This window comes from Yoonia vestfoldensis (assembly GCF_002158905.1).
In the GTDB taxonomy this organism is placed as follows: domain Bacteria; phylum Pseudomonadota; class Alphaproteobacteria; order Rhodobacterales; family Rhodobacteraceae; genus Yoonia; species Yoonia vestfoldensis_B.
In genome coordinates, this window is the sequence record NZ_CP021431.1 from 2,987,773 (window position 1) to 3,099,253 (window position 111,481).

Genomic DNA, 111,481 nt, shown 5'->3' on the forward strand with positions numbered 1-111,481 from the left:
GCCGCAGGCGGCGGATTCGTGCAGGGCGGCGGCGAAAGCTGCCAAGCCATCGTCGCTGAAGCCGGGGCCGATCAGCGTGACACCGCCGGGCAAACCATCGGGCGTGATGCCCGCAGGCACTGCGATGGCGGCATAGCCCAGCAGGTTTGCGAAATTGGTGTAGCGCCCGAAATGGCTGTTTTTCGTCACCGGATCGGCCAGCATATCGGCGACGCTGTAAATCGTGGGCGAGGTCGGCAGCAGCAGCAGATCGACCGCCTCCCAGACGGGGGCGACCTGGGCGCGCAATTCTTCCAGCCGGTAGCGGCCGTTGAAGGCATCGACCGCGCTATAGCGCCCTGCCCCGCCGATGATCGCGCCCACGGTGGGGTCGAAATCGGCGGCGTTGCTGGCGTAGAAGCTATCAACCGCCGCCAGCCGTTCGGCGACCCATGGGCCATCATAGAGCAAGGCTGCCGCTTCGCGGAATGGCGCATAGTCGAAGGGCACGATGGTCGCGCCCAGCGCCTTGGCCCTTGCGATGGCCGCGTCATAAAGCGCCTCATAGCCGCTGTTGCCGTAGAATTCACGCTCACCCCCCGCCAGCACGCCGATGCGCGGGTTAGGCCGGATGCCGACAGGTTGCGCTGCGCGGGTGAAACCGTCGCCCGTATCGACGCCCTCCATCACCGCGCGCACGGCGACCCCGTCGGCCACGCACCCGGCAAAGACCGTGACCACATCGACGCTGCGGCAGGCAGGAACGACGCCAGTGTTGGGCACCAGCCCCGGTGTCGGCTTGATGCCTACAAGGTTGTTGAACGCCGCAGGCACGCGGCCTGATCCGGCGGTGTCGGTGCCCAGCCCGAAACTCGCAACGCCAGAGGCCACCGCCACCGCGGACCCCGACGATGACCCGCCAGAGACGTAATCCGCGTTGAAGACCGAGCGTGGTGCGCCATGCGGCGAGCGGGTGCCGTTCAGCCCCGTGGCGAATTGGTCGAGGTTGGTCTTACCCACCAGCAAGGCCCCCGCCGCGCGCAGCCGCGCAATCACGGTGGCATCCACCGCAGGATGATAGGCATAGGCCGGACAGCCCGCCGTGGTCGGCAGGCCCGCCACGTCGATATTGTCCTTGGCGACGTAAGGGATGCCCCATAGCGGCAGATCGCGTGGCCCGGCCATCAGGTCACGCGCCGCCGCGCGCAGGGCGTCATCGGCCACTGGCAGAATGAAGATCGCCGGATCGGTGGCGGCATGACGCCGGGTGATGATCTCTTCGGCCAGATCAAGCGGGGTGGCACCTTTGGCATAGGCGTTGCGGATCGAGGCGATGGTCAGGATTTCGGGGAACATCAGTCAGTCTCCAATATTGCGATCACTTGGCCTGCGCGCAGGGTCTTGCCCGGTGCGACGACACATTCCCGCAGGATGCCCGCCGCAGGGGCCAGCACGCGGATTTCCATTTTCATCGATTCCACGATGGCCACCGTGTCACCTGCGGCCAGATGGTCGCCGATGGCGGCGGTATATTTCCACAGATTGCCGGGGATGCTGCTTTCCACCCCCAGATGCCCTGCCGCGATCTCGGACGCTACGGGTTCCGGCCCGCCATCTTCGCTGACGAAACTGTCCAGCCCAAGGGCTTTCCAGCGGGCGCGTTCCACCTCGAACGCATCTTGCTGGCGGGTCTTGAAGGCGGTGATGCTGCCCACCTCGGCCGCTTGCAGCGCCTTGTGATCGGCCCAGCGAAAGGTCGTGTCCTCGATCTTGACGTCATAGCCGCCATGGGGGAAGGCCGCGCGCGCCTCGGTCAATTCTTCATGCGAGACGGGGAAGAACCGGATCTGGTCAAAGAAGCGCAAAAGCCATGGCTGGTCGGCAAAGGCCCCCCAGCGCCGCCACGTGTTCCAGATCTGGATCGTGCGCCCGAAGAGCTGATAGCCCCCCGGCCCTTCCATCCCGTAGATGCACATATAGGCCCCGCCGATGCCAACGGCGTTTTCGGGCGTCCAAGTGCGGGCGGGGTTGTATTTGGTGGTCACCAGCCGGTGGCGCGGGTCAATCGGCGTGGCGACGGGCGCACCCAGATAGACATCGCCCAGACCCAGCACCAGATAGCTGGCATCATGGACGATGCGATGCACGGCATCCTGATCCGGCAGGCCATTGATCCGGCGGATGAACTCGATATTCGACGGGCACCATGGCGCGTCGGGGCGCACGAGGTCTTGGTAGCGGGTCATCGCCAGCACCGCATCGGGGTCGTTCCATGACAAGGGCAGATGCACGATGCGCGATGGCACGGTGACATCCTCGGCGGCGGGCAGGGCGCGTTCGATCTCGGCCAAGGCGTCCAGCAATTTGCCGCGCTTCAGCTTGGTGCTGTCATAATGGATTTGCAGCGACCTGATGCCCGGCGTCACGTCGATCAGCGGCAGGCCCGCGCCCTGCACCGCCTGCATCAGCAGATGCACCCGCAGCCGCAGTTCAATATCGAGCGTCATATCGCCATATTCGACCAGCAGATTGTCATCGCCTTGGCGGCGGTAAACCACGGGCACGGGTCCGTCAGGATCGCCGCCCAGAACGGGCGATCCGGCACCGATAACCGCAGGGCCAGCGACAGGGTCGGCATTACGCAAGGCGGGAATGAACCGGACCCGGTCACCGGGGCGCAGCTGGCCCATTTTCCACAGATCGTCACTGGCGATCACGGCGGGGCAGACGAAACCGCCAAGGCTCGGCCCATCGGGGCCAAGCACGATCGGCATATCGCCGGTGAAATCGATCGCGCCCACGGCATAGGCGTTGTCATGCAGGTTGGAGGGATGCAGCCCCGCCTCGCCCCCGTCATCACGCGCCCATTTCGGCGCGGGGCCGGTCAGGCGCACGCCGGTGCGGTCAGAATTGAAATGCACCTCATAGGCGGTGGCAAACAGGGTGGCGATGTCATCATCCTGAAAGAAATCAGGCGCACCGTGGGGGCCATAGATGACCGCGATTTCCCAATCCTGTGTCAGATCAGCAGGCTCGGCGGGCTGCGGCTCACCAACCGGCGCATGGGCCAGCCCCAGCACATCGCCGGTGCGCAGGGTGCCGGTGGCATGGCCGCCGAATTGCCCCAGCCCGAAACAGGCGCGCGAGCCCAGAACCTGCGGCGCAGCAAAGCCCCCCGCGACGGCCAGATAGGCACGCTGGCCTGCGCCGGTGATCGCGCCAATCGCCAGCACGCTGCCCGCAGGCACATCGACCACTGGTCCGACAGGCGCGCCATCCAGCGTCATCGCCATCTGCGCACCGGCCAAGGCCACGCGCGCGGCGCTGGCAAAGCGCAGGGTCGGCCCGTTGACGGTCAGTTCCAGCGCGGCCGTGTCGGGAGGATTGCCCAGCGCGCGGTTGGCATTGCGAAACGACCGCGCATCCATGGGGCCAGAGGGCGGCACGCCGACATGCCACAGGCCCAGACGTCCAGGCAATTCCTGAAGGCTTGATTGTGCGCCGGGGGCCAGCACCTCGATCACGGCTGGATCGAACGCAAAGCTGTTCAGCGCGGTTGTGGTCACCTGACCAGAGACCAGCAAATCCGACCCCGCAATCGCGCGCAGATAGCGCAGGTTGGTTTCCACCCCGCCAATGCGCGTGGCCTCCAGCGCCTGTTGCAGCGCGGTGATCGCGGCATCCCGGGTGTCGGCATGCACGATGATCTTGGCCAGCATCGGGTCATAGAACGGGGTGATATCGCTGCCCGTCTCGATCCAGCTGTCGATGCGGGCGTTGTCGGGGAATGTGACCTCGGTCAGCCGCCCTGCCGCGGGGCGGAAATTGGCATGGGGGATTTCGGCGTAAAGCCGCGCCTCGATCGCGGCACCCTGCGGCGTGGGGGCGGTGTCTGGCAGCACCAGATCACCCGCCGCCTGTCGGACCATCCATTCCACCAGATCGATGCCGCAGACAGCCTCGGTCACCGGATGTTCGACCTGCAGGCGGGTGTTGACCTCGAGGAAAAAGAAATCCTGCCGCAGAGGGTCATAGATGAATTCGACCGTTCCGGCAGAGGCATAGGCGACGGACGAACACAGATCGACCGCCGCCTTGTGCAGCGCGCTGCGCACAGCGTCGGACAACCCCGGCGCTGGCGTTTCCTCGATCACCTTTTGATTGCGGCGTTGCAGTGAACAATCGCGTTCACCCAAGGCCAGAACGCGGCCTTTGCCATCGCCAAAGACCTGCACCTCGACATGGCGGGCCTGTGCGACGAAGCGTTCCAGAAACACCCGCGCATCGCCGAAACTGGCGGTGGCCGTGCGCTGCACGGCGGCGAATGCATCGCGCAGGGCATCCTCATCCGCGCAAAGCTGCATCCCGATGCCGCCGCCCCCTGCGGTGCTTTTGAGCATGACAGGATAGCCGATATCAGCAGCAGCATGCACGGCGGCATCGACATCTGCCAACAGATCGGTGCCGGGCAACAGCGGCACGCCAGCTTTGCGCGCCAGATCGCGGGCAGTGTGTTTCGCGCCGAAATCGCGCAGATGCGCAGGGTCAGGGCCGATAAAGGTGATCCCTTCGGCCGCCAGCCGTTCGGCGAATCCGACGTTTTCGGACAGGAACCCATAGCCCGGATGCACCGCCTGTGCGCCGGTCTCCTTGCAGGCCGCAATCACGGCATCGACATCCAGATAGCTTTGCGCGGCAGGCGCAGGCCCAAGCCTGACCGCCTGATCCGCCATGCGCACATGACGCGCGAAACGGTCGGCGTCCGACCAGACCGCGACCGATGCGATCCCCATCCGCCGCAATGTCGCAATGACGCGCACGGCAATTTCGCCGCGATTGGCGACCAGAACTTTGTCAAACATGGCTCAACCCCGGATGATGACGCGGCAGGGAGTCGGGTCGAAACCGTTGCAGGGGTTGTTGATCTGCGGACAATTGGAAATCACGCAAAGCACATCCATTTCCGCCACCAGTTCCAGATGATCACCCGGCGATGAAATCCCGTCATCCACCGTCATCGCCCCATTGGGGCTGATCGGCACGTTCATGAAGAAATTGAGGTTCGGGACGATGTCGCGCTTGGTCATGCCATGGCGGGCCAGCTCGACGATGAAATTCTCGCGGCAGGCATGCTGAAACCGCGTGTCATGGCCAAAGCGCACCGTGTTGCTTTCGCACGAACAGCATCCGGCAGAGGTGTCATGCCGTCCCGCACTATCGGCGGTCACGCGCAGCATCACGCGGCCAAGATTGGACATGATCGCCGTGCCGGTGGTGACATAGGCGGCCCCTTGGGCGCGCAAAGTGTCTTGGCTGGAATAGCGTTCTGCATGGTCAATCGCGTTGTAGAACAGCGTGTCGATCGCCTGCTGGCCATAGGTATCCTCGATCCGCAGGGTCTGGCCTTTGCGGATGATGCCGGACCATGGCGCGCGGGCGGGGATGTCGTGGACCGTTTCCATCAGAACGCTCCTTGCAGGCGGGCGTTGTTTTCAAAACCGCGCCGCGCCTCGGCGGTCGCGGTGCGGCACAGATCGTCAGCGGCGATGGGCCGTGCGGGCAGGCAGATCACCGACAGATCGGGCGGCACCTCGCTGGCATCTGGGTCAAGCGGGTGGCGGCAGTTCGACAAGGCAAGACACAGGTCCATTTCCGCGCGCAGATCGACCCAATCGCCCGCCGCCAGCATCGCGGGTCGCCATGTGAACCGCCCTTCGGCATCCACACGGACGGGGGCAAACAAGTTCAGCACGGCAGGGATATCGCGCCGGTCCAGCCCCAGCTTGGCCGCGGCCAGCAGCATGTTGTCGCGCGTGTTGCGTCGCGCATCACCGGTGTAATCGGCCACGGTTTCGGGGGTGGACCCGCCTGTCAGCACGTCATGCGCGCCGCTGCTATCCTCGACCAAGGACAGCATCACGCGGCCCATGTCCGAGAAGATGACGCGGCCTTTGGTCAGGTCGGTCGTCCATTGCAGTTTCACGGTGTCGGGCAGGCAGAGCCGTTCCGTCGTATCGGGCAGCGCCCAGGCGGCGAGCGAGACAGTAGACGCGCCACCCGGAACAAGACGCAACAACTCGCCCGCTTTCAGATGCAGCGTGGTGTACCAGCCCCCCGGCACGGTTTCCGTCAGGCGGGCATTGGACGCCTCCGGCGCGGGGCGCGGGCTGGGTTGGGGCAAGGTCTTGGCCTCCATCCCCGCGCGCTGAAAATCGAGGTAGCGCTGGCGGTCAGCCGCGATCTGGTCGGGGGTGCGGTGGATATGCATCTAATGCCTTTCAATGCTGTCGGGTCGTCCCGCGATCAGTGCGTCCAGCGCGGGGTCGTCCCGCAGCGCCGGGTTGTCGTAAATCGTGCCACCCCCCGCCACACGCGGCGGCCAGATGGCGATGTCCTTGCCGATTTGCGCGCCGTAGCGGGCGATCTCCTCTGGCCTTGTGCGGCTGCGTTCGAGTGCGATGATCCGCGTGCCAAGGGTGAAAGCCTCGCGCAGGTCGTGGGTGACCATCACCACCGTCATCGGCAGCGCGTGCCACAGCCGCTGCATCAGCGCATGGATATCGGCGCGGATGCCAGGGTCGAGCGCGCCAAAGGGTTCATCCAGCAACAAAACGCGCGGCTGCATCATCAGCGCCTGCGCCAGCGCAAGCCGTTGCTGCATCCCGCCTGACAATTGGGCGGGGTATTTGCCTTCGGCCCCCGCCAACCCGACATCGGCGATCATCGCGCGGGCGCTTTCTTGCAGGGCACGTTTCGGCGCGCCGGTCAGTCGCCCCCAGATACGTGATCCCGCCATTTCAGGCCCCAGCATCACATTGCCCAGCACGCTCAGATGCGGGAAGACCGAATAGCGTTGATAGACGACACCCCTGTCCGGTCCCGGTTCAAGCGGCAAGGGCGCGCCGTCCAGCAAGATCGTCCCGCGCGTCGGCCGTTCCTGCCCCAGCAGCAGCCGCAGCAAGGTCGTCTTGCCACAGCCAGAGGCCCCGACAAGGGCGACAAAAGACCGAGGCGCGATGTCGATGCTGATATTTTCCAGCACGATCTGGTCGCCGTATTCCTTCCACAGGTTGGTGATGGTCAGGGCGGTCATTTGCCGCCTTCCAATTCCGACCACGGGAACAGCCAGCGGCGCAGACGGTCCAGCCCGACATCGGCCATTGCCGCCAGAAAGGTGATCCAGGCGACATAGGGAAAGATGATATCCATCGACAGATAGCGCCGCACCAGAAAGATGCGGTAGCCAAGGCCAGAATCCGATGAAATCGCCTCTGCCGCGATCAGGAACAGGAACGCCGCCCCCAGTTGCAAGCGCAGGCTGACGATCAAACGCGGCAAGACCTGCGGCAGCACCACGCGCCAGACCACCAGCCAGCTGTTGGCGGACAGGGTTTCGGCCTTGACGATCTGTTCGCGCGGCAAATCCAGCACGCGCTGCGCCATATCGCGGATCATCAAAGGCGCGACACCGATCACGATCAGCGCGATTTTCGAAATCTCGCCCAGCCCCAGCATGATGAACAGCACAGGCAGCAAGGCCAAGGGCGGCACCATGGCGACAAAGCTGACAAATGGCCCCAGCAGCGCGCGGATCGCCGGAAAGATGCCAATGGCCACGCCAAGCACCAACGCAAGCGCGGTCGATATCCCCAGCCCCGCGCCCAGCCGTTGCAGGCTCGCCGCCGTATCGGCCCAAAGCAGATACTCCCCCGTGCGCCGGTCAGGGGTAAAGGCCATCAGATCAATCGCTGTCGCCATGCTGGATAAGGCGGGCAGCAGTTTGTCCGCCGGATTATCGGCCAGCCGCGCCGCTGATCCTGCCAGATAGGCGATGATCAGCAGCGCGAAAGGCGCGAGCTTGAGCGCCAATAGCGCGGGTGGCGACAAATGTTGATTGATCAGACGCATCGCGGCGGACCGGTTTACAGCGCGCCGTCAGCGGCCATCTGCATGTAATCGGTCGTAAAGCGGAACTTGATGTTATCCGCGTCCCCCAGCACCACGCCATCCGGCAAGGCGATACCCACGGCATCATCGGATGTTGCGGTCGGCGTCAGCAGCCCCTTGTCGAACAGGAAGGCACGGACAAGGTTCATCGTATCCGCCAGATCAGGCGATGCGGTAAAGGCAACCGCCGCAGCCGGATCGGCAAACAATTGCGTGGCGGCCATCTGCGCCTCGAACCCGGCCTGATCGGTGCCCGATGCCGCGCCCATTGCGGCGCGGGCTTCGGCCCCTGCGGCTGTGTCGGCGGTCATCAGGGTGACGGTTTCATACCAGATACCCGCCAATGCCTTGCCGAAATCGGGGTTCGCCTCCAGCACTTGGGTATTAGCGACCATCAGGTCGATGATTTCACCGGGGATCATGGCGCTGTCAAAGACCTTGACCGCATCGGGCAGGGCCGCGATTTCGGCGACCATCGGGTTCCACGTCACCATCGCGGTCACATTTGCGGTCTGGAATGCACCGACCATATCGGGATCGGCGGTGTTGATCACGCTGACATCGCGTTCCGACAGGCCCACGGAATCAAGTGCCCGCGCCAGCAGGTAATGCGAGACCGAGAATTCCACCAGATTGACAGGCCGCCCCGCGATATCGGCAATGCTGTCGCCACCCTTGAGGAAGACAGCATCATTGCCCGCTGAAAAGTCCCCGACGATCACAGCGGTCGTATCGACGCCGCCCGCCGCAGGGATCGACAGGGCATCCATATTGGTGACAGTCACCGCATCATAGGCACCGGCGGTATATTGGTTGATCGATTCCACATAATCGTTGAACTGGGTCACATTGATCGTGATGCCGTATTTATCGGCCCAGCGGTCGACGATGCCGGTATCTGCGGCATAGCCCCAAGGCATCCAGCCGACATAGATCGACCAAGCGACGTTGAATTCGGTCTTTTCCTGTGCGGTGGCGGGCGCGCCCAAAAAGCTGGCACCGATAACCGCGAAGGCGGACAGCGTTCTGGTGGTGAATGATGACGTCATGACAATCCCTTTGCTATGAATGGATTGGTCGCGCGACACCCGCGCCAATCCCTTGGCTGTGCGAGGTCTCCCGGGCTTTTATCCCGCCGTGTGCCTGAAGGATCTGTCTGCCCCTCAGGTGCTGCTCTTGGTCCAAGCGCATGTTGCCATGCCGGAACCCTAGCCGCCTTACTCGGGCTCAGGATCACCGGGCGGATGGCGCAGGACAATCGGCCACGATGGCATGATCCGCAAACTCATGACCTTATGCCGCAAAAATGGGCGAAATCGGCGACATGTGGGTGTTTGACGGGCGGTTTCTGGTTTGAAACCATCTCTCCGGCCAGACGCCTGCCGCGCAAGGCGGGGTCTAAGGCCCGGTCCGGATGATGTCATAGCGCACCCGCACCCGGCATTCGGCCAGCCCGAACCCCGCGCGGATCGCCGCCTGCGGTGCATCGACAGCGCTGCGCAGCGACAACAGGCCCTTGATCCGATCCGGGGACACCAGTGTCATGCTTAGCTGCAGGGCGATTTCCGCGCAGGCCCCGTCGCTGCATTCCGCGCTTTGCACATTATCGGACAGCCATCGCCCCGACCCGACCTCGCGCCACAGATAGGGCGGCAGGCCCGGTATATCCGGCTGCGGCAGCAGGGCGGCAAGACGGTCAGGATGGAATGCGCCGTCCCAGGCAATGGACACAGCCGTGAATGCAACACGCGACGCGGCCAGCATGCCGCCCAATGCGGCGGGACAGCCTGCTGTGGTCTCGGCCAAGGTCTGCCAGCGCCAGGTGCCATCGCGCGGCGTCAGCGTCGGGGGCGACGGAACCGGATCAACCGGGCAATCACCACTGCCGCCGAAACTGGCCTGGATATCGGCGCGCGGCGCATCGACCCAGGAAAGCGCCCCAAGATCGGGTTCATAGACCAGCGTCGCCCCCGCCAGATCCTCTGGCAGGCCGATGATCAGCGCGATTTCGTCTTGCGACAGCGGGCTGAGGGCGCAATCGCAGCCCCCCATCCGGCAGATCGCCACGGTTGTTTCGGCGCGCGGCAAAACGGGCATCGCCAGCAACAGCGCCGCCGCCAGCAGGGCGAGCCGGGGCATCCGCGCGATCATGGCGCGGCCCGCCCGGCAGGTGCGAATGGCAAGATCAGCGCGATCAGCGCCTCGGCAGGCAGGCCCTGTAAATCGACGGGGATTGCGCGAAGATGCCGCAAACGCGCCGAGACTGCGGATGTCACCGGGGCATCACCTGCCACCCCGCCGGTGATACTGCCGATCAGCATGTCCATAAGATCGGCCATGGCGCGGTCGTCACTGGCCGGATCATCATCCGCTGGCGCGGGCATCATCGGGACTGTTGTGGCGGCAGCGCCATTGCCATGGCCGGTCATCCAGGCAGGGCCGGACCAAGGCTCGCCCGGTCCGGCGATGCGCAACAGCCGGGCAGAGACGCTGCCGCCGGCAACCGCCACCATGTCGCCTGCGTAATCCAGATCGCCACGCGCCGTCCCGCTGAACCGCAACAGCGGCGTGCCATCCGTCGCGGCCAGCGTCAGGCGCAGGCGATCTTGCTGTCGCCAGCCGGTAACGTCACCGGTCATCCCGCGCAAAGGGCCGATATCGGCGGCGCTGACGAAATAGCCGAACAGATCCGGCGCGCCTGCATCCTGAAACAATTCCATCATGATGAATGGCGCGGCGTGATCTGGCGCGCCCGGCCTGTCCAGCTGGGCAAACCAGACGCCTTGGAGCATCCCCGGCGCAAGATTTGCGGGATCTTCGGGGGTCGTGCCCATCTCGACCGCCATGGCAGCCGACCCCAAGGACGCCAGCACAAAGGCCACCGCGACATGATCGGTATCCACCATGGCCTCGGTCATGCAGATCCGGTCACCGGCCAGCCCGTCCTGGCAATGACCCGCCTGTGCGCGGGGCGCATTGACCCTGACGACGACCTGTCCATCCGCGATCCGCGCGATGTCGAAACGCGAGCGACCAAGCGGCGTGCGATTGGCCACAGGTGCGGTCAGCCCGTATCCGGGCAACAGGGTCAGGGCGATATCGTGATCTGGCAGGATGATATCGCAGGGCCTCAGGCCGGGGCTGTCGCAGCGGTGCATGATCTTGGCGGGCGTCTCTGCCGATTGGGCCAGCCCTGATGTCGCAACAATCGCCGCCAATGTCGTGGCGGCGGTCAGGGCAACCAGCCTGCGGCAGGTGGCCAAGCATGTCAGAGATCGCAACACATGCTCCTTATTTATCGGACAATGTGAATATTGCCGCCTGCAAAGCGGCAGGCAACGCCCAAATGACAATCGAATGCGGCAATGATGCCGGGCGCATCAGCGCGAAAGCCACCCCGCCCGCACGATAGCCGCAGGCGGGGCGCCAAAAATGCTAGCGCTGCGCCTCTTGCGAGGTTTCTGTGACCGATTGGCCAGCAGTCTGGATGTCGCGGCCGGCACCTTCGACGGTTTCGCAAGCGGCCAGGGCACCAGCGGCCAGCAGGGCAAGAAATGTGACGCGCGATTTATTCATGACGTTCTCCAGTATGTGACAGTTGTGTAGGCCAACAACCGCCGATTGCGGCTTCGGTTCCCGCCAAGGACGAATAAGTTTCAGGCCGCATCCGGGGCGCTGTGCCAATTGACCGGAAACACGACATGCAATTCATAGCGGTCGGCATGCTGGTTGATTTCAAGCGTGCCATTCAGCTGGGCCACAAAGGATTCGATCAGTTTCGCGCCAAGGCCAGACCCGTAATCAGGACCATGGGCCGCCATATCCTGTTGGGTCAGGGCGACATAGGAGTTGACGACGCTCAGGCCGTAATTGCCGTCCCCCAGATCCTTGAGCGCGATATTGATCCAGGCATCGATACCCGTTGTCATGCCACAATGTTTGACCGCGTTGATCGCCGCCTCGGTCGCCAGCAGCGACAAAGGCACCGATTGATCGGGGCTGATCTCGACGGCGTCGAATTCAGTGGTCACCTCAATCTTGCGACCGGTTTCGTCCAGCGTGCCAACCATCACCAATTGCTGGATGATCCCGTCCAGCAGCGTATCGGCGCGCACCAGCGACAGGTTGCGCGCCATGTAAAGATAGCGGTGGATCGCCGACAGCGCCATGACGCGGTCCTGCACGCGGCGCAGCAGATGCTTGGCCTCGGCGCTTTTGGTGGCGCGGATCTGCATGTTCAGCATGCTAGAGATCAGTTGCAGGTTATTCTTGACCCTGTGATGCACCTCGCGCAGCAGGACGGTCTTTTCGCGCAGATCGGCCTCGCGCTCGCGTTCTTGTTCGGACAGACGCCGCGTCATCGCGCGGAAGCTTTCGGCGACAACCTCCAGCTCGTCGGGCGCATTGTCCAGCTGCGCGCCTTCCAGATCGCCACGTCCCGCAGCGTAAAGCCGCATCCATGATCGCAACCGGCGCACATGCCGGATCACAAGATAATGCACCCAGATATAGGCAACGGCGATGGTGATCGCCCAGATCAACAGCGGAAAATACAAGGCGAACATTTGTTCATGGCGCAGCCGGACCAGCCCGCTTTGCCGCGGCTCCCAACTGCCCAGCGCAAAGACCTTGCCCGGCACCAGCGGCACAACGGCAAAATCGCGGGTAATGCCGAATCTGTTGGTATCGCGGAATGTATGCCGCCCGCGTGCCGCCAAAAGGTCGAGCCTTTCGTTTTCGGGCAGCACCGCGCGGCGCATATCGGTGTAATGCGCGGTCGCGATAATCCCGCCATCCGCCTCGAAGAGCACAAGGTTCACATCAGGCGCGGCTTCGGCCAGCTTTTCGATCAGCAGGTTCATGTGGATCGCGATCCAGATCACCCCGCGGTAATCATCCCCGTCAAACACCGGAACAAGCACGCTGACCGTCGCAATCCCGGCGGCAAATTCAAGCGAATGCATCACCACTTCGATTTCGCGGCTGGCCAGTTCGGTGCCCAGCGATGTGACCGATCGTTCGGCAGGCGGCACGCCATCGGAGGCACAGGTGACATTTAGCGCGGGATCGACAAAACCGGCAAAGACATAGGCAGGCTCGCGCTCCACCAAGCCGCGCATCAGGGCGCCGCAATTGTCATAAGACACCGCGTCATCATTGATGATATCCGACAAGGTGCGCCCGACACCTAGCGCGGCCTGGATCATGTCCCGACTTTCCGAGAACACCTGTTGGGTCTGCGCCAGCAGCGCGGTTTCAGACAGCACCTGGCGTTCTTCCAGCAATTCATAGGTCTGGAATACCGAGATCAGCCCCAGCGGCAAGATTGCCAGGCTCAGCGCGAAGCCAAGGCGCAACGCCAGCTTTGGCCGCAAAAAGCTGTCCAGCACGCCAGCCCGTTCGGTCATGCAGAGCGCTTTCCCATCACGACGGCCAAGGTTGCGGCATCCGTCATTTCCAGCGCGTCATCGGAATCGAGTTGCATCAGCTCTGCCAAGCGCTTGCGCGCGCGGTTGGTGCGGCTTTTCACCGTGCCGACGGCGCAGCGGCACATGACGGCGGCTTCTTCATATGAAAACCCCTCGGCCCCGATCAGGATCAGAACCTCGCGCTGTTCATCCGTCAGCTTGGCAAAAGCGACGCGGAAATCGGCCATCGCCAGATGCCCGTCATGCGCGGGCTTTTCCGACAATTTGCCAGCCATCACACCATCGGGGTCTTCGACTTCGCGGCGGCGCTTGCGGTAAAGCGAATAATAGGTGTTGCGCAGAATGGTGAACAACCAGGCGCGCAGGTTGGTGCCGGGCTGGAACTTGTCGAAATTGCCCCAGGCCTTGACCACCGCATCCTGCACAAGATCATCCGCCGCAGCAGCATTGCGGGTCAGGCTGATCGCAAAGGCGCGCATGGCGGGCAAATGCGTGATCAGCTCGTCCTTGGGATCGCTTTGTCCGTCCACCTTATCCGTCACGATTTCTCCTCGGGAGGCTCTGGGGGCCGCTCGGCTGCACGCGCGCGCAATTGCTCCAACAGCTTGGTAAAGCGTTCGGGAACCGGCTCGTTGGCGGCATCCGCATAGACTTTGCGGAGGTTGTCATCGATCTGCTGGTTCAATTCGTTTGTCCTGCGTTTATTTGCCATATCACTTATTTTCTGCCACCCTGAGAAAGGAACAAATTTGCGCGCCCCCACGGAACATAACACGTCCGACGGCGTTGGGTTCCACACAAGAGCAACATTTTTCCACTGCTGGGGACATCTATGACGGACACACAGAACTTGCCTGATCTCGCGACAGAGATCGGACATCATTTGCCTTTCCTGCGCCGCTATGCCCGTGCGCTGACGGGCAGCCAGCAATCAGGCGATAATTACGCGGCCGCCACGCTCGAAGCGATGTTGACGGATGCCACGGTCTTTGATCGCGCCCTTGCCCCCAAGACGGCCCTGTTTCGCGCTTTTCACCAGATCTGGGTCTCGTCCGGCTCGCCCGTCGATGACGCATCCGATCCCTCCACCCCCGAGGCGCGCGCGCAATGGCGCCTGTCGCATCTGACCGAAAACACCCGCGAAGTGCTGTTGCTGCACAGTATCGAGGGTTTCACGACCACCGATATCGCCAGCATCATCGGCACCTCTGCGGATGAGGCGCAGTCGCTTTTGACTATCGCACGGACCGAGATGACCAGCGCGATCCATGGCCGGATCATGATCATCGAGGATGAAGCGATCATCGCGATGGATATCCGCGCTATCGTCGAGGAAATGGGCCATGCTGTGACCAATGTCGCGCGCACCCGCGACGAGGCGATCCAGCTGGCACGCCGCGACCCGCCCGATCTGATTCTGGCCGATATTCAACTGGCCGATAAATCCTCGGGCATTGATGCGGTGAACCATATCCTCAAGGAAATGGGCGAGCTGCCGATCGTCTTCATCACGGCCTTCCCCGAAAGGCTGCTGACCGGCGACCGCCCGGAACCCGCCTTTTTGATCACCAAACCCTATACCGAAGAACAGGTGCAATCCGCCGTCAGCCAGGCGATGTTCTTTGCCAGCACCGAAACGCTGCGCGCCTGACAGATCACCGGCGGGGCCGATGCGCCCCTGTCCGGCCATTGGATCGGGGCGAATTTGGCCGGTGACGGAACTTCGCCGCCGGCGGGGCGTTGGCTTTGCGGATACACAGTGAAAGGATTTGACATGGCACAGACAAAAGCAGCCAATACTATCCCCGAGGACACGCAGGATCATCTAGACCAGCTGTCCGAACAGATCGCGGTCCTGCGTCAGGATATCAGCGCAATTTCCAAATCCATCGGCGACATCGGCACATCGACCAAGGATGCCGCCGTGGCATCCGCCCGCCAGAAAGCCGCCGACCTGCGCGCAAGCAGCGAGGAAATGGGCCAGCAGGCCGTGGACGCGGTGCGCCAGCAGCCAGCGGCGGCCGTGGGCATGGCGGTCGGGGTCGGTTTCCTGTTGGGCTTTCTGACAGGGCGGAAGTGACCGATGTCCGGATTGGTCGCGGATTTTCGTCACCGGGCGCGCCTGGCCGCGCGCGCGGCGGCCTTGTCTGCCGCAGGGATCGTGTTTTGCGCAACCGGCCTTGCATTCATGACGGTTGCGTTATGGGTGCTGCTTGCGGCGCATCAGACTGTGCTGACCGCATGGACGGTGCTGGGCGTTCTTTATCTGGTGCTGGGCAGCGGTTTCATGCTGGCCGCCGCCCGCAACAACCGCAAGGCCCCGCCACGGCCCGCCACCGCCGCGCCGCCACCGCCGCCCCCACCGGCCCAAAGCACCGAGCCTTTCTTGCGCATGGCCGAGGGTTTTGCATTGGGCATTCAGGCCGGACGGCGCGCCGCCCGCCGACCACGCCGCTAGGTCTCGCGCACGGCCGAGCGCAGGGCGCTATGGATCATCTCTTCGGTGAAAGGGCGTGCCAGGATCGCCCAGCCCTGACGCGGCACGGCGATGTCATCATCTTCGCCGATGGTCAGCACGATCTTGGCCCCGGTCAGCATCAGCGCCGGATAGAGCGGCGCGGCCAGCACATCATCAAACCGCATTTCCAGAAAAACCGCCGCCACCGGATCACCCGGCGTCATGATTGTTTCAAGCTCTGCCAACGACGCGACCCTGACCACCTTGCACGGCCCACCAGCCGCATGCAGCGCGCCGCAGATATCCTCTGCGATCAGAAGATTGCTCTCCATGACAATATAGGTAGGCGGTTTGTGCCGCGTCGGATCGTCATATGGCATAGGCATCTTTCGGGTGAGTTCACAAATTGCTGCTTGCTCTTGCCTAGCGTGTTTTCAACGTCACGCATTAAACTGTGACAGGTTCAGGTGGAATATCTCTATGGTCACGAGCTGCCGTCACTGCCCATTACGCAAACAACCGATCTTCGATCAGCTGAGCGATGCCGAAATCGCGTTCATGCAGGATTTCAAATCCGGCGAATTGCGGGTCACGGCGGGGACGACCTTGATGATGGAAGGGTCCAACAGCCCCCAGCTTTATACCGCGCTAGAAGGTCTGGGGCTGCGCTATAAAACGCTGCTGTCGGGCGACCGGCAGGTGATCAACTTTGTCCTGCCGGGCGATTTTGTCGGATTGCAGGCGGGTGTGATGACAGAAATGCAGCATTCCGTCGAGGCGACCTCTGACATGATCCTTTGTGTCTTTGACCGCAAACGGCTGTGGGAATTGTTCCGCGATCAGCCCGGACGCGCCTTTGACCTGACATGGCTTGCCGCCGTCGAAGAGGATTTTCTGGGCGAACGTCTGGCCGTGCTGGGCCGGATGAGCGGGATCACGCGGGTCGCGCGCGCGCTGGTGCGGCTTTACGACCGCGCCGAGGCCGTCAAACTGGGGCAGGACCGCCAGATGCCCTTGCCCTATAAGCAGCAGGATATGGCGGATGCTTTGGGCATGTCCGTCGTGCATATCAACAAGATGCTCAAAAAGCTGCGCGACCGCAAACTGGCAACATGGCGCGGCGGCAGGTTGCAGATCCACGATTACAAAGCCTTGTGCCAGGTCGCAGAGCTTGACCACGACGACCCGCCCCTGCGCCGGCCGCTGCTGTGATCTGGGCTAGACGATTTCGGGCGGCAGGCCCGGCACCGCGGTCGCTATCGCGCGCGCGGCGGCGGAATCGTATTCCACCAGAAATCCGCGCCGATGCTGCGGCGGCAAGGCGCTATTGGTGCCGACCAGCCGTTTCCAATGGTCAAATCCGGTCGTGATATCCATGAATTCCGGCCCCGCATCCTGCGGCAGCCAGACACCCATGACGCGCTGGCGCAGCTCGGCCACATGGTCCTTACGGGTCAGATGCAAGCCCGCCTCGGTGTCCCAGCGCATGCTGCGCCCGTTCAGATTGGCCGATGACACCACCGCCGCCACATCGTCGAAGATCGACACTTTGGAATGGACATAGATCAGCGGCGCGTCATCCAGCGCATCGCGGTCGTCACTGGTGCTTTTGCGCGGCTGCACCGGCGAGGCGAATACAAGCCTGTCCGCGCCGAAAGCCTTGCGCAGGCAGCTGATGGCGCGCAGCTGCTGATGTTCGCCGAACCGACTATCCAGCCCCGGTTTGTCCGAAAAGGCGACATCCTCGGGGGCGGCGGGCAGCACCACGATCAACCGCAGATCCGGCACCTGCCGCGCGCGCCGCGCCAGCGCGCGCGCGATGGGCAGATGCCGCAGGAATTGCGTTTCCAGATAGATCAGGTGCCGGGCCTGCCCGATGGCCTGCAGATGCACGCGCTCTATTTCGTCAACCACATTCTGCGGCGACAGGCGGAACGGCGCAGTCTGTCGTCGCCGCGAAAGCGTGCGCACAAAGCCCGCAACCGGGGGCAATGGCCGGGCCTTGCGGGCCACAACGTCAAGGAAGGTTTCAAGATGCGCCTTGGCCGCCGCAACGACAGGCCCCCGCGCGATCAGCTGCACATCATGCCATGTCTGGTCGGGCGCGCGGGCATGATCATGCGTATCATAGCGCCTGTCGTTCAGGTCCAGACCGCCGATATAGACCTTTTCATCGTCGAAGACGGCCAGTTTCTGGTGATGGGTCGCAGGATGAAGCTGCGCAAGCTGCTGCGGAAACCACAACTGGTCATCCACATCCACGCGGCCTTGCCTGTGCAGCCGGGGCACTTCCATACACAGCCGCAGGCGTTGCGCCACCGTCATGCCAGACCAGATCGCGACGATCTCGCGCATCTTTTTGCGCACCATCGGATAAAAGGCCAGCCGCGCGCAGAGCCCGCAGCGCGCATCATGCAAGGCGATGCGAAAGGACAATTGCGCATCGGGCGGCGCGACATCGCGCAGGGCGGCGATCTGGCGCTGTGTCCGCCATGCCAGCCGGTGCAGTTCCATCGCTGCGACCGGATCAAAATCGGACACCACCAAGCGGATGGCCACCCCGCGGTTCAGCGCATCCAGCAGCAGGTCAAACCAGGTGTCACCGATCTGGCGCGCGGCGGGCGAGCGCAATCGCGTGGTCAGATCAAAGACCCGGAAACAGCCAGAAATGTCATGGCGCGCATCCAGCACCGCCTGTTCAAGCGCGGGATAGGCCTCTTGCGCCGTGATCAGCACTGTCAGCTCGTCCACGTTGTTATCCAGGCCGTCGTGATCCGATCCCGCAGGATCGTCTTTGGGGGCGCGCGTCATCTGCTTCATCTGTGCCACTCAATTTCCGCCGCAAGGGCGCGTTGTTTCACCTGGTCTTTTTATCGGCATTGCCTGACCAGGTGGTGGGTAGGTCGGCCCAGTACGGTGACTGCGTGCAAGCAGATCGCCAACGTCAGGGGCCTGCAAGAGTTCCGCAGCCCCGCGCATATCTTGGGTTGCATAGCCTGAGGCGCCTATCTTGGGCGCGCGGCACCCGCGAACGCGCCATGGCTGACAAAGTTCCGCCGATCTTGGGGCGTTTTTTATGCGCGGCGCGGAAACATTCACGACCGTTCCCGGTTGGAGGGTCACAAGACGCCATGACCTTGTGGTGTCGACGAGATGACCAAGGAGACCGATAATGAAACGTATTCTCGCAACGACCGCGCTTGTCGCGCTGACGGCAGTTCCTGCCTTTGCGCAGACCACGACGACACAAGCCACCGATGACACGATGATGTCGCAGAACGACACGATGGGTGGCATGTTCAACATGAACGGCATGCAACTCAGCGCCGATGAGATGATCGGCCGGACGGTCTATGCCAGCAATGTCGATGGCGCTGGCACCGGCGATGCCGTGATCACCGGCGACGGCACCGCAGCTGACGGCACGATGAGCGCCGATGGAACCGCTGGTTTGGATGGCCCGGCTGATGATTGGGAAAACATCGGGTCCGTCAATGACGTGCTGTTTGACGCCAATGGCGAGATCGCAGCCGTGGTGCTGGATATCGGCGGCTTTCTGGGGATCGGCGCACGCGAAATCAGCCTGACGCTGGACGAGCTGACGCTGATCAATGACACCAGCGACGAGGCGGCGTTCTTTGTCGTCTATAATGGCGCGCCCTCCGAACTGGAACGCCGGCCCGAAATGGACCGTGACAGCATGACCCAGCAGGGTCAGTCCTTCCAGACCACCGGTCGCAACACGGTCGTGACCGATGATGCCGGAATGCGCGACACCACCGGGACTGCGGCAGACGACGCGCGGGTGCCGATGGCACCAACCAGCGCGCAAGACACAGCGCCTGCAACAGGCGCGAATAACCTGGTTCAAGAAGGCGCGCAGGCACCGCTGGTCGCGCAAGAAACGACCACCACCGCCCCGGCCACCAGCACCATGTCCATGGACGAGCCTGATTACCTGACCGAGGCGGATCGCGCAGCGCTGACGGCTGAAGACCTGATCGGTGCGGATGTGCATGATATGAACAACGAAGATATCGGCGATATCGAAGATATCGTCCTGACAGCCCAGGGCGAGGTCGGCAGCGTGATCATTGACGTGGGTGGTTTTCTGGGGATCGGCGCAAGAACAGTGGCACTTGCATTCGATGATCTTCAGATCAGCCGCGACGAAGGCGGGCTGACATCGTCTTACAATGTCTGGGTCAATCTGACCGAGGAACAGCTTGAAAGCATGCCCGAATGGACCGGCGAACGCTGATCCGGGGATCTTTGTGATCGCGCAAGGCCGGGCTTTCGCCCGGCCTTTTCGTTTGCGGGGTTTCTTTTCCTGCCCGGTTCCGATCACTATGGGACAACCTTAGGAAAGACGATATGATGACCTCCAAACCCACCCTGCTGATCCCCCGCAAGCTGGCTGATGCCGTGCTAGAGCGTGCGCGCGACACTTATGATGTGATCCTGAACGCGGACGATCATGTTTTCACGCGCGAAGCGCTGATCGCCGCCTGCCAGACTGTCGATGCCGTCCTGCCCTGCCATTCGGAACATTTCAGCGCGGATGTCATCGCCGCCCTGCCCGACCGGCTGCGGATCATCGCCAATCATTCCGTCGGCGTCGATCACGTCGATCTGCCCGCCGCCAAGGCGCGCGGGATTGTCGTGACCAACACGCCCGATGTCTTGTCCGATGCCACCGCAGAAATCGCCATGCTCTGCATGTTGGGGGCCGCGCGGCGCGGGTCCGAAGGCGACCGCATGGTCCGCGAAGGGCGCTGGAATTTCTGGTCGCCCTCTTTCATGGTAGGCAGGCAGGTCACCGGCCGCCGTTTCGGCGTGCTGGGCATGGGCCGTGTCGGCCAGATCACCGCAGACCGGGCGCGGGGTTTCGGAATGGAAATCCATTACCACAACCGCAGCCGCCTGAGCCCCGACAAGGAAAAAGGCGCAGTGTTTCACGACACGGTCGACAGCCTGCTGGCGGTATCGGATGTCTTGTCGCTGCATTGCCCGGCCAGCCCCAACACCACCGGCCTGATCAACGCCCGCACGCTGGCGCTGCTGCCGGAACGGGCGATTCTGGTGAATACCGCGCGCGGTGCGCTGGTGGATGAGGACGCCCTGATCGCGGCACTGCAAAGCGGGCGCTTGTTCGCGGCTGGCCTTGATGTGTTCCGCAGCGAACCGGGCGGCAACCCCGCATTGGCCCAGCTGAATAATGTGTTCATGCTGCCCCATATCGGATCTGCGACATTCGAAACACGCGATGCGATGGGATTCCGCGCACTTGATAATCTTGATTCATTCTTTGCCGGGACAGCGCCGCTTGACCGTCTGGTGTGATCGGCATGCGTCAAACATCCTAGAATTGTGTAAAATAATATTTTTCCAGCGTGTTAGCGCAAACGCAGCCCTTAAAGACTCTTGAACCCTTGCTTTTGCAAAATTGGTGAGTAATCCTGACCGCCTCGATGTCTTTAGGCAGCGAAACATATCTGGGAGGATACAATGACAGAAAAAACAGCTCCGAAGACCACGAGTGCGCTGTCGCGCCGGTCATTCTTGAGTAAAGGCGCTTTGGGAGGAACCGTTGCCGCGGGTGCCGCGCTCAGCGCGCCGGCCGTTCTGGCACAGGCGCCGCTGGTGGTCCGGATGCAGACATCCTGGCCCGCATCGGACATCTGGATGGATTTTGCGCAGCAATATATTGATCGCGTCGAGGCGATGTCCGGTGGACGTCTGTCGATCGATCTGCTGCCAGCCGGTGCCGTTGTCGGCGCGTTCCAGGTGATGGATGCGGTCAATGATGGCATCATCGACATGGCGCATACCGTGCCCGTCTATTGGTATGGCAAATCCAAAGCCGCGTCGTTCTTTGGCACCGGTCCTGTCTTCGGCGGTTCCGCTAACACGATGCTGGGCTGGTTCTACCAGGGCGGCGGCGACGAGCTTTACCGCGAACTGACACAGGACATCCTTGGTCTGAACGTGATCGGCTTCATGGGCTTCCCGATGCCAGCGCAGCCATTCGGCTGGTTCAAGCAGGAAGTGAACACCGCTGCTGATCTGCAGGGCTTCAAATACCGGACCGTTGGTCTGGCGGCTGACCTGCTGCAGTCGATGGGCATGTCCGTCGCACAGCTGCCCGGCGGCGAGATCGTTCCAGCCATGGAACGTGGCGTCATCGATGCGTTCGAGTTCAACAACCCGTCGTCCGACTTGCGTTTCGGCGCGCCTGACGTGGCCAAGAACTACTATCTGTCGTCCTATCACCAGGCGTCCGAAAGCTTTGAATTCATCGTCAACCAGGACTTCTTTAACGACCTGGACGCTGATCTTCAGGCGATCCTGCGTTACGGCGTAGAGGCTGCATCGACCGCGAACACAGCATTGGCGATGGACCAGTATTCCAACGACCTGCTGCGCATCCGTGACGAATTGGGTGTGACGGTTCACCGGACCTCGACAGACATTCTGCAGGCACAGCTTGAGGCCTGGGACGGTTTGATCGTAGAGCTGGAACAGGATGAGTTCTCGAAGAAGGTCTTGGACAGCCAGCGTGCCTGGGTCGACAAGGTCGCCTATTACGAGCTGATGAACGCGCCCGACCTGGCGCTTGCCTACGAGCATTACTTCCCCGGCAAGCTCGCCATCTGATCCGACGGATCGCAACCAAGTTAGAACCGGGGGCGCGCTGCGCCCCCGGTTTGTCACGACATGAAGGGGAACACTCATGATCCGCTATATCGAATTCGCAGACAAGCTGTCGGGATACTTCGGCAAGGGCTTTGCCTGGCTTATCATCATGATGACCTTCGGCATGAGCTACGAAGTCTTCATGCGCTATTTTCTGAACAAGCCGACGCCATGGGCGCTTGATGTGTCTTTCATCATGTATGGCACGCTGTTCATGATGGGCGGGGCCTATACCCTGTCCCGTGGCGGGCATGTGCGCGGCGATTTCATCTATCGGCTTTGGAAAGTGCAGACACAGGCCAAGGTCGATCTTGTCCTTTATATCCTGTTCTTTTTCCCCGGCGTTCTGGCGCTGATCTTTGCAGGCTGGAAATATGCCGCAAGATCATGGAGCTATGCCGAGGTCAGCATCAACAGCCCTGCGGGCGTGCCGATCTACCAATTCAAGACAATCATCGTCATTGCAGGTATCCTGCTTCTGTTCCAAGGGCTGGCGCAGGTGTTCCGTTGCATCCTGGCCATCCGCGAAGGCTATTGGCGCCGCGCCGCCGAGGACGTCATGGAGACAGAAGACCTCTTGATCAAACAAGCCGCTGACAAAGCGGCGCAAGGCCAGTGACATCGCGCAACGCGCCCGGTCCCCATTTTTACGGAGTATAGCACGTGACTGATCCGCAAGTTGCCCTGATGATGCTTGGCATCTTCATTATTCTCGTCTTTCTAGGTTTCCCAATCGCATTCACATTGATGGCGATGGGGATCGGGTTTGGCTATTATGCCTATTACGATCCCAGCCGGATGTGGCGGGCCTATAACCGCCTGACCGAGGACGCGGATGGCTGGACCTCTTTCACCACCTGGATAGAGGGGTTTTACAATAACAGGATCTTCGATCTCTTCGTGAACCAGACCTATACGGTGATGTCGAACGAAGTGCTGACCGCCGTGCCTTTGTTCCTCTTCATGGGCTATGTGGTTGAACGCGCCAATATCGTGGACCGCTTGTTCACGACCTTGAACATCGCAGCCAAGGGGATGCCGGGATCGATGGGCGTTGCAGCCCTTGTCACCTGCGCCTTGTTCGCGACATCGACGGGCATCGTGGGTGCGGTTGTCACGCTGATGGGTCTGCTGGCGCTGCCCGCGATGTTGAAGGCGCGCTATGACACCAGCTTTGCATCCGGCATCATCTGCGCGGGCGGCACGCTGGGCATTCTTATTCCGCCATCGATCATGTTGATCGTCTATGCCGCCGCCTCGGGCGTGTCGATTGTCCGGCTTTATGCGGCCGCGCTTTACCCTAGCCTGGTGCTGGTCGGGCTATACCTGACCTATATCATCGGCCGGTCGATCCTGCAGCCCAGCGTCGCCCCCAAGCCAACCAAGGAAGAAGTGCCCGACGTGCCCTTTGCCCAGCTGGCGTGGATGCTGCTGACTTCGATTTTCCCGCTCGCCTTCCTGATCCTTGCGGTTCTGGGGTCGATCCTGTTCGGTCTGGCCACCCCGACCGAGGCGGCATCCATCGGCGCCTTGGGCGGCATGGTGCTGGCCACGGCCTATCGCGCGATGAGCTATGAGAAACTGCGCGAAAGCGTCTATCTGACCGTGCGCACCACCGCGATGGTCTGCTGGTTGTTCGTCGGGTCCTATACGTTTTCTTCGGTCTTCTCTTATCTGGGTGGCGAGCACCTGATCTCGGAATTCGTGATGGGCTTCGAGCTGACACCGTTCCAGTTCCTGATCCTGGCGCAGCTGATCATCTTCCTGCTGGGCTGGCCGCTGGAATGGTCCGAGATCATCATCATCTTCGTGCCGATCTTCTTGCCGCTTTTGCCGCTGTTCGGGGTTGATCCGCTGTTCTTCGGCATCCTTGTGGCGCTGAACCTGCAAACCTCGTTCCTGACCCCGCCAATGGCCATGTCGGCCTATTACCTCAAGGGGATCGCGCCACCTGCGGTGCAGCTGTCGCATATCTTCAAGGGTGTGATGCCGTATCTGGGGATGGTCTTTATCTGCATGTTCTTGATGTATGAATTCCCTGGGCTGGTGTTCTCTTTGCCGGATGCGATCTATGGCACACGCTAAAGCTTCGCGCAGCGAGGGCGTGATCGCGCTTGATCCACTGGACATGCGCGACAGGCTCGCCTCTGGCGCGCTGCGGGCGGTCGATCTGGCAACAGGCTGTATCGACCAGGTCAAACGGCGCGAAACGGATGTGCAGGCCTGGGCCTGGCTGGATGAACAGCATGTGATGGCGCAGGCCGGGCGGCTGGACACGCTGCGCAAGACGGGCCATCCCGTTGGCCCGCTGCACGGTATGCCCATCGCGGTGAAAGATATCATCGACACCCACGGCATCCCGACCGAAAACGGCACCGTCATCGACAAGGGCCGCGTGCCTACCGAAGACGCCGTGATCGTGCGCAAGCTCAAGGCCGCAGGCGCCTATGTGATGGGCAAGACGGTCACGACCGAGCTGGCCTATATCGCCCCCGGCAAGACCCGTAATCCGGTCAATCCCGACCATACGCCCGGCGGATCATCGCAAGGATCGGCCGCAGCGGTCGGTGCGGGGATGGTGCCGCTGGCAATAGGAACCCAGACAGGCGGGTCGGTGATCCGGCCTGCGTCCTATTGCGGGGTGGTGGGGTTCAAGCCCAGCTTTGGCCTGATCCCGCGCACGGGTATCTTGCCGCAATCACCCGCGCTCGACACGGTCGGGGTCTTTGCGACCAGCGTGGCGGGCGTCGCGATGCTGGCAGATGTCTTATGCGGCGATGATCCGGCCGATCCCGCAACCAGGCTATCGGCGCCACCACGGATGCTCGCCACGGCCTTGTCCGATGTGCCGGTCCGTCCGACGCTGGCCGTCGTGGCACAGATGCCGGGCGATACACCCGCCTCTGAGGATATGACGCTGGCGATGCAGGAATTATCCGGCCTTTTGGGCGAGGATGCCTTTGCGCTGATCCTGCCGCAGCTTTTCGACGAGGCCGCCAAGATCCGCGAGCGGATCAACTTTGCCGAGATGGCGAAATGCTATTACGCCTATGAACGGCGCGGGCGGCCGCAATTGTCAGATGTCACCTTGGCCGCGATTGACGCGGGCAAGGCTGTGCTGGCCCGCGATTACATCGCCGCACTCGACTGGCCAAAGCTGCTGAATGCGGCGCTGGATGAAATCTTCGACCGCTGCGATGCGATCATCTGCCCTGCGACGCCGACATCTGCCCCCGCGGGGCTGTCATCGACGGGCAGTGCGGTCTATAACGGATTATGGACGCTCTGCGGCGTGCCAGTTGTGACGCTGCCGCTGTTCGAGGATGCGACCGGCCTGCCGATGGGCCTGCAAATGGTTGGCCGCCGGGGCAATGATGCCCGATTGCTGCGCACGGCGCGGTGGTTGACAAATGAAATCAAAGATACAAGCGGAGTAATGACCGATGTTTGACCGCGCCCTTGCGATTTTCGCCTTCATCATGCTTTGCGGCTTTATTGCGATCCTTGTGATCGAGCTGGGAAGGCTGGATATCACCGTGATCGCAGCGATCACCCTTGCCCTTGCAGGCTGGGATGTGCTGGGCCGCAAGAAAAGCTGAAACATCGGCATCACGGATCTTTCCGGCCGATGCTTTTGCAAACTTGCGTGTTCTGTTCCCCCCAAAGGCTGCCTTTTCCTGAAAACCGCTTGACCTTTGTCGCCCCGACAGGTTGAACGGCGCTGATAATTGATGTGGGAAACAGGTGTTTTCAGATGAACGACCAGAACCGTAACCTCATCCTTGCGACGCTTCTCAGCTTTGCCGTGATCATGACATGGACGCTGATGTTCCCGCCCGAGGAAATCGCTGTCGATCCCGCAGCACAGGTTGCGACCCAATCGGTTGATCCAACCGTGCCGCTGGCGGACCCGGCGACGTCCGCCGCTACCGCGCCCGGTGCCACCGAAGACCCCACGATCACGGTCGCGCGCGTGCCGATTGAAACCCCCGAGTTGACCGGCTCTATTTCCATGCTGGGCGGGCGGATCGACGATCTGGCGCTGACCGATTACCGCGAAACGCTGGATGATGGCGCGCCGATCGTGCGCCTGCTGCGCCCCGTGGGCGAAGAAGATGCCTATTTCGCAACCTTCGGCTGGACCGCGACCGAGGGGATCGACCCAGCCGCCGTGCCCGGCCCCGATACGATCTGGTCCGTCGAAAGCGGTGACAGGCTGACACCATCCACGCCCGTGACGCTGGTCTGGGACAATGGCGCCGGCCAGATTTTCCGCACCGAGATTTCGGTCGATGACCGGTTCATGTTCAGCTTTGCCCAAAGCATCGAAAACATCGGCGAGGCGGCGGTCACCGCCCGGCCTTATGGTATTGTGCGGCGGCATGGCGAACCATCGGATGCGAAACGCTTTTTCATCCTGCACGAAGGTCTGGTGCGGATGTCCGATGGCGAGCTGGAAGAAACCACCTATCGCAATATCCCCGATTACGTCTTTGACGAGCGCGAACGCACCTTGGCCGAACGCATCGAGGTGCAGCAATCCGGCTGGATCGGCTATACCGACCATTACTGGATGACCACGCTGATCCCGCAAGCGGGCACGCCGTTCCGGTCCACATCCAAATATTTCGAAGCGCGTGATCTCTATCAGGTCGAGGCCGTGATGCCCCCCAGCCTGGTGGCTGCCGGTCAAACCGCCACGGTCACGACCCGCCTCTTCGCCGGTGCCAAGGAATGGGAAGCCATCCGTGACTATGAAGAACAAGGCGGCGTCGAGCGGTTTCTGGACAGTATCGATTGGGGTTGGTTCTTTTTCCTGACCAAACCCATCTTCTGGCTGCTGCATACGCTGAACATCTATATCGGCAATATGGGCTGGTCGATCCTGGCGCTGACGCTGATCCTCAAGGCGCTGGTGCTGCCCTTGGCCTATAAATCCTATGTCTCGATGGCGCGGATGAAAGAGCTTCAGCCCGAGATGGAAAAGCTCAAGGAACGCGCCGGCGACGACCGCCAAGCCATGCAGCAAGGCATGATGAAGCTCTATAAGGAAAACAAGGTCAATCCGGCGGCGGGCTGTTTGCCGATCCTGTTGCAGATCCCGATCTTTTTCTCGCTTTACAAGGTGATCTTTGTCACGATCGAATTGCGCCATGCGCCATGGATTGGCTGGATCGACGATCTGAGCGCGCCGGACCCGTCCTCGATCATCAACCTGTTTGGCCTGTTGCCCTATGCGGCACCCGATCCGGGCTCGATCCTGTCGCTGATCTTTATCGGTGTGCTGCCGATCCTGCTGGGCGTGTCGATGTGGATGCAGCAAAAGCTGAACCCGGCCCCGACCGACCCGACGCAGCAGATGATCTTTGCCTGGATGCCATGGGTGTTCATGTTCATGCTGGGCGGTTTCGCATCCGGTCTGGTGCTCTACTGGATCGCCAACAACATCATCACCTTCGTGCAGCAATATGCGATCATGCGCAGCCACGGGGCGAAACCGGATGTCTTTGGCAATATCAAATCGGGGCTGAAACGCAAAAAGGCAGATGCGGAAAGCAAGCCTGACAAATAGGAATGCCCAAGCAAGATGGAACTGCGATTCCCCCAAGCGCCCGACCCTGATGACACCTCCAAAGAGGCCGGGCGCATGCTGTTCGCGGGCGAAACCACCTTTGTCAAAGGTGTGGTCGCCATGGATGGCCTGCCGCCCGCCGATCGGATCGAGGTCTGCTTTGCAGGCCGGTCCAATGTCGGCAAATCATCCCTGATCAATGCGCTGACCGGCCGCAAAGGGCTGGCGCGCGCCTCCAACACGCCCGGCCGCACGCAGGAAATCAACTTTTTCACCGCAGGCGATATCTATGTCGTCGATTTGCCGGGCTACGGATTCGCGAATGCCCCTGTCGCGGTGGTCGAAAAATGGCAGCGCCTGTTGAAACAATATCTGCAAGGCCGCCAGACCCTGCGCCGTGTGTTCGTGCTGATCGACGCGCGCCATGGCGCCAAGGCCGTGGACGAGGAAATCATGTCCCTGCTTGACGCCTCGGCCGTGACCTTTCAGGTGGTGATGACCAAGGTCGATAAATTGCGCGGCGATGCGCTGGCGGATTCGCTGGCCAAGACCCGCGCGGCGCTGGTCAAACACCCAGCCGCCTATCCCGAGCTGATCCTGACATCGGCCGAAAAAGGTGACGGCATCCCCACATTGCGCGCCATCATCGCAGGGATCTCATGAAGAAAAGGACCGCCGACATGAACCGTGACTGGATCGCGACCGCCCGCACCCTGTCCGAGGCCCTGCCCTATCTGCAACGCTATTCCGGCGCTGTTGTCGTCGTGAAATTCGGCGGCAATGCCATGGGCGACGCCGATGCGATGGCCGAATTCGCCCGCGATATCGTGCTGATGAAACAGGTCGGCATGAACCCTGTCGTCGTGCATGGCGGCGGGCCGATGATCAACCAGATGCTCGACAAGCTCGGCATCAAGACCGAATTCGTGCGCGGCCAGCGGGTGACCGATCAGGACACGGTCGAAGTCGTCGAAATGGTGCTGACCGGCCTTGTGAACAAACGCATCGTGCAGGCGATCATGGACGAAGGCGGGCGCGCTGTCGGCCTGTCGGGCAAGGATGACGATCTGATGGTCGCCGAGGCGCTGAACCCCGAACTGGGCTTTGTCGGCCGTCCTGTGGAAATGAATGTGCAAGTTTTGCGCGATCTGAACGCGGCGGGGATCATTCCCGTCGTGGCCCCCGTCGCCACCGGCATGGATATGCTGGAAACCTTCAACGTGAACGGCGACACGGCGGCCGGTGCGATCGCAGGCGCGCTCAAGGCGGACCGCCTGTTGTTGCTGACCGATGTGCCCGGCATCAAGGATGCCAGTGGCGAGGTTGTGACCCAGCTGACCCCCGATCAGGTCCGCGCGATGATCGCCGATGGCACGATCAATGGCGGCATGATCCCCAAGGCCGAAACCGCGCTGTTGGCAGTGGAACAAGGCGTGCGCGCGGTGGTGATCCTTGACGGGCGGCTGCCCAATGCCAGCCTGCTGGAACTCTTCACCGAACATGGCGCCGGATCCATCATCCGCGAGCCACGCTGAGGATGACCGCCAGCGCCCTTGACGCGGCATTGGCCCGGCACGGGCTACATGTCGCGGGCGCGTTCCAGATCCGGCCGGATGATGCATTGCCGCGCAAGGACGGATCATTGGTCCTGATCAGCCCGGCAGAACCCAGCTTCTGGCCCATCTTCACCGCCAGCCCCGAATATCGCGACGGCCAGCCCGACCCGATGGACCGCTGGTCGCGGCGGATCGGTGATGCGCTGGCAGGCGATTTCGACGCGCTGGCGCTTTACCCCTTTGGCGGCGCACCGTTCCTGCCCTTCTATACCTGGGCGCTCCGGTCTGGCCGGGCTTGGGCCTCGCCGATCGGGTTTCTGGTGCATGACACAGGCGGGCTGTTCATCTCTTACCGGATGGCGCTGCTGGTGCCGTGGCGCGTCCCCGCATCCACAAGCACATTCCCCTGCGACAGCTGCGCAGACCAACCATGCGCCAGCGCCTGCCCTGTGGGGGCCTTTGCCGATGGCTATGACGTTGCGGCCTGCAAGGATCACTTGCGCAGCCCGGCGGGACAGGATTGCATGACCCAAGGCTGCGCCGCGCGCCAGGCCTGCCCGCTGGGCCAAGGCCGTCGCCTGCCCGCCCATGCCGCCTTTCATATGAGGTCTTTTCTATGACGCTCACATTGATCCTGATCCGCCATGCAAAATCCGGCTGGGACGATCCTTTCGCACAAGATCATGCCCGCGTGCTGAACAGCCGTGGTCGGGCCGCGGCCCCCGCCATCGGCGCATGGCTCGCCGCCCAAGGGCATCTGCCAGAGCTGGTTTTATGCTCTGATGCCGCGCGCACGCAGGAAACAGCGGCGCTGATCCTGCCACATCTTGCGCCCGCGCCGGCGTTGCAGCTGGTACCTGCGCTTTATCACGCCAGCCCCGATACGATGCTGGACCAGCTGCGCAAACAGACCGCCCGCAGCGTGGCGATGATCGGGCATAATCCGGGCATCGCCATGTTCGCCGCAGGCATGATCAGCCAGCGCCCCGCGCATCCGCGCTTTGGCGATTACCCAACCTGCGCCACCTGCGTGATCACCTTCGACATCGACCATTGGGGCAATGCCGCCCGCCACAGCGGCAGCTGCGCAGCTTTCATCACCCCCGCCGACCTGCCCATCTTCAGAGCGTAAATATCCCCGCCGGAGGCCAGAAAGTTTTTCTTCAATGCCCCAGGATCTGGCTCAGGAACAGCTTGGTCCGTTCAGATTGCGGGTTGTTAAAGAATTCTTCCGGCTCGTTCTGCTCGACGATCTGGCCCTGATCCATGAAAATCACACGGTTCGCCACCTGACGGGCAAAGCCCATCTCGTGCGTGACGCAGAGCATGGTCATGCCATCCTCGGCTAGGCTGACCATCGTATCCAAGACTTCCTTGATCATTTCAGGGTCCAGCGCCGATGTCGGTTCATCAAACAGCATGATCCGCGGACGCATGCACAAGGACCGCGCAATGGCGACGCGCTGCTGCTGGCCGCCTGACAGCTGACCGGGGTATTTCAGCGCCTGTTCGGGGATCTTGACCTTGGTCAGGAAATGCATCGCAATTTCCTCGGCCTCGCGCTTGGGGATCTTGCGCACCCAGATCGGGGCCAACGTGCAGTTTTCCAAGATCGTCAGATGCGGGAAAAGGTTGAAATGCTGGAACACCATCCCGACCTCGGACCGGATCCGGTCGACGTTCTTCAGATCGGATGACAGCACCGTACCATCCACGGTGATCTGGCCTTTTTGATGTTCTTCCAGCGCGTTGATGCAGCGGATCAGCGTCGATTTGCCAGAGCCGGACGGGCCCGCAATGACGATCCGTTCACCGCGCTGCACCGTCAGGTCGATGTCGCGCAGCACATGAAAGGTGCCATACCATTTGTTCATGTTACGGATTTCAATCGCCACCTCATCCGAGACATTGGCGGCGATCCGCGCCATGCCGGCGGTATCCAGTTCAACTTGTGCCATGATACTCTCTCCTCAGCGGTGGTCGGTCTGGAGACGGCGCTCCAGATACATTGAATAACGGGACATGAAGAAGCAGAACATGAAGAACAGCCCCCCCACAAAGATGTAAAGTTCCCAATAGATGCCGTTCCATTCGCTGGTGGCGCGGATCGCATTGGTCAGGCCCAGCGGATCACGCAGACCGATGAAGACCACCAAAGTCGTATCCTTGAACAGGCCGATAAAGGTGTTCACGATGCCCGGGATCGAGATTTTCAGCGCCTGCGGCAAGATGATCAGCCGCATGGATTTCCAGTAATCCAGCCCCAGCGAATCCGCCGCCTCATATTGGCCCTTGGGCAAGGCGGCCAGCCCGCCGCGCACCACCTCGGCCAGATAGGCAGAGGCAAAGAGTGTCACCATGATGATCACCCGCAACAGCAAGTCGAACGTGGTGCCAGGTGGCAGGAAGTAATTCAGCAGGGTAGAGGCTGTGAACAGCCAGACGATCAGCGGCACGCCGCGGATCACCTCGATGAAAGACACGCAGACCCATTTGATCAGCGGCATCGACGATTGCCGCCCCAGTGCCAGCGCAATGCCCAATGGCAATGACAGCACGATCCCCGAGGTGCCGATGATGATGGCCAGCATGAAGCCGCCGAAATTATCGGATGGGATGTAAGGCAGCCCCCAAGGCATTGCCGCATCCAGCGCCCCGCGCAGCTGCGGCAGCAAGGGGAACAGCCCGTCGACGCCAATCGCGCCCAGCGGGTTCATGAAGATCGCCAGAAACACCACCAGCGACACGATCAATCCGCCCAGGCTGCCAATGAACCCGGCGGCATAGCGCCCGGCCATGATCGTGGCCAAAAGGCCCAGCGCCACCAGCGCTGGCAGCCAGACCGACCCGCCCCACAGCAGGAAAAATGCGATGAACGGATAGATCAGCGAAAAGATCAGCAAACTGCGTGGCAGGTTGGAATAAAGGATCGGCGCCACGGCCACGACCAGCAAGGCCAGCGCCGCCAGCGGCCGCCAATAGCCAAAGAAAAAGATCGCGGCATTGCTGACGTCGTCTTTCATCGCCGAAATAAAGGCAACTTGCTGCGTGGCGTTGAAACCACCGCCAAAGACCACCTCTGCGCCACCGGCGGCGGCCAGTTCCTCGGCATAAAACAGCCGTGCCAGCACCGGATTGTCCGTTGGATAGAACCCGAACAACATCTGCAGCCAGCGTTCGTTGATGACCGCCCAGCAAGCGGCGCTTTCCAGCCCGCGCGCATCGCGGATTTCACGGCATTCATTCAGCGAGCCTGCGTCCCAGATCCCGTTGAAAACCCACGGCAGCGTGCCCGACAGGACCGACCAGACGACATAGATCGCGAGGATCGTCATCAAGGAATTGAACCATCCGGCGAACAGGTTTTCGCGCAGCCATTTGATCACACCGGCCGTGCCCGGCGGCGGCGGCGATTCAGGCAGCATATCGCTGCGGACATAGGCGACTTTTGGTGCTCCGCTCATCTCAGCGCTCCTTCAGCTTGACGCCGGAATTATAGAAATTCATGGCCGATGAAATGATCAGACTGGTGATCAGATAGAAAATCCCCAACAGCAGGATACCTTCCAACTCGCGCCCGGTCTGGTTAACGGTGATGCCGCCCAGCGTAGAGCGTGCATCCATATATCCCACGGCCAGCGCCAGCGAGGAATTCTTGGTCAGGTTCAGGAATTGCGAGATCAGCGGTGGAATGATGACGCGCAGCGCCTGGGGCAGGATGATCAGCTGCATCGTGCGGTTGGGCTGCATGCCCAGCGCGAACGCCGCCTCTGTCTGGCCTTTCGAGACGGCCAAGATACCCGAGCGCACGATTTCCGCGATAAAGGCCGATGTATAAAGCGACAGCGCCAGCCAGAGCGCGATCAGCGAATTGCGCACCTGCAAACCGCCCTGGAAATTGAACCCGCCCAGCACCGGATAATCCAGCGTGATCGGCCGCCCCAGCGCAAAGAACGCCAGCGTGACGGGCAGCACCAACAATGCCAGCGACAAAGGCAGCACAGGCAGCTGCGCGCCGGTGTCTTCCTGGCGTTTGCGCGCGACATAGCGCAGCACGAAAATGCCGATGATCGACAGGATAAGGACCGCCACCACGATGCCGGACCCTTCGGCCCAGATCGGCCGCGGAATGAACACACCACGGTTGGTGATCGCGACACTATCGGCAAAGAGCATGGCCGCGCCGCCGTCGTCACGGAAATCGCGCGGCTGCGGGGTCGCTTCGGTCATCACGGCGAAAACGATCAGGATCCAGATCAGCAAGGGCGTGTTGCGCATACATTCGACGTAGATCGTCATGACACGCGCGACCAGCCAGTTGCTGGACAGCCGCAGAACGCCCGCGAAAACGCCGATCACGGTGGCCAGGATACAGCCCAGCACCGCCACCAGCAGCGTGTTCAGAATCCCGACCAAGGCCGCGCGGGCATGCGTGTCCTGCGAATTGAAGGGGATGAGCTGCTGGTTGATATCATAGCCTGCGGTGGACCACAGGAAATTGAAACTGATATCCTTGCCCAGAACCGCAAGGTTGGTCACGGTGTTATCAACCAGTTGCGCCAGGAACAGCATGATCATCATGGCGGCGACCACCTGGATGGTCAGCGACCTGTAACGCGCATCATAAAGCAACATGCTGATGCGGAATGTTTCGCGCGGTTGATCAGAAATGTCTGCCATGCGCAGTCCTCTGTCTGGATACGACAACAGGGGAACAAGAAACATCTTGCCCGCCAAAGGTCAGAATATCGGATGGGTGGATGATGAAAGGGGCCCGACCAAGGCCGGACCCCAAGCGATCAGCGATTAACGGAACGGGCCGCCATACATCAGGCCGCCTTCGGTCCACTGCGCGTTCAGGCCACGGGCCAGACCGACAGCGGTGGATTCACCGATGTTCGCTTCGAAGATTTCGCCATAGTTACCAACGGCGGACAGAACATTCACAGCCCAGTCTGCGTCCAGGCCGATCATCGCGCCCAATTCACCTTCGGTGCCAAGCAGGCGGTTGACCTCTGGGTTATCGGTGGGTGCTGCGGCCATTTCGGCAACATTCGCCTGGGTCACGCCGTATTCTTCGGCAGCGATCAGGGCATGGGTTGTCCAGCGAACGATATCGCCCCATGCGTTGTCACCGTGGCGCACTGCGGGGCCCAGGGGTTCTTTGGAAACGACTTCCGGCAGGATCACGTGGTCACCGGGTGCCTCGAATGTGGCGCGTGTCGCGGCCAGACCGGACACATCGGTGGTGTAGACGTCACAGGCACCGGCCAGATACTGCTGCTGACCTTCGGCATTGGTGGCGACTGGCACGGGCTCGTAGCTGATACCATTGGCGCGGAAGTAATCGGCCAGGTTCAGTTCGGTGGTGGTGCCGGTCTGGATGCAGACGGTTGCGCCATCAAGTTCGGACGCCGAGGACACGCCCAGCGCGCGTGGCACCATGAAGCCCTGACCATCGTAATAGTTGATCGCAGGGAAATCGAGCGCAAGGTCGGTGTCGCGTGTGAAGGTCCAGGTGGAGTTACGGACCAGCACGTCAACTTCGCCAGCGGCCAGCGCGGTAAAGCGGGTCTGGCTTGTCAGCGGCACGAATTCCACGGCCTGCGCGTCACCCAGAACAGCAGCTGCAATCGCGCGGCACAGCGAAACGTCGAAACCTTCCCAGTTGCCGTTCGCATCGGGTGCGGCGAAACCAGCCAGACCTTCGTTCGATCCGCACTTCAAAGAGCCGCGCGCCTTCACGTCATCAAGCGTCGCTGCCGATGCGATACCGGCGGTCATGCCAGCAACGGCCAGCGCGCCGATAAATACGGTTTTTGTCATTTTTACCTCTTCCTGAGTTTCCGCCGATTAATTCGGCAGCCAGTTTTTATGCCACCCTTTGCAGGTGACGACTTTTGCAAAGGCATAGCCCTTGCCCGAGTTTGCCTAGATTGTCCGATGAAACGCCACCCGGTCAAGCGAAACTCGCATCTCGAACGATGCAAATGCCCTCAAAACAGGCGATCCACGGGACAAATGCCCAGATCAGCGCCACCTCTGACTATGGCCGCGACAGATGGTAGAATCTCTCTGCATGCAAGAAGGCGTCGCGCTTGACGGCAGCATTGGCCGCGGCATCATCATCAAGGCCCCATTGGCTGATCTGCCAGTCTTCATCAACGCGCGAGACATCCCAGGCGCGCAGCCCGTCCAGATGGCCGCGCATCACGGCAAGCGCCAGGATCAGCGAGCCTGACAGGCTGATCAGATCATGCGCTGCGGCCAGCCCGAAATCATCGGTGCGTTCCAGTTCACGCTGCAAAATCAAAATGCTTTCAGGTGCTTGCGGCACCGGCACGACGCCTTCGCCGATGGCCAGCGTCACCCCAAGATCGCGCGCGGCCCAGTCCAGCAGCGGGTCCCAGACCTGCCGCTGGCGCAGGACCAATCCATCCGGTGCCGGGGCGCGATAGCACAAAAGATCGCTGCTGCCATATTCCGCCAAAAGGCCGATCACCTCGGCCCTTTGGATGCGGACCTTGTCGATCGCGGCATTCGCGCTGCGCGTCACCGGCATGGTCCGCGGATCGACCAGACCGGTCTGCGCATCCCATTCCTGCGCCACCGCCACGGCCAGCGGCAGGGTCGGCACGATCAAGCCCGCCTTGGCGGGGGTTTTGACCGGACGCCCGTCCAAAGTGACGGTGAATCCCCCCTCGCAAGGCTCTGGCGTGGCAGTTTTCCAGAATCGTTTTGGTTTCCAGTCGCTCATGGTCTTGATCCGGTCAATTGGTCGATGGCAGGCAAAAGATCGGCAAAATCGTCGATCAGCAGATCAGGGCGCAGGCTGTCGGCATCGTGATAGCCCCAGGCCACCCCGATAGTGCGCACACCCGCCGCACGGCCCATATCCATGTCAAATGTCGTATCACCGATCATCACGGCGGCCCGTGCATCGGTGCCGGTCTCATTCAGCGCGGTCAGGATCATCGAGGGGTTCGGCTTGGACGGATGATCATCGGCCACCTGTTCGCTGTGGAACATCCCGCGCAGCCCGTGCCGTTCAAGGATCTTGTCGAGACCGCGCCGGGATTTGCCAGTAGCGACCGCCAGCAGCGTGTTATCCTGCCCGGCCAATGCATCCAGCGCCGCACGGGCACCGGGGTAAAGCGGGCTGAGCTCGCCTTTTCCATCCGCGCCGCGCAGGTCCATATAGGCATCCTTATATGCCTGCACCAGACGGGGGTGCCTGTCAGGGGGTTCGTCCGGGCAAAGCCGCGCCATCGCCACATCCAGCGACAGGCCAACGATGGACAAAAGCCGCTGGCGGTCGGGCAGCACCAGCGCTTCGGCGGCAAAGGCCGCTGTCATGGCGGCGACGATTTCGGCCTGGCTGTCAACCAGCGTGCCGTCCACGTCGAAGATCACAAGGCGCAGATCACTCATCGGGCATGTTGAACGGATCGACGGGGGCGTGGCCGACGACCCAGCCCACAAAATCCCAAGTGTTTTGCATATGCTCTGGCAGATCGGCGGTCAGATGCAGAATCTTGCCGGTGGCGGGATGTTCGATGGTCAGGCTGCGAGCATGCAAATGCATCTTGCGGCCAATCTCGCTGCCCATGCTGGCACCCCAGCCATCGCCAAGGTTTTCCTGCCCCGAGCCGCCATATTTGCCATCCCCGATGATCGGATGCCCGATCTCGGCCATATGCGCGCGCAGCTGATGGGTGCGGCCCGTGATCGGGACCAGCGCGCACCATGCCGCACGGCTGGCCAGCGTATCCATCACCGCATAATCGGATGTGGCGCGTTTCGCGCCCTCGGTGCTGGCAATCTCATTGGGGTGGACGCAGCGCATCTTTTCATTCTCGCCGCCCTTGCCATGGCCGGGGGCCTTGACCAACCCGTATTTGATCGTGCCTGCGCGCGGATGCGGCACACCGGCGACGGCGGCCCAGTAGATCTTGCGCGTTTCGCGATGCTTGAGGTTCTCGGTCAATTGCTTGGCCATCATCCGGGTGCGCGCCAGCAGCAGCACACCCGATGTGTCACGGTCAAGCCGGTGCACCAGACGCGGCTTTTCGTCATAGCCGAACATCAGCGCCTCGGCCATGCCATCGACGTGGCGGGTGGTATTGGTGCCGCCCTGCGTCGCCAACCCATGCGGCTTGTTGATCGCGATGATATGATCGTCGCGGTAGATCACGCAGGATTGGATCAGCTTGGCATCGGCCTTGGTCACGCCGTGGCGGGCCAGGGTTGCGGCGGCTGCCGCCTCTTCCTCGGTCGGCAAGGGCGGGATGCGGATTTTCTGGCCGACTTCCAGCCGCGTGCTGGTTTTCACCCGTCCGCCATCGACGCGCAATTCGCCCTTGCGGCACAGCTTTTCGATGCGCCCTTGGGTCAGATGCGGGAACAGGCGGCGCAGATAGCGGTCCAGCCGCTGATCGCCGTCGTCGGGGCCGATGGTTCTGGTGTGGACACCGCTCATGTCGTCATTCCTTTGGCAAGCCATAGGCCCAATCCGCAGGCCGCAATTGATAAAACCACCGAGGCCAGCACATAGCCGCCCGCCGCCGTGATGCGCCCCGCCTCGACCAGCCGCAGCGTATCGAGCGAAAAGGCCGAAAACGTCGTGAACCCGCCCAGCACGCCCGTCATCACGAAAGGCGCCCAGCCCTGCAACCCGCGCGCGGCCAGCAACACCCAGACCAGCCCGATGGCCAAAGACCCCGCAACATTGACCGCAAGCGTGCCCAGCGGAAAGGCCACGACCGATCCGACCAGATAGCGCAGCACAGCGCCAAGCGCGCCCCCAAGAGCGACAGAGATCACAGGTGTCATCACCGGCCTGCCTTGGCCTGTCGGCGCAGGGATGTCAATTCTTGCCCCGCTTGGCGCGCAATCCGGCAAAGAAATCGACACGCTTCTTGAGTTCGCGTTCGAACCCGCGGTCCACGGGCAGGTAATAAATGCCGCGCTTCATGGTTTCGGGGAAATAGTTCTGCCCGCTGAACCCATCCTCGGCATCGTGGTCATAGGCATAACCTGCCCCGAACCCCTGTTCCTTCATCAGCTTGGTCGGCGCGTTCAGGATATGCGCAGGCGGCGGTTCCGACCCCGTCTGCTTCGCCGCCGCCATCGCGGCCTTATAGGCGACATAGGCCGCATTCGATTTCGGGGCGAGCGCCAGATAAGTCACCGCCTGCGCGAGGGCCAATTCGCCCTCGGGCGATCCCAGCCGTTCATAGGTTTCCCAGCTTTGCAAACACACCGCCTGTGCCTGCGGATCGGCAAGGCCAATATCCTCGACCGCCATCCGCGTGATGCGGCGGGCAAGGTAACGCGGGTCTTCGCCCCCTGCCAGCATCCGCGCGAACCAGTAAAGGGCGGCGTCGGGGTCGGACCCGCGCACGGATTTATGCAGCGCGGAAATCAGGTTGTAATGTTCATCGCCCGATTTGTCGTATTTCGCGGCGCGTTTCATCAGCCGTTTGGTCAGGTCCTCGCGGGTCAGTTTCGCATCGGTTTTCCACGCCGCTACCTGTTCGATCAGGTTCAGCAGCGCGCGGCCATCGCCATCGGCCATATCCAGCAGCGCCGCGCGGGCATTGCCGTCCAGCGGCAGGGCGCGGCCCAGTTCCTTTTCGGCACGTTGGGCGAGCAATTCCAGATCGGTCAGCGTCAGGCGGGTCAGGATGAACACCTGCGCGCGGCTAAGAAGGGCGGCGTTCAGCTCGAAACTGGGGTTTTCGGTCGTGGCGCCGACCAGCAGGATTGTGCCGTCTTCCATATAGGGCAGAAAACCATCCTGCTGCGCCTTGTTGAAACGGTGGATTTCATCGACGAAGAGCAATGTGCCCTTGCCGTTCTGGCGGCGCATCTTGGCGGCCTCGAACACTTTGCGCAATTCCGGCACGCCGGTGAAAATGGCACTGATCTGGACGAAATGCAGATCGGTTTCATCCGCCAACAGCCGCGCGATCGTGGTCTTGCCCACGCCGGGCGGCCCCCAGAACACCAGCGAGGACAAGGCCCCCGACGCCAGCATCGTGCCCAAGGGCGCATCGGGGCCAAGCACTTGCTGCTGGCCAATCACCTCTGACAGATGTTTAGGGCGCAACCTATCGGCCAGCGGGCGCGGGCCTGCGGGGGCAGTATTCGGGGCGCTGTCGAACAGGTCGGGCATGGGCGGATGATAAGCCTATCGCGGAAAAGCGAAAGCCCCGCCAGACTGGCAGGGCTTTGCAAAAATCAGGTCGTGGCGGTGGAATTAATCTTCCAGCGCTTCGAATTCAGCCAGACGGGCCTTGTCGGCGGCACCTTTGGCATTCACGTCGCGGTCGACGAATTCGATGATCGCCATCGGCGCCATGTCGCCATAGCGGAAACCAGCCTTCATGATGCGGACATAACCGCCCTGACGTTCGGCATAACGTGGGCCGATGATTTCAAACAGCTTGGCTGTGTGGATGTCCTGCTTCAGCTGGGCATCGGCCTGACGGCGGGCATGCAGATCGCCGCGCTTGCCAAGGGTGACCAGCTTTTCAACGATGCGGCGCAATTCTTTGGCCTTGGGCAGCGTTGTCTTGATTTGTTCATGTTCGATCAGGGCCCCGGCCATGTTGGCGAACATCGCCTTACGGTGTTCGTGGGTCCGGTTCAGTTTGCGGTAACCGCTTGCGTGACGCATTTGAAGTCTCCTAAGGGTTTATACTTTGTCCAACGGTCTGATGCGTGCCAGCCGTATTATTGGGGCAGGATTGCCCAGGGGTCGTCCCCACCATGGTGGGCATTTCGGGGTGACGCGCCCCGGACATGATCCGGGGCCTCATTGGGTTTGCGCGAGGTCCCGGGTCACGCCCGGGACGGGTTGGTTAAAACTGGTCTTCGAACTTCTTGGCCAGATCTTCGATATTGTCCGGCGGCCAATCCTCGACGTCCAAGCCAAGGTGCAGACCCATACCCGACAACACTTCCTTGATTTCGTTCAAGGATTTGCGGCCAAAGTTCGGGGTGCGCAGCATTTCTGCTTCGGTTTTCTGGATCAGATCGCCGATATAGACGATGTTGTCGTTCTTGAGGCAGTTTGCCGAACGCACCGACAATTCCAGCTCGTCCACTTTCTTGAGCAACAGCGGGTTGAATTCCAGCCCGTCATCATCAGAACCGGTAGAGGCCGATTCAGGCTCGTCGAAGTTGACGAAGATCGACAGCTGGTCCTGCAGGATGCGCGCGGCATAGGCCACAGCATCGTCAGGCGACAGCGACCCGTCGGTTTCGACCTTCATCGTCAGCTTGTCATAATCCAGCACCTGACCTTCGCGGGTCGGCTGCACGTCATAGGACACCTTTTTCACCGGCGAATAGATCGCATCGATGGCGATCATGCCGATGGGGGCATCTTCTGGCTTGTTCTTGTCAGCGGCAACATAGCCTTTGCCGGTGTTCACGGTCAGTTCCATGTAAAGATCGGCACCATCGTCAAGGTGGCAGATCACATGGTCCTTGTTCAGGATCTCGATCCCGGCGGTTTCCGAGATATCGGCGGCGGTCACGACGCCCGGCCCTTTGGCCTGCACGGACAGACGCTTGGGGCCTTCGACTTCCATACGGATGGCGACGCCCTTGAGGTTCAGCACGATATCAGTGACGTCTTCACGCACGCCCGACACGGACGAAAACTCATGCAGCACGTTGTCGATCTGCACGGCGGTGATCGCGGCACCTTGCAGCGACGACATCAGGATGCGGCGCAGCGCGTTGCCAAGTGTCAGACCAAAGCCGCGTTCCAGCGGTTCGGCGACCATGGTGGCCTGACGCATCGGGTCATTGCCCGGCTTGACGTCCAGCTGCATCGGCTTGATCAGTTCAGCCCAGTTCTTGTGGATCATATGTCCCTCCATCCTTGTTTGCCTTCATGTCCAAAAAGGCAAACGCCCGAGGTTTCAAAATGACGGATTGGGGCCGCGCAAAAGATGCACGACCCCAACGCGTTCGAAGTGGTTTAGACGCGGCGGCGCTTTGGCGGGCGGCAGCCGTTATGCGCCATCGGGGTCACATCACGGATCGAGGTGATGTTGAAACCGACAGCCGCCAGCGCGCGCAGCGCGGATTCACGACCGGAACCGGGGCCTTGCACTTCGACTTCCAGCGTCTTGACGCCGTGGTCCTGTGCTTTCTTGCCCGCATCCTCGGCAGCCATCTGGGCGGCGTAAGGCGTGGATTTCCGCGACCCTTTGAAACCCATCGTGCCAGCGGACGACCATGCGATCGCATTGCCCTGCACATCCGAGATCAGGATCTTGGTGTTGTTGAACGAAGAATTCACATGAGCAACGCCAGCGGCGATGTTCTTGGAAACCTTCTTTTTGGTGCGTTTGGTATCGCGTGCCATCTGTCAGGTCCCCTTATTTCTTCTTGCCGGCAATGGCCTTTGCAGGGCCCTTGCGAGTGCGCGCATTGGTGTGGGTCCGCTGACCACGCACCGGCAGATTGCGGCGATGACGCAGGCCACGGTAGCAGCCAAGGTCCATCAGACGCTTGATGTTCATCTGGGTTTCACGACGCAGGTCACCTTCGACGGTGAGGTTGGCGTCGATGAATTCGCGGATCGACAGAATCTCGGCATCCGACAGATCGTTGACGCGACGTGTACGCTCGATCTTGGTTGCTTCGCAGATCTGTTCGGCAATGGCTGGGCCAATACCAGTGATATATGTCAGGGCGATTGGAACCCGCTTTGCAGTCGGGATGTTTACGCCGGCAATACGTGCCACGTGTGGTATTCCTTTTCGTTGCGGGTCCGTGATGCCAGACCCTTTTTTCACAACGGAAGCCCGGACCATCAGGCACCGGGCTGCGTCATATCAGGTAAATCGCAAAATGCAGGGTGCGACCCCGCATCTGCGGATTGATTCCCTTGCGGGATGGCGCTGTTTAGGGGGCAACGCCCGCAGCGTCAATAGACCGCAAGCGGTCAGCCAAGCACCTTTGCGATACTCTCGGCGACGGCGTCCACGCTGGCCAAGCCATCAACCGATGTCAGATCGCCCTTGGCATGATAATAGCCGATCAGCGGGCTGGTCTGCTTGTAATAGGCCAAAAGCCGCGTGCGCAGGCTGTCGGCGTTATCATCGGCACGGGCCTGCCCACCGGATGCGGTGGTTTCAGCGGCGCGGCCCAGCACACGGTCGACCAGCACATCATCATTGACCTGCAATTCGATCACATGGTCCAGGCTCTGCCCCATCTCGGCCAGCAGATCGCCCAAAGCATCGGCCTGCGCCAGCGTGCGCGGAAAGCCGTCAAAGATGAACCCGCCATGATCGCCAGCTGTTTCAAGCTGTTCGCGGATCAGGCCGATCACGATCTCATCGGTGACCAGCTCGCCCCGGTCCATCACGGCGGCGACGGTTTTGCCCATCGCGGTGCCGCTGGTCCGCGCGGCACGCAGCATGTCGCCGGTGCTGAGCTGGATCATGTTGCGATCTTCTACCAGCTTGCGGGCCTGTGTCCCTTTGCCCGCGCCCGGTGGTCCAAGCAGAATTATATTCATCGACGCGACGGGCCTTTTTTCTTGGTCGTGCTACGCTTGCCGCGCAGCTGCGATTTTTCAATCAGGCCTTCATATTGATGGGCGACCAGATGGGATTGCACCTGCTGGATCGTATCCATCCCGACCGAAACGATGATCAGCACCGATGTCCCGCCGAAATAGAACGGGATCGACAGTTCCGCGCGGATGATTTCAGGCAACAAGGCCACCAGCGCCAGATAGCCCGAGCCAAGCACCAGAATACGCGTCAGCACGTAATCAAGATATTCCTCGGTCCGTTTGCCGGGGCGGATGCCGGGGACAAAACCATTCTGGTTCTTGAGGTTCTCGGCCACATCCTCGGTCTTGAAGGCGACTTCGCGGGTGTAGAAATAGGTGAAGAAAATGATCATGCCGCCAAAGAAGATCAGATATAGCGGCTGGCCGGGGCCGAACAGCGCCAGAATGGTGGACATGACCGGCCCGCTGGACCCGCCGCTGAAGGTGCTGATCGTGGTGGGCAGCAACAGCAAAGCGGATGCAAAGATCGCGGGGATCACACCGGCGGGGTTGACCTTGATCGGCAGGTGGCTGGAAGATCCGTCATAGATTTTCATGCCGCGCTGCTGGCGGGGATATTGGATATGGATCTTGCGCAAAGACCGTTCCATGAACACCACGAAGGTCAGCACGACAATCACCATCAGCAGAATTCCGACGATGACAAAAGGGCTGATCGCACCGGTCCGGCCCTGGCTCAGGAATTGCGCCAATGCAGAGGGGATTTCCGCGATGATCCCGACGAAGATGATCAGCGAAATACCGTTGCCGATGCCGCGCGCGGTGATCTGTTCGCCCAGCCACATCAGGAACATGGTCCCGCCGACAATGGTGATCACGCAAGAGGCCCGGAAAAAGAAACCGGGATCAGAGGCCAGACCGCCTGCTTCCAGGCTGACAGCAAGGCCATAAGCCTGCGCCGTGGCCAGCACGACAGTCCCGTAACGGGTATATTGGTTCAGCTTGCGGCGGCCTGCCTCGCCCTCTTTCTTGAGGTTTTTCAGCGGCTCCCACATGGACCCAAGCAACTGCATGACAATCGACGCCGAAATGTAAGGCATGATGCCCAGCGTAAAGATCGCCATCCGCGACAGCGCGCCGCCGGTGAACATCGACAGGATGCCACCGATCCCGGCCTGTGCTTCTTCCATGAATTGCTGCAGGGCAATGCCATCGATCCCGGGAACCGGAATGAACGTCCCCAGGCGATAGATCATCAACAGACCAATCGTAAAGAGGATGCGTTGGCGCAGTTCAGTTGCCTTGCCGAAGGCGCTCCAACTGACGTTGGCTGCCATTTGCTCTGCTGCAGAAGCCATAGGGGTCTCTTTTCATGATAAACGCCGCTGAACGGTTCCCCGATCAGCGGCGTTTGGGAAAACTTGCAAGATCATCTAAGCGACGGTGCCGCCGCTCACAAGGTCTTACTCTGCCGCTGCCGGGGTTGTGACGGTCAATGTGCCGCCAGCTTTGGCCACGGCATCGACAGCACCCTGCGACGCACCGGTCACGCTGATCGTGGCTTTGGAGGTGAAGTCACCCTTTGCCAGAACGCGGATACCGTCTTTCTTGCGGCGCACCAGACCGGATGCGATCAACGCGTCTTCGGTGATGTCGGCCTTGATGTCGATCTTGCCCAGGTCGATGAATTTCTGGATCAGGCCCAGATTGACGACCGAATATGCCTTGCGGTTGGGCTTGTTAAAGCCGCGCTTTGGCAGACGCTGGTACAAAGGCATCTGGCCGCCTTCGTAACCCTTGATCGCCACGCCCGAGCGGGATTTCTGACCCTTGATACCACGGCCACCGGTCTTACCCATGCCGGAACCAGGACCACGGCCAATGCGTTTCTTACGCTGGGTGGCGCCTGGGTTGTCGGAAAGTTCATTCAGTTTCATGTCGCTTCTCCTTTTGCCGGAACTGGCCCCCAGCGACGGGAGCGGCCAAACACGGCGTTACAATCGAGTCGGACCACAGGTGCCGACTTGCGGCGTATAATCGGGGGGAACAGGCAGGTCAAGAAAGGTTCCGGGCCTTGGGGCGGGTTACGGTCTCGCGTCACAGCGCAAGCAGCGTCTGTTCGCTCTCGGTGTCAAAAAGATGGATCGCGTCATCGGCCGCGGTGACAAGGATCTTCTCGCCCGGTGTGACACGGGTCTGGCCGGGACTGTGCAGCGTGATACCTGTGCCATCCGCAAGCGTGCCGTAAAGATAGGATTCCGTGCCCAATTGTTCGACACTGGTGATCTTCATCGTCAGGCTGCCATTTGTCGCGGGCTGCAAATCATTGGGGCGAACCCCCAGTGTCACGGCCTGACCGGGGCGCAGCGAAAATTGCCTGGCCGGCAGGGTCATGGTTTCGCCGGTTTTCAGGACCAGCAGTTGACAATCATCAGCATCGATTTCACCCTGGATGAAATTCATTTTTGGCGAGCCGATAAACCCGGCGACAAAGATATTGTTGGGGCGGTTGAACAGATCAAGCGGCGCGCCGTATTGTTCCAGCGCACCCAAGCGCAGCACGGCGATCTTATCTGCCATTGTCATGGCTTCAACCTGATCATGCGTGACATAGATGATCGTATTGCCAAGCCGCTTGTGCAGGGCCGCGATTTCCCCCCGCATATCGACACGCAATTCGGCATCGAGGTTCGACAGCGGCTCGTCAAAAAGAAACACGCGCGGTTCGCGAACGACAGCACGGCCGATCGCCACGCGCTGGCGTTGCCCGCCGGACAGGTCTTTTGGGCGACGCTCTAACAATGGCTCGATTTGCAGCATCTTCGCGACGCCAGCAATTTTCGTTTTTATCTCGGCCTTGGGCGTTTGGATGTTTTCAAGCCCGAATGACAAATTCTGTCGCACGGTCATATGGGGGTAAAGCGCGTAGGATTGGAACACCATCGCCAACCCCCGATCCGCAGCGGGGACATCATTCACGATCTCGTCGTCGATGATCACCTGTCCGCCGGATATCGGCTCCAGGCCAGAGATCATCCGCAGCAAGGTGGATTTCCCACATCCCGACGGGCCGACAAACACGCAAAATTCGCCATGCTCCACCAGAAGATCAATGCCTTTGATGACCTCGATATTGCCATAGGATTTGCGGACAGCCCTGAGTGCGACCTTTGCCATTTTCTTCCGTGCCCCTTACTTGCCGCCGGTTGAGGCGATGCCTGTGGTGATATATTTTTGCAGAAACATGAATACGGCGGCGATCGGCAGCAGCGTCAGAACCGTCATGGCCAGCAGATTGCTCCATTGCGTTGACATCTCTCCTTGGAAAGAGTTCAGGGCCAGTTGGAGTGTGAAATTATCCGTATCGGTCAGCACGATCAGCGGCCAAAGGAAATCATTCCAGCGCCACATCACACAAAGGATGCCAAGCACCGCAAGCGCCGGGATCGAAAGTGGGATCACGATGCGCCAGAAGATCTTCCATTCGCTTGCTTTGTCCATCCGCGCCGCCTCTAGTATTTCATCGGGAATGGTCAGCATGTATTGGCGCAGCAAGAACACCCCGGTTGGTGACGCAGCGCCCGGAATGATGACCCCCCATGCGGTGTTCATCAGGCCGAATTCTTTGACCACCAGAAACAAAGGCACCAAGACCACGCTTTGGGGCACCATCAGCGTGCCCACGACCAGCATCAGAACAAAGCTGCGGCCTCTGAATTGATATTTGGACAGCGCAAAAGCGGCCATCGCATTCACAAGCAAGGTGATCGCTGTCGCCGTGACTGTGATAAAGGTCGAATTCCAGAAAAACCTTAGGAAATTGAACTTCGCAAACAGATCGGTGTAGTTTTCCGTCGCCAGACCGACCCGCTCGATCAGCTCTCTATCGGCAATATCGACCTTAAGGGGCGCTGATGGGTCTTCGGGATCGACCATCTGCGCGACCAATCCCACCCGCCGGATCTGTGCCAGACGACGCCCCTCAAATTCGCCCGAGACGATATCGTAGACGGCAAGCGGCGCATCATGGCCATCGACCATGACGGTTTCCTGCACATAGGGCAGCAAGCGGGGTGGGAACCGTTTCAGGTCCGCTTCGGTCTTGAACGAGGACAAGGCCAGCCACATCACGGGCGCAAACATCAACGCCGTGCCCAGGATCAGATAGCTATAGCTTAGCCAGTCGGTCCAATCCATGCGCCCCTTGCCTGCGCGCGTCCGCGTCAGGAATGCCACTGCGCGATTAGCCATTGACGCTTCTCCTGTTGAACCAAAGTTGCAGCAGCGTCAAAACGATCAGCACCAAAGCCAGCAGGATTGACGCGGCGGATGCCAGCCCCAGCAGACGCGGCGCGCCCGCGAAACCGGTCTCGTAGATATATTGGATGATCAATGTCGTCGCAGACCCCGGTCCACCGCCCGTAAAGGCGTAAACTTCGTCGAAGGTTTGCACGCCCTTGATCAAAGCCAGCACCAAGACAACCAGCATCGTCGGGGCCAACAAGGGCAATGTGATCCGCCGAAACACCCGCCAAGGCGAGGCCCGGTCCATCATGGCCGCCTCATAGACATCGCGGGGGATCGCTTGCAGGCCCGCCAAAAGGATCAAAGTATAGAACCCCATATGCGCCCAGACCGATAGAAAGACCGACCAGGCAAAGGCCCATTGACGGTCCAAAAGCCAGTTGAAGCTTTCAAAGCCCATCGATTCCAGCCCGGCATTAAGGATGCCATTGCGCTGCAAGACCCATTTCCAGACAAGCGCCACAACGACCGGTGACAGCATCACCGGAAAGAAAAAGACGCCACGAAAAAAGCCTCTGGCCAGGATATCGCGGTTCAAAATGACGGCGGTCAACAAGGCAAAGCCGACCATGAAACCGACCTGAAGGCTGACGAACCATGTGGTATTCCACACCGCGCGCCAGAACAGGTCTCTCTCGCAGCTGTTCACATCCAGAAAGCTGTCGCAATTCATGAAGCCGGTGAAATTGCCGCCGCCGACATAGGGGCGGTCCGCCAGCATGATGTTTTCGCCACCAGTCAGCGCATAGATGAAATTCAAGACGATCGGGAAAAAGGCGAAAGTCCCGAACAACAAAAGGTTTGGCAGAAGAAATGCCCAAGCCTGGCCACGCAGACCAAAGGTTCTTTGCGCGATGGCAAAAGGGATTTCTATGATGCGCATGATCGGATTGAGGACCGACAGCATTTCTTCAACCTCCTTTTGTCTGATACCGCGCAAAGCTGCATGGCGATGCAAAGCCATGCAGCCTTGGGCAAAGTGGTTTGGTGCGCTCAGTTGGTTTCGGCCAAGATTTCTGCAAGATCCTGCTTGGCCTTGGCCATCGCTTCATCAACGGTCATCTCGCCCACGATGGCCTGGGTCACGCGCAACACCGTGATGTTGAACATCGCGCGGTTGCCTTCATAGCCTTGGTATTGAAAGGCTGGCGCTTCGAGTTTCGCAACCTGCGCGCCCCAGGCATTCAATGCCGCCGCCGCCTGGGCCGAGGCGCTTTTATAGTCAACGCCAGCGGCCGCGACGGCCCGATGCGCCGGGATATTGCCGGTGCCTGCGGACATTTGCGTATAGATCTCTGCCTGGGCAAGATAGTCGATCAGCTTTGCGACGGCTTCGGGATGTTTGGTATGTTTGAACCCTACGATGCCCGCCCCGCCCGGCATACCGGTGCATCCGGCAATGCCGCAGGGCGAACCGACAACCTGCCAGTCAAACAGATCACCAATTTCTGCATCGAAGCGACCAACATTCCAGCTGCCGGAATAATAGAAAACCAGCTCGCCATTCACAAATTCGGCCGCGGCATCCTGATAGGCATTGCCGCCACGACCCGCCCAAACGTCGCGCGCCATCGTGCCGTCTTCGTGCCAGCCAACGAATTTCTCGACAAATGCCGTGAACCCGTCATCAACAAGAATAGGCGCGCCCGCCTCGTCGAAATAGCGCGCCCCGTAAGAAATCATGGGACCGGCGATGCGGTGGCCCGAACGGTCCATGGCCATCGGGAACATTGTTCCGGTTTTTTCGGCAACGTCGCGGGTGGCCGCGGCCCAATCATCCCAAGTCGCGTCCGGCCCAGGAACGGCAACACCGGCTTGGTCAAACAGGGTTCTGTTGATGTAAGGCCCTGTGACGGTCAGCTGCCAATGCAATCCGTAGATCCCGTCATCCGCTGCATCAGCGCGATACCAATTGAGGAAATCGCCAAAATTGTCTTGCCAGTAAGTGTCATCAACATAAGGCGAAAGATCGAGGTAATAGGCGTTCAACCCGCCCAGATCCGTTACTACCGCGATGTCAGGTCCCGTCCCCGCAGCCAGCCGCACCGGCAGGCTGTCAAGAATGGCCTGATAGGGCACTTTGTCGATCACCACCGTGATGCCCGGATTTTCGGCTTCAAATCCGTCAATGACATTGTCGATCACGGTGCAATCATCGGCATCCGAAAAGCACATGAATTTCAGTTCTTGCGCGGATGCCGCACCCGCTGTCAGGACCAGCGCAGCGGCACAAGCGGTCGTCTTAAACTTAGCTTTCATTTGGGTCTCCTCCCCATTCATGTTGGCCAGATCGTGAAGTTATTGAATCAACTCGGTAACCATCCGCTGTAGAGCGCGTCATTTTTTCCCATCGGAAGCTGGACAAGCCGGCCCTCGCGCGCAGAGGTGTAGATGGCCGTCACCAATGCGATCGAGCGGCGGCCATCCTCGAAGGTCACTTCGCCCCCTCCATGGCCTGACATCGCATCAGCAATCGCATCCAGAAATCCCGCGAACCCCGGCAGCGGCGCGGGCACTGTCGCCAGAATTCTATCGATATCGTCTTGCGTCCTTGACCCGCGCGCCGTGAAGGTCCAGGCGCCTTCTGCGGGCGTATACGGGTTGGACCCGCTTTCAGCACTCAGGCCTTCAAAGCAGAATTTCAGACGCGAGCTGTCCGGCGCACCGCCAAGCGTGACCGAACTTGTCACCAGCGCGCCATTCGCCATACGCAGGGACAAGGCGGCGCAATCTTAGACTTCGATATCGTTCACGCGGGTATCGCTCAGGGCAAAAACCTGTTTCACGGGCCCCAGAACTTTGCACAAAAGATCATGGGAATGGATCGCATGGCCCAGCAGAACGCCACCTGATTCACCTTTCCAGGTGCCGCGCCACGGCACGGTGTAATAATCGCTTTCGCGGTTCCAATGGGTCTCGGCACTGGCGACAAGGGCTTTGCCAGCCAGACCCGCGTCAAGCAGGGCCTTCAATTGGGCAAAGGCCAATCCAAAGCGGTATTGGAACACGGGAAAGACCTGGCGACCGGTTTTGTCGATCATGGCCTGTATCTGGTCAACCTCGGCCAATGACCGGCCAATCGGTTTTTCGCAGATCACATTTTTGCCCGCTTCCAGCGCCTGAATGACGACAGGCGCATGAAGATGCGGCGGCAAACAGACATCGACCAGGTCGATATCCGGGTCCGACATGACATCCGCAATGTCAGAAACAATGCGGATGTTTGCGTCGTGCCCCGTTGCCGCCGCTGCCCGGGAGGGGTCCAGGTCACACAGGGTTGCAACGCGAAACCGGCTTGGAAGCGCGCGATACCCTGTCAGATGTTGTTGGCCGATGCCAGCGCCCAAAATCGCAACCGTGATCATGACGCGCGTTCCTCGGCCAGAAGTTGGGCACGCAATGCGAGGTCGCAGACTTTGAAGGTATGGGCTTGCGTCATGCTCGTCTCTGTCCGATTGCGGATATCAGCGATCAGACGCGCAAAGTAAGGCAATCCTGCGTCCGCAGCGCTTATTTTTTCGCAGCGCGTTGCATTGACCAGAATGACATGGTCACTGCCGGCATCCCCGCCCACATCCACATATTTGCGCAATTCGATATAGCCTTCGGTGCCCAAGATCGTCAGGCGGCCGTCGCCCCAGCTTGGCAAGGCATCCGGGGTGTACCAATCAAGGCGGATATATCCGTGGCCAGTCTCGCTCTGCAGCGCGATTTCACCAAAATCATTCAAACCCGGTGTCTCTGGATTTGCATAATTCCCGACATTCGCCATGGTGATTTCGGCATCGGTTGACCCGGTGAAAAACAAGAACTGGTCAATTTGGTGACTGCCGATATCCGTCAGAATACCGCCATAGGCATTGCGATCAAAGAACCAGTCAGGCCGCGTGGCGCGATTAAGACGATGCGGACCAAGACCAACGGTCTGAATAACCCGGCCAATCGCCCCCTCGGCGACAAGCTCTGCCGCCTTGGTGACGGATGGCACTTCGAAACGTTCGGAAAAGTCGATCGTCCAGATACGCCCGGTGCGCGCAACACAATCCTGCAGGTCCTTGAGCTGGTCGCGGGTCGTGCATCCGGGCTTGTCGCTCATCACGTCTTTGCCCGCATCCATGGCCTTGACGGCCCATCCCGCACGGTCGCACGGAATGCCGGACAGCAGCACCAGATCGATGCTGGCATCGTTCAACAGGATATCAGCGGCCTGAACCCGGGGCACATCGGGAAACCGTTTGATAAAGCCTTCGGTCGGCTCGGGATTGCCTTCGGTAAACCAGCCCGCGAACACGGCACCGGCATCAATCATATTCTGCGCCATGCCAAAGATGTGGCGATGGTCTATTCCGATTGCAGCGAATTTAAGAGGAGCGTTCATTGTGTCACATATTCGATTGAACCGCTCTTGGCAGAGCGCGTGATTGCGTTGATCAGGTTATGTGCGGCCATGGCCTCGTCGCCCGGTGCCAAAAGGCGTTCTGTGCCGGTGATGGCCGCTGCGAAATTCTCGATGACGGATTGATGCCATGCGTGGGTAAAGGCCATTGGATCGGCCCCACCACCCGTTGACGCCGCATCGCCATGGATGGTCTTGTCTCCGTTGCGCCGGGTGATGCAAAGCTGACCCGATTCCAGATGCAGCGTCGCCTGTGCAAAATGCAGCGTGATCGATTCAGCGCCGCCTGGATAGCTTGCCGTGCTTGCCACCAGTGACCCGACCGCGCCATTGGCGAATTCCAACCCCGCCACGACGAAATCCTCGGATTCCATTTGGTGGAACCGGGTTGTTGTCGCCATCGCGCGGACAGATTGCACAGGTCCGGTAAAGCTGAGCGCAAGATCAATCGTGTGAATTGCCTGGCTGATCAGAACCCCACCGCCATCACGGTCATAGGTGCCCCGGCCCGGTTCGTCATAATAGGCTTGTTCGCGCCACCAAGGCACATTCATTTCGACCAGCGCCAATGGCCCCAATTCGCCCGAGCTGACCATTTGCGCCGCGATCACAGAGGCCGCCCTTGCGCGGTGCTGGAACACGATACCGAGCGTCACCCCGGCTTTTTTACACAGATCCACGATCTGTTGCGCCTCATCAGCGGTGCGGCCGATGGGCTTTTCCAGCAGAATGTGTTTGCCCGCCTGCGCAAGTGGCGCGATCAACTCGCCCCGCACATTGGGCGGCGTGGCGATGATCACGAAATCAATATCGGGATCATCTGCAATCTGCGCGACGGATGGATAGGTCACAACCTCCTCGCCCAGCCGGGCAGAGGCATCTTGCGCCAGAATGGCAGCCCGCGCGTTGGATCGCGATGAAATACCTGTCAACTGCAGCTTTCCGGCCGCATCGACACAAGCATCAACATGGGTTTTGGCAACCATTCCGGCCCCGATCAGAGCAACCTTTGGGCGTTTCCGCTGTATCATTTGCAACCTATATTCTACGCTTGATGCCAAAAAGCATACCGGTATACAGGTTGTCAACGAAAATGTATGCCTGTATACAATTTGGACAAACCCGCGCCGGAGACCCCGATGAGCAAAAGAGCACAAGTCATTTCACTCCCCGCGCGCCATGTTCAAAAAATTGACCCACAGCGCCCGGCGGCAGAGCAAATCGCCTCTTCGCTGAAGGCCGCAATCCTTGAAATGAGCCTGAAGCCCGGGCAAATCATCTCTGAGACCGAAATCGGAAATCTCTATGGGGCGTCACGGACACCTGTGCGCGAGGCCTTCACATGGCTGCGCGATCAAGGCCTGATCGTCACCTTGCCCAGTCGCGGGAATTACGTTTCAAAACTGTCGGTGCCAGAAATCGCAGGCGCGCAATTTGCACGCGCATCACTGGAAGTCGCCATCGCTGAACGTCTGTGTGAAAAGGGGCTGCCGCCCGAAACGATCCAGGAAATCGAAACGAATTTGGCGCTGCAGCATGACTTGGCCTTGCATCATGACATGGAAGGAACCGACAACAGCAGTGCATTTCACACGCTGGACGACAATTTCCATCTGGCACTTGCCGATGCCGTCGGACATCGCCGCATTTCGGACATCATCCAAAGAGAAAAAGGCTATCTCGACCGGCTCCGCTTTTTGTCGCTGCGCAGCAAAGCGCATATGGCGGAACTGGCCACGGACCACAGCAATATCTTTGACGCCATCCGATCAGGCGACAAGACCGCGTCACGCAGATTGGTGCGCGCGCATCTGCACCGGGTTCGGGAAACGCTGACGCAATTCAGCGAAGAAAACCGGGAATGCTTTGAAGACGAATGATGGCGCGGCCTCTGCGCCCGCCACAGCCCGGCAAAAGCGCAGATCACCTGTCGGGCCAGCGCGGCGCATCAGGTGATTGGCAAAAGGGCCTCTGGCAGGTTTTGATAGCAGACAGGCCGCAGAAAGCGCCGGATCGACAGAGTCCCGACCGAGGTCGCGCCGAAATTGGTCGATGCAGGATATGGTCCGCCGTGGACCATGCTGTCGGCGACCTCGACCCCGGTCGGAAAGCCATTGGCCAGCACGCGGCCTGCCTTGCGTTCCAGCACGGGCATCAGGCTTTGCGCCTGCGCCATGTCACCGTCCTCCAGATGCAGCGTGCAGGTCAATTGGCCTTGCAAGGACCGCGCGATGACCGCGACCTGCGCCGCATCCTTTGCCCGGATGATCAGGCCCAGCGGGCCGAAAACCTCGTGGGCGAGATCGTCATTGGCAAGCCATGTGTCGGCGCTGACCTCATAGAGGCAGGGCGCCGCGTGGCGTCCGGCACTGTCACCCGAAAGCAATGTCGTCACACCGGCGCTGCCGGCCACCAGATCACGCCCGGCACGAAACCCTGCCGCGATGCTGTCGGCCAGCATAAGCTGCGCAGCACTGTCTTGCAAAGCCGCCGTCGCAGTTGCGACAAAGGCATCCGCCGCGTTTCCATCGATCAGGATCGCCAGACCGGGATTGGTGCAGAATTGCCCTGCCCCCATCGTCAGGCTGGCGGCCCAGCCTTTGGCGATGGCATCGCCACGAATGGCCAATGCCTCTGGCAGGATGAACATCGGGTTGACGCTGCCCAGCTCGCCAAAAAACGGGATCGGATCTGGCCGCGCGGCGCATAGATCGAACAAGGCGAGTCCGGCCCGCAATGACCCGGTAAAGCCGACCGCGCGGATCAGCGGATGGGTGACGAGTGCGGCCCCCATCTGATGCGTGCTTCCCTGCACCAGCGAGAAAACCCCCGGATGCAGGCCGCAGGTTACAATTGCTGCGGCGATGGCATCGCCAACCAATTCCCCTGTGCCGGGATGCGCGGGATGGCCCTTGACCACGACCGGACAGCCCGCTGCCAGCGCCGCTGCCGTATCCCCGCCACCCACCGAAAACGCCAGAGGGAAATTCGATGCGCCAAAGACCGCCACAGGCCCGATCGGCCGCTGGACCATCCGCATGTCAGGGCGCGGCAAGGGCTGGCGGTCAAGAAGCGCAGGATCATGGCGCCGGTCAAGGTAATCGCCTTTGCGGATATGATCGGCAAACAGCCGCAGCTGGCCGGTCATACGCCCGCGTTCACCGATCAGCCGCGCCTCTGGCAGGCCGGTTTCCTGCGCGCCGACACGGGTGATCGCATCACCGCGCGCATCGATTTCCTGCGCGATCTGGCCCAGAAACGCCGCGCGGGTTTCGCGGCTGGTGGCGCTGTAGGCGTCGAATGCGGCCTCTGCTGCCATGGCGGCTTGCGCGACGTGATCGGGCGTGCCTTCGCTGTAATGATGGACCGGGCCGGTGGCGGGGGAGGCTGCGAAAACCGATGCGCCCTTGACGCGCAGGCCTGCGATCAGATGGGCGCCATGTGGAATATGTGTCATGATCTCTTTGCTCATTTGCCCCACCGCAGGGCGATCAGGTCAAGGTCGGTTGCAAGCGCCAGCAGGCGGGTTCTGGTGCGGTCACTGAGCGGGGCCAAGGGGTGGCGCACGTAATCCGACCTGATCACGCCGCCCGCCTGCATCACCGCCTTGGCCGCACGCAAGCCACATTGTCGGTTCTCATGGTTGATCAACGGCAGGCAGCGTTGCCACTGATCCAATGCGCCGCCGGCATCACCAGAGCGATACATGGTGACGATGGGCCGGATATGTTCCGGCAACAGCGCCGAGGTCATCGTGCCGGTGCAACCCGCATCCAGATCGGCCAGCAGCGTCGCCGCTTCTTCGCCATCGAAAGGCCCTGCGATATCCGCACCACCTGCGGCGATCAACGCGGCCAGCTTGTCCGCCGCGAAAGGCATTTCCAGCTTGAAATAGCTGACCTGGTCCAGTTCGCGCGCCATACGCGCCAGAAACGGCACCGTCAGTTGGCAGCCCGACAAAGGCGCGTCCTGCACCATGATCGGGATACGAATGGCATCCGACACCGCCTTGAAATGCTCAAAGATCAACGGCTCTGGCGGCACGATCCCGACACCGTGATAGGGCGGCATCATCATCACCATCGCGGCCCCCAGCGCCTGTGCATCACGCGCGCGGGCCACTGCGATCTGCGTGGCGAAATGGCTGATCGTGACGATCACCGGCACCCGCCCCGCGACATGGTCAAGCGACAGGCGCATCAGCGCGGCGCGTTCGTCATCCGACAGCACGAATTGTTCCGAGTAATTGGCAAGGATGCAGATCGCATCGACGCCCTGATCAATCAGGCAATCCAGCACGCGGCGCATCCCGTCGTCATCGACCGTGCCATCAGCGTGAAAAGGTGTCGGGGCTACCGGCAGGATACCAGTCAGGGGCATAGGCATGGCATGTCCTCAGAAATGAAAAGGGGCAGGCGGTCACCGATCACACAGCCATCACTGCCCGCGGTGCTGGGTTTCAGATCGCCCCTGCCCGACAAAGCCATGCCCAAGACACGGGGCAAAGGTGCGGATGTGAATGCCATGTTATCGTGCGACGCGCATAAGGGTGATCTGCATCGGCTATCTTTGTCGCTTATGCGCCATAACCGTCAAATCAGTTGTTTGCAGTTCTTCATATCTTTATCGGTATATCCAGACCATGCAGGAGACAGGTTTGCCACCGCACAGCACCAAACGGGATCAGCTGATCCGCCACGGCCTGAAGCTGACGCATCTGCGGCTTATGGCGGCACTTGATGAAACGCGACAGATCAGCGCCGCTGCGACGCAGATCGCGATCAGCCAGCCCGCGGCCTCGCGGCTTTTGGCAGAGATCGAACGCATTGTCGGGATGAAACTCTATCAGCGCCATCCGCGCGGCGTGACCCTGAACGAGGCAGGCTGCCTGTTGGGCCAACGCGCAAGACGGATGCTGCGCACTTTGGACGACGCCGGGCGCGAAATCGCCGAAATCGGCAGCGGCCAGCGTGGATCGGTCAATATCGGCGCTGTCACCGGCCCCGCGATAGAGCTTGTCCTGCCGGTCATCCGCGAGGCGCGGCTGATCTATCCGGATCACGAGATCACAATTGACGTGGACACCAGCGACAGGCTGGCAGAAGGGCTGCTGAGCGGCAGGCTCGATTTCTATCTGGGTCGGGTGGTGCCGGGTCTTGATAGCAGCGCGTTTGATATGCGGGTAATCGGCGAGGAAGCTCTTAGCCTTATCCTGCGCAGCGGCCATCCTTTGTTGGACCGGGCTGAGGTCAGCCTGCAAGATTGCCTTGCCTATGATTGGGTCATGCAGCCGCCGGGCGGCTTGCTGCGCGATACCGTCGACCGCTATCTGCTGGAACATCATCACAGGCCGCCGGCGCATATCGTAAACGCAACATCGCTATTGATGATCCTGGCGATCGTGACCCGCACAGATGCGATCGCACCGATATCGCGCGCTGTGGCTGATTTCTACACCGGGGCTGACGGGCTGTCGGCCAAGATCCAAACGCTGCCAATCGCGCATCAGCTGGCGGTTGCCCCGTTTGGAATTGTGACTTTGCGCGATTACGACCTGCCCGCAGCGAGCGCCGCAGTTCACCGGATGCTGGTTAAGCAGCTGGGCAGTGGCCCGGCGCCAGGAGCACTGTAGCACAGGGTCGTAGCTACGAACACAAAAAGCGCCCCGTGGGGCGCTGTGGTATATTTGGTTGCGGGAGTAGGATTTGAACCGACGACCTTCAGGTTATGAGCCCATTATTCAACGATTCCAATAGCTTATAAATTTCAAGGACATAGGCGACAAGCCTTTGAATTCACAAATTTTCGGCCCTGAAACTCGCTGACATTGGCCCACATCCGCCGTGCCTCACACTCAAAAAATGACGTACGCACGTTGACATGGCGTTGACATGGATGATCGTTCGACCGATGGAAAGATAATCGTTTTCGGCCCTATCCATACGTTCACGATGCACCCTACGAATGACGGGGTTCGGTCCAAAGCGTCTGAGGTTGCTGCAGTTGGCATGCTGCACAACTTTGTCACGACGGGAGAAAGCGTCCCCACGTTGCGCCGAAGGTCCTGATTTGGACTATTGGCAAAAGCTGGGTCCAGTAAAAAACCAGATCAACTTCAAAGGCCGAATTTATTGCCGATAACAAACGCGAATATTCAAACTGAAGTTGACGCATTGCGGGCAATCCTCGACTGGTCGAAGGAGCGTCCCGCTTGGCAGCGCGATGCCCTTCGGCGCCTTCTCCAAAACGGCGAACTGACCGACGCTGACATCGTGGCGCTCGTCGAGCTATGCAAGGACCAATCGAAGCCATCGCATCCCCTGAGGGAAGAGGACGTCTCGGCTCAGAAAGCAGGTGCGCCAACAGTGGCGCTGAAGAGCATTCGCAACATCCAGAACGTTAACGCACTCGCCGAGAAGCAAACTCTTTCCTTTATCCCGAAAGGGATTACGATCATCTACGGCGACAACGGCGCAGGTAAGTCCGGCTATGTCCGTATCCTGAAGCGCTCCTGCCGGGCCAGGAACGCAAAGGGCAACAAGGAGCCAATTCTTCCCAACATCTACGAAAAAGCCAAAGGGCCACAATACGCAGAGCTTGAGTACCATGCCGGGGCTCAGACGCGAAAGGCGACGTGGCAGACCGACCAGCCCGCCGATGCACTTCTTTCTGAAATCAGCGTCTTCGACTCCCGCACCGCCAACGTTCACGTGGAGGAAACCAACGATCTCGCCTACACGCCATTTCCGATGAAAGTGCTCGAACGGCTGGTCGCGGCTTGCAGGTCGGTCAAGGAGACGATTGACAGCGAGATCGCGGCGATCAAGGCGCAGACCCCGCGCAGCGTTTTAAATCCTTCATGTTCGCCAAACACTGCCGTTGGGCAGATGATGGCAAAGCTCGGGAAGGATACGAAGCCGGAAGGCGTTGAAGCCCTGGCCGCGTTGAGCGACGAAGAGGCAGCGCGCCTTGCTGAACTGGCTGCGGATTTCGCCCACGACCCCGACGCCACGGCGCGGCGGCTCCGGGCGCAGAAGACCCGGCTCGAGAGCATCCGAACGAGGCTTCAGACTTTACGGGCCGCGGCCTCCAACGAAAACGCCGGGCAGCTGGCAACGCTCTCTTCCGATCTCCTCGCCAAAATGGAGGCGGCCAGGCTCGCTTCCGCCGCGCTCTTCAAAAACGAGCCGCTGGAGGGCGTTGGATCGGAAACCTGGCGGATACTCTGGGAGGCAGCGCGCGCTTATTCCACCGCCGAAGCCTATCCGGACACAGCTTTCCCGGTCACCGGCGAGGAAGCCCGCTGCGTCCTTTGCCAACAAGAACTCAGCGAAGAGGCGGTAAGCCGCGTGCAGCAGTTCCAGGCGTTCATTCAGGACTGCACCCAACAGGATGAAGAAGCCGCCCGGCGCGCGTTCTCAGCCTTCGTCGACACTTTGCGCAGCGCTTGGCTCGGTCGCAGGACACGTCTGGAAGACCGCAGGTTCCTCGCAGACGAATTCGGGATCCAAGACCTCGCGGCTGCTTACAAGTCATTCACAGTCAGGACTTTATGGCGACTTCGCGCAGTGCTCCGGGGCGGCGCAGACGTCGCTCTGCCATTGCCGATCCTGGACGAGCTCGGTCTCGATGCCATGATCGATGCCCTCGATATCCGCGCCAACGCGCTGCTCGCCGATGAGGAAAGCCCCGAACGAAAGGCGCTGAGGGCTGAACTTTCCGGGCTGCAAGACCGGCAGTGGCTCGCCGGGGTGAAAGACGACGTGCTTGCCGAAATCAGACGTGCGAAGGATGTCGACGCGCTTAACACGGCCTTGAAGGACACGAAGCAGAACACGATCACTGCGAAAAACACCGAGTTGTCGAGGGCCCTGATCACCGAGCGGCTCCGCGGGCGCTTTTCCCAGGAAATCAATCACCTCGGTCTCGCAGGGCTGGCGATCGAGCTTGAACAGGCGGGTTCGCAAAGCGGGATCTCCCGGTTCAAAGTCAGCCTGATGCACAAAAAGTCGGAGAATGCCGGAACGATCCTCAGTGAAGGCGAATACCGCTGCGTCGCGCTTGCCGGCTTCCTCGCCGAGCTCGCTACGAATGACAGCGAGTCCGGCATCATCTTCGACGATCCCGTCTCGTCTCTGGACCATCTCCACCGTGAAGCCATCGCCAAACGTCTGGCCGAGGAAGGGCGCAAACGTCAGGTGATCGTCTTCACCCACGACCTCCCGTTTCTCTTCCTTCTGCGCAACGCCTGCGTTCAGGTGGACGATCCCGCGCTGAAGACAGAGGTGGCGGTCCGCCACATTCAGAAGCGGCAGGACACATCGGGCTTTTGCAGGAACGAGCCGCCCGAGAAGGCGCAGGATGCACTCTCTCGCCTCAAGACAATGCGCATCCACCTCGCGAAAGCAAGGGTCCAGTATGACAACGATCCGGACGGCACAGACTGGCTGATGACCGCCCGCGGGCTCACCGACAGCCTTCGTCAGACGTGGGAGGCCGCTGTCGAGGATTCAATTGCGCCTGTGCTCCGTACCTTCTCCAGCAAAGTGAACACGAAGGGCTTTGCCAAACTCTCAGCAATCACCGAGCAGCACGCCAAGACCATGCGCCATCACTATGGGGAATGCTCAATACTGCTTCACAAGATTTCGGATGCGATGAACCCCGTCGCTCCAACGCCTGACCGTATCGAGAAGGAACTTGACGCATTAACGGTCTGGCTCGACGATGTCTCAACCCGACAGAAGCAAATTTGAGCCACCCGAGTGATCGCCGCGCAGTAACGGGCCAAACTTTTTCGGACGGCTGCTTCTGGCGCATCGCATCCACTCATGCGAAGCGCAGCGAATGGCCGCTGTCCGGCCTCATCGACGAGTGTACAAGCTCCTTCGCAGGCCCTGGTGGACCCTGCATCATGGCAACACGCGAACGGATGCATTCCGGTGTGCTAATGCCATCTCCCGCAACGCCGCCGGCTCAACCACCTCAACCTCCCTGCCCCACTTCGCGAGATGCCAAGCCATCTCGACCAGCCCGCTAGCTTCGAAGCTGACCAGTAAGCCGCCATCCTCCAGATCAGTCACTTCCTGTCGCGGGTGGAACTCAAACTCCCGGGCTGTCGGCGCAGCGGCTGGGCTGAACCGCCACACAACCCGGGTGAACTCCTCGTCCGAATGAAACGACCCGAACGATCTGGCGGCGTAGGCCTCAAGATCGAACCCCTTGTCCTTCTCGAACCAGTCATTGGTGATTTCGGCTTTCGCGATGCGATCCATTCGAAAGCGGCGCAGGTTGGCATCCTTAGCTGTATCGCGCGCAATCAAGTAATGCCGCGTGCCGAGCAGGATCCCGTATGGCTCGATCACGCGCCTGTGCGGCTTCGCGTCCTGCGCTCCCTTGTATCGGATGATGAGCCGGAACGGCCCTCTGAGGGCAGCCGAAACGACGTTTAGCACAGCCGGAGAGGTTTTGACCTTCGGGCCAGGGCGGCAAGCATAGCCTTTGGCCTCGAGGATCGCCTCGGCATCCACCTCCATGCTTCGGGCCTGTGCTGACGGCAAGGTTGCCACCAAGCGATCCCGCAGCGACCGCAGCGCCTCCAATTCAATATGCGCCCCCTCCCGCTCAGCCCGTATGATGCTGGCCTCGAGTGCTACGAGTTCGCGGCGATAGAGCCCCTGCATGCCGAGCATGCTGGTGTCGCGCAGCTTCCACCGGCGACGCCGCTCGCTGTCCGTCTGATGGGAGATACTTGGAAAGACATCTTTCAGGGCAGCAATCATGCGCTGGGCGGTCCGTTCATTCACGCTGAACGCTTCGGCGACCTCCTTTACAGTGATCCCACCGTGCCGGCTGGCCGACATGCCTGCAAGCTTCAACAGGTCTTGTGCCTTTTGGAACGACATGGCGCTTATCCCCGACAGTTCTTGACGTAGTGCCTGGGTTATAACCCGAGAGAGGACGATTCGTCCTAAGGATGCCGATCGATTGGAGAATTTGGCAGTCACCGCATGACCGTGAATGCGGGGGGGCTGCTTCATGCGACCTGCACCCCGGAGTTTCTGCCTCGCTGCCACTTGGGCGGCGTCAGCAACTTGCCAGGCCGCCCGCTGTCTTACCTCGACATCAGAACTGGAGCCCGCATGGCACTACCTCAAAGAGCATTCTTCACCCTGCACGAAACCGCGTCCCGATGGGGCTGCACCATCGCCGACATTGGCGGATGGGCCACCGAGGGCAAGCTGGACATCGTCACAGGGATTTCTCTCGCAATCTGCGGCGACGAGAAGGTCTCCGGCAAGATCACGATCTCGCCGATGGACATGCTGCCCCTCTTTCGCCGCGCGGGCACCGGCCCCACGGTCATCAAGCTACAGCGGATCAAGCCCGAGCATTCCCAAGACTGGTGCTATGTCACTGAGCCCGCGGATGGGGTCGAAGTCTCGATCGCCGATCTCTTGATCAGCGGCCAGGACGTTCTGCGGTTCGAAGACGAGTACGATCTTCTGCGCCGTATCGGTGGCGGCACAGGCGCGCTCTCGCCCTATGACTGGGAGGGCATGTATGTGGCCCTACTGAAGCGCGTCCACGAACATGGCATCCCCGAGACCCAGGCCGAACTGATCGGTTATCTTCAGGACTGGTTCGCCGATGTGGCCGAGAACGGGGAAATCCCTGACGAGAGTACCATTCGGCGTCGCCTGCGGCCCTTCTGGCGCGCACTTCGCGGCGAGAAGTAAGCGGCCCCGATTTTAGGCCCGCTTTGCCTCTTTCTCGGCATCCGCGTCATGCACAATCTTCGGGCGTGGCCGGAACATGCCGGCCACAGCATCGACCCCGGCGCGCAAAGGCGAGTCCATCAAATGAGCATAGCGCAGGGTCGTCTGCATCTGGCTGTGGCCGAGAAGCTTGCCGATCATTTCCAACGAGGCGCCGCCGCTGACCAAGAGCGAAGCGAATGTATGGCGCAGGTCATGGATGCGTACATCCGGCAGATCTGCCTCGCGCTGCACCTTTACCCAAAACCGGCGGATTTCCTTGACGGGCTGGCCCGGCACATCGCCGGGGAAGAGCCATGGATTGCCCTTGGGCACTACAAGCGCCCGCTGGCGCACGATCGCCGCGACATCCGCAGAGATCGGCACCCGGTGGATCTTGCGCTGCTTCGTGGTCGCTGCAGGCTTTGACCAAATCCCAAGCTCTAGATTGAATTGCTCGAACTGCGCCTGGCGCACCTCCCCAACGCGGGACCCCGTCAACATGCAGATGCGGATGATGCCCGCGGCCCGCTGATCTTCGGCCGCATCCAACACCTCGGCCAGCCGGCCGATTTCGTCGTGGGAGAGGAAGCGTTCACGTGCTGTCTCGACACGTTTCTTGAACCCAGCGGCCGGATTGTCCGTGCGCCAGCCCCACTGGATGGCAAGGTTAAACATCTTGCGCAGCACTTCGCCAACGCGGTTGGCGCGCACCGGCGTGGGCTTGCGCCCCTGCAGCTTGCGCGCACGATTGTTGGGCTTCGCCTTCGATGGCCGCGCCCTGCCCTCTGCAATCAGGTTCAAAAGCTTTGTCACATCATGTGGCGTGATCTCGGTCACCAGCTTGTTGCCCCAATGCGGTGCGACGAGCTTGGTCAGGAAGGATTTATGATCGGACGCGCTCAAAGGCGTCAGCGTTGAGGCATGCTCGATCAAATACCGCTCGATCATGTCGTTGAAGCGGGGCGCCTCACGCAGCGTGTCGCGTTCCTCCATCGGATCTGTGCCCTCGTCGATCAGACGGCGCAGGTCTCGGGCCCGCTCCCGGGCCGCAGTGACGCTCCACTCAGGCCAACGCCCGATCGCCATGCGGCGCTGGCGGCCCGCAAAGCGATAATCCATCACGAAGGACCGCTCGCCCGAGGGCATCACGCGGATGGACAGCCCCCGTATCTCGGTATCGAAGACCTGATAGGCCCGATCTTCTTCAGGGATCTGCTCACGCACGGTTTTATCATTTAATCGCAATCGGTTGACCATATTCATACCTCCTTCATGCGCATGACACAGGCGTAGATGCGCAAGCTTATCAAGCGAAGCATGAGGTTTTGGGTGGCATACAGGCGGTGACCGGCGGTGATGCGCCAAATGGCTGCCCGTCATTGAAAACATGGGAGAAAATGCCTGGCGGCGTTCATTGCGCTGGGCGAATCCGCCCACAAGCGGATTGGGTCTCGTGCCCAAAAGCGCACCCAAGAGGCCATTTCCCCCCCAGACCAAGCCCTGATTTTGTAAATTTCGTTTAAAATCAATGACCGGCAAGGGTCCGGACCCCTTGCCGGTTGGGCGAATACCTTTGAACGCCCGTGAAACCCGCTGAAACACGGCGAAATCTTGTAAATTGGCCAGTTTTGGGTCGCTGCGACTCTCCATCGGTCAATTCGCGAAGGTTCTGCGCCGTCCTGTGCCGCAAACTCGACCGGCGCCAAAACCGTAAAACCTCAATGATATCAATAACCGGCAGCCATTTGGCGCATCACCGCCGGTCTCCGCCTTCCCGCCACCCTTTTCCGTCTGCGCTTCTGAAGCCCTGAACCCTGCCCGCGTCGGGCCAAACTCAGGAGAACCCAGATGCCAGACATTGGAACTGCCCCGCGATCCAGTAGCCCTCAGCGCCTGATGAGCGGTTGGATCAGCCGCCTCGACCTCGCCCTTGAGCTCGGGGTCACCGTTGAAACCCTGCACCGCTGGGAGAAGATCCGCTTCGGCCCGCCCTGCGTGCGTGCCGGTCGCAAGATCTATTATCGCCGAGATGCCGTGCAGGAATGGCTGATGCTGCAGGAAGCCCCTGCACCGCGTCGTGCGGGGTCACGCCGATGAGCATCCCCCTTCCCTTTCGCAAGCCCAGCGCCCGGGACCGTGTCCGCCAGGAGTGGATTGAGGAGCGCCGGCGCGAAGCGCGCATGGTGGTCGCCGATATGGTTCACCATTCCGACTATCTCGTTCGCCTCGCCTGTAATGTGTTGGTCCAGCATGGTGAAACCCCCGAAGAGCGCGAGGATGCCCGCATCCTTCTTGTCGTACTCGATGCCAAAACACCAGGGCGGCTGCCTGCGCCAGATCGGGAGGGCCGCTCATGAAGCGACGCGGAACACCCGAGGCAGATCTGCAGCGCGCTGTCGTAACCGCGCTGCGCTTTGCCCTCCCCAAGGGCTCGATCATTCATCACAGCGCCAACGAGGTGACAGAGGCAGGCCCGCGCGGGGCTAAGCGCCAGGCGATCTTGGTAGGCATGGGCGTCCATACCGGCTTTGCCGACCTGATCGTCCTCTGCGGTGGCCGCGTGCTGTTCCTCGAGCTGAAATCCCTCAAGGGGCGGCTGAGCCCAGCGCAGGAGGCGTTCAGGGACACCGTGCTGGCCCAGGGGTTCGGCTGGGCGCTGGTACGATCGCTTGATGACGCTCTAAGCGCCTTGGCGGATCATGGATTTACGACGCGCATCGCCTCTCCATCTGGGAGGGTCGCACCATGAGCCATGCTGCCACAAACTGGGCGATCCAACAGCGCGGGCTCAAGCCCACCACCAAAATCGTGCTTTGGCATCTCTGCGACCGGTTCAACCCGGACTTCGGCTGTTTTCCATCCCAGGAGCAGCTCGCCCATGATTGCGAGATCAGCCGATCAACGCTGAATGACCACCTGACGCTGCTCGAGAGTGCTGGGCTGATCCGCCGCGTACAGCGGCTGAATCCAGGCACCAAGCGACAGATGCCGACCCGCTACATCTTGGCCTTCGAGCCGGGCTTTACCCAAGATCGCGCGGTCCCGGGTCCGAAAACCGGACACGGCTTCGATGCGACCTACACAGGCGAAGCTGAGGATTCGGAAATCACAGCCATTTCTGAGGATAACTCTGTGGATAACCCGCACCTGTGTCCGAAATCCACACACGGAGCCGTGTCCGATTTTCACCCCGACCCGTGTCCGGAAAATGCCGATTCCCGTGTCCGAAATCCGGACAGTAACCTTGTAAGAGAACCAGTAAGTAAACCAGCAAAGGAGGAGGAGGACGCGCAAGCGCGCGAAATCGTCGATGAAGAGTTTTTCGGATCGCTGCTGGCGGCACTGGGCTTTGACCCTGACAGACCTCTCCCCGGCTGGTGGCAGGGCTGGCCGCCCCGGGAGCATGTTCGGCGCTGGCAAACGGACCTTGGCCTAACCGGCGCCGAGATCCTCGAGGCCGCAGAAGCGTCCCGCCAGGACCACCCCGAGCCGCCAGATGGGCCCAAGGGCCTGGATCGGGTGATGCAGCGCGCCGCCCAGCGCAAGGCGGATACAAAATCACGTGGTCGGAGCAAGGCGCGAAAGTCCGCGAAGTCCGAAACGCGGCCAATCACCGACTTGCCCGCATTCTACGCCGAGATGGTCAACTCCGATCGCTACCTGCCCGTCAGCGCGATCTCCAACTCCATGCGCGATGCCATGCTGGCCCGGGGCCTCGTGACGGTTGAGCGTCTGCGCGACCGAGGTATCCGATGAAACACGATCGCAATCTGCACAGCCGTTCACCGCGTAACAGCCATGGGCGAGCAAAGCGCGTCATGTCCGTCCAGCAGGCGCTGGAATGGGCGTTTCGCGTTGAGCATGCCCAGCTGGAGTTACCCGAGCCACCCGACCCTGAGCGCGGTCAAGGATTCGGCTTCGGTCTCGAATACGTCCTCATGCAGCGCGCGGCGCTGGGCTGCAAAATCGACGGAGGCCAGTACAAGATGGGCACCTACACCCACGAAGACGCCGAAGTGATCGCCGCCGCCGTGGCTGGGATGCCCGACGACCTCGGCGGCAAGCGCATGGCCATTCGAGTGGCTGAGCTCGCGCGCGCTGGGCTCACCCCTGATTGGATGCCAGGGGCTGTGCCGCGCTGTGTCCCCGTGGAAATGAAGCGCAATCGACACGGTGATCATGCGACGACCGTGGTGGTTGGGACGGAGCGCGTGCTATCGCGCGGCAAATGGCGGACCGTGGAGGTGCGGGCATGTCCGGTCGCCTATCACCCCCATCCCGATCAGATCTCGGACGCAAGGCGGGCCTACACGACCTGGCGTAAAGCGCTTGGATGGGTGAAAGAAGGACTTGTTTTGGGCAGAATGTTGCGTGAGTTGGAGATCACACCGACAATGCCGCCTACCCAACCATGGGCTACAAAAAACCAGCGTTTTGAGGTTTGAAGGCCGAACACAGACAATTTGTCGATCTCCCTGGGCAAGCTTCATCCTGGACAGAAACGAATTGATTCAGCTACCTTTCCAGTGCTGCAATGCGGCAAAAGAATGTGGAGACCAATTAGCCGGTGCGTTCATGTGCCCAATCAAAAACATCAAGAACCAATAATGGGCCTGTATGCTTGAATGACCGATTTTTATGACACACACGCCACAGCTTTTATCTCGACCACACGGGATGTGGATATGTTGGACATGCGGCGCCGATTTATGGCGGCTTTACCAATCGCAGAAGGCAAAGCTGCTAGGATCCTTGATGCGGGCTCAGGATCAGGGCGGGACGCGCTGGCATTCCGGCTTTTGGGTCACAAGGTTGAGGCATTCGATGCCTCTCCTGCGATGGTCGCAGCAACGAGGGACCATTCAGGCGTCCAGGCTCGCCAGATGCGGTTCGAAGGTTTTTTCTGGGAACATGCCTTCGAGGGTATCTGGGCATGCGCGTCACTGCTTCATGTTGCCGAATCGGATTTGCCGGAAGTCATCAAGCGGCTGGCTGCCCATCTGACACTGGGTGGCGCGCTTTACCTGTCCTTTAAGCGCGGCACCGGCGAACGGGTGAAAGACGGACGCCGTTTCACCGATATGTCGCCGGAAAGTTTGACGGCACTCCTGGACGGGTGCCGCGCATTTGGCGAAGCTGACATCTGGGAAAGCCAGGATTGCCGACCGGATCGGGCGTCAGAAGTGTGGGTAAATGCAGTGGTAAAGAAGACGTGACCGGCGGATCGGGTGTCCTTGAAGGGGAAAAAAGCCCTCCATGTGCATTGTGCGATGCCGCTACCAGCGCAATCGTGGAATGTGACGCCCATGTCATCCTGATCCGCCAAATGGCAGGCCTCGCTCTTGCACCCCGCCGTCATGTCGCACGGTGGCGGGAGCTCTCCGCGGCGGAACAAGCGGCCCTCGCCGCCAGGATCGGCCCTGCACAAGATCTCCTCGAGACCGATGGCTCAATCGCGCGAATGACGCTGGTTGAGGATGGTGGCCATGTCCATCTACGGCTCGACCCGCCAGTGGCACCACGAGGCCCATTACCGGGTATGCCCCATGATCGTCCTCTAATCTCGGGGGGCGAAGACGCGCTGCATGCCCATCTGCGACCCCTGATCGACCGTGCGCGCGCCGTCGATCTGTCGGTGTCGTTCCTGATGACCTCGGGCGTTCGGCTGATCCTGCCGCATCTGCGCGATCTGCTGGACCGGGGCGGCCAGTTGCGGCTGCTGACCGGCGACTATCTCGGAGTAACGGAACCGGCGGCGCTTCGGCTAATTACCGACCTTGAGGGGGCGCGGCAGTTGCATGTGTTCCAAGCCACGCAGATCCCGTTTCACCCCAAGGCCTGGATGTTCACTTTCGCAGGTGATGGCGGAGCGCTGATCGTTGGCTCGTCAAATCTGTCGCGCTCGGCACTAACCGACGGCATCGAATGGAACCTACGCCATATCGACCCAGTCGATCGGACCCCGCTTCTGGCCGCACGCGCGGCCTTCGATACACTTTTGGTAAGGCCCGAGGTCACCGAACTGACACCCACCTGGATCGACGCCTACGAGGCGCGCCGCGTAGCACCCCAATCGTCGATTACCGGCGCCCCGGTGGAAGCCCCGGAAGCTGCCCCTACGCCGCACGAGGTTCAGGTTGAGGCGCTGGCCGCGCTGCGAGCGACCCGGGCGAAGGGCTACGGCGCTGGGCTCGTGGTGTTGGCTACCGGGCTGGGAAAAACCTTTCTCGCTGCCTTCGACAGCGCAAGTGCAGCCCGCGTCCTGTTCGTGGCGCATCGCGAAGAAATCCTTACCCAGGCGATGTCCGCCTTCCGAGCAGTGCGGCCCAGCGCGCGGCTTGGCCGCTATAGCGGCGAGGAGAAAGACGCTGGTGCCGATATTGTCTTTGCCTCGGTCCAGACGCTCGCGCGCAACGCGCATCTCACTCGCTTCGAGCCGACAGCCTTCGATTACATCGTGGTCGATGAGTTCCATCATGCAGCAGCGGCAACCTATCGGCGCATCATCGATTATTTCCAGCCAAGCTTCCTGCTGGGCCTGACCGCCACGCCCGATCGCAGCGATGGCGGTGACCTGTTGGGGCTTTGCGAAGAGAACCTGGTCTATGAATGCGACCTCTGGTCTGGGATCGATCGCGGATTGCTGGCACCGTTCCACTATTTTGGCGTGCCTGACCCCGTTGAATACGCCCAAATTCCATGGCGCAGCGGTCGGTTCGACGAGGCCGCTCTGACCGAAGCTGTTGCCACCCAGGCCCGAGCCGAGAACGCGCTGGAGCAGCTCACCAAGAGGGGCGGCAAGAAGACCATCGGCTTCTGCGTTTCGCGCCGGCATGCAGATTTCATGGCCGATTTCGCACGGCAGCGTGGGTTGCGCGCGGTTGCAGTCCATTCGGGTGAGACTTCCGCCCCCCGGGCCAGCGCACTGAAGGCGCTCGAAGATGGCGATTTAGACATCGTCTTTGCCGTCGACATGTTCAACGAAGGCGTCGATGTGCCCTCGATCGACACGGTGCTGATGCTGCGTCCCACCGAAAGCCCGGTGATCTGGCTGCAGCAACTGGGCCGCGGTCTGCGCCGCTCGGCGGAAAAGACCCATCTGGCCGTGATCGACTACATCGGCAACCACCGCATCTTTCTGACAAAGTTGCGCACGCTCTTGCAGGTGGGCGCGGGCGATGGTGCGCTTCGCCTGGCGCTGGAGCGGTTTGAAGACAAGATGATCCAGTTCCCTGCAGGCTGCGAGGTGACCTATGATCTACAGGCGCTCGACATTCTGCGATCCCTGATCCGCCAGCCCCGTGATGGCGAGGAACTGGCCGCGTTCTATCGCGATTTCCGCGAGCGCCATGGAGCAAGGCCCACGGCCTCTGAGGTGCAGCATGCCGGCTTCAACCCCGGTCGGACGGGGCATGCGGGCTGGCTGGGTTTCGTTGCCGATATGGGTGACCTGTCCGATACACAGCGCGCCGCATGGACGGCGAACCGTGGTCTTCTGGACGAGATCGAAACGACCCGCATGACCCGCAGCTACAAAATGCTGGTCCTACGCGCGATGATCGAGACCGGTGCCTTCCCGGGCCAGATCGCCCTGACCGATCTGGTCGAGCGCGTCGCCCGGCAGGCTCGCCGCAATCCGCAGATCAAGAATGATCTGAGCGTTGATCCAGATGACACTCGCCGGCTCCGAGCGGTCATGATGCAGCAACCCCTTAAGATCCTGGCCGAGACAGAGTGGTTCCGGCTCGGGCCGGGAAACTTTGAGACCAACTTCGCAGAAACATCGAACACCGCTCTGACCACGCTTGCTTCTCTGAACTCGTGGACTGGCGGCTCCTGCGCTATTTTCAAGCAAAGGACCTGGTCTATGACTCGCCCAAGGACACCAGCCCGGCCGAGGCCGCCGAGGACGCGGCCCCCGCCCCCAAGCCGCCAGGCAAGGACCTGCAACTCTGGCAAGAGTATCAGCGCGACCAGATCGCACCATATTTCGGGGCGGTGTTTAATACCGGGTCATGGAACGCTGGCATCGTGGTGCTGAAGGAGGCGCGGGCGATGATCCTGCTGGTGACGATGGACAAGGGTAGCATGTCCGTCGGCAGCCATTACGCAGATCAGTTCGCCAGCCCCACGCGCTTTGTCTGGCAAACCCAGACCAGCACCCGCCGCGATAACATGCGCGGCCGCATCATCTCCGGCGCAGAACCCGGCTGGACGGTACACCTGTTTTTACGCAAATCCAAGCTGCGTGACGGCCGTGCGGCGCCCTTTCGATATGCTGGCCCGGTGCGCTTCGCCGGCTGGGAGGGCGAGGCGCCCATTACTGTGCAGTGGGACCTCGCACAACCGGTACCTAGGCAACTGACAATGTTGTTTGGAATTGCGGAGTGACAACATAAATCAGCGTGTTGCGTGGGGAGCTCAGGTTGAAATCATGGGTAGCTTGGTGGAGTTGGAGGCACTTTGATGGGAAAATTGCAGACGATTGTTCAGAACCACGACATCATGAGTGACGCTGGTTTTTCAAGCGCCCTTAAAGAAGCCCGAACTGTGTCAGAGGGTGAGCTACATTTTGTAGCTGGCTATGATCCTGGGCCACAGTCAAAGCCCTTTCAACACATGATTGCGCTCGCCAAGGCAGAGTTGGGCAGACGGGAAGCCGCAGAGCAACGCAAACTGGTCTGGATATCTGCCGCTTCAGGATTAGCAGGGGTTATTGTCGGGGCGATACTGACGGCAGTCTTAACCTAGCCCCCTACCAATGGTTCCTCCCCGGCCCCATCCGTATACGGGGGGGCGCAGCGCGCCATTTCGCTAGCGCGTGGCTTTTTCACCGGGGAATCCACCTTGAAGCCAGTCTGGCTCGGCTCGAGATAAAAGTGACTCATTATCAAAGCGTTGGCGCGCGAAACCGGTGGCTGATGGGTGGATTTTACTATTTTAGTCAAGAATCCACCTTAGCCAAAATCCAGCCAGGCTAGCCAGCGTAGGAAGCCTCCCCGGCGGTGGTGCTTTTTCCATTCAGCAGAACATTTAATTGAAACCCGCTCACCCGCCGACCAGCACTGTTGGGCAGCCCAGCACGATTGTTCCGCCATGCGCCGTGGTGTCACCCATTCGCGCCAAGGGCCGCCCCCCCGCAAGAACGGTCGCGCTGCCCTTGGCGATCACATCAGGCGGGCCGACACAGACACACATGCTGCCCAGTCCTGCAGCAGGCAGGCTACCGATCAGAACATTCGGCGCACTGGGCATGACAACAGGCCCACCCACATGCGGTATGATCACGGTGACCATCGGACAGACATGCATGTCGGTTATTCGTGCAGCCAGCATCAGCGATCTTCCTCGGGGTGCAGATGTGGCCAAAACCCGTCAGCGACACGCCGTGCAAGCGCGTCGATAGATTGTGTCGGGGCGGCCCGATCTTCTGCGCGATCAGGCAAGCAGAGTGCGGTGGCCCCAAACACGGCCTTTGCATGCAGCCACATCGGCGGCAACACTTCGGGCAGATCGCCAGCAACGATGCTGCCTGACCCGCACCAGCCCACAGCAAGGCAAAGCCAGCCCACCGGACCTTCATTCCCAAGCTTGTCGGCCATCGCCATGCAATCGCGGCGGCGCGTTTCGCTCGGATCGCGCAGCCAGGCAGTCACCTGGTCGAGCGCGTGGATTTCATCAGCCGTCTGCGCCGGGCAAAGCGTCACGATCACCGCCAAAGACCAGCAAATCCCCTCGCGGGGTGGGACCGCATGTGCAAAAAACCGGATATAATCGACGATTGTCTCGGGCGTGGCCAAGGCGTCAAGCACCGCTGCGGGCGTCATCGCAGGGTCCAGCCCATCATCCGTCTGGGCGGCAAACCCGGCCCGCGTCAGTATTTCGCCACTGGTGCTATGGGGTATTTTCTTGAACATGCTGCGCCCTAGTTGATCTGCACGATACCGCCCTTGACCGTGGTCATCCCACTGGCCTGAAGCGTTAACATACCCCCCGCCTTGACAGTCGTCATAGCGCTGCCCTCTGCGGTCAATTGCAGCCCCTTGAGGCTAAGTGGTCCAGATGCCTGGACATTGCCGCTGCCGCCCGAAAGCTTGAACTTCCCGCTGCCTTTCGCATCCAGTGACGCCGCATCGATCTTGACCGTGCTGGCCTTGATTGTGATGCCAGAGGCCGTCAGCTCGACCTGCGAGGATCCGACCTTAAGGACAAGGCTGGATTGCGCCTCGAGCGTGATTGTCTTGGCCTTGCAAGTGGCGTCTTTGGCCACATCGATATCCAGCTTGTCGCTATATCCGTGGGTCGCTGCGCCCGTGATTTGGCGGGTCTCGGTCGTGCCGATCTTGGTGGTGGCCGCTTCGGTGACATGCAGATCGAAATCTTTGGCAGCGCGCAAGCTCAGCTTTTCGTGGCCTTGCTTGTCATCGAATTCCAGCTCGTTTGCCAGCTCTTGCGTCAGTTTCGATGTCAAACCCGACCGCGTTCCCCCCGGCTCCATGTAAGGATGCACATGCTTGCCATTATAGAGGCTGCCAGTGATCACAGGAGCATCGGGGTCACCATTCAAGAACCCGACAAGCACTTCCTGGCCCGCGCGCGGCGTGAACAGCGCACCATAGCCGTTTCCGGCCAGCGGCGAGGCGACCCGCAGCCAGCAACTGGTATCTTGCTGCTTGCCCGTCATATCCCACAGGAACCGGATTTTGACCCGGCCTTGCCCATCCTGAACGGCCGTGTCGGCATCGCCTCCCACGACCACGGCGGTGTGGACGCCGGGGATCATCGGCTTGCGAGGGCGCGGGGGCACCGGCCCGGCCGTCCGCGGGCTGGCCTGAAACGACAGATATGCGGTTTTGTCGTTTCCAACACGGTAATCAAGCCGTGAGACGACATAATCGCCCGCGATGTCACTGGCGGTCGAGGAAATCGTCAGCGCCTGCCCAATATAGGCGGCCGGGTGACTGCATTGCCCCGAGATTTCTTCAGCGGCAGACCGCCTCTCAGCGACGCTACGCCGGCGGGCATCCTGTCGCAAATCCCCCGAGGGCGCGACCAGATGCCGGGTTTCACCTGTGGCCTTCATGCCGGGCGACATGCCGACAGGGTCAGGGCCGGTGGCGCTCTGGATAGCCTTGGCGATGTCGTGACTGGTCAAGCCCACCTTGCCAGTTGCGACGCGACTGACCCGCGACAAAGCATCGGCGCGCAACCGATCTGCACGCGGCACCGAGGCATCGGTCAGCGCAATCGCGCCATCCGCCACGGCCGGAAAAGGGCGCGCGCTGTCATGCATGACAAGGACATTGGCGTCATGCCCATCCCCGAAAAAGAATGCAATCCCATCCTCGGCCAACAGCCGTGTGACGAAGGACAGGTCATCCTCGTTATATTGGATGCATATTTCGCGCCGCGGCGGATTCGCCCCGATCCGGACAGGGCTGCGCTGCAAACCGTTGAATGCCAATATATCCGAAAAGATCTCGACACTGCTTTTGTTCTGGTGAACGTGGCAGCGGGTCGAATATGCCAGCAACGCCAGGAAAGGCCGGACAGTCAGCCGGACGTGCCCCCCGTCAGAGGTGGCCGCGCGCTCGTCGCTGATAAGTTCCGCAGCGGTGACCACGCCGCAAAAGCGCCGGGGCGCGATCCCCAATGCGTTTTCTGTCGCAGGCAGCAAGATCTCGGCCTTTTCGCCCAAATGTCCTGCAAGTGGCGCATTTTCATTGGCATAGTCGATCGTATATGTCGGCACGGTGTTGATCGCCTCTGACACGGTCAGGCTGCGCGCCTCGCGTGGCGCAGTCCGGCCAAGGATCAGACGCAGGTTTCTGGGATCAATGGACATGCTGCCCTGCCTCTCTGACCTGGTCGCCAGCCTGCAAAGCGATCGGGGCTGACGTCACCGCGCCTTGCGGGCCACAGAACCGCGCCAATGCATGCAAATCATGCGCCGGTCGGACTAGCCCCCGTCCCCAGATCAGGTCGGGATGGGTCCAGCCGGAACTATAGGGCCGCCGGGCCAAGTCGGCGACCCGGGCGCCGTGATGCGCCGCCATGCCCCAGTCGATCACCCATGCGCGACCCTGACGCAAAAGAACATTGGACGGCTTTAGATCGCAATGCACCACACCGGCATCATGGGCCAAGCGGACGGCGCGGTGCAGGGCCCGGATCGAGCCACCATCCGGATCAAGCCTGGCAAACGGATGCTGGCCGCGCAGATGCGTCATCACCAACCGTGCCCGCCCCCCCAATTCGGCATAGGCGATCAGCCGCGGCGCGACGCCAGTCGGCGCAAGTTTGCGCAGCATCGCGGCTTCATGCGCCAAGGCAGCGACCCGGACGGGACCGGCGGCAAACTTAAGGATCACCGACACCCCCTCCAGATCGCAAAGCCAGACATATCGCGCGATCCTGCGATGCTGGCTTAATGCGCCATGGCCGGGCCAGTCTGGAATGGTGATCGTCATGGAAACATCTCCTCTGGCAGGGTCAGGCCAGTGAAGAACGCAGGATCAAAGGGCCTCGCCGACCCTGTGTTGCTGAATTGCAGCGTCGTCTCTAGCCCACCGGATTGAAAGCGCGCCTCGGCGACATTGAGCGAGGGATTGACCGCGCGCTGCCCCGCCTGGGCCAGCCTGAACCATGACCAAGCCCCGCCAGCCGCCTCGTCAAGAACCAGTCGCGACCGGTTGTACAATCGCAACCGAAGGCCGCTATCGGCAAGCCCGGTCATCGGCCAGGCCTGCTGCGACCAGATGACCGGCCCATGGCTATAGCTATGCAGCGTCAGCCCCGAGGTGATGGCCAGGCGGCTCAATCCCGGGTCCATATAGCCAACGCGCAGCTGAAAGGTCAGCCCAGGCTTGCCCTCTCGGAACAGGGCCTGACCCAAGTCATCGGCGCGCATCAGCGCAGATCCGGCCTGCGATGACATTTGCACCCGGCGGAACGGCAGAAAGGTCGCTGCTGGCTGAAGGCTGCCCGCCGGCCCTTCGAACCGCGCGAGATAGGTTTGCCGGAACTTGCGGATGTCGCCGTTGATCGGCTCGAACAGCTGGGTGAATATGTCCAATGACAGATCAGACGGGCTATCGGCATCAAAGGGAAAGCTGCTGGCAATAAGATTGCCATAGGGCAGCCATATCTCAGTGCGCCAGGCCGCATTGATGTAATCCTCGACAAGCGCGATCGCAGCGCGGTCAAGAACAGAGGCAAGCCCAGTGCCGAAATTGCGGATGATATCCAGATCGGATGTGATCGCGAATTGATATAACTTGGCAACCGGGGTCGCCTTGTCACCGGCAGCATATTCCTCGAACAGGAATTTGCCCGTGCCGTTTGCGGCCGTTGTTGCGGCCTCGATCCATTGCGCGACATCGCGGGCATAGGCGACCAGAACATCGAATTCCGTGCGCGCATCCTCGCCCAAGGCGGCAGGTGCAAGATAGGGCCGGAAGGATTGCGCAATCTGCTGCGCCGCACGGCGGCCGCTGGCATCGGACAACTCTGTGCCCGTTTCTGCGTGGGCTGGCGTCGCCGCCCCGTCAAGAGGCGCGGCAGCACCATCTGACGCGCCCGCAGCCGGGGGCTGATCCGCCTGTGCCAGCATCGTATTCTCGCGTAATGAGCGGACCAGACGGGTGACAGGGTTCTCGAATGTATTGCCCAGCGAGGTCATCAGCAACTGCGCCTCGCCCAAGGAGGCAGCATCGCGCAGGCGCAGGTTTTCAACAAAGCTGGTCCAAGAGGCGATGTAATCAGCGGTATAAAGATCCACCACGCGCCTCAGCAGCGTATTGGCCTGCGCGGCATTCATCTCGCCGATCAGCACCTCATAATTGCGGATCTGATCGCGCGTGCGGGCCAACTCTCCTTGTGTGAAAATCTGTTCGAATCCGTCGCGAGTAAAGGCCTTTTGCACGAGGTAGGACTGGGCCGGTCCGGTCGGTTCGAAGACCTCGCCAAAACGTGGTCCGGCGAAAGCGCGCAGATCGACACGCTGGCTTAGCTCTGGATTGCGCAGCATCGTGCGATACAGCATTTCGGCCGTATCCAACCCCCGCAAGGTCCGCGCCACCACCCGGTTCAGCTCTGAATCACGATCCAGCACCTGCGGCTGGTTCAACGCGAACAGATCCGCCAATGTCCCACGGAAAGCGGCGGTGAATTCCGCACCAATCTCGCCTTGATTGGCAAGTTCCGTCAGGAAATGGCCCGTCAGTGTTTCGCCATGCGCAGATTGATCGGTGTGAAATTGCACTTCTGTCAGCGCCAGCGCAAAAAGCGATACGCCGTCTTGCAGGGCATTGAAGGCGAACAGGTCTTTTTCGATGTAATCCTGCAATGCCATCTGAAAGCCACCGACAAGCTCTGCCTCATAGCGCGCGCGATACACATGTTCTTGTGACCAGCTTGCGCGGGGCAAGGCCACGCCCTCGGCCGCGTCATAGGCCGCCAGGCCATTTCGCAGATCACCCAGCAAAAGCACCCGTGGCACAAGCCCGTCCGCGCCCGGATCAATTTCACCAACAGCCGCAAAATAGGTATCGAACCGCGCCTCCATCTGCGCATTCAGCGGCGCGAATGTCTGATGGTCACGATAAGCCGCAACCGCAGCAAAGGCGACAACAGCCGCCAGCAGCAATGTCACCGCGACGCTGCGCAGCCGGCTTTGCCAAAGCGCTGCCTCATTCGGCCTGACGCGGAAGGCTTCGAGATGAAAAGCGTTCGCCACCTGTCCCGCATAGCGTTTTGTCACAACGCTTTCCGGCACACGGCCCGATTCCGCAAGCGCTGCGGGCAAGCCGAAAAACCGCTGTGCCGAAAGCTGCGCCAGCGGATCAACGATGCGCTCGGTCGGCGCAGTCCCCAGGAAAAACACGCTATGGATACGCAAGGGGCGCGTGCGTGGCGGCATCGCGGCTGTCACCTCGCGGAAGGCCGGGCGCAACCGGGCCAGCAATAGGCCCAATTGCAAAGGCGCCGTGACGAGGGCGCTACAGAATGCAGGTGCAAGCTGCTTTTGCAGCGCAACAAGACGCGCCGCATCAAAGCGCGCGGCCATATCCGCGAAAAGGGCGTCAATCGCCGTTTCGTTATCCTCGGCGGTCTCGTCAAGAAAACCGCCAAACATGGCCTGCTCGCCGATACCGCCCGTCAAAACCGCCGCCCTGACCAGATCAGGCGCATTTTCCAACCCCACCAAGGACAGATGCACCGGCAGGTCCAGCCGCAAAACCGTGACGGCGTGACTGGCGATCTGGTTGGTCACGCGTCTTTGGCGCGCGCCTTCGGCATCATCGCCCAGACGGGCCAGATCCAGCTCGATATGGATCGCATTCAGCGGCAGTGCGGGATTGTCCTTGCGCAATAGCTGCAAAACGTATCCCAGCTGATCCAGCGACAATGCCGCATCCGCGCCAAGTTCAAACCGATAGGCAACGGCGGTCTGTGCGCTCCAGGTGGATAGGCGAATGCCGTCAGATTCCATCGCGCTGCCAAATGGGGCATAGCCCAGCTCTGCCATGGAACACAGGCCGTTTTCGTGTTCGCGGATGGGGGTGACGAACAGCGCGCGACTGGCCGGTGCGTTGCGGCTGTCCAGCGATCGGGCGCGCGCCCGAAACCCGCGATGCAGCCTTTTCAATCTTGCGCGCAGGACGCGGCGGGCTTCTGCCTCGGGATGGGGCAACCAGATCCGGCGGCGCCAGATCAGCGCCATGCTGGCGACCAGCACCGTGGTCAGGATCAATATGGCGCTGCCAACCCGGACCCACAGACCGCTTGCGATGCCATACCAGGCGACAACGGCCAGAATGCCCGCACCAAGCACGACCACCAAAGCGTAAATCAAAAGCAAAATCCGGTAAAACCGCTCTGTTGTGACACGTTGCTCAGTCATCTGCCCGCCTTTCGGTGGTGCCGGACCCGCTTGAATAGACAAAGATTGCGCCAGCGTCGCGCGACATTGCGGCGCTTTGTTCCAAAAGACCTGCCGTGACCCTATTGGCCTCGACCTGCTGGACCATCGCAGTCAGACCGAACCCCGCAAAGATCACGACCGTTGCAAAGATCATCTTAGAGACAGCGCTGCGTGGCGGTTTTATCGCGCGGGTCCGTGTCGGTGCGCGCCCATAGCGGGCGGGCGATACCTCGGCGCGGTCAAGATCCAGCGCAGTCTCTAGCCGTCCGATCAGCCGATCACGCAGGAAATCATCGCCCGGCTTAAACCGCCCACGATACCCAAGCTTTAAAAAGATATAGACGATCTCGATGAAGGGGCGCAGCGTGCGCGGCTGCATCAAAGCGCGGTCAGCCACCTCATAGAACCGGTCACCGCCATCACGGAACCCAAAGAGATCGGCAACAAGCGTGAGGTTCTCCCAACCTGAATCCCGTCCCCATGGGCTGGTCAGGATAAATTCATCAATGACAATCGCGTATAAAAGACACAGGTTTTCCGCCACCGATGGCGGATAATCCAGCTGAACCACCCGATATTTTAGATCAATGATCGCCCGTCCGATCTCTGCGCGCGTGGTGCCAACCGCGCCGCAATCATCAATCCGGTGCAGCACTGAAACAAGACCCATCAAATCGCTGGATGCCGCGATCAACGCGTTTGATGCCTGTCGGGACGCGCGCAAGGCGGCATCAAGATCACCGATCGCCGATGTCGAAAGCACCCCTGGCCCAGCCAAGCGACCGTCATCTGCCACGATGCGATCGGCGGTCAGGATGACCGTGCTGGGGTCTTGATCGGTATCGGTGCGCGGCATGATTATCCTATCAGGTAAAGCGTGGCCGCAGGGGCGGCGATGCGCTCGTCGATATGCAGGCCAAGCGCCTCTTTTTTCTCGATGAACCGCGTCCAGAGCAGGCTGCCGGTATCAACTGCGAAAAAGGCAGTATCTGGCTTGTCGCGCAATTCGGGCGGGGCCACAGGAAGATGGGTCAGCCGCACACCTTGTAGCCCGAGCGTGACCAGCTCTGGCATTGCCGATATCCCGGCAAGCTTGCACGCCTTGGGGACCAGCTCGCCAAGTTTGCGGTCCTGTCCCGGATCAGAAATCGCAAGAATGGGCCGCCGCCCTTCGTCCAAAAGGCGCTGTGGCACGACGAGCCGCAGCAGGCGACGTTTTTCAAACAGCTCTCCATTCCAAATGAGGCTGATCACATTGGCATGCGCTTCAAGCGTCAGATGTCCGCGCAGCTGGGTGATGATCTTTTCAAAGGCACCGGTCGGGTCCAGCGGGTTCCACAAGACATCGGGCTTGGTGGTGCGGGCCGCATGGGCATCAAGCCCTGCAAGCAATTCAGCCAGCAGCCCGTATAACCGCCGCGGCGACATCCAGGGATGATGCTGGGCAGCCTGCAAGGCGATAATCGAGCGGTTGAGCAGTTCCAATTCCAACCGCTCACCGAACAGACTGGCCGAAGATTGCGCCCCTTGCGCCAGGCGCAACCGCATCGCCGCGTTATTGGCACGCGCGCGGGCTAGGGACAGGATTTCCTGAAGCCGTGCCAGCAGGCGCTGCGACGCCCCGATCGCAATGCACACAGCGAGATATGTATCGTCAAGAACTACCCGCCCCTCGGCCGTTTTTTCCAATATGCGTGCAAAGGGTATGCAGGCATAGCCCGACAGATCATCGGACGCCAGTTTCAGGCAGGCACCCGGCGCGGCAAGCTCGGCCTCGACCGGGGGCGCATCCGCATCGGTGATGTCATCAAGCAGCGCATCGCGCACCACCCAACGATGCAGCCCGCGCGTCTCGCCAACGATGGTGATGCCGCCATTGTGCAACGGCACGGCGAGCAGCAAAATCTGATCGACCGTGCCATCCGGCACATCCAAAAACAATTCACCGGCCAGATCGAAATAGGTCTGATCGGGAAACAGGCCTGCGGCCTCACTCACGACGACCTTTCCGGTGGCCAGCAGGTCCTGATTGATCCGGATACGGCTTAGGCCAAAGTCATCGCCGGACAGATCCAATCGCCCAAGCGATGCCATGCTGGCCCGCAGCTCTCGGTCAAGATGCTGGAGATGCTGAGGCGCGATGAACATTCCCTCGCGCCAGACAATCATACCGGCGGTCATGTCGTGGCTCCGAATAGCTTGTCGATAAAGCCCATGATGGGGCCGCGTCTTTGCTCTTGCGGCCTGCCGTCAAGCGTCAGACCGCCCGCCGCGATGTCAATCCCTGACGCGGAGATCGAGACAATCACACCTTGGTCCAGAACCCTGTCGCTGATCGCTTCAAGCGCGCTGAAACGCTGGCTTTCATAATCGGCGAATTCGGCAAATACCCCCAGATAGCGGGTGTCCGGCGCCAGATCGAAAGGCACAACGCGGGTCTCGGCCGGATAGATCGGCCCGATGCTCTGGACGCTTAGCACGACACCGGCAAGGTTTTCGCCGCTGCCGTCAAACAATTCCCAGAAACCGGCCTCTTCAAAGGCGGTCCGGTTCGACAATTGATAAAGCCGGAGCACCACAGGGTTGGAGGCCTCGTTGTAAGGATTGATCTCACGGCTGGCAGAGATGCCGACCGTCTTGGAAACCGGCACTTGTATCTCTTGCGAAGCACAGCCGGCCCCCAACACGAGAACGGCGACAGCTGTCATGATGGCGGGTCGCAACATGTTCATTTCCTTCGTATCTCCTCGGCCAGGATGGCGCGAAAGGTGCGTCCGTAGTCGCCGTTCTCGCGGCGGCGGCGGAATTGTTTGTGAAACAGGCTCCAATAGCGGTGCTTGCGGCGTGCGAATGGACCAAGGAAATCACGATATTCCTTTTCCAGCTCGGCCGGGTCGAACTGATCCAGAAAACGTGCCACGGCGCGGTCGATTGCCCCTGACAATTCCTCCCGCTCGAGCGCCGCCGACCTGGGGTCCTGCGCGGCTGTCGCGGTCAGCCCCATCGGCACAAACTGCCCGCCCCCCGCGACACTGCTGTCGGGAAAACCCATCCGAGACACGATTGGCGCCGCATCCATCGGCGCATAAGGGGCAGGTTTGTCTGCCTGTGCTTCGGAAACCGGCGTATCACGCAGACCGGGGCCATCCTCGAACGGGTCGAAAAGCAGATCAGCCTCTAGCGCCTTGATATCGCCCCCAAAGGGTTCCTCTGCCTCTTCTCCCGGCTGGGCTGTCATGTCATCCACGACTTCGAGCGGGGACAATGACATCGGCCGCATCTCGGGCTTCGGTGCAGGTGCTGGTTCGACGACCGGCGCGGATGGGCGGGAGGTGACACTGATCAACAGCCGGTACCCCGCGAATTCCACAACATCCCCATCGGCCACCGGTCGTCCGCCCTGCTGATGGATCGACGTGCCGTTCAGCATGGTGCCATTGCGCGACAGGTCAGTGACGCGATAGCCGGTAAAGGGTGCCCCGTCGATTTGCAGGTGGCGGCGCGACAGGGTGGAGGAGCTGTCAGGCAGACTAAGATCACAGTCGAAATCCCGCCCGATGACGAAGGGACAAGACGGCACCGCAATCTCGCGGCGCGGCAAGATCTCGCCCTCGGGCAGAGACAATATTTGCAGGCTGACGCTCATGTTTCCTGCCTCATGCATTGGGCAAGGCGGGTATTGAAATCTGCGATAAAGGACGGGCGCGCCGCATCGAACTGATGCGAAAAGTGAACGCTCATAGCGTTCGTATCGTAGGGGATCGCCCGGAAATCGGCGGGGTCGAGCCCGCGTTTGCGCATGTAATATTCGAAGATCAGATCGTATTCCAAGGCGACATCAATATCACCGTTGACCAGCATGCTCAGCAGGCTGTCGGCATCGCGCGGTTTCATCACCACGTTGAAACCTTCGCGATGCAGGAACAACCATTTGCTTGTCGCAAATTTGGCCGAATAGCGCGCCGACAGCCGGCCAGCGGGATCGGCCGGATCGATCGATGCGCCGCGCCGCATGTACCAGATCAGAGATTCCGAAACCACCGGTGCCGATGCAATGGAAAACCTCTCGCGTGCGGAATTTGGTGAGCCGACGAAAAAGCCGTCCATATCCCCGTTTTCCGTCATCAATTGCGCGGTCGACCAATCCATCATATGCAGTTCATAGGGCTGGCCCATAGCGTCGAGCGCGCAGCGCACACGCTGCACGGCAATCCCCGACATCTCGCCGTTTTCGATCATCTGGTAAGGCGGCAAAAGCTGCGTTGCGAGCCGGATCGGCGCCCTGTCCTGCCCATGAACCGGGCTACCATGAAGGGCATAAACCAGCATTGCAAAAAGCGCCGCGATGCGCAGATCGGTTTTCACCGTATCAAGCCAAGTCAATGCGCAGCTCCTTTCCATCGTGGTCGACGTTGATCTGCGTCAGCGGGTCACCGGTGATGGCCATGGCAATGCACCGTTCGGCCAGGCGGGGCAAAAGCTGACGGTTGATGATCGCCTCCAAGGCGCGGCCACCACTCAGCACATCCGTATTGCAGCGGACGACATGATCGACGAAACCGCTGCTCCACTCGAAACCCGCGCCATATTGGGCGGCAATCCGCGCGCGGATCCGGCGCATCTGGATGCCGACCAACTGCCGGCTCGCCGCATCATCAAGCGGGCGATATGCGATAACCTCGGTCCGGCCAAGGAAAGCGGGGCTGAAGAAATCCAGCAATATGGGCCGCAGGTGATGCGCCAATGTCTCGGCATCAGGCGGATTGTCCTGCGCATCCACAAAACTGCGGATATCCTCGCCACCAGCATTGGCGGTCATAATGATGATGGTATTGCGAAAATCGACCTCGTTGCCTTCAGAGTCGCTGATATGGCCTTTGTCAAAAATCTGGAAAAAGATGTCGTGGATCGCCGGATGGGCCTTTTCCATCTCGTCCAAAAGCAACACGGAATAGGGGCGGCGGCGCACGGCCTCTGTCAGCACGCCACCCTTGCCATAGCCGACATATCCCGCCGCGGCGCCCAACAGCATCGACGTCTTATGCGCGTCCTTGAACTCGGTCATATTGATGGTGGTGATCGCATCTTCGCCGCCAAAGACCTGTTCGGCAATCGCAAGCGCCGTTTCGGTCTTGCCGACACCAGAGGGACCACACATCAGGAAAACGCCAATCGGCTTGCGCGTATCGGTCAACCCCGCGCGGCTGATCTTGAGCGAGCGTGCGATGGCCTCCACAGCGCTATCCTGACCGATAATCCGGGATTTCAGCGCCTCATCCAGACGCAATAGCCGGTCCGCCTCGCTGCGTTCAAGATTGTTCAGCGGCACGCCTGTCCAGTCCGAAACAACGGCTGCAATCGAGGCTGCGCTGACCCATGGAAAGACATATTCAGAGGTTTCCGGCAGCGCAGGCGACGGTTCGGCATCTGCTGGCTTGTCCTGCCCCAGATGCGCAGCGACCTGATCGCGTTCAGCAGCCCAGCGCTGTGTTGCCTGATCCAACGCGTCGCGCAGCACGTCAACGCGGGCGTCAAGCGCGGCAACATCCACCGTGACCTTGCCAAAGCGGTTGCCGTCCTCGCGGGTCTGATCGCGTTCTGCTTCGGCAAATCGCATCCGTTCTTCCAGCGCATCAAGCGCAGAGGGCCGCGCCGTTTGTGACAGGGCCACACGGGCGCAGGCGGTATCAAGCACGCTGATCGCCTTGTCGGGCAGACGGCGTGCGGGCATGTAACGCGTGGACAGATCGACCGCCGCGCACAGCGCCTCTTGCTGGATCAGCACGCCGTGATGGGCGGCCAGCCCCTCTGATACACGTCGCAAAATATGCACAGCGGCTTCGGCTGTCGGCTCTTCCACGGTGATCGGCTGAAACCGGCGCGACAGGGCGGGGTCTTTTTCGAAATATTTCTTGTATTCTGCAAAGGTGGTCGCCGCAATCGTGCGGAATTCGCCCCGCGCAAGCGCGGGCTTAAGCAAATTGGCCGCGTCATTCTGGCCTTCGGTGCCCCCTGCGCCGATCATGGTATGCGCCTCGTCGATGAACATCAGGATCGGCCTGTCAGAAGATTGCACTTCTTTCAGCACGTTCTTGAGGCGGTCCTCGAACTCGCCCTTGACGCTGGCACCGGCCTGTAAAAGCCCCATGTCCAAGCTCAGAAGCTCGGCTTCGGCAAGCGCCTGCGGCACCTCTCCGGCCACGATCTTTTGGGCCAGCCCCTCGACGATGGCGGTCTTGCCGACGCCGGGTTGACCCAACAGGATCGGATTGTTCTGACGCTTGCGCAGCAGCACGTCGATCGCCTTGGCGACCTCATCAGTCCGACCGACCACAGCGTCCAGCGCACCGCTACGGGCAAGCTCGGTCAGATTGACCGTATATTTGCCCAGCGCGCCCTCGCCGACCGCACCTGCCGCAGACGCGACATCAGAGCGGGCGGCACCCGGCCCAGCGGCCAGATTGACACCCCGCGCGCGGGCAAAATCGCGCATGGCCTCGCCAGACACGGATGCCAGCGCCTGATAGCTTTCGTTTCTCAGACCGGCAGCATTGGGCTGCATTGCCGCCAGCAACAGGGTTTCGGGAAGGATCGCTGTCTGTTCCAGCTCGACGGATGCGATCAACCAAGCGGCTTCTAGAAGTTTGACCACATTGCCCGAGATCGTGGGCCGGTCCGTCGGGCTGCCAGACCCGCGCGGCATTCGGCTTTCGATCTCGGCTTCAAGCGCCGTCAGGGTGACGCCCTGCCCCTCAAGAAAGGCTTGCAGCGCATCATCGGCGCCAAAAAGACTATGAAACAGCCAATGCGCGGGTTCGACAGTCGCGCTGCGTCGTTTCATGGCCTCGCCGACCGCATTCTCCAGCGCGTCCTTGAGCCTTGGCGAAAGTTTTCCGACCAGTCGTGTCAATTGCACCATCAGGAATGGCCTCCGCTGTATGGGGTTGGTGAGAAATCGAGTTTGAGCCGGGCCGTCGCCTGTGGCCGCGTCGCTGGTTCAAGGCATCCATGCTGTCCCAAGCGCAGTGCCTGCGCGCGATCGCGCGACAGGCGCGGCCGCGCAAGCTGGTCTCTTGGCAGGCGGGCGAAATAGCTGACAGGCACCGGGTCGCGCAGAAACAGCCGGGTCAGCGTCGGCACCGCGCCAAGCCGACCCTGCCGCGCGCGCAATCCTGCCAGATCCTCGGCGTCGTTGCAGATGATCTCGATCTCCAGTCGCCCCGATGCAGGCACGGCACGCCGCCCGACAACCACGCCGCCCCCCAAGACGTTGCCAAGGCCCGCCGACCGCGAAATCCGCAGCCTGCAATCGGGATCAAGGTGATATTTGTGGTTAAAGCGGGGGATGATGGATACCTCGCGCGCGATCAACCAGCTCAGGACGCGGCGCAATGTTTCTAGGTTCTGGCTGCGCAGGACAAGGGCCAACAGGGCTGGCAAAAGCTGCGCGCCCGCCGCCCGCTCATCTGCGTTGACGCCGATCAGCCGGGCGATCCCGTCTTTGATAATGCCGGGGTGGGCCGCCTTCGCATCAGCCTCTGACACAAGGATTGCGCGCTGTCCGGCCCCAAGCCAAAGCTGCAACAGACGCCGGTCAAACACGCCCAGAAAGTCATGTAACCCGGCTTCATCCGCGTTCATCTCGGCCTGCAATGCCTCGATCAGGTAATCCGGAAGCGAGCCATCCAGCGAACGCAGAAGATTGGCGACAAAACGTCGTTCATGCTTGACGCCGTCGCGCGACACGATGCCCCGGTGATTGCCCGCAAGTTGGCTGCCATGCCCGAACGGATCGGAGCTGCCTTCATCGATCAGGCGACGAAATGCGTCCAGACCGATGCGCAAGCCCTGCACCGGATCAAGATCGACAAGGTTCTGCACATGCCCGGCAGTCATGATACCATCTGGCTCCCATGGCGACGGGGTGGGGCGAAAAACGGATGATCCGCCCCGTTTTCCCGCATCTGGATCTGCACAAACCGGTCATGGCTGACAAAGCTGGATAGGAAATCTGCAATGACATGGCCAAAAACGGTCGCAGGGACCGACAAGTAATCCGGGTTGATCACGATATCGACCCAAATGCCCGACGCGATCAGGTTTTGCCCATCCAGACGGATAGGGGCAAAGCGACGCGCGAGATTGACGGCGACAATCGCCTTGGCATCGGACGCATAGCCTGTCGGCGCGCAAAGATGCAGGCTGTCTCGCAGCACGCGCGCAGGATCGTCTTCGGACAAAAGCGCATTGAAATTGCCGCCAATCAGGGCCACGAGATCCCACCGGCGATTGCTGTCCAGCCGCGCGGGCACGGCAGGGCTTGGTTCCTCTAGCACCGCGAAATCGGCATCGGCCAGATCGTCATTGTCGATCCGCACTCGTTCGCCGGGACGCAAGCGCATCGCCGCAGCGCCATTCGAACACAAAAGCTGGGCCACTAGATCAAGGCCTGTGTCGGTCAGGCCGTCATCTTCGGGAATGGACAGGCTGATGTCGCGCCTTGCGGGATCAGGCTCGCCGCTGAACATCCGCTCCTGCCATACCGGCCCCTGCGCGCCCGCGACACCGACGGGGGCTGCAAGTTCGGGCAAGATCGTTTCGCCATCCGGGGTCAGGCGCGTCACAGAGCGCAGCCGCAATATCTCTGGTCGCGCGCCCTGCCCGCGCGGCACCCGGACCGGCATCCGGTCACGCGCGAAACTGTAATGCTGCGGTTCGGACATCGTCTCGAACAGGTTCAGACATGGCAGAGCGTTCAACACGATATCGCCCGGTTCGACCCGGCGGATATGTTCCATCCCGCGCCGCCCCAAGAAAATGCGAAACTCCGCTGTCCCCGCCTCAAGCAGCTGGGCACCACGCGCCAGTTGACCAAGCCGAAATGCATAGGCCTGATCGGGATAGGCCAGGAAATCGTGCAATTGCTCCATGCCTTGCGGCTGTGAAAAGAACTGCGGCAAAAAGCCGTTATGCCCGCCCGCCATCACGCGCCCCAGCGCATCTGCCCCCAGCAGGACACCGGCCGAGGATGACCCGGTTGCCGCAACGGCGACACCTTTGACATCAGCGGCCAGCGCCTCGGCAATGCGGCGCCGGTGGCTGGTCTGACGCGGCAGGTAGAATTCAAGCTTGCGGCCAAGCGACTGCGCCAAGCTCCGCCCAGGATCCTTGCTGCGCACTTCAAGGATCAATGCGCCTTCGACCTTGTCCACCCCCGGCGGCACAGCATGCGACAAGGGAACGGTTTCCATGCGCAGACCGGTCAGGACAAGTGGCGCCAATTCGACGGTGCGGGCCAGCGTATAGACACAGCTTACCTGCGCGTCATGCATGAAAGGCACCCGCGTCCCTGCCGCCAAAGTCACGGGATCATCTGGCAGATCGGCATCAGAGGCAGGCACAAGACAGATGTGGCTGGGCGCGCCCAACAGCAGGCTTGGCGCGACGGTCCGCAACAGATCAAGCGCGATATCGCCATTCGCATCCTCCATCTGTTTTTGCAGCCGCGCAGCGACATAGGCAAAACCGTCGGAAAGACGCTGAAGGTCAGGATCGCGGCTGCGCCCGGCGGACAGACCAAGCGCGCGGGCCTTCTCTGGATTGGCTGCTTCGAACTCCGCAAGCGAGCGACGCATCAGATCAAGCTCGGCCTCGTAATATTGTAAGAAGCTACTCATGCGCCCGGCTTCTCGACAAATTGGTTGAGCAAGGACAACCGAGTCTCAAATGAAAACGGCTCGATCCGCCGCCGATCACGCATCTGCGCACGCAGGCGAAAAGTGACCTCATTACGTTCCGCAACCTCGATCACATCAATGTCGTTGATCGCGTCGAAACGGGGTTCAAATAGCCTTAGCCTTTCACGAAAGGACAGACGCATCGTATCCTCACGACCAAGATCACCGCGCACCCAAGTCATACTTGTTCCATGCGACAGATTGCTTGACCGCACCTGTGCAAGCCCCTCGGGGATCGCGGCATCTGGGCTGATGGATTGCAGCAGAATGCTGACATTGCCCGCAATCTGTGCGGCCTCTTCGTCGTCCGAGCGACCGAGGAAAACGGCGGCAAAGGCACTCATGCCGGCCTCCGGCTGTCCGAGCGGAAATCGGTGGTGAACGAGATGTCACCGAGCAGATTGTCGACCTGATATTGCGGGCGGATGTCGATGGCGCAGATGAATCTGGCTCCATCGCCGGCCCCCTCCTGCACCACTTGCGCCCGCGCGCTGCGCAGCGGATATCGCGCCAGAATCTCGGGGGAACCATCTGCGACATTCGCGCAATATTGTTCCAGCCAATTGTTCAGGATGACCTCGCATTCCGAGGCCGACTTGATCTGGCCGATCAGACCACGGATCAATACCTTGAGGTAATGCACCATCCGGCAGGCGATCAGCACCGACTGGATCTGTGTCAGAACCTCGCAGGCCGTCGCGCCCCCGCATGCGGTGACAGACCGGTTGCCCACAAAATAGAGATCATGCGACTTCAGGCTTTCGCAAAGCGGAATCAAACCTTGTTCCGACAGAAACTGGCCGGTGCTGCGCGTCAGGCGCAGACGCGCCACAGCCACGCGGCTGGACCCGGCGGGTATTGGCGTCCGGGCCAAGGATACCACCGCGCCCTCGCCCGCCCCATTGCCGACCATTTTGAGAAAACCAAACCAGGCACAGCGCCGGTATTCAGCGATGATCGTGCAGAGAAAAGCGATGCCGCCCTGCCCCCAGACGCCGCTGCCGCTGGACGGCCATTGATGAAAGGGGAAACCCGCATCACAATCTTCATAACGTCCCCGCAACAGGACTTCGGGCCAAGCGATGCCCAGAAACCGCGCATTGGCATGATGCCGCAGCATATGCCAGCTGCGGTAATCATCGCCCGTCAAAATACTGGCAATGCGGCGATAGTTGGTCACCCAGGCCGCATCGTTTTCTCCAAAGAAATCGGGCGCAAGACCGAGGATCACCGGGCAGGCCGCAGCGGCCCCAAGATCGCAAAACAATTGCGCGGTGTGGAAATCATCATATTCATTGTCGATCGACAGGCTCAGCCCATGATCGACAAACAGCACGCCGAACGGCTCTCCGCCGGGCGTGTCCAATTCGCGCATCACGATATTGCGGTAAGACACCGAGCGTCGGCTATCCAGACCCGACTGCAGATCGCGCGACAGTTCCGACCATGTCTGATCAAACATCTTGACCCGTATATCCGCACTGCCCGCGCTGGCGGCCACCACCAGTTCTGTCCCCCTCCAGGCTGCCTCTAGCGCCTTGAAGCGCGGATGCTCCAGCAGCACGTTCAGCTGCGCGGCCAGACAGGTATCAATCCCCAGGATCATACGCCCAAGCAGCAGGCGCAGATCGGCGGGGTCGTCACACAGACGACGCAGAGCCGCGGCAATCGCTGCCGCGGTTTCGCCCGGTGCATTGGTCTGATGACCACCCACCGGGCTGCCGGTCTGCGCGTCAAACGCGTGCATCTGCTGTGATCACCCCGGTATCTTCGTGACCATCCGAACCGAGGTGGTCAGCTCTTCGAGCTGCAACCAGGGGCGCAGATGCGCCACCGCCGAATACGATCCGGGACGGCCCGGCTGTTCGACCACTTGAATCCGGCTTTCGGCCAGCGGGGTGCGTGACCGCTCTTCATTCCCGACGGCACCAGAATTCGTATACTGGTCGATCCAAGCTTGCAGATTACGCTGGATATCAGTCGCTTCGAGGTTGGAACCCAGCTGGTCGCGGCCCATCACCTTCAGGAAATGGGCGATCCGGCTGGACGCCATGATATAGGGCAGACGCGCCGAAATCGCGGCATTTTCTGTTGCCGAAGCATCGGTATAGGCCTTGGGCCGTTGGGCCGTCTGACTGCCGATGAACACACCAAAGTTGGTGTTTTTGTAATGCACCAGCGGTAGGAAACCCAAGTCGCTGAGCTCTTTCTCGCGCTCATCGGTCAGATTTACCTCGATCGGGCAATGCTGTTGGATGTCGCCGGCGTCCGACTTGTACACAAGGTTTGGCAGGTTCTCGACCTTGCCGCCGTTTTCCAGCCCACGGATCGCGGTGCACCAGCCGAAGGCCGTGAAGGCCTGGTTCATCTTCAACGCCATCTCATAGGCCGCGTTTGACCAGACCAGCTGTGCATTCGCCTTTGGCCGCTGATTGCCTTCGGCATCGGTATCAAGCTCTGCGAAATTGAAGCTCTCCGCCTTGAGGCCATTCGCGCCATAAGGCAGACGCGCCAGCGTGCTGGGCAGCGTCAGCGTGACATAGCGGGCCTCGTCGGTGTCGCGGAACGCATTCCAGGCCGCATATTGCGGGCTGTCGAAACCGGCCGCCACGGGGCGTCCCTCGGCAAAGGACTCGAAACTTTTATAGTCGAACATTTCAGGACCAGCCGCCGCAACCAAAGGCGCATGGCAGGCCGCCGCAGTTTCGCCCATATAGGTCAGCAGCGCGACATCTTCGTCGCCATAGCCAAAATAGTAATCCCCGATCAGCAGACCATAAGGTTCACCACCTGCCGTCCCGAACTCGTTTTGATACAACGCATCGAACAGCGGGCTGCGGTCGACAGCCGGCGCATCCTCGAATTGTTCCAGCAGTTCTGTTTTGCTGAAATCCACCAGCCTGATTTTCTGGCCAGCGCCAAGCTCGCTTTCCTTCACGACCTTTTGCAATCCACGCCAGGACCCTTCAAGGCTGCGGAACTTGGCGTCCTGAATAACAGCTGACATCTGTCTGGACATCAGCACGTCGATTTGGGCGACCGCTTTATGGATGGTTTCGCCGACGTTTTTGTCCCAGGTCATCGTGCCTTGCATGGCCTCGGAGACCAGAACAGACAGTAATTCGCGTGTTGTATCTTGTGGGGTCGTCGCGGTTGCGGCAAGCGCCTGGTCCAGCAGGCTCTGCTCTGTGGCCGTCGCGCCATTGGCGCCTTGTATTTCCATATCGGACATCATTCGCCCTCCTTGTCAGACTGAACACCCAGTTCGTCACCAAGCGCCTTGATGGCGTCTTCGTCCTGCAGGATGTCCTTCAAAAGCTTCTCTAAATCGCGTGAACGATCCGCTTTGGCCAAAAGCGTCATCAGCTGTTCGCGCTTCTTGGCCAACTGCCTGAGTGGCTCTACTTTCGCGACGATCGCATCGGGTTCAAAATCCTTCATCGAGCGGAATTCCAGATCAACCTCGAATTCCGAGCCATCATCCTGAAGCCGGTTCGGCACCTTGTATGTCAGGCGCGGTGCGACGCGTGACATGACCTGCCCAAAGTTATCTTTGTCCACCTGATAGAAGGTGCGCTCTTCTAGCGGTTCCCGATCCTGCCGGTCGGCCGAATAATTGCCAATCATGCCGATGACGAAAGGCAATTCCTTTTTCTCAGAGGCGCCATTCGTCTCGACATCATAGGTAATGCTGACGCGGTTCTTTCGAACCCGCTTGTGTTGTGCGTTCAAAGCCATTTGTAAGTTTCCTTTTTCAAGTGCCGTGCAATCCGGTTAATCATGGCAATTTGGCCTTCGAGACCAGTTGCGCGGTCTTCAGGTCGAATTTGATCGTGTCGCCCTTCTCGATCTTGCCGCCTTCATCCTCGGTGTAATGCGTGATCGAAAATGCAGTGTAGGCGATGGTGAAGTTTTCCTGCGCCGTCGCCTGTTCGCAGCTGATCGAATAGGAATTCGGGCGCGCCTCTTCGAGGGTCAGGATCATCGATGGCACTTCGCCCGCGCCGTCACGATCCGCCTTGGTGATCAAAAACTCAACCGTTTTGCCGTCACCGGTGGGGGCAAAGAAGAAGGTTTCGATGAACGGCGATGCCCCGTCGGCTGATCGGCTGACAGACACATCCGACAGCGAGACCTGGCCGGTCTCGGCACCCGAAGCTGCGCCGACCTGCACCGAGACCGGCCGCGATGTTGCCCAATTGATTGACGAAACGGGGATCAGCCCCTTTTTCTTTCCGACTTCTTTCAGGGTCGCAGACCCTTTGATTTCATCAAGTTTGTCGATCTTCATATAAATTGCCATGTCATCCTCATTTGACTGTCGCTGCGTTGTCCGACCGGCATGCCGATGCGGAACGAACTACCATTCGAAACTCGTTATCTTGCCCTCGGGGGGCGGGCTGGACTCCTGCGCCACATCCTGCTGTGGCGCGTCATCAGGTGTTTGAATGCCCGTCTCTGCGCGTTCCGGCGGCGTCACTGAAACCGCAACGGGCGCAACCATGGTTACCGGCCGCGCAAGCCGTTCACCGGCGCTTTCAAGTCCGGCCATCATCGACAGACGCGCCATCGCTTCGCTGTCGGCACCAAGAACCTCGCTCATGACATCGGGCAACGGCATCCGCGCCCAGCGCAGGGCGCGCGCCAAAAGCGTGTGAACCGGTGAATGCGGCTCTGTGATCCGGAAATGCGCGATCAGTGCTTCAAGGTTGGACAAAGCGGTTTCGCGGCTGAGGCTGGCATCAGCGCCGGTCATCTGGCGCGCGGCACCATGCCCCAAGGCGGCCTCGGCCGGGGCGAGATCATCGGCGTCATCGGCCTTGGGCTGGTCCGTCTCGACAATCGGCCAGACAAATGCAGTTCCCTCGGTCAAAACGAGTAGCGCGCGCAGCAGATCGGCCACCTGCTTGGCCAGGCGTGCCACCTGAACCGGCGGTTCACCCGACCGGGCAGCCGCCGCACGCAACGCGATATCCAGCCGATCAAGCGCGCTCTGCAGGTCGCCAAGCTGTAAGACGCGATCACGCAGGATCGCGCTTTCATCCGCGATCTCGGCGGCAACCTCTGCCTTCAACGCGGCGATTGCACCATCACGTTCTGCCGCGAGGAAATTGCCAAGCGTTGTGCGCCCGACCAGGACCAGGTTGGTCAACGGCAAATGCAGCAGACCGCTGCCCGGGACCTCGCCGACCAGCTGGACGAAACTGCGCAGCCTGAGCGCGTCGATTTCCTTAGCTTGACCGCTTTCATCCGCGGCCTTCAGCTTGTCCGCAGGCGGAATAGGCTGAAGCTGGTCCCAGCTGGTCTCGACAAGCTCGGTCACGGTCAGCACCGCGGCCAGCAAACGTGTCAGCGGCGTCTCTAGGTGAATCTGGGCTGCGATGTACCAACACAACAGTTCCAGGTCGCGGCTTTGAGCGGTCAGAACCGTCTGCGCCTCGTCTGAGAGCGCTTGCCATGCCTCGCGGTTTTGCATCTGCAGCTCGCGGTCAGCAAGGCTTTCAACCGTTTCCGACAGCGCGCGATAGGCTGTCTGGGCCGCGTTAAAGCGATTGCGCAGCGCCCGATACAGGGCGCGATCCGCTTTCAGATAGGTCCCGAAAGGGGCATCCTCAGAAATCGGGGCCAGCAGGGCTGCGATTGGTGCGACAGTCATGGCCCCTCCTGCCTGCCGATAATCTCGGCGATATTGATCAGGTCGAGGGGCGGATAGAGGCCAAGATCAGCGGCCACCCCCATGTTCAAAAAGACAGAAAACCGGTCAAGCGAGGCGATCGGCAGATCACCTGGTGTCTGGCCTTGGTCTAGCACCTTCAATGCTTGTGCCGCCGCAAGCCTGCCGACATTGGCATAGGCATTCGCAACCGCCATCAGCGCTTGGCTGTCCTGAACCATCTGCGCATAGGCGGTGAAAACTGGCAGCCCCCTGGCGACTGCAGCGGCGGTGAACGCGTGGCGCTGTTCCAGGTTGGTCGAGCTGGAACCAACATAGACGGCCTGAACGCCAGCGCCTTTCAGCCTGTCCATCAGCATCGGGATCTGACGCAGGTCTGGCGTGCCGTCGGGCATCAGGTCATATGCCAAGGCGGTCACCTTGAAATTATTCTCGTGACCCAGCGCGCGCAGCGTTTCCGTGTTCAGCTGGCTATTATGTTCATGCGGATCATTGATCACGCCAACATGCGCCAAATCCATATAGGTTTTGATCAATTGGATCTGGGTCGTTTCCGGCACGCGGTTTTGGACCCCGGTCACCATTGGTCGGCCAGAGCTGGCATAGCTTTCGACCAGATCCGAACGGACCGGATCAGCCACGATCATGAAAAGCGCGGGAATATCGCCCAATGCCGTTCTTGCGCCATATGCTTCACGCGTGCCCAATAGCCCGACACTGACGCTGGTGCCCCAGGTCACCACCATGTCGGGGCGCGAAGCGATGATGTCGTCACGCACCTCTGGCAGCTTGGTCTGATCGCGATCAACATCGATCACCCGAATGTCCACAGGCAGGCTACGTTCTTCAAAGAAACTGCGGAATGCCTGGCAGGCTTCCTCGCAGCCACGCCAGACGACCATGTCAATGCGTGACTTGCCTTGCGCCTGAACCACCGGCGCGCCAAGCATCACGCCCAGAGCAATAATCGCGACGTATCCGCACAACACCCTATGCATCAAGCTTGGCCCCCGGCAAAATCTGGTTGCGCGTGGACAGAACGATTGCCGCGTTCACAAGGCCGACCAGGGCGATTGCAAATCCCAGCAAAACCGCCGTCATTTCATGGGTAAAGACGACCATCATTGCCGCCACCAACACGGGACCAACCACGGATCCGATACGCTCTGAGGTGCGCAGGACGCTGAGCGCGCTGGTGCGGGTAACATCCGCGCTTTTCTCGGCGGCATCCATCGCCGCGACAATCAACGGGGCCTTGATGAACGCATGGACAATCCCCAGGGCCAGCACCACCAGCAGAACCCGCGCGACCGATTCACTCTGATACAGGCCGATCAGCACGATACCTGATAGGATAGTCGCGCAAATCACGACCCATTGGCTGTTTCCCAGCCGGTCTGCAAACCGCGCGGCCAGCGGGCTGATCGGGATGATGATCAATGAATAGACCATCATGATGCGGCCGATCTCGGATTGCGAAGCCTCAAGACCGGCCAGGTAAATCGGCACGAAAAGATACAGAAAACCCGTCAGAATGATCTTTGCCGGAATCGCACAAAACAGCACGATCATCACAAAGTTGGAATTGCGCATCAGCGACCCAATGCCGCCGGATTTCTTGTCAGCCCCCTGTGCCGCCGGCGCGTCGACATCAGCGCCCAGCATCGCATAGCCCAGCATCCCAGCCACAAGCGCCAGCAGGATCGAGACCAGAAAGACAGGCTTGTATCCCAGCCAATCGGCAAGGATCGCACCAATGGCGGTGCCGCACATGGTTCCGGCCATCAGAACGCCAACAAAGATCGCCATGCCACGGGCGCGGTTCTCTTTGGTCAAAACCGCCGCGATGTAGCTCTGGCTGCTGATGACGATGATGGCATAACCAACCGCCGTGACACTGCGCGCGATCACGATATCATTCCCGCTATTGGCGACATAGCACATGACATATCCGCCGATTGCCGGCACCAGCCCAGCCATGAACAACCGGCGACTGCCAAAGCGGTCTACCAATTTGCCAGCAAAGGGCGTGATGAAAGCGATCACGAACATGAAACAAGAAATCGGCAGGCCGACCATGATATCGCGTGCAAACAGATCGGTGGCGCGGTGATATTCGCTGACAAAAAGCGGCAGGAAGGATTTTTGCAGCTCTTCCGCCACAGAGAAAACGAACAAAGGCAGACGGGCATCAATGATCGTCCCCTCGCGCCGGGGGGCCGTGCGTTCTAGGGCGTGAAAGGCCTGCAATTCGCGCAGCTTGGCGCGTACCGTTTCAGAAGCCTGCGCCACAAGGCTGCGCACGCGGTCGCGCAATTCGGCATTGGCGCTGTTCAGGAATGCGATGAACCGGGCCACTTCGCCAGTGCCGCGCACAAGCTGATATTGCCCCAGATCACCACTTGCGCGGGTTGAAACGGCTTGGTCCAACCGTTGCAACGGCCGCGTGGTCAGCGATGCGGAAATGACAACAACCACCTCGAGCGCGATCAGCGCGACCGCGACCAATATGACAAGCGAGTCGAAAAAGAGTTCTTGCATCTGCTCAAGAACAAAGGCCTCGTCGATCCGCGCCATGGCATGGCCCACGACAGCACCGTCAGCACCGCGTATTTCACGAAAAAAGGGGGCGCTGTCGCCAGCGACACCCGTCAGCACGTCAACCATATCCGCAGCGCGCGCAACAAAAGATTGCTCTGGGTCGCCAGCCTCTGCGACGCGGTCAGCAACCGGTGGCGGGCCTGCGGCAACCTGCAAATCCCCGACCTCTGGATGCTGGCGGTCCAATGCCTCTAGAAGGGCGTCGACGCCGCGCAGCTCATTGAATGGCACCCCCACTTCAAGAGCATATTCAATATCACCACCGATCTTTTGCACGATGGTTTCGGCCTTTGCGGCCAGCAATGGGCGCAGGTGGCTTTTGAATTCGGTCGCCGTGTAAATGATACTTAGCGCTGCGGCCAAAAGCATGGCAGCCGCTGTTGCCAGATACAGCCGGCCGGAGAAATACGCCTCTAGCCCCGATGATTTGCTATTTCCGGTCATGCCGCGCCATCTTTCAGCACGTCTTTGGCAAGGACATCAACCTTGGCGCGCACATCCTGGTCGACCGCATGCCCGGCCTGCAGTTTTGCGACCAACCCTGCCATGTCTGGATGCACGGCTGATTGCGCCGGAACATGGCCTGCGCGCATATCGCGCAACACCAGATAGAGCGAGGCGAAACCGCGGAATTGATACATCACAACCGGCAAGACCAAGGCAGGCACTGACAGCGCGATCATCAAATATGTCCAACCGATATTTTGACCAAGCGACACCAGCCTGGGCATGAAAAGACTTGTCGGTGCCACCATGACGACGGCACCAATGATGTCTCCGGTTGATCCGGTGATCATCCGGCCAGAATAGATCCAGCCTCTGCGCTCGATGACGGTTTCGGCCTCGTTGGCGGACAGGATTCTGCGCAATATCGCTGCGCGATCGGCATCCAGAATGGCCAGCTCGGCTGTGGCCTGCACCACATTGCCGACCGGATTGAGGATCGCAATGCGATCAATCACCGCTGATTGCGTGGCCTCCCGCATGATCAATTCCGGCAGCCGCTCCATTTCGGCGATACCAAGGCCCAATTGTTCCCACCGCAGCAGGCTGGACTCGATGGTGGAACCGACCACCTGCATCTGCGAGGCAGTGGCCTGTGCAGCCATGGATTTGAACTTGATGACGCTAAGCCCGCCCTGCATCGCAAGCATGGCAGCAACCACGACACAGACCGCCGGAATGACCTTGCTATAGATTTCCGAAAAGGCCGAGCCGCGCATCTATTACTCCAAACATGCTGTCTTTTTTCATCAGTCAGACACCGCAGGCTTTCGCGGCGCACCCGACAGCAGTTGCGGATACCAAATAAAAATTCTTAAGAGTTACATTTGGTTACGCCATCCAATGATAGCTTTCAGGCAACTTTAGATACACTTGCGCTACACCGAGAGCTGGCAAATGTTTGCCCCCTTGGATGCTCATAGAGGATAGCAACAGAGCAAAGGGAGGAAACCGCGTTTACAATGACACGATCCCCCGCGCTCGCCCTTCTTGTGTGTTATCTGCTGGCCACCGCATCCATGGCTTGGGCCGATATGCAGGTGATCGGCTATGTCACCGGTGAGCAAACCGCCGCGGAGGTGGCGCAACTGGATGATACGGCGTTTACACCGCTGCGCGATGGCCAGAGCCTTGGGTTCGTCGATGGCGCAATATGGGTAAAACTGGACCTTGACGCAGCGCCGGACCAAGAACCCATCTTCTTGACCATTCGGCCTAATCATCTGGACCGGATCGCCGTGTATGACAGCCAGCGCCCGCAAACACCGTTTTTTATGGGTGGCGATTCCGTTGCCTCACCCGCCACGTTTCTTCGTAACGGCTATACGGTGCCACTTTCTAGAGATTTATCTGGCGGCAGCCTTCTTGTGCGGCTTGACTCCCACAATCTGATGCAACCCTCGTTCGGAGTTATGCGCCTGAACGAAATACTGCGTCTCGAACATATTCTTAGCATCGTGTTTACCGTTGCGCTTTCAGCCACACTCTTTTACCTGCTATGGGCTTTAAGTGCAGCATTCCTGCATCCTTCGGTGCTTTTGGGCAGCTACGTCCTCAGGCTGACTTGTTATCTTATGGTGTTGTTCGTCCATTCCGGCACCTGGCGCGTCCTGACATCAGGCGAAACCCTCGCGCCTCAGGATGTTGCTCACAACCTCAGCGCACTCTGCTACATCAGCTTTGCTCAGATTTTCGATTACGTCCTGTTGCGAGAATTGCGCGGCCGGTGGTGGCAACGCCTTTTTCTGGCAACAGTGGTTGCGTTCTCACTTGCGAAATCCGCAGCATTTGCCGGCGGTTCCGTAGCACTCGCTCTACAGCTCAACAATTTGTCTGCACTGGTAACGCTCTTCCTCGGCACTGGCGCAGCAATTGCCGCTCAGCACGCACAATCAGGGTCTTTCCGAATTTCCCGGACCGCGGTCGGCCTGTATTTCATCCTGCAAGCGCTTCCGCTTTTGGTGCTAATATTGGCCGATCAGATGGAAAGCGCGCATTTCCGCGCGCTGCAAGAACTGGCTTTGATCAATTACTCTATCCTGCCGGGCGCTTATGTCACCTACCTGTTGTTTCAGCGTCAGCGCAGGGTCGTCCATGAACAGCGCATGTTGGCGGAACAGCGCAATGCGCTGCAGGCGACAGCCGAGATCGAGATCGCAAAGCGGCGTGAAATCAGCGATCTATTGGCTATGCTGACCCATGAGGTAAAGACCCCTCTGGCCATGCTGCAAATGGCCCAAACCATCGGCGAGATGAACGAACAACTGGTTGGCAAAGCGGCCGGAACGATCAAGCATATTCTGCAGCAATGCGACCGGGTTGACGAAATCGAGAATGGCCAATTGACGGTCGAAATGGCACCGATCAATCTGACCCAAGCGCTGCGAAACGCATCCGATGATACGCGCGCCAGTGTCGACATCGCATCATGCCCTGCCGCGCAGGTCGATGCCGACCCAAACCTGTTGCAGATCGTGCTGCAAAACCTGCTCTATAATGCGCAGAAATATCACCGCCCGGGTACGCCGATCACAGCCGAGATCACGCAGGACGAAACCCAGACCGAACTGAGGCTTGCTAACCTCTGCCGATCCAACACCATGCCAGACCCCAATCGCATGTTCGACAAATATTACCGTCACAGCGGCGCTGCGGCGCAATCGGGCACCGGTCTTGGGCTTTACATCGTCGCGCAGCTCTGCAGCCGGATGGCGGTTACGGTGCATGCCGAAATCGTGGCAGAGCGCGTGATCCTTGTCTTGAGATTTGCACGGGCTACCAAAATTTATGTAAGCAAATGAAACCTTGCAGACCGCGTCCATGAAATATTGGGAAAGCAACCTTCAAGGGCTTGAGCCATGACAACGATCACACTCGTTGAGGATAATGACGACCTGCGCCAGCTGACCAGCCGTTTCCTAAACTCCAAGGGATACGAGGTCATGCAAGCAGCATCCGCCGAGGAATTGGCAGAGCTGTCGGGACTTCCTAACGTCTATATCGTTGACCTTAACCTTCCCGAAACCAATGGCTACGACTTGATCCGCAATCTGCGCAGCATATCGAATGACGTGGGCATAGTTGTCTTGTCCGCACGTGATCGATCAATCGACATCACACAGGGTTACGAGGCGGGCGCCGATGTCTATCTGACCAAACCTGTTGATCCCAATATCCTCATTGCTGCCCTGCGCCGTCTTGAAGCGCGCAACGCGCGCACGCCAGACGACGCTAGCGTTCTGGTAATCGACAAAGACCGACGCGAGATTGATCAGGAGGGTGCGAACATTCGATTATCCGAACCAGAGTTTAACCTGCTCTACCAGCTGTCCATCGCTGGCGAGCGAGGCCTTGAACGCTGGGAAGTGGCCGAGGTCATGGGAATGAACCTTGATCGTGACGTGACGAAAGCCCTTGAGGTGCGGATCACGCGGCTGCGCAAAAAACTGCGCGCAGGCGGCGCCCCCGATTACGCCATCGAAGCGCGGCGTGGTTTTGGATACCGGCTGCGGGGGGAGCTGCGTTTCAAATGATGTTTCTGTAGAGAACACGAATGTCGCTAATACCCCTTTGTCATGCATTCACCGGTAATGTTGCTCAGACGGTTTATCCACTTGCCATCAAGAGCCGTATTGCCCACGCAAATAAACCCAGATGTCATCCTGACTGACGCCTTTTCGCTTGCGCACAAAATCCTCAAAAGACAAAAGCGCGAAACCGCCAGGCGTCGGCGGTGTGAACATTATCTTCCCACCTTGAATAGACCGGGAATATCCGCTTACCTTGAGCGCCGCGATTTCAGTTGATGTCACCGTCTGTTTTATCCCTGCATGGCCGGGTGTCATAGACGCCTCGATCGAGGAACAAAGCTCAAACTTTCTGTAACTACAGATACCGCCGAATATCCAGCAATCATTGATACATTGGGACCAGATCTTTAGCTTTTGTACAACGCCCTGATTGTCTTGTATCGCATGGAGCTTCTTTTTTTCCGTGCCGTAATTCTTGGGGCTCGGGCTCGAATTGGGGCGCGGGGCTGTCACTGTATTAAACAATCTACCAATGATCAATTTGTCCTGGAGCCGGGCAACTTCATCCTCGGGATGGATAAATTTATCCCGGTGTGTAAATGTATCCGCATAGACTTCGGCCGCAATGGACGCAAGGTCAATTCTTGGGTATATTTCCTTCTGGCCCGCCGTATAAATGGCAGTTATCTCCTCATTGGTGTATATACCATCCCTACTGAGGATGATTGATTTTATTTGCATTTGCGACTCAATAAGTCCGGGCATTCCCAATTCCCCTACATATCCCTAGCGCAACTTGCGACGGGCATTCTCGAACCCCAGCCGATGTTGCCTTTGCATCATGGTTAAACAACGGCAACCTAGCCGCAGCGATCACGCGATGCCTTCATTGGCCTACATTGCCAATTCAACGAACATCAGATCAGCGGCTTCAGATGCCACGAGAGTATCACCGGATCTTCCGACCGCCAAAGTTCGGTGGCCCAGCAGCTGTTATCGTGCTCTCCGAACCACTCGCGAGGCCCTTTCGTGGGTTTCGGGCAGTCTTGTGCACATACCATAAGCCTCCGTCGTTTCAGGAGCAGTTTGCAGAGCGCCAACAGCATAAAAAGCTAAACATGTTTTTTGCAAAGCCCCTGTTACAGGTCTTTACGTTGCCAAACTGGCGCCAGAAGATCCGGAAGAGATGCTCAAATTCGTCCCCGACGATAGTGATGATGCGGTCAATCTTGGCGTCAATCAGGTGAAGTTCACCACATTTGGTGGATTGCGCATCACAAATAACGCGCCTGCCCAAGACCATCCTCCTGCATGGTTCCTCCTTGGCTTTATCCGAATCTGTGGGCTTAGCGCGTGAATTTTTCACTAGGCAAACCACCCTGGCTGAGCTGAAGATAAAACTGTCTCATTATCAAAGAGTTGGCGCGCGCAAGCGTTGGCCGATAGGTGGATTTTAGTATTTTAGTCAAGAATCCACCCAAGCCAAAATCCAGCCAGTTTAGCCAGCTTGGACAGCCATCCTGACGGCGATGCTTTTTGGTATCAGCAGAACATGTTAATTCAACACGTAAAAAGGGTTTGACATTTCTAGCCCCCTTGACGTACCCCTTGATCATCGGAGATTTGCACCCAGAGGAAAGATCTCGCGGGTGCGTTAAATTCCCCCACATCCCGGACCCCGATCCTGACGCTGGCCATCCCGCCCGCGCCCATGCGCATGTCCGCCTTATCCTAGATATGAGACCTGCATTATGGACCTCGTCTTTGCACCGAGCCAGATTGAAAGCTGGCCGATTGCCCGGCTGCACCCTTACGTCCGCAATGCCAAGATGCACACCAACGACCAGGTGGCGAAGATCGCGGCAAGCATGGCCAAGTTTGGCTGGACCGTGCCCTGCATGGTGGCTGATGATGGCGAGTTGATCGCGGGTCATGGTCGGGTACTGGCCGCAACGATGCTGGGACTGACCGAGGTTCCAGTAATCCGGCTGGGTCATCTGGACGAGGCCGAGCGTCGGGCCTACCGCATCGCCGACAATAAACTGACTGAGATGGGCGAATGGGATGAAGCCATGCTCCGCGACGAGATCGCGGGGCTGCTGGCTGAGGATTTTGACCTGACGCTGCTGGGCATGAGCGACGATGATCTGGAAGCGCTGCTGCGGGACCCCGATGCGCTGGGCGCTGATGGCCCAGTCGAGGGTGAGGATGATGTTCCAGAGCTGCCGGTGACGCCGGTGTCGGTTCCGGGCGATGTCTGGCATCTGGGCGCACACCGTTTGATTTGCGGCGACAGTACCTCTGCCGATGTGGTCGGACGGCTTCTTGGCGATGTGAAGCCACAGCTGATGGTCACTGACCCGCCTTACGGCGTGGAATACGATCCCGGGTGGCGTAATAAAGCAGGCGCTGCAGCAACCAAACGCACCGGCAAGGTACTGAACGACGACCGCGCTGACTGGCGCGAGGCTTGGTCACTGTTCCCTGGTGACGTTGCCTATATCTGGCACGGCGCGCTGCATGCTGCGACCGTGGCGGAAAGCCTCACGGTGACTGGCTTCAATATCCGCTCGCAAATTATCTGGGCAAAGGACCGGTTGGTGCTGAGCCGCGGTGACTACCACTGGCAGCACGAGCCCTGCTGGTATGCGGTGCGCGCCAAGGGCAAAGGCCATTGGGCGGGCGACCGGAAGCAGACCACGCTCTGGCAAATTGCAAACAAGGATCAGGACGCAGAGACCGTCCACGGCACGCAGAAACCGGTTGAATGCATGCGCCGACCGATCCTGAACAACTCAAGCCCCGGCCAAGCGGTCTATGAGCCCTTTATGGGATCCGGCACGACGCTGATCGCGGCGGAGACCACCGAGCGCGTGTGCTTCGGGGTCGAGTTGAACCCGGCCTATGTTGATGTGGCCATCGAGCGCTGGCAGTCGTTCACTGGTAAGGAAGCCTTACTGGCGGAGACCGGCGAGAGCTTCGGCGCCCTCAAGGCAAAGCGGCTGGCAGCGTGATGGCGTCTTTACGTTTCGGCCAGTGACATGAGTTGCAATATTCTACATTGCAGAATTGCCGCCAAAACTGTCGCAGCCATGGCTGCTGGCAGACCACCGCAAACGCTGATGCGCCTTGACCAATTTGTCTTGGTCAATGAAGCTTCAAAAAGATACTGCGCGCGATGACCAGTTGACTGACCTCCAGCAGCAAAGTGCAAAGAAAGCGGAAGATGATGTCTGACCTTCATGTTGTTCCAGCCTGCCATGGCCGTGCAGTGCATTTGTCAAAAGGGCAAGCGATCCAGATCATCAACACCCATGGCCAACAGGTTGTCGATACGTGGTGCTTTAATGCCCATGACATGTCCGAGTTCATGTCGATGGAACATCTGCATGCTACGCTTCAGGGTATCTTCCCCGCAAAGTTCGACGGGCTGACGACCAACCGTCGGCGGCCTATTTTGATCATGGAGGAAGATACATCACCAGGCCGGCATGACACGGTGATCGCGGCTTGTGATGTCCACCGCTATGCCGCACTGGGCTGCACGCAGTACCATAACAATTGCACCGATAATCTGCACGCAGCACTTGCGCAGATTGATCGACGGGCAACTGATTGCCCAGCACCGTTGAACTTATGGATGAACATTCCCGTCGGCCCTGATGGCAAAATCACATGGGGAGAGCCACTCAGCAAGCCAGGAGATCATGTGATCTTGCGTGCCATGATCGATTGCATCGTGGTCATGTCCGCCTGTCCACAAGATTTGATCCCGATTAACGGTGCGGCGTGTAAACCAACTGAAGTGCACTATCGCCTGCTGGACTAACCCACTGTCACGCAGGATCAGATTGATTGCTGATCGATCCGGTATACCCGTCCTCGGTCAGCCTGCTTTGCGGAAGTAACAGCTAAGCCAAACTTCTTGCTCAAGACACCCGAGATCATGCCTCTGGCGCTGTGCGGCGCCCAGCCCGTCCTTTCGACGATCTCGCCGATGCTCGCCCCTTCAGGGCGCTGCAAAAGCGCAATGACTTCTGCCTGCTTGGTGCCGCTACGCGGCGTCGGCGTCAGTGTCGGAATCTTGGAACTTGCCTTTTCAGCAGCGCGATTGCGGACTGCTGCCATTGTTTTAACAACCACTGGCTCAATCCCGACCGCCAGCATCCCTGCGTCGGTCACCACCAGCGTGGTGGCATGACCATCGCCGGTTTCGCGCCAGAGCGGCTCGCCATTGCGCATGTCGGCATCGACTTCTTCGAGCCAGCCCTGCGCGATCATGGTGGACACGGACATCTTTGCGGCAGCGCCGTGCAACCCTTCCGGCAAGGGCATCGCCAGATTGTCAGGGCGGTTTGCTGCGCGACTGAGGATAAGGGTCTGGGTATCGGTGAGTTTGGGCATCTGGGCCTCCTGTCAGGATTGGGGGAATTTAGTTTTGCGTTCAGTCAGGCTCGGCCATAGCGGCGGCGACGGCGAAGTGCTGCACCCAGCCTGTCAGGTAGGGCAGCCCTGCGGGTATCCCCTCCTCACGCTCGGTCTGGCGGCTGATATGCCAGTCCTGCCAGCGGCGGATCGCTGACTTGATGGCGGGCTCAAGACCAATGTTGCCGCCCGTCATGTTGCCGACGACATCATCGGCAAAATGGCGACCCATGCGGCTATCCAGAAAGTAACGAATGCCGATCATTTCGTCCTCGCTGGCGGCGCAGATGGCCTCGGCGATCATGCATGATGCCAGCGCCCAGACCTCGGCGCTGCGGCGGTCGCGCAGCGGGAAAACAGTCATGGCGCGGAAGAATCCATAATCCTCGTTGCGACTGGGCAGAATGGCTGGCGCGGTCATCGGCCAACCCTCCACTCAACCCAGCAGCCTTGCTCCCACACATAAGTGTAGCAAAAGTCGCAGCGCGGTTCGGGATGGATTACAGGCGCGCGAGCAGGAGCAAAGCAATCGAGCGCGTCGGTACTGACGTGGCGGATTTCGCGGGCGGCCAGAATGTCCTCGGGCGTCCAGCGCGCCAGCGCTGGCAGCATGTGAGAGGGGTAGCCGTCGAAGTGGCAGTAAACATGAGCCCATGTTTTGGGCCCCGTCTGGATGGCGATCTGTGCACGCGTGCTCATGTTCTGTCCTCCGTCAAATCAGCGTCAGCTCGGCCAACACGGCGCAGGCGGCAGCAAGCTGGCTGGTCGGCAGTTCGATCTTGATGTGGCTGATCACGTCCGAGGCCTCGGCGGTGATCCCGTCCTCGCGCAGCGCTGTCTCGATTGCCGCGGCGATGGCGTCAGGTCGGCTGCGGTCGAAATGATCCGGCAGTGCGACGTGGTCGACGCGAATGGTTGTGGTGGCGGTCACGGTCCGGCCTCTCAATTTTGGTGGTCGATCATGGCAAGAATGGCGATTGCCATCCCGCCGAGGTATTCGCTGCGGCGAAAGACGATGTCGTCGATCTCGCCGGCGCTGGTGATGGTGGGATCGACTGCCAGGCTGTCTGCCATGTGCGGCAGGATGCGGCGGGTCTCAGCGTTGTAGCGTTCTGCAAGGGTCATGGTTTTGTCTCCGGTCAGGCGTGTTTGCGTGAGACCAGATTCGCTCTATCGCGAAGTGTAATCAACTCAATTAGATCAATAACTCTGTTTATTTACAATGCGTTGAGGACAAACCAATCGCCATGGAAGGACTGTCTGAACGCGCCTATGCAGAGCACGCCGGTCTGTCGCGCGGCGCCGTGCAGAAGGCCCGCAAGAACGGGCGGTTGGTGCTGTTTGCAGACGGGTCCATCAATGCGCTGGCGTCAGATGCACGGCGTGGCGCGATGACGGATCCGGATCAGCAGATGCGCTCGCGGGGCAGTTTGGGCGCTGGGAGTGATGGTGGAGCGATCGGGGGCGGCAGCGTCTCCGGTCCAGGAGACAGCACCTCGTATCTCAAGGCGCGCACAGCGCTGACCGTTTATCAGGCGCAAGAGCGGCAGCTATCGATCCAGCGCAAGAAAGGCGTGCTGGTTGATCGCGCGCGCGCCGAGACGCTGGTGTTTCGTCTTGCGCGCCAGGAGCGCGATACATGGGTGACCTGGCCAACCCGTGTGGCAGCCCTGATGGCCGCGCAATTATCCGCAGAGATGGAGAAGGTATCGGGGGTACCTGTGACAATCGAGACTGCGATCCTGCAAAGGGTGCTGGAAACCCATGTCCGAGAGCAGCTCAACGCCCTGGCAGACCTCCGCGTCTCGCTTGAATGACGGACGTGATTGGAACGCTGATCAGGGCCTGAACGATGGCGAGCTGACCGAGGGCCTTGATCTCGGCTTTGATGGCGCCGAGGATATCCTGCGTGTCTGGCGCCGCGGCATACGGCCAGATCCGGACCTGACGGTGTCGCAATGGGCGGATGCGCATCGCAAGCTGTCCTCGCGGGCAAGCGCCGAGCCCGGACAATATCGTACATCGCGGACGCCTTATCTGCGTGCCATCATGGATGCGCTCTCACCCGGTCATCCGGCGCAGCGTGTCACGTTTATGAAAGCGGCGCAGGTTGGGGCGACGGAAGCAGGGAATAACTGGATCGGCTTTGTGATCCATCACGCGCCGGGGCCGATGCTGGCCGTGCTGCCAACGGTCGAGATGGCCAAGCGCACATCGCGTGGCAGGATTGATCCGCTGATTGAAGACAGCCCCGCGCTGAAAGAACGGGTCCAGCCGGCGCGGTCGCGCGATGCGGGCAATTCGATGCTCTCCAAGGAGTTTCCGGGCGGCATTCTTGTGCTCACCGGGGCGAACTCGGCAACCGGCCTGCGCTCGATGCCAGCACGCTATGTGTTTCTGGACGAGGTTGACGCCTATCCAGCTTCAGCAGATGAAGAAGGTGATCCGGTCACACTGGCAGAAGCGCGAACCACCACCTTTGCGCACCGGCGCAAGGTGTTCATGGTCTCAACCCCGACGATCCGGGGGCTGAGCCGGATCGAGCGCGAGTTTGAAGCCAGCGACCAGAGGCGGTATTTCGTGCCCTGCCCGCATTGTGGCCATCAGCAATGGCTGCAGTTCGAGCGGCTGCGCTGGGCGAAAGGCAAACCTGAGACGGCCGCCTATCATTGTGCCGGCTGCGAACGGCCCATCGTCGAACACCACAAGACGCAGATGCTGGAGCGTGGCGAATGGCGGGCGACGGCAGTGTCGGATAACCCGCACGCTATCGGCTTCCACCTCTCGGCGCTCTATTCGCCGATTGGCTGGAAAAGCTGGGAGCAGATCGCGCGGGACTGGCTGGCCGCCCAAGGCTCCGACGAGATGCTGCGCGCCGCGCGCAACACGCTGTTGGGCGAGACTTGGGTTGAGAGCGGCGAGGCACCGGAATGGCAGCGGCTGGCGGATCGGCGCTTTGCTTTCTCGGCGCAGATCCCCGCAGGTGGGTTGTTCCTGACCGCCGGGGCCGACGTGCAAAAAGACCGCATTGAGGTCGATGTCTGGGCCTGGGGCCGCGGGCTGGAAAGCTGGCTCGTCGATCACATCGTCATTCCGGGCGGGCCGGATGATCCGGCCTGCTGGGATAAGCTGAGTGCGTTGCTGGGCCGGACATGGACGCATCAGAACGGTGCGATCATGACGCTGGCAAAGCTTGCAATCGACACCGGCTACGAGTCCGCCGCCGTCTATGCCTGGGCGCGCAAGCAGGGCATCGCGCAGGTCGCACCCGTCAAAGGCTTGGAAGGGTTCAACAGGGCCACGCCAGTATCAGGGCCAACATTCGTGGATGCCACGGTAAATGGCCGCAAGCTCAAGCGCGGTGCGCGGCTCTGGACGGTGGCCACGGCCACCTTCAAGGCCGAGACCTATCGGTATCTGCGTATCGAGAGACCGTCTGACGAGGATCGGGCGCTGGGCGCGGCAACCCCCCCAGGAACCATCCACCTCCCCGACTGGGTAGACAGCGAATGGCTCAAGCAGCTGGTGGCCGAGCAGCTGGTCACCGTGCGCAACAAGCGCGGCTACGCCCGCCAGGAATGGCAAAAGCTCCGCGAACGCAACGAGGCGCTGGATACACGGGTCTATGCACGCGCCGCCGCCTGGATTCTTGGGGCCGACCGCTTTGATGAGCGCATGTGGCGACAGCTGGAGAAACAGGCTGGGGTCGAGACATTGGCGACCGTGGCACAACCCGAGACTGACAAAGCAACAGAACCGCAAGCTGGACGTATCACCACCCCGCGGCGGCGCGGCTGGAAGATCAGCACGCCCAAATACATGGAGTAATCAGAAGCCAGAGAACACCATATCGAGGGCGCCTCGGATCTCGTAGTCGGATGAGCGAAGATCAGCGACAGACCCACCCTTGAGCAGCGCCGACGGGATCGCAGCCATCTCAGCCGTGTGAAGAACGTATGTTGCACCCTCGATCTTGAAGACTGGCTCGAGGCGCCCGATGGCCTTTGGCCCTGAACCTGCTGGTATGAGCGGCGCCACCACGCGTGTACCGGTCTCGATAAGATCTGTCTGCAGGTCGAGAACAAATCGACCACCGGCGATATGATAAACCTGGAACTGTGCCATCAGTCGAGCTTCAGAACCTGAATATCCGATAAGGGCGTTCCATTCGCTTCGATCCAGGCACAACGCTCTGCGATGGCTGATGCATTCTCTTGAGCCCAAGCCTTTGCTTTTGCCAAGCGGACGGCTTCGGCGACTGCAGCGTCACTGATCGCCGAAACATTAAGACCAAACTCCCGCGCGGCGGCTAAGTTTGCGGCCGTCAGGGTGATGTTGGTGCGTTGTTTTTCTGTTGTAGCGTGCTGCATCGGGCCCTCCTGACACATACTGAATATACACACTCAAAGTGTGCCATACAAGTGAGTTCCATGACCCTCGATGAGATGAAACTCCGCCACAGTGCGCTGCTGGCCGCGCGCTACAGCGGCACACGGTCGGTCAGCTATGACGGCAAGACAGTAAATTACGGCTCTGATGCCGAACTCGCGGCCGCGATCGGAGATATCGAACGGCGCATCGCCAAGCTGGAACGCGGCGCTGGGCGCATCTTGCGTCCCTATGCTGTGAAGGATCTGTGATGAACTGGCGGCAGCGCCTTGGCGCTTTCATTGGTGGGTTCGATGCGGGTCAACACCACCGACGTCTGCGCGGGTTCCAGGCAACAAGGGCCCATGTCAACGCGCTGATCGCAGCCTCGGGCCCCGACATCACCGCCCGCGCCCGCTGGCTGGTGCGCAACAATGGCTATGCGGTGAACGCTGTGGAAAGCTGGGCCGCCAATACAGTGGGCGATGGCATCAAGCCGATATCAAAAATAGGCGACGCCGCGCGCAAGGAAGAGCTGCAGCGGCTGTGGCTTGCATGGACCGACGAGGCTGATGCGGAGGGGCTGACCGACTTCTACGGGTTGCAGCGCCGTGCCGCGCGCGAGGTGTTTCTGGCCGGCGAGGTGTTTTTCCGCATCCGCATGCGCCGCCCAGGCGATGGGCTGACCGTCCCCCTGCAGCTGCAGATGTTGCCTGCAGAGATGTTGCCACTGGAGCAAACTGGCATCGCCGCGAACGGGAATGCCATCCGGCAGGGCATTGAGTTCGACCGCATTGGACGGCGCGTCGCCTATCACTTTTTCCGCCGCCATCCAGGCGACAGCACCGATCCGGGGTTGGCAGGGGAGATTGTCCGCGTGCCCGCATCTGAGGTCATCCATGTCATTGATCCCGTCGAGGGTGGGCAGCTGCGCGGTGTGTCGAAACTAGCGCCCGCCATCGTGAAGCTGTTCCTGCTCGATCAGTACGACGACGCCGAGCTCGACCGAAAGAAGGTCGCCGCAATGTATGCAATGTTTGTGACCTCCCCGGCCCCGGAGAACCCCCTTGCCCCTGCCGAGGATGATGAGATGCCTGCCGGGGTCGAAATCAGCCCTGGCCAGATCGTGCGGCTGGACCCAGGCGAAGATGTAACCGTCGGACAGCCTGCCGACAGCGGTGGAACCTATGAGCCGTTCCAGTACCGGACCTTGCTGCAAATCTCGGCAGCACTTGGAATCCCCTACCCCTATATTGCCAATGATATGGTGAAGGGGAATTTCTCGAACTCGCGTCTCGCTCTGATCGAATTCCGCCGCCGGGTCTCGGCTTGGCAACACTCGGTGATGGTGTATCAGCTCTGCCGCCCCGTTTATGCGCGCTGGATGGATGCCGCCGTGCTGTCGGGCGCACTAACCCTGCCCGGCTATGAGGCCAACCGCATACGGCTGCTGACCGCAGATTGGCTCCCCACCAAATGGGACTGGGTGGATCCGCTGAAAGACGCCAATGCCGAAATCGCCTCGATCGAAGCAGGGCTGAAATCGCGCACCCAAGCCATCGCCGAGCGTGGCTATGACGCCGAACAGGTCGATCGCGAAATCGCTGCAGAACGTGCGCGCGAGCGCGCGCTCGGCCTTGACTTCCGCCGGCCGGGCTCTCCTGCGCAGGGCGTGCAGGCTGTACAGGTCAACGATGACGACAGCGAAGATGATGATAGCAGCGATGACACAGCCGATGACGTGACTGCGCGTTCTCGCACAGCTGAGGACCAATCCTGATGCTCCACGCCCGCATTGCCGCACGCGCGTTCAATACGCCGCTGCTTGTTGAACCCTCCAAAGCCATGGCGTTTCTGTCCGGACTTGGGCCGCGCATCCTTGGGCGACAGGTCGAACTGTCAGGCAGCGATGTGACCGATACGCCCGGCACCGCCGCCCTACCCACCCGCGCCAGCATTCTCGCAGGGAACCTCGCCGAGCGCCTGCGCCAACATGGCGATGCGCCCTACCCGGTTGTAGATGGCATCGCTGTGATCGAGATCGCGGGCGTGCTGATCCATCGCGGCAGCTGG

Annotated in this window: 114 protein-coding genes and 1 riboswitch (2 of these 115 running past the window's edge); of the genes, 40 read left to right on the forward strand and 74 right to left on the reverse strand. The window is 60.4% G+C overall.

All coding sequences use genetic code 11. The features are described from left to right. From atzF to LOKVESSMR4R_RS15035, 9 genes are all read right to left on the reverse strand, one after another. Positions 1-1,335, reverse strand: partial view of an allophanate hydrolase gene (atzF, locus tag LOKVESSMR4R_RS14995; RefSeq protein WP_087210060.1) — the 5' portion only. The gene continues 441 nt to the left of window position 1, outside the view; the window shows 1,335 of its 1,776 coding nt (coding positions 1-1,335); it begins with the start codon at positions 1,333-1,335; its stop codon lies beyond the left edge, outside the window. Next, positions 1,335-4,841: a 5-oxoprolinase/urea amidolyase family protein gene (locus LOKVESSMR4R_RS15000; protein ID WP_087210063.1), complete on the reverse strand. Its 3,507-nt coding sequence runs from the start codon at positions 4,839-4,841 to the stop codon at positions 1,335-1,337. The genes atzF and LOKVESSMR4R_RS15000 overlap by 1 nt, the downstream gene beginning before the upstream one ends. 3 nt (positions 4,842-4,844) lie before the next feature. Continuing rightward, positions 4,845-5,441, reverse strand: a complete 597-nt coding sequence (locus tag LOKVESSMR4R_RS15005) for an urea amidolyase associated protein UAAP2 (protein ID WP_087210067.1) — start codon at positions 5,439-5,441, stop codon at positions 4,845-4,847. Then, a complete protein-coding gene (locus tag LOKVESSMR4R_RS15010) occupies positions 5,441-6,247 on the reverse strand; it encodes an urea amidolyase associated protein UAAP1 (protein ID WP_087210072.1) in 807 nt (268 codons plus the stop codon). The genes LOKVESSMR4R_RS15005 and LOKVESSMR4R_RS15010 overlap by 1 nt, the downstream gene beginning before the upstream one ends. Beyond that, entirely contained in the window at positions 6,248-7,072 is an 825-nt protein-coding gene (locus tag LOKVESSMR4R_RS15015) for an ABC transporter ATP-binding protein (protein WP_087210075.1), read from the reverse strand. It lies immediately after the preceding gene. Next, positions 7,069-7,887 (reverse strand): ABC transporter permease, encoded by an 819-nt coding sequence (locus LOKVESSMR4R_RS15020; RefSeq protein ID WP_087210078.1) that lies wholly within the window; start codon positions 7,885-7,887, stop codon positions 7,069-7,071. The genes LOKVESSMR4R_RS15015 and LOKVESSMR4R_RS15020 overlap by 4 nt, the downstream gene beginning before the upstream one ends. A gap of 14 nt (positions 7,888-7,901) precedes the next feature. Next, complete coding sequence (locus LOKVESSMR4R_RS15025; RefSeq protein WP_157898235.1) at positions 7,902-8,975, reverse strand: putative urea ABC transporter substrate-binding protein; 1,074 nt, start codon at positions 8,973-8,975, stop codon at positions 7,902-7,904. A 65-nt stretch (positions 8,976-9,040) separates the two neighbouring features. Next, positions 9,041-9,149: riboswitch (guanidine-I (ykkC/yxkD leader) on the reverse strand. Between the two features lie 175 nt (positions 9,150-9,324). Next, on the reverse strand, positions 9,325-10,065 hold the full coding sequence (locus LOKVESSMR4R_RS15030; protein ID WP_157898236.1) for a hypothetical protein: 741 nt from the start codon (positions 10,063-10,065) through the stop codon (positions 9,325-9,327). Positions 10,066-10,073: 8 nt separating this feature from the next. Next, positions 10,074-11,207: a hypothetical protein gene (locus tag LOKVESSMR4R_RS15035; RefSeq protein ID WP_157898237.1), complete on the reverse strand. Its 1,134-nt coding sequence runs from the start codon at positions 11,205-11,207 to the stop codon at positions 10,074-10,076. Between LOKVESSMR4R_RS15035 and LOKVESSMR4R_RS20260 the strand changes: the two genes are divergently transcribed. Then, on the forward strand, positions 11,192-11,338 hold the full coding sequence (locus LOKVESSMR4R_RS20260; RefSeq protein WP_157898238.1) for a hypothetical protein: 147 nt from the start codon (positions 11,192-11,194) through the stop codon (positions 11,336-11,338). The two genes, LOKVESSMR4R_RS15035 and LOKVESSMR4R_RS20260, sit on opposite strands and share 16 nt — an antisense overlap. Positions 11,339-11,361: 23 nt before the next feature. Here LOKVESSMR4R_RS20260 and LOKVESSMR4R_RS15040 read toward each other — a convergent pair whose 3' ends face one another. The 4 genes from LOKVESSMR4R_RS15040 to LOKVESSMR4R_RS15055 all read right to left on the reverse strand — a co-directional run bounded on the left by LOKVESSMR4R_RS15040 (position 11,362) and on the right by LOKVESSMR4R_RS15055 (position 14,067). Beyond that, the gene (locus tag LOKVESSMR4R_RS15040; RefSeq protein ID WP_087210088.1) at positions 11,362-11,502 is read right to left on the reverse strand and encodes an entericidin A/B family lipoprotein; all 141 of its coding nucleotides are present in this window, start codon (positions 11,500-11,502) and stop codon (positions 11,362-11,364) included. 80 nt (positions 11,503-11,582) lie between these two features. Next, on the reverse strand, positions 11,583-13,334 hold the full coding sequence (locus LOKVESSMR4R_RS15045) for a sensor histidine kinase (RefSeq protein ID WP_087210093.1): 1,752 nt from the start codon (positions 13,332-13,334) through the stop codon (positions 11,583-11,585). Beyond that, positions 13,331-13,897, reverse strand: coding sequence for an RNA polymerase sigma factor (locus tag LOKVESSMR4R_RS15050; protein WP_087210096.1), 567 nt, complete (start codon positions 13,895-13,897; stop codon positions 13,331-13,333). The genes LOKVESSMR4R_RS15045 and LOKVESSMR4R_RS15050 overlap by 4 nt, the downstream gene beginning before the upstream one ends. After that, positions 13,894-14,067 (reverse strand): NepR family anti-sigma factor, encoded by a 174-nt coding sequence (locus LOKVESSMR4R_RS15055; protein ID WP_087210098.1) that lies wholly within the window; start codon positions 14,065-14,067, stop codon positions 13,894-13,896. Before LOKVESSMR4R_RS15055 ends, LOKVESSMR4R_RS15050 begins: the two co-directional genes overlap by 4 nt. 120 nt (positions 14,068-14,187) lie before the next feature. On the opposite strand from LOKVESSMR4R_RS15055, the gene LOKVESSMR4R_RS15060 reads away from it, so the two are divergent. The 3 genes from LOKVESSMR4R_RS15060 to LOKVESSMR4R_RS15070 all read left to right on the forward strand — a co-directional run bounded on the left by LOKVESSMR4R_RS15060 (position 14,188) and on the right by LOKVESSMR4R_RS15070 (position 15,813). Continuing rightward, complete coding sequence (locus LOKVESSMR4R_RS15060) at positions 14,188-15,006, forward strand: response regulator (protein WP_087210100.1); 819 nt, start codon at positions 14,188-14,190, stop codon at positions 15,004-15,006. A gap of 123 nt (positions 15,007-15,129) precedes the next feature. After that, the gene (locus LOKVESSMR4R_RS15065; RefSeq protein WP_087210104.1) at positions 15,130-15,435 is read left to right on the forward strand and encodes a DUF883 family protein; all 306 of its coding nucleotides are present in this window, start codon (positions 15,130-15,132) and stop codon (positions 15,433-15,435) included. Positions 15,436-15,438: 3 nt separating this feature from the next. Further along, a complete protein-coding gene (locus LOKVESSMR4R_RS15070; RefSeq protein WP_087210107.1) occupies positions 15,439-15,813 on the forward strand; it encodes a phage holin family protein in 375 nt (124 codons plus the stop codon). Here the strand turns inward: LOKVESSMR4R_RS15070 and LOKVESSMR4R_RS15075 are convergent. Then, positions 15,810-16,193, reverse strand: a complete 384-nt coding sequence (locus tag LOKVESSMR4R_RS15075; protein ID WP_237331808.1) for a hypothetical protein — start codon at positions 16,191-16,193, stop codon at positions 15,810-15,812. The two genes, LOKVESSMR4R_RS15070 and LOKVESSMR4R_RS15075, sit on opposite strands and share 4 nt — an antisense overlap. A gap of 100 nt (positions 16,194-16,293) precedes the next feature. On the opposite strand from LOKVESSMR4R_RS15075, the gene LOKVESSMR4R_RS15080 reads away from it, so the two are divergent. Then, positions 16,294-17,025 (forward strand): Crp/Fnr family transcriptional regulator, encoded by a 732-nt coding sequence (locus tag LOKVESSMR4R_RS15080; protein ID WP_087210110.1) that lies wholly within the window; start codon positions 16,294-16,296, stop codon positions 17,023-17,025. A 6-nt stretch (positions 17,026-17,031) separates the two neighbouring features. On the opposite strand, the gene LOKVESSMR4R_RS15085 is transcribed toward LOKVESSMR4R_RS15080, so the two are convergent. Then, positions 17,032-18,633 carry a phospholipase D family protein gene (locus tag LOKVESSMR4R_RS15085; protein WP_087210113.1) on the reverse strand — a complete coding sequence of 534 codons (1,602 nt, stop codon included), beginning with the start codon at positions 18,631-18,633 and terminating at the stop codon, positions 17,032-17,034. A gap of 352 nt (positions 18,634-18,985) precedes the next feature. Here LOKVESSMR4R_RS15085 and LOKVESSMR4R_RS15090 point away from each other — a divergent pair, with 352 nt between their 5' ends. The 12 genes from LOKVESSMR4R_RS15090 to LOKVESSMR4R_RS15140 all read left to right on the forward strand — a co-directional run bounded on the left by LOKVESSMR4R_RS15090 (position 18,986) and on the right by LOKVESSMR4R_RS15140 (position 30,769). After that, on the forward strand, positions 18,986-20,074 hold the full coding sequence (locus tag LOKVESSMR4R_RS15090; protein ID WP_087210116.1) for a PRC-barrel domain-containing protein: 1,089 nt from the start codon (positions 18,986-18,988) through the stop codon (positions 20,072-20,074). 116 nt (positions 20,075-20,190) lie between these two features. Continuing rightward, positions 20,191-21,156, forward strand: coding sequence for a 2-hydroxyacid dehydrogenase (locus LOKVESSMR4R_RS15095; protein WP_087213365.1), 966 nt, complete (start codon positions 20,191-20,193; stop codon positions 21,154-21,156). 165 nt (positions 21,157-21,321) lie between these two features. Next, the gene (locus LOKVESSMR4R_RS15100; protein ID WP_087210119.1) at positions 21,322-22,470 is read left to right on the forward strand and encodes a TRAP transporter substrate-binding protein; all 1,149 of its coding nucleotides are present in this window, start codon (positions 21,322-21,324) and stop codon (positions 22,468-22,470) included. 76 nt (positions 22,471-22,546) lie between these two features. Beyond that, positions 22,547-23,128: a TRAP transporter small permease subunit gene (locus LOKVESSMR4R_RS15105; RefSeq protein WP_087210122.1), complete on the forward strand. Its 582-nt coding sequence runs from the start codon at positions 22,547-22,549 to the stop codon at positions 23,126-23,128. Positions 23,129-23,172: 44 nt separating this feature from the next. Then, positions 23,173-24,594 (forward strand): TRAP transporter large permease, encoded by a 1,422-nt coding sequence (locus LOKVESSMR4R_RS15110; RefSeq protein WP_087210125.1) that lies wholly within the window; start codon positions 23,173-23,175, stop codon positions 24,592-24,594. Then, on the forward strand, positions 24,581-25,960 hold the full coding sequence (locus LOKVESSMR4R_RS15115) for an amidase (RefSeq protein ID WP_087210128.1): 1,380 nt from the start codon (positions 24,581-24,583) through the stop codon (positions 25,958-25,960). Before LOKVESSMR4R_RS15110 ends, LOKVESSMR4R_RS15115 begins: the two co-directional genes overlap by 14 nt. Beyond that, entirely contained in the window at positions 25,953-26,108 is a 156-nt protein-coding gene (locus LOKVESSMR4R_RS20485) for a hypothetical protein (protein WP_204248684.1), read from the forward strand. Before LOKVESSMR4R_RS15115 ends, LOKVESSMR4R_RS20485 begins: the two co-directional genes overlap by 8 nt. Positions 26,109-26,263: 155 nt before the next feature. Further along, positions 26,264-28,081: a membrane protein insertase YidC gene (gene yidC, locus LOKVESSMR4R_RS15120; RefSeq protein ID WP_087210131.1), complete on the forward strand. Its 1,818-nt coding sequence runs from the start codon at positions 26,264-26,266 to the stop codon at positions 28,079-28,081. 15 nt (positions 28,082-28,096) lie between these two features. Then, positions 28,097-28,744 carry a ribosome biogenesis GTP-binding protein YihA/YsxC gene (gene yihA / locus LOKVESSMR4R_RS15125; RefSeq protein ID WP_087210134.1) on the forward strand — a complete coding sequence of 216 codons (648 nt, stop codon included), beginning with the start codon at positions 28,097-28,099 and terminating at the stop codon, positions 28,742-28,744. A gap of 17 nt (positions 28,745-28,761) precedes the next feature. After that, complete coding sequence (argB, locus tag LOKVESSMR4R_RS15130) at positions 28,762-29,616, forward strand: acetylglutamate kinase (RefSeq protein ID WP_420645891.1); 855 nt, start codon at positions 28,762-28,764, stop codon at positions 29,614-29,616. A gap of 2 nt (positions 29,617-29,618) precedes the next feature. Then, positions 29,619-30,257 (forward strand): ferredoxin, encoded by a 639-nt coding sequence (locus LOKVESSMR4R_RS15135; protein WP_087210140.1) that lies wholly within the window; start codon positions 29,619-29,621, stop codon positions 30,255-30,257. After that, positions 30,254-30,769, forward strand: coding sequence for a SixA phosphatase family protein (locus tag LOKVESSMR4R_RS15140; RefSeq protein ID WP_087210143.1), 516 nt, complete (start codon positions 30,254-30,256; stop codon positions 30,767-30,769). The genes LOKVESSMR4R_RS15135 and LOKVESSMR4R_RS15140 overlap by 4 nt, the downstream gene beginning before the upstream one ends. Before the next feature lie 31 nt (positions 30,770-30,800). Here the strand turns inward: LOKVESSMR4R_RS15140 and LOKVESSMR4R_RS15145 are convergent, their stop codons facing one another. The 24 genes from LOKVESSMR4R_RS15145 to LOKVESSMR4R_RS15255 form a co-directional block, all read right to left on the reverse strand. After that, complete coding sequence (locus tag LOKVESSMR4R_RS15145; protein ID WP_087210146.1) at positions 30,801-31,595, reverse strand: amino acid ABC transporter ATP-binding protein; 795 nt, start codon at positions 31,593-31,595, stop codon at positions 30,801-30,803. Between the two features lie 12 nt (positions 31,596-31,607). After that, on the reverse strand, positions 31,608-33,101 hold the full coding sequence (locus LOKVESSMR4R_RS15150) for an amino acid ABC transporter permease (RefSeq protein ID WP_087210150.1): 1,494 nt from the start codon (positions 33,099-33,101) through the stop codon (positions 31,608-31,610). 1 nt (position 33,102) lies between these two features. Further along, a complete protein-coding gene (locus tag LOKVESSMR4R_RS15155; RefSeq protein ID WP_087210153.1) occupies positions 33,103-34,317 on the reverse strand; it encodes an amino acid ABC transporter permease in 1,215 nt (404 codons plus the stop codon). A 126-nt stretch (positions 34,318-34,443) separates the two neighbouring features. Beyond that, positions 34,444-35,463, reverse strand: coding sequence for an amino acid ABC transporter substrate-binding protein (locus LOKVESSMR4R_RS15160; protein ID WP_087210156.1), 1,020 nt, complete (start codon positions 35,461-35,463; stop codon positions 34,444-34,446). A gap of 220 nt (positions 35,464-35,683) precedes the next feature. Beyond that, on the reverse strand, positions 35,684-36,394 hold the full coding sequence (locus tag LOKVESSMR4R_RS15165) for an ATP12 family chaperone protein (protein ID WP_087210159.1): 711 nt from the start codon (positions 36,392-36,394) through the stop codon (positions 35,684-35,686). Continuing rightward, positions 36,391-37,068, reverse strand: coding sequence for an HAD-IA family hydrolase (locus tag LOKVESSMR4R_RS15170; protein ID WP_087210162.1), 678 nt, complete (start codon positions 37,066-37,068; stop codon positions 36,391-36,393). Before LOKVESSMR4R_RS15170 ends, LOKVESSMR4R_RS15165 begins: the two co-directional genes overlap by 4 nt. Continuing rightward, a complete protein-coding gene (locus LOKVESSMR4R_RS15175; protein ID WP_087210165.1) occupies positions 37,061-38,116 on the reverse strand; it encodes an RluA family pseudouridine synthase in 1,056 nt (351 codons plus the stop codon). Before LOKVESSMR4R_RS15175 ends, LOKVESSMR4R_RS15170 begins: the two co-directional genes overlap by 8 nt. Beyond that, positions 38,113-38,472 carry a fluoride efflux transporter CrcB gene (gene crcB / locus LOKVESSMR4R_RS15180; protein ID WP_087213369.1) on the reverse strand — a complete coding sequence of 120 codons (360 nt, stop codon included), beginning with the start codon at positions 38,470-38,472 and terminating at the stop codon, positions 38,113-38,115. Before crcB ends, LOKVESSMR4R_RS15175 begins: the two co-directional genes overlap by 4 nt. A gap of 31 nt (positions 38,473-38,503) precedes the next feature. Continuing rightward, on the reverse strand, positions 38,504-39,814 hold the full coding sequence (locus LOKVESSMR4R_RS15185; RefSeq protein ID WP_087210168.1) for a replication-associated recombination protein A: 1,311 nt from the start codon (positions 39,812-39,814) through the stop codon (positions 38,504-38,506). Positions 39,815-39,898: 84 nt separating this feature from the next. After that, on the reverse strand, positions 39,899-40,318 hold the full coding sequence (gene rplQ / locus LOKVESSMR4R_RS15190; RefSeq protein ID WP_087210171.1) for a 50S ribosomal protein L17: 420 nt from the start codon (positions 40,316-40,318) through the stop codon (positions 39,899-39,901). Between the two features lie 184 nt (positions 40,319-40,502). Continuing rightward, positions 40,503-41,519, reverse strand: coding sequence for a DNA-directed RNA polymerase subunit alpha (locus LOKVESSMR4R_RS15195; RefSeq protein WP_162290738.1), 1,017 nt, complete (start codon positions 41,517-41,519; stop codon positions 40,503-40,505). Positions 41,520-41,632: 113 nt separating this feature from the next. Further along, the gene (rpsK, locus tag LOKVESSMR4R_RS15200; protein WP_019953332.1) at positions 41,633-42,022 is read right to left on the reverse strand and encodes a 30S ribosomal protein S11; all 390 of its coding nucleotides are present in this window, start codon (positions 42,020-42,022) and stop codon (positions 41,633-41,635) included. A 13-nt stretch (positions 42,023-42,035) separates the two neighbouring features. Beyond that, on the reverse strand, positions 42,036-42,404 hold the full coding sequence (gene rpsM, locus LOKVESSMR4R_RS15205) for a 30S ribosomal protein S13 (RefSeq protein ID WP_087210178.1): 369 nt from the start codon (positions 42,402-42,404) through the stop codon (positions 42,036-42,038). A 200-nt stretch (positions 42,405-42,604) separates the two neighbouring features. After that, positions 42,605-43,183, reverse strand: a complete 579-nt coding sequence (locus LOKVESSMR4R_RS15210) for an adenylate kinase (RefSeq protein ID WP_087210181.1) — start codon at positions 43,181-43,183, stop codon at positions 42,605-42,607. Further along, positions 43,180-44,541 (reverse strand): preprotein translocase subunit SecY, encoded by a 1,362-nt coding sequence (gene secY, locus LOKVESSMR4R_RS15215; RefSeq protein ID WP_087210184.1) that lies wholly within the window; start codon positions 44,539-44,541, stop codon positions 43,180-43,182. Before secY ends, LOKVESSMR4R_RS15210 begins: the two co-directional genes overlap by 4 nt. Before the next feature lie 105 nt (positions 44,542-44,646). Then, on the reverse strand, positions 44,647-45,120 hold the full coding sequence (gene rplO, locus LOKVESSMR4R_RS15220; RefSeq protein WP_087210189.1) for a 50S ribosomal protein L15: 474 nt from the start codon (positions 45,118-45,120) through the stop codon (positions 44,647-44,649). Positions 45,121-45,280: 160 nt separating this feature from the next. After that, complete coding sequence (locus LOKVESSMR4R_RS15225) at positions 45,281-46,360, reverse strand: ABC transporter ATP-binding protein (RefSeq protein ID WP_087210192.1); 1,080 nt, start codon at positions 46,358-46,360, stop codon at positions 45,281-45,283. 15 nt (positions 46,361-46,375) lie between these two features. Then, positions 46,376-47,434: a carbohydrate ABC transporter permease gene (locus LOKVESSMR4R_RS15230; RefSeq protein WP_087210195.1), complete on the reverse strand. Its 1,059-nt coding sequence runs from the start codon at positions 47,432-47,434 to the stop codon at positions 46,376-46,378. Continuing rightward, a complete protein-coding gene (locus LOKVESSMR4R_RS15235) occupies positions 47,427-48,395 on the reverse strand; it encodes a carbohydrate ABC transporter permease (RefSeq protein ID WP_087213372.1) in 969 nt (322 codons plus the stop codon). Before LOKVESSMR4R_RS15235 ends, LOKVESSMR4R_RS15230 begins: the two co-directional genes overlap by 8 nt. 86 nt (positions 48,396-48,481) lie before the next feature. Further along, positions 48,482-49,747: an ABC transporter substrate-binding protein gene (locus tag LOKVESSMR4R_RS15240; protein ID WP_087210198.1), complete on the reverse strand. Its 1,266-nt coding sequence runs from the start codon at positions 49,745-49,747 to the stop codon at positions 48,482-48,484. Between the two features lie 47 nt (positions 49,748-49,794). After that, positions 49,795-50,208 carry a Gfo/Idh/MocA family oxidoreductase gene (locus LOKVESSMR4R_RS20615; protein WP_335673967.1) on the reverse strand — a complete coding sequence of 138 codons (414 nt, stop codon included), beginning with the start codon at positions 50,206-50,208 and terminating at the stop codon, positions 49,795-49,797. 12 nt (positions 50,209-50,220) lie between these two features. Next, on the reverse strand, positions 50,221-50,853 hold the full coding sequence (locus LOKVESSMR4R_RS20620) for a Gfo/Idh/MocA family protein (RefSeq protein ID WP_237331810.1): 633 nt from the start codon (positions 50,851-50,853) through the stop codon (positions 50,221-50,223). Beyond that, on the reverse strand, positions 50,850-51,866 hold the full coding sequence (locus LOKVESSMR4R_RS15250) for a Gfo/Idh/MocA family protein (RefSeq protein ID WP_087210201.1): 1,017 nt from the start codon (positions 51,864-51,866) through the stop codon (positions 50,850-50,852). Before LOKVESSMR4R_RS15250 ends, LOKVESSMR4R_RS20620 begins: the two co-directional genes overlap by 4 nt. Continuing rightward, positions 51,863-52,915 carry a Gfo/Idh/MocA family protein gene (locus LOKVESSMR4R_RS15255; protein ID WP_087210204.1) on the reverse strand — a complete coding sequence of 351 codons (1,053 nt, stop codon included), beginning with the start codon at positions 52,913-52,915 and terminating at the stop codon, positions 51,863-51,865. The genes LOKVESSMR4R_RS15250 and LOKVESSMR4R_RS15255 overlap by 4 nt, the downstream gene beginning before the upstream one ends. Positions 52,916-53,023: 108 nt before the next feature. Between LOKVESSMR4R_RS15255 and LOKVESSMR4R_RS15260 the strand changes: the two genes are divergently transcribed. Continuing rightward, entirely contained in the window at positions 53,024-53,764 is a 741-nt protein-coding gene (locus tag LOKVESSMR4R_RS15260; protein WP_162290739.1) for a GntR family transcriptional regulator, read from the forward strand. 68 nt (positions 53,765-53,832) lie between these two features. On the opposite strand, the gene LOKVESSMR4R_RS15265 is transcribed toward LOKVESSMR4R_RS15260, so the two are convergent. Both LOKVESSMR4R_RS15265 and LOKVESSMR4R_RS15270 read right to left on the reverse strand, forming a co-directional pair. Further along, the gene (locus LOKVESSMR4R_RS15265; RefSeq protein ID WP_087213375.1) at positions 53,833-55,341 is read right to left on the reverse strand and encodes an aldehyde dehydrogenase (NADP(+)); all 1,509 of its coding nucleotides are present in this window, start codon (positions 55,339-55,341) and stop codon (positions 53,833-53,835) included. 11 nt (positions 55,342-55,352) lie between these two features. After that, positions 55,353-56,270 carry a dihydrodipicolinate synthase family protein gene (locus LOKVESSMR4R_RS15270; protein WP_087210211.1) on the reverse strand — a complete coding sequence of 306 codons (918 nt, stop codon included), beginning with the start codon at positions 56,268-56,270 and terminating at the stop codon, positions 55,353-55,355. Positions 56,271-56,541: 271 nt separating this feature from the next. On the opposite strand from LOKVESSMR4R_RS15270, the gene LOKVESSMR4R_RS15275 reads away from it, so the two are divergent. Together LOKVESSMR4R_RS15275 and LOKVESSMR4R_RS15280 are read left to right on the forward strand one after the other, a co-directional pair. After that, a complete protein-coding gene (locus LOKVESSMR4R_RS15275; protein ID WP_162290740.1) occupies positions 56,542-57,516 on the forward strand; it encodes a LysR family transcriptional regulator in 975 nt (324 codons plus the stop codon). 499 nt (positions 57,517-58,015) lie between these two features. Further along, positions 58,016-60,640, forward strand: a complete 2,625-nt coding sequence (locus LOKVESSMR4R_RS15280; RefSeq protein ID WP_162290741.1) for an AAA family ATPase — start codon at positions 58,016-58,018, stop codon at positions 60,638-60,640. 156 nt (positions 60,641-60,796) lie between these two features. Here LOKVESSMR4R_RS15280 and LOKVESSMR4R_RS15285 read toward each other — a convergent pair whose 3' ends face one another. Next, positions 60,797-61,789, reverse strand: a complete 993-nt coding sequence (locus LOKVESSMR4R_RS15285) for a helix-turn-helix transcriptional regulator (RefSeq protein WP_157898240.1) — start codon at positions 61,787-61,789, stop codon at positions 60,797-60,799. 237 nt (positions 61,790-62,026) lie between these two features. On the opposite strand from LOKVESSMR4R_RS15285, the gene LOKVESSMR4R_RS15290 reads away from it, so the two are divergent. Continuing rightward, positions 62,027-62,623, forward strand: coding sequence for a hypothetical protein (locus LOKVESSMR4R_RS15290; protein ID WP_087213378.1), 597 nt, complete (start codon positions 62,027-62,029; stop codon positions 62,621-62,623). Between the two features lie 12 nt (positions 62,624-62,635). Here LOKVESSMR4R_RS15290 and LOKVESSMR4R_RS15295 read toward each other — a convergent pair whose 3' ends face one another. Beyond that, entirely contained in the window at positions 62,636-63,901 is a 1,266-nt protein-coding gene (locus tag LOKVESSMR4R_RS15295) for a tyrosine-type recombinase/integrase (protein WP_087213380.1), read from the reverse strand. Positions 63,902-64,540: 639 nt separating this feature from the next. On the opposite strand from LOKVESSMR4R_RS15295, the gene LOKVESSMR4R_RS15300 reads away from it, so the two are divergent. From LOKVESSMR4R_RS15300 to LOKVESSMR4R_RS15340, 9 genes are all read left to right on the forward strand, one after another. After that, positions 64,541-64,741, forward strand: coding sequence for a helix-turn-helix domain-containing protein (locus tag LOKVESSMR4R_RS15300; RefSeq protein ID WP_233486486.1), 201 nt, complete (start codon positions 64,541-64,543; stop codon positions 64,739-64,741). Beyond that, complete coding sequence (locus LOKVESSMR4R_RS15305) at positions 64,738-65,001, forward strand: hypothetical protein (protein WP_087210227.1); 264 nt, start codon at positions 64,738-64,740, stop codon at positions 64,999-65,001. Before LOKVESSMR4R_RS15300 ends, LOKVESSMR4R_RS15305 begins: the two co-directional genes overlap by 4 nt. Then, on the forward strand, positions 64,998-65,393 hold the full coding sequence (locus tag LOKVESSMR4R_RS15310; RefSeq protein WP_087210229.1) for a VRR-NUC domain-containing protein: 396 nt from the start codon (positions 64,998-65,000) through the stop codon (positions 65,391-65,393). Before LOKVESSMR4R_RS15305 ends, LOKVESSMR4R_RS15310 begins: the two co-directional genes overlap by 4 nt. Beyond that, entirely contained in the window at positions 65,390-66,400 is a 1,011-nt protein-coding gene (locus LOKVESSMR4R_RS15315) for a helix-turn-helix domain-containing protein (RefSeq protein ID WP_087210232.1), read from the forward strand. The genes LOKVESSMR4R_RS15310 and LOKVESSMR4R_RS15315 overlap by 4 nt, the downstream gene beginning before the upstream one ends. Beyond that, positions 66,397-67,089, forward strand: coding sequence for a hypothetical protein (locus LOKVESSMR4R_RS15320; RefSeq protein WP_087210235.1), 693 nt, complete (start codon positions 66,397-66,399; stop codon positions 67,087-67,089). The genes LOKVESSMR4R_RS15315 and LOKVESSMR4R_RS15320 overlap by 4 nt, the downstream gene beginning before the upstream one ends. Before the next feature lie 180 nt (positions 67,090-67,269). Next, positions 67,270-67,860 carry a class I SAM-dependent methyltransferase gene (locus tag LOKVESSMR4R_RS15325; RefSeq protein ID WP_087210237.1) on the forward strand — a complete coding sequence of 197 codons (591 nt, stop codon included), beginning with the start codon at positions 67,270-67,272 and terminating at the stop codon, positions 67,858-67,860. A 323-nt stretch (positions 67,861-68,183) separates the two neighbouring features. After that, on the forward strand, positions 68,184-70,685 hold the full coding sequence (locus tag LOKVESSMR4R_RS15330) for a DEAD/DEAH box helicase family protein (RefSeq protein ID WP_237331813.1): 2,502 nt from the start codon (positions 68,184-68,186) through the stop codon (positions 70,683-70,685). After that, a complete protein-coding gene (locus LOKVESSMR4R_RS20490) occupies positions 70,643-71,035 on the forward strand; it encodes a DUF3427 domain-containing protein (RefSeq protein WP_237331814.1) in 393 nt (130 codons plus the stop codon). Before LOKVESSMR4R_RS15330 ends, LOKVESSMR4R_RS20490 begins: the two co-directional genes overlap by 43 nt. 75 nt (positions 71,036-71,110) lie before the next feature. Next, the gene (locus LOKVESSMR4R_RS15340) at positions 71,111-71,395 is read left to right on the forward strand and encodes a hypothetical protein (protein WP_087210248.1); all 285 of its coding nucleotides are present in this window, start codon (positions 71,111-71,113) and stop codon (positions 71,393-71,395) included. Positions 71,396-71,692: 297 nt separating this feature from the next. Here the strand turns inward: LOKVESSMR4R_RS15340 and LOKVESSMR4R_RS15345 are convergent, their stop codons facing one another. Genes LOKVESSMR4R_RS15345 through LOKVESSMR4R_RS15450 form a run of 22 tightly spaced genes read right to left on the reverse strand, consistent with a single transcriptional unit; the run spans position 71,693 to position 97,804 of the window. Next, positions 71,693-71,980, reverse strand: a complete 288-nt coding sequence (locus tag LOKVESSMR4R_RS15345; protein WP_204248685.1) for a PAAR domain-containing protein — start codon at positions 71,978-71,980, stop codon at positions 71,693-71,695. Then, positions 71,980-72,561: a DUF6931 family protein gene (locus LOKVESSMR4R_RS15350; RefSeq protein ID WP_087210250.1), complete on the reverse strand. Its 582-nt coding sequence runs from the start codon at positions 72,559-72,561 to the stop codon at positions 71,980-71,982. Before LOKVESSMR4R_RS15350 ends, LOKVESSMR4R_RS15345 begins: the two co-directional genes overlap by 1 nt. A gap of 8 nt (positions 72,562-72,569) precedes the next feature. Next, a complete protein-coding gene (locus tag LOKVESSMR4R_RS15355; protein ID WP_087210255.1) occupies positions 72,570-74,489 on the reverse strand; it encodes a type VI secretion system Vgr family protein in 1,920 nt (639 codons plus the stop codon). After that, positions 74,479-75,114, reverse strand: a complete 636-nt coding sequence (locus LOKVESSMR4R_RS15360; RefSeq protein ID WP_087210258.1) for a phosphotransferase — start codon at positions 75,112-75,114, stop codon at positions 74,479-74,481. Before LOKVESSMR4R_RS15360 ends, LOKVESSMR4R_RS15355 begins: the two co-directional genes overlap by 11 nt. Further along, the gene (locus tag LOKVESSMR4R_RS15365; protein WP_087210261.1) at positions 75,111-78,548 is read right to left on the reverse strand and encodes an ImcF-related family protein; all 3,438 of its coding nucleotides are present in this window, start codon (positions 78,546-78,548) and stop codon (positions 75,111-75,113) included. The genes LOKVESSMR4R_RS15360 and LOKVESSMR4R_RS15365 overlap by 4 nt, the downstream gene beginning before the upstream one ends. Further along, positions 78,541-79,425 carry a type IVB secretion system protein IcmH/DotU gene (icmH, locus tag LOKVESSMR4R_RS15370; protein WP_087210264.1) on the reverse strand — a complete coding sequence of 295 codons (885 nt, stop codon included), beginning with the start codon at positions 79,423-79,425 and terminating at the stop codon, positions 78,541-78,543. The genes LOKVESSMR4R_RS15365 and icmH overlap by 8 nt, the downstream gene beginning before the upstream one ends. A 2-nt stretch (positions 79,426-79,427) precedes the next feature. Continuing rightward, entirely contained in the window at positions 79,428-80,750 is a 1,323-nt protein-coding gene (gene tssK / locus LOKVESSMR4R_RS15375) for a type VI secretion system baseplate subunit TssK (RefSeq protein WP_087210267.1), read from the reverse strand. Then, a complete protein-coding gene (gene tssJ, locus LOKVESSMR4R_RS15380) occupies positions 80,747-81,295 on the reverse strand; it encodes a type VI secretion system lipoprotein TssJ (RefSeq protein ID WP_157898242.1) in 549 nt (182 codons plus the stop codon). The genes tssK and tssJ overlap by 4 nt, the downstream gene beginning before the upstream one ends. 2 nt (positions 81,296-81,297) lie before the next feature. Next, positions 81,298-82,215, reverse strand: coding sequence for a type VI secretion system-associated FHA domain protein (locus tag LOKVESSMR4R_RS15385; RefSeq protein WP_157898243.1), 918 nt, complete (start codon positions 82,213-82,215; stop codon positions 81,298-81,300). Next, positions 82,212-82,952: a substrate-binding periplasmic protein gene (locus LOKVESSMR4R_RS15390; protein WP_157898244.1), complete on the reverse strand. Its 741-nt coding sequence runs from the start codon at positions 82,950-82,952 to the stop codon at positions 82,212-82,214. Before LOKVESSMR4R_RS15390 ends, LOKVESSMR4R_RS15385 begins: the two co-directional genes overlap by 4 nt. After that, positions 82,939-85,488 carry a type VI secretion system ATPase TssH gene (gene tssH, locus LOKVESSMR4R_RS15395; protein ID WP_087210279.1) on the reverse strand — a complete coding sequence of 850 codons (2,550 nt, stop codon included), beginning with the start codon at positions 85,486-85,488 and terminating at the stop codon, positions 82,939-82,941. Before tssH ends, LOKVESSMR4R_RS15390 begins: the two co-directional genes overlap by 14 nt. Further along, complete coding sequence (locus tag LOKVESSMR4R_RS15400; protein WP_087210281.1) at positions 85,488-86,465, reverse strand: type VI secretion system baseplate subunit TssG; 978 nt, start codon at positions 86,463-86,465, stop codon at positions 85,488-85,490. The genes tssH and LOKVESSMR4R_RS15400 overlap by 1 nt, the downstream gene beginning before the upstream one ends. Next, positions 86,462-88,246, reverse strand: a complete 1,785-nt coding sequence (locus tag LOKVESSMR4R_RS15405) for a type VI secretion system baseplate subunit TssF (protein WP_087210284.1) — start codon at positions 88,244-88,246, stop codon at positions 86,462-86,464. The genes LOKVESSMR4R_RS15400 and LOKVESSMR4R_RS15405 overlap by 4 nt, the downstream gene beginning before the upstream one ends. After that, positions 88,243-88,650 (reverse strand): hypothetical protein, encoded by a 408-nt coding sequence (locus tag LOKVESSMR4R_RS15410; RefSeq protein ID WP_087210287.1) that lies wholly within the window; start codon positions 88,648-88,650, stop codon positions 88,243-88,245. The genes LOKVESSMR4R_RS15405 and LOKVESSMR4R_RS15410 overlap by 4 nt, the downstream gene beginning before the upstream one ends. Further along, positions 88,647-90,053, reverse strand: coding sequence for a type VI secretion system contractile sheath domain-containing protein (locus tag LOKVESSMR4R_RS15415; RefSeq protein ID WP_087210290.1), 1,407 nt, complete (start codon positions 90,051-90,053; stop codon positions 88,647-88,649). Before LOKVESSMR4R_RS15415 ends, LOKVESSMR4R_RS15410 begins: the two co-directional genes overlap by 4 nt. A gap of 9 nt (positions 90,054-90,062) precedes the next feature. After that, positions 90,063-91,541, reverse strand: a complete 1,479-nt coding sequence (gene tssC, locus LOKVESSMR4R_RS15420) for a type VI secretion system contractile sheath large subunit (RefSeq protein WP_087210293.1) — start codon at positions 91,539-91,541, stop codon at positions 90,063-90,065. Further along, positions 91,538-92,044 (reverse strand): type VI secretion system contractile sheath small subunit, encoded by a 507-nt coding sequence (tssB, locus tag LOKVESSMR4R_RS15425; protein WP_087210296.1) that lies wholly within the window; start codon positions 92,042-92,044, stop codon positions 91,538-91,540. The genes tssC and tssB overlap by 4 nt, the downstream gene beginning before the upstream one ends. Positions 92,045-92,084: 40 nt before the next feature. Continuing rightward, on the reverse strand, positions 92,085-92,609 hold the full coding sequence (locus tag LOKVESSMR4R_RS15430; RefSeq protein ID WP_087210298.1) for a type VI secretion system tube protein Hcp: 525 nt from the start codon (positions 92,607-92,609) through the stop codon (positions 92,085-92,087). 57 nt (positions 92,610-92,666) lie between these two features. Continuing rightward, a complete protein-coding gene (locus tag LOKVESSMR4R_RS15435; RefSeq protein WP_087210301.1) occupies positions 92,667-93,962 on the reverse strand; it encodes an ImpA family type VI secretion system protein in 1,296 nt (431 codons plus the stop codon). Further along, a complete protein-coding gene (locus tag LOKVESSMR4R_RS15440) occupies positions 93,959-94,978 on the reverse strand; it encodes an ABC transporter substrate-binding protein (protein ID WP_087210305.1) in 1,020 nt (339 codons plus the stop codon). Before LOKVESSMR4R_RS15440 ends, LOKVESSMR4R_RS15435 begins: the two co-directional genes overlap by 4 nt. Then, the gene (locus LOKVESSMR4R_RS15445; RefSeq protein ID WP_237331815.1) at positions 94,971-97,025 is read right to left on the reverse strand and encodes an MFS transporter; all 2,055 of its coding nucleotides are present in this window, start codon (positions 97,023-97,025) and stop codon (positions 94,971-94,973) included. The genes LOKVESSMR4R_RS15440 and LOKVESSMR4R_RS15445 overlap by 8 nt, the downstream gene beginning before the upstream one ends. Continuing rightward, entirely contained in the window at positions 97,022-97,804 is a 783-nt protein-coding gene (locus tag LOKVESSMR4R_RS15450; RefSeq protein ID WP_087210308.1) for a hypothetical protein, read from the reverse strand. The genes LOKVESSMR4R_RS15445 and LOKVESSMR4R_RS15450 overlap by 4 nt, the downstream gene beginning before the upstream one ends. Before the next feature lie 243 nt (positions 97,805-98,047). On the opposite strand from LOKVESSMR4R_RS15450, the gene LOKVESSMR4R_RS15455 reads away from it, so the two are divergent. Together LOKVESSMR4R_RS15455 and LOKVESSMR4R_RS15460 are read left to right on the forward strand one after the other, a co-directional pair. After that, positions 98,048-99,886 (forward strand): ATP-binding protein, encoded by a 1,839-nt coding sequence (locus LOKVESSMR4R_RS15455; RefSeq protein WP_087210311.1) that lies wholly within the window; start codon positions 98,048-98,050, stop codon positions 99,884-99,886. Between the two features lie 57 nt (positions 99,887-99,943). Further along, the gene (locus LOKVESSMR4R_RS15460) at positions 99,944-100,618 is read left to right on the forward strand and encodes a response regulator transcription factor (protein ID WP_087210314.1); all 675 of its coding nucleotides are present in this window, start codon (positions 99,944-99,946) and stop codon (positions 100,616-100,618) included. A gap of 87 nt (positions 100,619-100,705) precedes the next feature. Here LOKVESSMR4R_RS15460 and LOKVESSMR4R_RS15465 read toward each other — a convergent pair whose 3' ends face one another. Next, positions 100,706-101,380 (reverse strand): hypothetical protein, encoded by a 675-nt coding sequence (locus tag LOKVESSMR4R_RS15465; protein WP_087210316.1) that lies wholly within the window; start codon positions 101,378-101,380, stop codon positions 100,706-100,708. Positions 101,381-101,801: 421 nt separating this feature from the next. Here LOKVESSMR4R_RS15465 and LOKVESSMR4R_RS20265 point away from each other — a divergent pair, with 421 nt between their 5' ends. After that, on the forward strand, positions 101,802-101,972 hold the full coding sequence (locus LOKVESSMR4R_RS20265; RefSeq protein WP_157898245.1) for a hypothetical protein: 171 nt from the start codon (positions 101,802-101,804) through the stop codon (positions 101,970-101,972). On the opposite strand, the gene LOKVESSMR4R_RS20270 is transcribed toward LOKVESSMR4R_RS20265, so the two are convergent. Continuing rightward, complete coding sequence (locus tag LOKVESSMR4R_RS20270; RefSeq protein WP_157898246.1) at positions 101,962-102,231, reverse strand: hypothetical protein; 270 nt, start codon at positions 102,229-102,231, stop codon at positions 101,962-101,964. The genes LOKVESSMR4R_RS20265 and LOKVESSMR4R_RS20270 overlap by 11 nt on opposite strands. A 135-nt stretch (positions 102,232-102,366) precedes the next feature. Here LOKVESSMR4R_RS20270 and LOKVESSMR4R_RS15475 point away from each other — a divergent pair, with 135 nt between their 5' ends. Then, a complete protein-coding gene (locus LOKVESSMR4R_RS15475; RefSeq protein ID WP_087210323.1) occupies positions 102,367-103,629 on the forward strand; it encodes a site-specific DNA-methyltransferase in 1,263 nt (420 codons plus the stop codon). Between the two features lie 212 nt (positions 103,630-103,841). After that, positions 103,842-104,444, forward strand: a complete 603-nt coding sequence (locus LOKVESSMR4R_RS15480; protein WP_087210326.1) for a DUF1989 domain-containing protein — start codon at positions 103,842-103,844, stop codon at positions 104,442-104,444. A 17-nt stretch (positions 104,445-104,461) separates the two neighbouring features. Here LOKVESSMR4R_RS15480 and LOKVESSMR4R_RS15485 read toward each other — a convergent pair whose 3' ends face one another. From LOKVESSMR4R_RS15485 to LOKVESSMR4R_RS15505, 5 genes are read right to left on the reverse strand one after another with little or no spacing between them, the layout of a single operon-like run. Continuing rightward, a complete protein-coding gene (locus LOKVESSMR4R_RS15485) occupies positions 104,462-105,019 on the reverse strand; it encodes a DUF3489 domain-containing protein (protein WP_087210329.1) in 558 nt (185 codons plus the stop codon). A gap of 40 nt (positions 105,020-105,059) precedes the next feature. Continuing rightward, positions 105,060-105,461, reverse strand: a complete 402-nt coding sequence (locus LOKVESSMR4R_RS15490) for a hypothetical protein (protein ID WP_204248686.1) — start codon at positions 105,459-105,461, stop codon at positions 105,060-105,062. Further along, positions 105,458-105,739 carry a hypothetical protein gene (locus LOKVESSMR4R_RS15495; RefSeq protein ID WP_087210335.1) on the reverse strand — a complete coding sequence of 94 codons (282 nt, stop codon included), beginning with the start codon at positions 105,737-105,739 and terminating at the stop codon, positions 105,458-105,460. The genes LOKVESSMR4R_RS15490 and LOKVESSMR4R_RS15495 overlap by 4 nt, the downstream gene beginning before the upstream one ends. Before the next feature lie 13 nt (positions 105,740-105,752). After that, positions 105,753-105,971: a hypothetical protein gene (locus tag LOKVESSMR4R_RS15500; protein WP_087210338.1), complete on the reverse strand. Its 219-nt coding sequence runs from the start codon at positions 105,969-105,971 to the stop codon at positions 105,753-105,755. Positions 105,972-105,982: 11 nt separating this feature from the next. Then, complete coding sequence (locus tag LOKVESSMR4R_RS15505) at positions 105,983-106,165, reverse strand: hypothetical protein (protein ID WP_087210341.1); 183 nt, start codon at positions 106,163-106,165, stop codon at positions 105,983-105,985. A 122-nt stretch (positions 106,166-106,287) separates the two neighbouring features. Here LOKVESSMR4R_RS15505 and LOKVESSMR4R_RS15510 point away from each other — a divergent pair, with 122 nt between their 5' ends. Next, the gene (locus tag LOKVESSMR4R_RS15510; RefSeq protein ID WP_087210344.1) at positions 106,288-106,857 is read left to right on the forward strand and encodes a hypothetical protein; all 570 of its coding nucleotides are present in this window, start codon (positions 106,288-106,290) and stop codon (positions 106,855-106,857) included. Further along, positions 106,805-108,868: a phage terminase large subunit family protein gene (locus tag LOKVESSMR4R_RS15515; protein WP_237331816.1), complete on the forward strand. Its 2,064-nt coding sequence runs from the start codon at positions 106,805-106,807 to the stop codon at positions 108,866-108,868. The genes LOKVESSMR4R_RS15510 and LOKVESSMR4R_RS15515 overlap by 53 nt, the downstream gene beginning before the upstream one ends. Here the strand turns inward: LOKVESSMR4R_RS15515 and LOKVESSMR4R_RS15520 are convergent, their stop codons facing one another. Both LOKVESSMR4R_RS15520 and LOKVESSMR4R_RS15525 read right to left on the reverse strand, forming a co-directional pair. Beyond that, the gene (locus tag LOKVESSMR4R_RS15520) at positions 108,869-109,165 is read right to left on the reverse strand and encodes a CcdB family protein (protein ID WP_087210347.1); all 297 of its coding nucleotides are present in this window, start codon (positions 109,163-109,165) and stop codon (positions 108,869-108,871) included. Then, positions 109,165-109,410 (reverse strand): type II toxin-antitoxin system CcdA family antitoxin, encoded by a 246-nt coding sequence (locus LOKVESSMR4R_RS15525; RefSeq protein ID WP_087213391.1) that lies wholly within the window; start codon positions 109,408-109,410, stop codon positions 109,165-109,167. Before LOKVESSMR4R_RS15525 ends, LOKVESSMR4R_RS15520 begins: the two co-directional genes overlap by 1 nt. Before the next feature lie 60 nt (positions 109,411-109,470). On the opposite strand from LOKVESSMR4R_RS15525, the gene LOKVESSMR4R_RS15530 reads away from it, so the two are divergent. The 3 genes in view from LOKVESSMR4R_RS15530 to LOKVESSMR4R_RS15540 are tightly spaced (each overlapping or abutting the next) and all read left to right on the forward strand, a layout consistent with a single transcriptional unit that may run on beyond the window. Further along, positions 109,471-109,680, forward strand: a complete 210-nt coding sequence (locus tag LOKVESSMR4R_RS15530; protein WP_087210350.1) for a phage head-tail joining protein — start codon at positions 109,471-109,473, stop codon at positions 109,678-109,680. After that, positions 109,680-111,188, forward strand: coding sequence for a phage portal protein (locus LOKVESSMR4R_RS15535; protein WP_087210353.1), 1,509 nt, complete (start codon positions 109,680-109,682; stop codon positions 111,186-111,188). The genes LOKVESSMR4R_RS15530 and LOKVESSMR4R_RS15535 overlap by 1 nt, the downstream gene beginning before the upstream one ends. Then, a protein-coding gene (locus LOKVESSMR4R_RS15540; protein WP_087210356.1) for a S49 family peptidase crosses the window boundary here: on the forward strand, positions 111,188-111,481 show its start. 1,203 nt of this gene lie beyond the right edge of the window; the window shows 294 of its 1,497 coding nt (coding positions 1-294); its start codon is at positions 111,188-111,190; the stop codon falls past the right edge of the window. Before LOKVESSMR4R_RS15535 ends, LOKVESSMR4R_RS15540 begins: the two co-directional genes overlap by 1 nt.

Coding starts and splice junctions, on each gene's coding strand:
- LOKVESSMR4R_RS15455 (WP_087210311.1), top strand. CDS start 98,048: ATGACACGATCCCCCGCGCTCGCCCTTCTTGTGTGTTATCTGCTGGCC.
- LOKVESSMR4R_RS15240 (WP_087210198.1), bottom strand. CDS start 49,747: ATGAAAGCTAAGTTTAAGACGACCGCTTGTGCCGCTGCGCTGGTCCTG.
- LOKVESSMR4R_RS15090 (WP_087210116.1), top strand. CDS start 18,986: ATGAAACGTATTCTCGCAACGACCGCGCTTGTCGCGCTGACGGCAGTT.
- LOKVESSMR4R_RS15135 (WP_087210140.1), top strand. CDS start 29,619: ATGACCGCCAGCGCCCTTGACGCGGCATTGGCCCGGCACGGGCTACAT.
- LOKVESSMR4R_RS15005 (WP_087210067.1), bottom strand. CDS start 5,441: ATGGAAACGGTCCACGACATCCCCGCCCGCGCGCCATGGTCCGGCATC.
- LOKVESSMR4R_RS20270 (WP_157898246.1), bottom strand. CDS start 102,231: ATGATCAAGGGGTACGTCAAGGGGGCTAGAAATGTCAAACCCTTTTTA.
- LOKVESSMR4R_RS15295 (WP_087213380.1), bottom strand. CDS start 63,901: ATGGTCAACCGATTGCGATTAAATGATAAAACCGTGCGTGAGCAGATC.
- LOKVESSMR4R_RS15260 (WP_162290739.1), top strand. CDS start 53,024: ATGAGCAAAAGAGCACAAGTCATTTCACTCCCCGCGCGCCATGTTCAA.
- LOKVESSMR4R_RS15340 (WP_087210248.1), top strand. CDS start 71,111: ATGGGAAAATTGCAGACGATTGTTCAGAACCACGACATCATGAGTGAC.
- LOKVESSMR4R_RS15440 (WP_087210305.1), bottom strand. CDS start 94,978: ATGCATAGGGTGTTGTGCGGATACGTCGCGATTATTGCTCTGGGCGTG.
- icmH (WP_087210264.1), bottom strand. CDS start 79,425: ATGCCGCGCACCGATACCGATCAAGACCCCAGCACGGTCATCCTGACC.
- LOKVESSMR4R_RS15100 (WP_087210119.1), top strand. CDS start 21,322: ATGACAGAAAAAACAGCTCCGAAGACCACGAGTGCGCTGTCGCGCCGG.
- LOKVESSMR4R_RS15055 (WP_087210098.1), bottom strand. CDS start 14,067: ATGGCAAATAAACGCAGGACAAACGAATTGAACCAGCAGATCGATGAC.
- LOKVESSMR4R_RS15520 (WP_087210347.1), bottom strand. CDS start 109,165: ATGGCACAGTTCCAGGTTTATCATATCGCCGGTGGTCGATTTGTTCTC.
- rpsK (WP_019953332.1), bottom strand. CDS start 42,022: ATGGCACGCGATACCAAACGCACCAAAAAGAAGGTTTCCAAGAACATC.
- LOKVESSMR4R_RS15265 (WP_087213375.1), bottom strand. CDS start 55,341: ATGACACATATTCCACATGGCGCCCATCTGATCGCAGGCCTGCGCGTC.
- LOKVESSMR4R_RS15350 (WP_087210250.1), bottom strand. CDS start 72,561: ATGTTCAAGAAAATACCCCATAGCACCAGTGGCGAAATACTGACGCGG.
- LOKVESSMR4R_RS15175 (WP_087210165.1), bottom strand. CDS start 38,116: ATGAGCGGTGTCCACACCAGAACCATCGGCCCCGACGACGGCGATCAG.
- LOKVESSMR4R_RS15030 (WP_157898236.1), bottom strand. CDS start 10,065: ATGCCCCGGCTCGCCCTGCTGGCGGCGGCGCTGTTGCTGGCGATGCCC.
- LOKVESSMR4R_RS15210 (WP_087210181.1), bottom strand. CDS start 43,183: ATGAATATAATTCTGCTTGGACCACCGGGCGCGGGCAAAGGGACACAG.
- LOKVESSMR4R_RS15485 (WP_087210329.1), bottom strand. CDS start 105,019: ATGCCCAAACTCACCGATACCCAGACCCTTATCCTCAGTCGCGCAGCA.
- tssH (WP_087210279.1), bottom strand. CDS start 85,488: ATGGTGCAATTGACACGACTGGTCGGAAAACTTTCGCCAAGGCTCAAG.
- LOKVESSMR4R_RS15495 (WP_087210335.1), bottom strand. CDS start 105,739: ATGAGCACGCGTGCACAGATCGCCATCCAGACGGGGCCCAAAACATGG.
- LOKVESSMR4R_RS15415 (WP_087210290.1), bottom strand. CDS start 90,053: ATGCACGCGTTTGACGCGCAGACCGGCAGCCCGGTGGGTGGTCATCAG.
- LOKVESSMR4R_RS15105 (WP_087210122.1), top strand. CDS start 22,547: ATGATCCGCTATATCGAATTCGCAGACAAGCTGTCGGGATACTTCGGC.
- LOKVESSMR4R_RS15115 (WP_087210128.1), top strand. CDS start 24,581: ATGGCACACGCTAAAGCTTCGCGCAGCGAGGGCGTGATCGCGCTTGAT.
- LOKVESSMR4R_RS15270 (WP_087210211.1), bottom strand. CDS start 56,270: ATGCCTATGCCCCTGACTGGTATCCTGCCGGTAGCCCCGACACCTTTT.
- tssJ (WP_157898242.1), bottom strand. CDS start 81,295: ATGTTGCGACCCGCCATCATGACAGCTGTCGCCGTTCTCGTGTTGGGG.
- LOKVESSMR4R_RS15430 (WP_087210298.1), bottom strand. CDS start 92,609: ATGGCAATTTATATGAAGATCGACAAACTTGATGAAATCAAAGGGTCT.
- yihA (WP_087210134.1), top strand. CDS start 28,097: ATGGAACTGCGATTCCCCCAAGCGCCCGACCCTGATGACACCTCCAAA.
- LOKVESSMR4R_RS15255 (WP_087210204.1), bottom strand. CDS start 52,915: ATGATACAGCGGAAACGCCCAAAGGTTGCTCTGATCGGGGCCGGAATG.
- LOKVESSMR4R_RS15355 (WP_087210255.1), bottom strand. CDS start 74,489: ATGTCCATTGATCCCAGAAACCTGCGTCTGATCCTTGGCCGGACTGCG.
- LOKVESSMR4R_RS15300 (WP_233486486.1), top strand. CDS start 64,541: ATGAGCGGTTGGATCAGCCGCCTCGACCTCGCCCTTGAGCTCGGGGTC.
- LOKVESSMR4R_RS15025 (WP_157898235.1), bottom strand. CDS start 8,975: ATGACGTCATCATTCACCACCAGAACGCTGTCCGCCTTCGCGGTTATC.
- LOKVESSMR4R_RS15165 (WP_087210159.1), bottom strand. CDS start 36,394: ATGAGCGACTGGAAACCAAAACGATTCTGGAAAACTGCCACGCCAGAG.
- LOKVESSMR4R_RS15435 (WP_087210301.1), bottom strand. CDS start 93,962: ATGACTGTCGCACCAATCGCAGCCCTGCTGGCCCCGATTTCTGAGGAT.
- LOKVESSMR4R_RS20485 (WP_204248684.1), top strand. CDS start 25,953: ATGTTTGACCGCGCCCTTGCGATTTTCGCCTTCATCATGCTTTGCGGC.
- secY (WP_087210184.1), bottom strand. CDS start 44,541: ATGGCTTCTGCAGCAGAGCAAATGGCAGCCAACGTCAGTTGGAGCGCC.
- LOKVESSMR4R_RS15095 (WP_087213365.1), top strand. CDS start 20,191: ATGACCTCCAAACCCACCCTGCTGATCCCCCGCAAGCTGGCTGATGCC.
- LOKVESSMR4R_RS15010 (WP_087210072.1), bottom strand. CDS start 6,247: ATGCATATCCACCGCACCCCCGACCAGATCGCGGCTGACCGCCAGCGC.
- LOKVESSMR4R_RS15170 (WP_087210162.1), bottom strand. CDS start 37,068: ATGAGTGATCTGCGCCTTGTGATCTTCGACGTGGACGGCACGCTGGTT.
- LOKVESSMR4R_RS15065 (WP_087210104.1), top strand. CDS start 15,130: ATGGCACAGACAAAAGCAGCCAATACTATCCCCGAGGACACGCAGGAT.
- LOKVESSMR4R_RS15140 (WP_087210143.1), top strand. CDS start 30,254: ATGACGCTCACATTGATCCTGATCCGCCATGCAAAATCCGGCTGGGAC.
- LOKVESSMR4R_RS15225 (WP_087210192.1), bottom strand. CDS start 46,360: ATGGCAAAGGTCGCACTCAGGGCTGTCCGCAAATCCTATGGCAATATC.
- yidC (WP_087210131.1), top strand. CDS start 26,264: ATGAACGACCAGAACCGTAACCTCATCCTTGCGACGCTTCTCAGCTTT.
- tssC (WP_087210293.1), bottom strand. CDS start 91,541: ATGATGTCCGATATGGAAATACAAGGCGCCAATGGCGCGACGGCCACA.
- LOKVESSMR4R_RS15325 (WP_087210237.1), top strand. CDS start 67,270: ATGACCGATTTTTATGACACACACGCCACAGCTTTTATCTCGACCACA.
- LOKVESSMR4R_RS15045 (WP_087210093.1), bottom strand. CDS start 13,334: ATGACCGAACGGGCTGGCGTGCTGGACAGCTTTTTGCGGCCAAAGCTG.
- LOKVESSMR4R_RS15450 (WP_087210308.1), bottom strand. CDS start 97,804: ATGCGCGGCTCGGCCTTTTCGGAAATCTATAGCAAGGTCATTCCGGCG.
- rplO (WP_087210189.1), bottom strand. CDS start 45,120: ATGAAACTGAATGAACTTTCCGACAACCCAGGCGCCACCCAGCGTAAG.
- LOKVESSMR4R_RS15445 (WP_237331815.1), bottom strand. CDS start 97,025: ATGACCGGAAATAGCAAATCATCGGGGCTAGAGGCGTATTTCTCCGGC.
- LOKVESSMR4R_RS15530 (WP_087210350.1), top strand. CDS start 109,471: ATGACCCTCGATGAGATGAAACTCCGCCACAGTGCGCTGCTGGCCGCG.
- LOKVESSMR4R_RS20265 (WP_157898245.1), top strand. CDS start 101,802: ATGCTCAAATTCGTCCCCGACGATAGTGATGATGCGGTCAATCTTGGC.
- LOKVESSMR4R_RS15510 (WP_087210344.1), top strand. CDS start 106,288: ATGGAAGGACTGTCTGAACGCGCCTATGCAGAGCACGCCGGTCTGTCG.
- LOKVESSMR4R_RS20620 (WP_237331810.1), bottom strand. CDS start 50,853: ATGATCACGGTTGCGATTTTGGGCGCTGGCATCGGCCAACAACATCTG.
- LOKVESSMR4R_RS15285 (WP_157898240.1), bottom strand. CDS start 61,789: ATGTCGTTCCAAAAGGCACAAGACCTGTTGAAGCTTGCAGGCATGTCG.
- LOKVESSMR4R_RS15400 (WP_087210281.1), bottom strand. CDS start 86,465: ATGACTGCCGGGCATGTGCAGAACCTTGTCGATCTTGATCCGGTGCAG.
- LOKVESSMR4R_RS15405 (WP_087210284.1), bottom strand. CDS start 88,246: ATGAGTAGCTTCTTACAATATTACGAGGCCGAGCTTGATCTGATGCGT.
- LOKVESSMR4R_RS15290 (WP_087213378.1), top strand. CDS start 62,027: ATGGCACTACCTCAAAGAGCATTCTTCACCCTGCACGAAACCGCGTCC.
- LOKVESSMR4R_RS15480 (WP_087210326.1), top strand. CDS start 103,842: ATGATGTCTGACCTTCATGTTGTTCCAGCCTGCCATGGCCGTGCAGTG.
- LOKVESSMR4R_RS15015 (WP_087210075.1), bottom strand. CDS start 7,072: ATGACCGCCCTGACCATCACCAACCTGTGGAAGGAATACGGCGACCAG.
- LOKVESSMR4R_RS15085 (WP_087210113.1), bottom strand. CDS start 18,633: ATGAAGCAGATGACGCGCGCCCCCAAAGACGATCCTGCGGGATCGGAT.
- LOKVESSMR4R_RS15000 (WP_087210063.1), bottom strand. CDS start 4,841: ATGTTTGACAAAGTTCTGGTCGCCAATCGCGGCGAAATTGCCGTGCGC.
- LOKVESSMR4R_RS15505 (WP_087210341.1), bottom strand. CDS start 106,165: ATGACCCTTGCAGAACGCTACAACGCTGAGACCCGCCGCATCCTGCCG.
- LOKVESSMR4R_RS15020 (WP_087210078.1), bottom strand. CDS start 7,887: ATGCGTCTGATCAATCAACATTTGTCGCCACCCGCGCTATTGGCGCTC.
- LOKVESSMR4R_RS15185 (WP_087210168.1), bottom strand. CDS start 39,814: ATGCCCGACCTGTTCGACAGCGCCCCGAATACTGCCCCCGCAGGCCCG.
- LOKVESSMR4R_RS15235 (WP_087213372.1), bottom strand. CDS start 48,395: ATGCTGTCGGTCCTCAATCCGATCATGCGCATCATAGAAATCCCTTTT.
- LOKVESSMR4R_RS15080 (WP_087210110.1), top strand. CDS start 16,294: ATGGTCACGAGCTGCCGTCACTGCCCATTACGCAAACAACCGATCTTC.
- LOKVESSMR4R_RS15460 (WP_087210314.1), top strand. CDS start 99,944: ATGACAACGATCACACTCGTTGAGGATAATGACGACCTGCGCCAGCTG.
- LOKVESSMR4R_RS15040 (WP_087210088.1), bottom strand. CDS start 11,502: ATGAATAAATCGCGCGTCACATTTCTTGCCCTGCTGGCCGCTGGTGCC.
- LOKVESSMR4R_RS15315 (WP_087210232.1), top strand. CDS start 65,390: ATGAGCCATGCTGCCACAAACTGGGCGATCCAACAGCGCGGGCTCAAG.
- LOKVESSMR4R_RS15535 (WP_087210353.1), top strand. CDS start 109,680: ATGAACTGGCGGCAGCGCCTTGGCGCTTTCATTGGTGGGTTCGATGCG.
- LOKVESSMR4R_RS20260 (WP_157898238.1), top strand. CDS start 11,192: ATGTCAGAGATCGCAACACATGCTCCTTATTTATCGGACAATGTGAAT.
- LOKVESSMR4R_RS15060 (WP_087210100.1), top strand. CDS start 14,188: ATGACGGACACACAGAACTTGCCTGATCTCGCGACAGAGATCGGACAT.
- argB (WP_420645891.1), top strand. CDS start 28,762: ATGAACCGTGACTGGATCGCGACCGCCCGCACCCTGTCCGAGGCCCTG.
- LOKVESSMR4R_RS15075 (WP_237331808.1), bottom strand. CDS start 16,193: ATGCCATATGACGATCCGACGCGGCACAAACCGCCTACCTATATTGTC.
- LOKVESSMR4R_RS15145 (WP_087210146.1), bottom strand. CDS start 31,595: ATGGCACAAGTTGAACTGGATACCGCCGGCATGGCGCGGATCGCCGCC.
- LOKVESSMR4R_RS15410 (WP_087210287.1), bottom strand. CDS start 88,650: ATGAGTGCCTTTGCCGCCGTTTTCCTCGGTCGCTCGGACGACGAAGAG.
- LOKVESSMR4R_RS15515 (WP_237331816.1), top strand. CDS start 106,805: ATGTCCGAGAGCAGCTCAACGCCCTGGCAGACCTCCGCGTCTCGCTTG.
- rplQ (WP_087210171.1), bottom strand. CDS start 40,318: ATGCGTCACGCAAGCGGTTACCGCAAACTGAACCGGACCCACGAACAC.
- LOKVESSMR4R_RS15525 (WP_087213391.1), bottom strand. CDS start 109,410: ATGCAGCACGCTACAACAGAAAAACAACGCACCAACATCACCCTGACG.
- LOKVESSMR4R_RS15155 (WP_087210153.1), bottom strand. CDS start 34,317: ATGGCAGACATTTCTGATCAACCGCGCGAAACATTCCGCATCAGCATG.
- LOKVESSMR4R_RS15320 (WP_087210235.1), top strand. CDS start 66,397: ATGAAACACGATCGCAATCTGCACAGCCGTTCACCGCGTAACAGCCAT.
- LOKVESSMR4R_RS15360 (WP_087210258.1), bottom strand. CDS start 75,114: ATGACGATCACCATTCCAGACTGGCCCGGCCATGGCGCATTAAGCCAG.
- LOKVESSMR4R_RS15345 (WP_204248685.1), bottom strand. CDS start 71,980: ATGCTGGCTGCACGAATAACCGACATGCATGTCTGTCCGATGGTCACC.
- LOKVESSMR4R_RS15150 (WP_087210150.1), bottom strand. CDS start 33,101: ATGAGCGGAGCACCAAAAGTCGCCTATGTCCGCAGCGATATGCTGCCT.
- LOKVESSMR4R_RS15230 (WP_087210195.1), bottom strand. CDS start 47,434: ATGGCTAATCGCGCAGTGGCATTCCTGACGCGGACGCGCGCAGGCAAG.
- LOKVESSMR4R_RS15310 (WP_087210229.1), top strand. CDS start 64,998: ATGAAGCGACGCGGAACACCCGAGGCAGATCTGCAGCGCGCTGTCGTA.
- LOKVESSMR4R_RS15250 (WP_087210201.1), bottom strand. CDS start 51,866: ATGAACGCTCCTCTTAAATTCGCTGCAATCGGAATAGACCATCGCCAC.
- LOKVESSMR4R_RS15475 (WP_087210323.1), top strand. CDS start 102,367: ATGGACCTCGTCTTTGCACCGAGCCAGATTGAAAGCTGGCCGATTGCC.
- tssK (WP_087210267.1), bottom strand. CDS start 80,750: ATGACCGCCGGTATGATTGTCTGGCGCGAGGGAATGTTCATCGCGCCT.
- LOKVESSMR4R_RS15070 (WP_087210107.1), top strand. CDS start 15,439: ATGTCCGGATTGGTCGCGGATTTTCGTCACCGGGCGCGCCTGGCCGCG.
- LOKVESSMR4R_RS15465 (WP_087210316.1), bottom strand. CDS start 101,380: ATGCCCGGACTTATTGAGTCGCAAATGCAAATAAAATCAATCATCCTC.
- LOKVESSMR4R_RS15330 (WP_237331813.1), top strand. CDS start 68,184: ATGCCCCATGATCGTCCTCTAATCTCGGGGGGCGAAGACGCGCTGCAT.
- LOKVESSMR4R_RS15490 (WP_204248686.1), bottom strand. CDS start 105,461: ATGACCGCGCCAGCCATTCTGCCCAGTCGCAACGAGGATTATGGATTC.
- LOKVESSMR4R_RS15385 (WP_157898243.1), bottom strand. CDS start 82,215: ATGAGCGTCAGCCTGCAAATATTGTCTCTGCCCGAGGGCGAGATCTTG.
- LOKVESSMR4R_RS15195 (WP_162290738.1), bottom strand. CDS start 41,519: ATGATCCACAAGAACTGGGCTGAACTGATCAAGCCGATGCAGCTGGAC.
- tssB (WP_087210296.1), bottom strand. CDS start 92,044: ATGGCTTTGAACGCACAACACAAGCGGGTTCGAAAGAACCGCGTCAGC.
- LOKVESSMR4R_RS15160 (WP_087210156.1), bottom strand. CDS start 35,463: ATGACAAAAACCGTATTTATCGGCGCGCTGGCCGTTGCTGGCATGACC.
- LOKVESSMR4R_RS15365 (WP_087210261.1), bottom strand. CDS start 78,548: ATGACTGAGCAACGTGTCACAACAGAGCGGTTTTACCGGATTTTGCTT.
- LOKVESSMR4R_RS15305 (WP_087210227.1), top strand. CDS start 64,738: ATGAGCATCCCCCTTCCCTTTCGCAAGCCCAGCGCCCGGGACCGTGTC.